The organism is Flavobacterium sp. J49 (assembly GCF_011742145.1).
Taxonomy (GTDB): Bacteria; Bacteroidota; Bacteroidia; order Flavobacteriales; family Flavobacteriaceae; genus Flavobacterium.
The window spans coordinates 514,934-630,276 of record NZ_JAAQQU010000105.1 but is presented as its reverse complement, the minus strand read 5'-3'; the positions used below and the strand labels follow the sequence as shown (position 1 = coordinate 630,276).

Here is a 115,343-nt window from a genome sequence, read left to right as displayed (position 1 = left end):
ATTAATTGAAAGTGAATTGTTTGGTCACGTCAAAGGAGCATTTACTTCAGCGGTAAAAGACCGCGCCGGAAAATTCGAAGCGGCCGATGGTGGAACGATTTTCTTGGATGAAATCGGGGACATGAGTTTGTCTGCACAAGCCAAAGTATTGCGTGCGCTACAAGAAAGTTTGATTCAAAGAGTCGGCGCCGACAAAGACATTAAAATCAATGTACGTGTGGTAGCGGCAACCAACAAAGATTTGAAAAAAGAAATCGCAGAAGGTCGTTTCCGTGAAGATTTATACCATCGTTTGGCGGTCATTTTAATCAAAGTACCTTCGCTAAACGAAAGACGTGATGACATCCCGTTATTGATAGAACATTTTGCCGTGAAAATTGCCGAAGAACAAGGTAATGCGCCAAAATCTTTCTCCAAAGACGCGGTCAAATTATTGCAAGAATACGACTGGACCGGAAATATTCGTGAACTAAGAAACGTAGTCGAACGTCTGATTATTTTGGGCGGAAATGAAATTTCTGAAACCGATGTGAAACTGTTTGCCAGCAAATAAAGAGATAAGGGAATAGGGATAAGGCAAAAGTCTAATCCCTTATCCCTTTTAACTTATCCCTTAAAAAATGAACCTAAAAAAAATACACCCACAACTCCAACAAGCACTCATCGAACACGGTTTGACCGAAGCTAATGAGATGCAGCAGGAAACTTTTTCCACCATCAAAAGCGGTGCCGATGCCGTGATTCAATCGCCGCCAGGAACCGGAAAAACTACAACTATTGTTTTGAATGTCATTCAGCGCATGGAAAAATCCATCGGAGAAAGTACCCGAGTTTTGATTTTGGTAGAAAACAAAGAACGCGTTTTGGAAATGGAAGAAATGTTTCTCAAATACGGCACTTACCACGATTTGAGTATTCTTGGCGTACATGACAAAGGCGATATCGATTATGATAAAAATGTCATATCTATGGGCTTAGACATTCTTATCGGAACGCCCAATAAAATTAATGCGATGTTTTCTTCGGCCGGATTTAATATCAACACCATCAAAATGTTTGTAGTTGATGATGCTGAGGTTTTGTTCAGAAACCGAATGGATGCCGTCGTTTTGAGATTGTCCAACAGCATCGAGAAAACCCAACGGTTGTTCTTTTGCTCCCAAATCACAGAAAGGGTAGAAGTACTGGCGGATAAAGTCATGATTGAACCGACTTTCTTCGAAATAGAGGAAGAAGACTAATTCACAATTTATAATTTACAATTCAAAAATGGGACTTATCAAAATATTTTCAGGAGAAGAGATTCTCGCGGTTACTTTAAAAGAAAAACTCGAAGAAGCCGATATTAATGTGGTGATTCGCGATAACAATCAGGCGAATGTATTGCCGAGTATCCAAACTTCAAAACCGGTCGAATTATTTATTCAAGAGATTGATTACGGCAAAGCCAATCCGGTGATTGAAGCGTTTCGTTTGAGTATTTAAATTGAGAAAAGCGGTTGAAATACTACTCTTTCTTTTGGTCGTTTTGGTCTTCGACCGTTTTTTGTTTTTGCCCGGAAGAATGAATGGTACTTGGGAATACCAAACGGGAACCAACATCGGAGATTCCATCTCCTTTGAAAACATCGATATCGTCAATAATTTTGAAGTAAAAATCAGTACCAGTAGAAAATTAGATTCTTTCTATTTGTTGGGCTGCTATTTCGGAACCTTGTATTTGTTGGATAAAGACACGATGGAATACACTGTTTATGAAAAGTACAAACCACTTGGCATTGAATAACCTCACTATTTGAAAATCTTCAAGCGAGTCACCAACAACGAAATCAACACCCCAAAAACACCTATTATCGCAAACGAATATTTCAAACTCGTCAATTCGGCGATAAAACCAATCAGTGGTGGCCCAATTAAAAATCCTAAGAAACTGATACTCGTTACGATCGTTAAGGCGATACCGGTTGGGACATTTTCGTTGTTACCGGCTACGTTAAAAATAATCGGCACCACATTGGAAACACCAAATCCCACCAACATAAAAGCTATCGTACACGGAATCAAATAAGGCAATAAAACCGCCATATACAAACCACTCGAAATCACCAAACCGCTGACGATAAGGACTTTTTTGGCTCCGTATTTCGCTACTAGAAAATCACTCAAAAATCGGCCTGACGCCATACTGATCATAAACGTAGTATAACCCAAAACGACCAAAGCACCCGGCGCTTTTATAATTTCTTTGAAATACACACCACTCCAATCAAACATAATGCCTTCGCTGGCCATACCGCAAAAACAGATTACGCCCAACCACAACAAGGTTTTATCCGGATTTTTCCAAAAGGAATAATTTGATTTTTCGGTTCCTTGCTTTGATTTTGCTTTCAGAATGTACTTGGCATTGAGTAAAATAATAGCAATCACTATAGCTAAAGCAAAGCCAAAATGTTGTAGCGGACTCATGTTAAAAGCCAACATCACCAATCCCATTAAAGCACCACTGAATCCGGCCAAACTCCACGAACCGTGAAACGAACCCATGATAGGTTTGTCAAATAATTGTTGGGTATAAACGCCTTGGGTATTGACAGCTATGTTGCAAAAATTCCCAAACAAACCAAACAAGAACAAAGCCACAGCCAAATGCCACTTTTCGGAGGATACCCCAATGAGCGGCAAACAAGCAGCATACAAAAACAACCCTAAAAAAGTAATGTTTCTACTGCCGTATTTGGTGACCACTTTTCCCGAAAACGGCATCGCAAATAGTTGTCCAATCGGTATCGCGAATAGTAAAGTACCCAATGCAGCTTCGCTCAATTGTAAAGTTGACTTGATATCCGGAATGCGACTCGCCCATGTGGAGAAACAAAAACCCATACCAAAGAAAAACAGCGAAGTAGCCCATCGAACTCTGTTGAGGTACGATTTTTTAGTTTTTTTAAAACCCTTTTTGATTTTGGCTTTGGGTAAAATTTTACTCAGAAAACTATAGTCGAATAACGGCATAGTTGAAATCATTGGTTACACTTAACAAAAATACACATTAAGTTTTGTCAGACTTCGTTTCTAACGAATTACAACGTTATTGTTATTAAGTTTTTGAAAGCGGTTAGCGGTTAGCATAAATCCTTTTAAATTGCTTCCTTTTCAAATTGCCTCATTCTCAAATTAAACTATCTTTGCCGCTTCAAAATCTAAGAAGTATAACAATCTAAGAAGTCTAATAATCTAATATGATTACAGTTAACGACATAGCCGTTGAATTTGGCGGCACTACTTTATTCAGCGAGGTAACTTTCGCCATCAATGAAACCGATAAAATTGCCTTGATGGGTAAAAACGGCGCCGGTAAATCTACTCTTTTAAAAATTGTAGCCGGTGAAAACAAACCCACTCGCGGAAACATTTCTGCTCCGAAAGAAGCCGTGATTGCCTATTTGCCACAGCATTTATTGTCAGCCAATGATTGTACGGTAATGGAAGAAGCATCGAAAGCTTTTGCCGAGGTTTTCAAAATGAAAGCCGAAATTGACGAAATCAATGAACAATTAACCATTCGTACCGATTACGAAAGCGATGAGTACATGAAATTGATTGAACGCGTTTCGGAGTTAAGCGAAAAATATTATTCGATTGAAGAAGTCAACTATGAAGCCGAAGTCGAAAAGGTACTGAAAGGATTAGGTTTTGAAAGAGAAGATTTTAATCGATCAACATCTGAGTTTTCCGGAGGTTGGAGAATGCGTATCGAGTTGGCTAAAATCCTTTTGAAACAACCCGATTTGATTTTGCTCGATGAGCCGACAAACCACTTGGACATGGACAGTATTCAATGGTTGGAAGATTTCTTAATCAATCAGGCGAAAGCGGTTATGGTGATTTCCCACGACAGGGCTTTTGTAGACAATATCACCAATCGTACTATTGAGGTGACGATGGGCAGAATTTACGATTACAAAGCCAAGTATTCTCATTATTTAGAATTGAGAAAAGACCGTCGTGTGCACCAACAAAAAGCTTATGACGAGCAGCAGAAATTCATAGCCGACAATCAAGCGTTTATTGAGCGTTTCCGAGGAACTTTTTCAAAAACAGATGCGGTGCAATCACGCGTTAGAATGTTGGAAAAGATTGTGCCGATTGAAGTAGATGAAATCGATAACTCGGCCTTAAAGTTGAAGTTTCCTCCTTCGGTTCGTTCCGGTCAATATCCGGTAATCGTTTGCGATTTGGAGAAATCTTATGGTGACAAATTGATTTTTAAAGATGCCAATATGGTCATTGAACGCGGTCAAAAAGTAGCTTTCGTGGGGAAAAACGGAGAAGGAAAATCGACCATGATCAAAGCCATCATGAAGGAAATCGAAATTAATGGCGGTAGCGTTGAGGTGGGACACAATTGTCAAATTGGATATTTTGCCCAAAACCAAGCGGCATTATTAGATGAGAATGCTACTATTTTTGAAACCATTGACAATATTGCGGTAGGCGAAGTGAGAACCCAAATCAAAAACATTTTAGGGGCATTTATGTTCCATGGCGATGATATTCAGAAGAAAGTTAAAGTGCTTTCGGGTGGCGAAAAAACGCGTTTGGCCATGATCAAATTGTTATTGGAACCGGTTAACTTACTGATTCTCGATGAGCCTTCGAATCACTTAGATATGAAAACCAAAGACATCATCAAAGACGCCTTGAAAGACTTTGACGGAACGTTGATTTTAGTATCACACGACCGTGATTTCTTAGACGGTTTGGCCGAAAAAGTATTTGAATTCGGGAACAAAAGAGTGAAAGAACATTTTGAAGACATCAAAGGGTTCTTGGCGCACAAAAAAATGGAAAGTTTACGCGAGATAGAGAAGTAGCAAGACAAACAAAACCCGTCTAATTCAAAAGAACTTGACGGGTTTACCAACATTAATCAAATCACCCAAAAAATTTAATTGACCGCTTCCACTAGGCGAATAAACTCGGCTTTGTAACCGTCTTCATCAAAGGCCAAGCCTTCGCGCGCTAATTTTTTAATATCAGAAGAAGATTTGTTGGTCACCAATTTGGAATCTCTTAATTTCAATCCAAACCAAGCTACTGCGGTGCTGAATTTGAATCCGTTCGAAGCGCTGTCTAAAGCATTAACCTTATTATCAATCACCTGAACCATTTCGATACTTTTACTGCCATCGGGTTTTTTGTAGCGGAATTTTATGGTAGCTAATTCATCATTGAATTTGGTTTTTGAAGGTTCAACTTTGGTGTATTTCAACGCATCAGTATCCACAAAGAAATCGCTTTTGGTGTTGGTTGGAATGATTTCGTATAGCGCGGTAACTGTATGTCCGCTGCCCAATTCTCCTGCATCAATGGCATCATTTTTAAAGTCTTCCGGACGCAATTTTCGGTTTTCGTAACCAATCAAACGATACGCTTTTACATGAGTCGGATTGAACTCGATTTGGATTTTAACATCTTTTGCGATAGCAAACATCGACCCTTTGAATTCTTTGCCTAAAAAGCGATTGGCTTCCTGAATGTTGTCGATATAGGCATAATTACCGTTGCCTTTGTCAGCCAATGTTTCTAACTTGCTGTCTTTGTAATTGCCCATGCCATAGCCCAAACAAGTTAAGAAAACACCCGATTTTCTTTTCTCCTCAATTAAGGTTTTCATATCAGAATCTGAAGAGGCGCCTACATTAAAATCACCATCGGTGGCCAAGATTACTCGGTTGTTTCCGCCTTTGATGAAATTTTCCTCAGCCGTTTTGTAGGCCAGTTGAATTCCCGCACCACCGGCAGTACTTCCACCGGATTGCAATTGGTCTAAAGCGTCAATGATGGTTTTTTTCTCTTTTCCTGAAGTTGGCGGTAACACCAAACCTGCCGCACCGGCATAAACTACTATGGCAATTTTATCATCAGCTCTCAATTGGGCTACCAAAACTTTGAAAGATTCCTTCAACAGTGGCAATTTGTTCATGTCAGCCATCGAACCTGAAACATCAATGAGGAAAACCAAATTAGAAGCAGGCAAATTATCAGTGGCGATGTCTTTACCTTGTAAACCGATGCGAACCAATTTATTGTCTTTATTCCAAGGACACTCACTGTATTCGGTATTAATTGAAAACGGATGTTCACCTGTAGGTTGCGGGTATTGGTATTTGAAAAAATTAACCATTTCTTCCACACGAACCGCATCTTTCGGAACCGCTTGTCCGTTATTGATAAAGCGACGCACATTGGTGTAAGAAGCATTGTCTACATCAATAGAAAATGTCGACAGCGGAGCCGATTTCGGACTTTCAAAAGCGTTTTCTACAAAGCTTTCGTAGTCCTCATTGTTGGGTTCAATAACTATTGGTGTAGTAGTTTTGTCGATTTCTTTAATTCTTTTTTGCATTTCAGATTTCGATAAATTTTGTTGTACTCCGGTTTTGGTTTGTATCACGATTGCACCATTAGAAGCGCTGTTGCCATATAGCGAAGTCGCTGCAGTGTCTTTTAATACGTTAACTGTATTTATGTCATTCGGATTGATACTTTTAAATTCTTCTTCTTTCATTGGAACGCCGTCAACAATGTACAAAGGTTTTGTGTTGGTTTTAAGTGATGAATTACCACGAATTACAACTTTAGTTGCACCCGGAGTTCCTGAACTATGGTTGATTTGTACTCCGGCAACTTTGCCTTGTAAGGATTGGGTAACATTGGCATTTGAAAGATTAGACCTTGTTTGTGCCACTGTTGATTTTCTTTTCCGACTGTAGCCTTGAGCAACCACAACTACTTCGCTTAAAGTGGCTGAATCATCTTCCATTTTTACATTAATGGTGTTGGAATTGTCCACTTTTACTTCTTGTGTTTTCATACCAATGTATTGGAAGACCAATGATTCGCCTTTTTGAGCCATTATGGAATACTTGCCATCAAAATCGGTTTGTGTTGCACGAGTAGTTCCTTTGACTAAAACATTGACTCCGGGAAGCGGACCAATGCGGTCACTTACGATACCGGTAATTGTTTTTTGCTTCGCCAATTCGCTTGTGCTCGGTTCTTGTCCGAAGGATAGGAAAGTGATAAGCATAGCAATGCCTAATGAAAAGATTTTTACATTTTTCATGACGTTAAATTTTAAAAGGTTAGACTGATTTATTTGTGTTTTTTGGCAGCCGGTTTTCCGTTTTTAGTCGAGATGATTACGACGCCTTTTTTGCCTTTTTCACCATAAATGGAAGTCGCTTTTTCCTTCTGCAGTATGGAAATAGAATCGATTTCTTGTTCATTTAACGGTGTGTAAGGACTGGTTGGGTTGGGTCCGAATAATTCTTGTTCGGTGTATTCCACCCCATTAATGATATAGAGAGGATCGGGAAGTTCAACGATAGATTCAATTTCTTCCATTTCTACTTCTTTCACGCTTTGTTTATTGTTTACTTTGTCATCAAAAACCAGCAGTGGCTTTTCTTTTTTGGCATTGGACACTTTGTTTTCTTTGGCGATAAAAAGTTCCATGTCTTTTGATTTTTCTGCTGCAGCTTCAAATTTATTGCTCTTTACATAGCCATAATTGCTTACCGAAGCCACATTGGAAAATGATTTGACTCTTTTGGATACAGTGTCATTGCTGCTGATTTCTTCCGTTTTGGGCGGTTCTATTACGGCCAGGTCTGTTTGAGAAATCATTTGTTTTTCCAAAATTTGTTCGGCCTCTTCTTTAATCGCCGGATTAACGGTTTCTGCTGAAACTACGGCGTTGTTAGTTGGGGTTGTTGTTTTTTGAATAGAATCTTTTTGGACAATAATGTCATTGGTATTAATCGTTGGTTGGTCTCCTTTTAAAAATTGATATCCAATCGAAATTCCTAATAAGATTGAAGCAGCCACAGCCCATTTTTTCCAAAGCACTGTTTCTTGTTTCAACTCCTTTTTATCGAGTTTTTCCTCAACGCGGTTCCAGACTTTCTCCATCGAAGCAAAGTCGGGCGACTCGGCGTTGTCGGCGGCTTTTTTAAATTGGTTAAAAATATCTTGATTTTCCATGATTACTTTGCTTTTTGATAATAAAGATTGTTGACTAAATCTTTTAATTTGGTCTTCGCGACATTCAATTGTGATTTCGAAGTGCCTTCCGAGATATTGAGCATGGCTGCAATTTCTTTGTGACCGTAGCCTTCAATAACAAAAAGGTTGAAAATGGTTTTGCAACCTTCGGGAATCAAGTTGAGCAAGTTGAGTAAATCTTCTTCTTCTAATGGCGTTTCTTGTGGACTTTGAGGTTGAATGCTAAACGAAGTTTCTTCCAAATACAAATTGAAATTTACATTGCGTTTCAATTGCAGCAAACATTGGTTTACCGTTATTTTTCGTGCCCAAGCTTCAAATGCGCCTACTTCTTTCAACTGATCCAATTTGGTGAAAATGGTGTAAAAAGCATCGGCCAATACTTCTTCAATTTCTTCTTCCTTTTTTAAATAGCGTTTGCATGTTCGGTACAGCTTAGGTGACAAGTAGTCGTATACTTGCCGCTGCGCTTCACGTTGCATTTTTTTACAGGCTGATATGAGTGTCTCGTTGATCAAAATGAATGTCTTTATAGGTAAAGAGTACTATTGGTTTAAAAAGGTTGGGAAGAGGTGAAAAAAAAGTTGGCAGTGTTCAGTGTTCAGTAATCAGTTGTCTAAAACTAATTTATAAATATTTGACTCTAACAATTCCGAATCCGTGTCTTCGCAAAGTAAAAACTCCATTTCTTTTTCGGATTGTTTGTATAATGTCAAGCCTTCAAATTTATGGGTACTTGAAATTTGTTGGGTAAATTCGACTTTTAGAGTTTTTAAATCCATGCGTCCAATGATGCTTCCTAAAACTTCGCCGTCGAGGTAAGTTGACTCGGTATCCTCGGCTGAAGCTAAAAAGTAAATCTTATCTTCTACTAAAATTGCGTCGGTGAAAGTAGCGGCTACATTTTTTATTTTAGGCAAATCGATTGGCACATATTTGAATTGTTGATTTTGCGGTGTGTCTTTGCTGAAAATTATGGCATTTTTGCCTTTAGTACCATTGCCTCTTTGGAAGAAATAAATATGGTCTTGGTTCATGACTAAGCCTTCAATATTCAACTCATCGTCTGCAATGGCAAACTCTTGTTTGATTTTTTGATAGAGGCCGCCAATGTTGTTTTTTTGAATTTTTCCGGTTGGAATGGCATAATTGAAAATCAGATTTCGGTTTTCGGTTGAGCCTGAACCCAAAAGCACTAAGTCAGTTCCTTTCAAAGCGATGGCTTCAAAATCGGGTTTGTCTTTTTTAGCGATGTTGTCTTGGGCGTTTTCTGTTAAAGCTATCTTGTTGAGTTTCTCGGTTGGAATATTGTATTCGTATAGAAAAGTACTGCTGTCTGAAATGATAAAAAGTTTGTCATCATGATACACCAATCCTGAAGCCGAACCAATGCCGATGATTTTAAAGAGTAGCGAAAGTTGAAATTTTTCCATAAGTTAGCGTAAGTAATTAGCCCGGATAGGAGTGGCATCCTTTTTATTGCTTAACGAAAAGCCCTTCGACTGCGCTCAGGGTGACAAAGCAATAAAAAGATATAACGGATAGCCGGAAATAGCTTCTCAAAAATAATACATTTAACAGATAAAACTTTGTTATGAAAAATATAAATCCCGAAAATTTTAGAGTGAAAGGCAAAATTGAGTTGTCAAAATTACCGACTCGATTGGACATAGATACGGATAAAGAAGAAGAAGCATTGGCTTTGGATAAGGTTCAAGTCAAGCTCAGCAAAAAGCAAGATGCGATGTATGCGCACAACCGACATGCGTTTTTGATTTGTCTGCAAGGCATGGATACCAGCGGTAAAGACAGTTTGATACGCGAAGTGTTTAAAGAATTCAATCCGCGTGGCGTGGTCATTCACAGTTTTAAAACACCGAATTCAACCGAGTTGGAGCACGATTATTTGTGGCGCCATTATTTGGCTTTGCCCGAAAAAGGGAAGTTTGCGGTGTTTAACCGTACGCATTATGAAAACGTTTTGGTGACACGCGTGCATCCGGAATATATTTTATTTGAAAATTTACCCGGCATTGAGAAAGTAGAAGACATTACACCTCATTTTTGGGCCAACCGCATGGAGCAAATTAATAATTTCGAAAAACACATTGCGCAAAACGGTACAACGGTTTTGAAGTTTTATTTCCACATGAGTAAAGAAGAGCAGAGACAGCGTTTGTTGAAGCGTTTGGAAAATCCCGAGGATAATTGGAAATTCTCGACCGGCGATTTAAAAGAACGCGAACGTTGGGATGATTATATGCGTTATTACGAAGAAGCCATCAACAACACCAATACCGATTACGCGCCTTGGTATGTGGTTCCGGCGGATGATAAAGGCGTGGCGCGTTATATTGTAGCGCAAACCATTTGGGAAGCTCTGGAAAAACTGACGGATATCACCGAACCCGAATTAGACCCAAAAGTAAAAGCCAATATCGACCTTTACCGAGAGCAATTAAAAGGATAAAAAAAGGCGCTGAATTTCAGCGCCTTTTTGTAGAAGAATAATTGATTTACAGTTCGAAACCGTATGCCAAACGAACGCCCAATTGACCAATTCCTTTTCCAACCGTTCCGTTGTTATTGAGTTTCGGGAAATCAGTGTAATGTTCGTAACGCAAACTAATATCAATATATTTGGTAGCATAACCGATACTTGGAGCAATTAATAAAGAAGTTTTGTCATAATCATTGGTTACAGCTATGGCAGCTCCAACTTCTCCCATTACATAAAATTGGTCGTTCCAAATGAATGCTTTGAAACCGGCTTTTACCGGAATAAATCCTAAGTCATTGTCATCACCGCTTACAAAAAGGTTAGAGAAACCGGTCGTTAAGGTTAAAGAGTTTCTTTTTGACAAATCATATTGCAGTCTGGCATCTACGCCAAGCGCCAATTTATAAGGTTCTTGAAAAACATAACCACCGCTGATTCCGATACCCAATTTGAATTTTTGATCGTAGTTTTCTGTAGGCGTAGTCTCTTGTGCAATAGTTCTAGTAGCTGAACCTAAAGTCATTGCTAAAACCAATAGCATTTTAATCGTAGTTGAAATTTTCATAAATGTTTAATTTTTGTTTTTGTCTTAGTTTGAAAACCATAAGTGGCATCAATTTGACGGTGCAAAAGTATTGGTATCGGCAACCGACTTTGTTATACATTTATGGTTGTTTGTTACATAATTCTTTACTTCTTATCTGCTGTTGTCATTATTAAATAAAAGTTTATTGCTTTATTTCAGTTAACCTAAGTACTTTTGCAGTCAAATTTTTTCAAAGTGAATTTAGCACAATACACCAAAGAGTTCCGATACAATCTCCAATTGGCCTATCCTGTTATTTTGGGTATGATTGGTCATACCTTAGTGGGAATAGTGGACAATATCATGGTAGGAAAAATAGGTCCGACAGAATTGGCTGCTGTTTCTTTGGGCAACAGTTTTGTTTTTATTGCGATGTCGCTTGGAATTGGTTTTTCAACCGCCATTACGCCATTGGTCGCCGAAGCGCATGGAAAATCAAATCGAGAAGAAGGCCGATTGGCCTTTCACCATGGACTGTATTTGTGCACTATTTTAGGGTTGTTTCTCTTTGGCATCATCTTTTTTTCGAAGCCGCTTTTGTCTTTTATGGGTCAACCTGAGCCGGTAGTTCAATTGGCGAAACCTTATTTGGACATCGTTGGTTTTTCATTAGTTCCGTTGATTGTCTTTCAGGCTTACAAGCAATTTGCCGACGGAATGAGCCAAACCAAATATTCGATGTGGGCGACTATTGTTGGAAATGTAGCCAATGTAATTATCAATTATTTATTGATCTACGGAATTTGGTTTTTCCCAAAATTAGGCATTATTGGTGCAGCTATTGGTACCATTGCTTCCCGAATTATCATGTTGGTTTTTATGCACTATATCATGAAAAGCAAGACCAAGTTTCATTATTATTTTGAAGGTTTTACGTTAAAGGAAATCAAGAAAGAAATCAATATTAAAATCATTCGTTTAGGCTTTCCTTCTTCGATGCAGATGTTTTTTGAAGTGGCTTTGTTCACCGGAGCCATTTGGTTGTGCGGAATGATCGGTACGACAAGTCAAGCAGCTAATCAAATCGCGTTGAGTTTAGCATCATTGACCTTTATGTTTGCCATGGGATTGAGTGTTACCGGAATGATAAGAGTAGGAAACCAAAAAGGCAAGCAAGATTATGTGATGTTAAGAAGAGTCGGGTTGTCGATTTTTCTTTTGACCGTTTTGTTGGAAATTGTATTTGCCTTATTGTTCATCTTGTTGCACAATGTCTTGCCGTATATTTTTGTCAATATGAATGAAGCAAAGACTTTGGTAGAGAACCAAGAAGTAATTACGATTTCGGCGCAATTGCTCATTGTAGCGGCATTTTTCCAAATATCAGACGGAATTCAAGTCGTGGTTCTTGGTGCGTTACGCGGTTTGCAAGACGTTAAGATTCCGATGTACATTACCTTTGTAGCCTATTGGATTATCGGTTTTCCGGTTTCTATTTATTTAGGATTGTATACGGATATGAAAGCCGTTGGCGTTTGGATAGGATTATTAGCCGGATTGACAGCTGCCGCAATATTTTTGTATATTCGTTTTAATATTTTAACCAAGAAGTTATTGATACAAAACTAGCTCCGCTCAGTTAGCCTACGGCTCGTGTCATAATTTATAACTCATAATTTATAACTCAAAAAATGGAATTACCAAAATTCGTACTCGCAGATAACTCAGATTACCCGGATGATATTTTTGTCATTCACCTCGATTTTCCTCGATTTATCATCAATTTAAAAGACGATGAAGTTGAGTTTATGGAAGATTTAGAAGGTGAAGACGAAACCGAATTAGAAGCCGAAATGGAGCATTTAATTACCCTTGCCGGCGAATTCTACGACAAAGAAATGGAAGCCTACGAAGAGTAGGTTATTGATCGTAACCGTTTTTGATGGCATAAACGGCTAAACCTACACGGCTTTTCAAATTTAACTTTTCAAAGAGATTGTCTCGGTAGCTTTCGACCGTTCTCGGACTGCAAAACATCAGTTCTGCTATTTCTTTATAGCTTTTTTCGGTGATGGTGTATTTGAGAAACTCTTTTTCTCTTTCGGTGAGTTTGGATAAAGCACTGTTGGTGTTCTTATTGATGCTTGAAAAAATAATTTTCGAGGCCCATTCAGGATAGTAAAAACCGTTTTCAACTAATTTTAGAAGTGCCGCTTCCAATTCTCGCGGATGAGAGTTCTTTAACAGGTAACTTTTGGCCCCGTTTTTTACCATTTTTACCACACTTTGTTCGTCATTTTGCATACTCAATACCATTACCAATATTTCGGGATGGTTTTTTTGCAACCAATCGGCCGTTTCAAAACCGTCCATGACCGGCATACTGATATCGAGCAAAACAATATCAGGCACGCTGCCATGAGAATGAATCTTATCGATTAATTCTTGCCCATTTTCGCATTCACAGATGGTTTCAAAATTTTCAAAATTGGCTATGATTCCTTTGATGGCCTGAGCTATCAAAATATGGTCATCGACTATGGCAATGGTTTTTTTAACTCCCATATTACAGACGTATTATTAATTGTGTGCCATTACTTTGGCTGCTTTTTAATTCCATTTTGCCTCCAATAATTGCAGTTCTTTTTTTCATATTGGCAATGCCCTGACCGGACGAAATAGACTCTGTATTAAAACCTATTCCATCATCTTTCAAAGATAAAACGATATTGTTCTCATTGGAAAGTAATTCCACAAAAATGTTTTGGCATTTTGAATGCTTGATGCTGTTGTTTATAAATTCTTGCACAATTCTAATCAAGATAGATTTTTCCTGGTATTTTAAATTAATTTTAAGTGAATTGGAGCTGTAAATGACATTGCATTTTTTAAGGGACTTAATTTTTTGACATTCTTTTTCAATCAATTGGCTGATGGTATTGGCATCAATGGCGTTGTCGATTAACGATTTTGAAAGTTCTCGCAACTCAGCTATAGATTCATTGATGATGGCGCTGATGTTCTCTATAGTATTGTTGACGTGAGGCGCTTTGTTTTCAAATTCCAATTGTTGGGTATACAAACTGGCCAGGGTTAATTTTTGTCCGATGTTGTCATGTATTTCCCGACCGATGTGTTCAATAGTTTCTTGCTGTATTTCTTTTTGGGTGGTGAATAATTCTTGCTTGTGTGCTAAAGCCGTGATTTCTTTTTCCCTTTCGATACTGAAGTACTTATGGATAATCGCTCCTACAAAGCATAAGTTTTCTAAAAAATAGCCATAACAGAGATAGTCAAACCCCGTATATTTACTGTAACCGCTACTGCTGACACTATCCCATAAAGCCAAAAATCCGCTAATAAAAACAAAGCTTACCGCGGCAAATAAGTAGCGGAAGAACATTTTATCTAAATTTTTAAACAAATGATAATAAAACAGCACGGAAAGAACCAATATGATGACTCGAGTGATTAAAAAATAGACAAAATCCCTGCTGACAAATTTGGGGAAAATCGCCAGTACAAGCAGGTAAACTATGGTGAAGTATAAAAAAGTTTTGTAAATATTTTGGAGCTTTTTAAACTTAGCATCTTCCATGACCATGGCGAAGTAAACAAACCCACAAAAGAAAAAGTGACTCAAGACCTGCAATATGTCTACGGCCAAATTCAAAATCAATCGTTCGTCTGATTTTTTAGGAAAATCACCGGTGTTTTTGATGTAAACTAAAACAACAAAAGCCACGATGACCAAGAGATATAAGCCGTAAAACTTATAAATTCGAGAAGAAAAGTAACTGTTTAAAAAGGTAGTGATTACTCCGGCTAAGCTTAAAAAACCAATGGTATAAAAACAAAGTTCAATAAAAAAAATATCATTTTTCAGCATAGTTTGGCTTAGTTAATTTTAGTATTGGCATAAAGCATGAAAACCATGCGGGCTTAACTTTGCGGAATTATAAAGAAACAATTACTTTTTTAGATAAATCTCCGTTGGTCATCCCTTTTTTTATCCGTCAAACGACGGTAATTTTATCGTTAATCAAACATACTAAATATAGTTTTTTGCTCATAGAAATATCTTCAAAATTGCTTCAAATTTGACTTAGTTAGTCAAGAGAGAATTGAGATACTCAATAATAGTAAAATTATGCTTTGGATTTTGAAAGTTAAAGTATGATTGTTATGAGTGTTAATAGGAAAGTTGCAACTGAATATTGTGGTAATTTGAGTTGTTCAACAAAACCATGAGGCAAAACCTTGTGGTTTTTTTGTGTTTACTGTTTAACGAGTTTTTATTTAAAATATTTCTCCAATAAAATCATAGCCGCTGCAAAAGGTGACAATTCATCGTTTTGCACGGCTTTTTTATTTTGCTCCAATAAAGAAATAATTCCCGGATGATTGTAGAAGTGGTTTTTCAACTGCTCGTTGATGGTTTCCATCATCCAATATTGATTTTGCTCTTTGCGTTTTTCTTCAAAATAATGATTGCTTTTTACCAATTTCAAATAGTTGGTAATGGTTTGCCAAACGTCATCAATCCCCGTTTTTTCATAAGCACTGCAAGTGGAAACGGTCGGAATCCAGCCCGAATTTTTTGCCGGAAATAAATGCAAAGCCCGATTGAATTCGGTTTTCGCCAATTTGGCTTTGGCCACATTATCGCCATCGGCTTTATTAATGACAATCGCATCGGCCATTTCCATGATACCGCGTTTGATGCCTTGTAATTCGTCGCCGGCACCCGAAATTTTCAGTAGTAAAAAGAAGTCTACCATGCTGTGAACCGCAGTTTCGCTTTGACCAACACCCACAGTTTCAATTACAATGGTGTCAAATCCGGCGGCTTCGCAAAGGATAATGGTTTCGCGCGTTTTTCGCGCCACACCACCAAGGGTTTCTCCGGAAGCGCTTGGTCGTATGTAGGCGTTTTTATCTTTCACCAATTCCTCCATTCGGGTTTTATCGCCCAAAATGCTGCCATGCGAAATCGTGCTGCTTGGATCAACCGCCAAGACCGCAACTTTTTTGTTCAGAGCCGTCAAGTGTTTTCCAAAAGCTTCAATAAACGTACTTTTCCCAACGCCCGGAACACCGGTTATTCCTATTCTAACGGATTTATTGGCATGAGGCAAACACGCTTTGATGATTTCATTAGCCTTGGCCAAATGATCGGGATTCTTACTTTCTACCAATGTGATGGCACGACTCAAAGCCGATATATCGCCCAACAAAATTCCTTGGACTAATTCTTCGGAACTGGGTTGGATTTTACGACTGCGAATCACTTTATCCAAGGCAGTTTTACTGAAGCTTTCCGGTTGCGGAATGCCGTCTTTTTCGTGTAGCGCCGATTTTTTCGTGTTCTTTTCCAAATAGCAGTAATGTTAGTCCCGTCGATATCTTAATGATTTGCTAAAATTACTAAATGTTATTTTAATGACTGATATATATAGTACTTTTGTGTCGTTAAAAATGAAAAATGGAAATCGAAACTACGCTTTCAAAAGGAAAAAGTAATGCTGAATTGGCTCAAAAAACAGTTTACTCGATTCTTTTTTCAATCAGTTTTGCGCATTTACTCAACGATTTAATCCAAGCGATTATTCCTTCGGTTTATCCTATTTTGAAACAAAATTACAATTTGTCGTTTGCTCAAATCGGTCTGATTACTTTTGCTTTTCAGTTGACCGCTTCCATATTCCAGCCCTTTGTGGGTTATTACACCGATAAATACCCGAAACCTTTTTCTCAAATTTATGGCATGCTCTTTTCCTTGGCGGGAATTGTCTCCATTTCATTTGCAGATAATTTTTATTGGATATTAATCTCGGTCATGCTTATCGGAACCGGTTCTTCTATTTTTCATCCTGAGTCCGCACGAATATCTAATTTGGCTTCGGGTGGCAGACGTGGATTGGCGCAGTCTATTTTTCAGGTTGGAGGTAATTTCGGTACAGCACTCGGACCATTGTTAGTCGCTTTGATTGTTGTGCCAAACTCCCAAAAATACATTCTTTGGTTTGTTTTAGCGGCGGCTATCGGATTGGCCATTATCAGCAAAATTGCTTTTTGGTACCGCGACCATTTGATCCATCGCCAACAGAAAAAAGTAGTTTTTGCCGATTTCCAACGTTTGTCAAAAAGCAAAGTAAAATGGGCTATATTGATTTTGTTGGTTGTTATTTTTTCCAAGTTTTTCTATTCCGCAAGTTTGTCTACTTACTATACTTTTTATGTAATGGATAAGTTCCAATTGTCTATCAAAGAAGCGCAATTTCACATGTTTATTTATTTGATTGCTTATGCTGCGGGCACCATTCTTGGCGGTCCGTTAGGCGATAAAATAGGCCGAAAGTATGTGATTTGGTTGTCGGTTTTTGGTGCGGCACCTTTTGCGTTGTTATTGCCTTATGTCAATTTGTTTTGGACCGATGTTTTGATGATTATCATTGGAATTATTATTTCTTCGGCTTTTCCGGCGATTCTGGTTTATGCCCAAGAATTATTGCCTAAAAAACTCGGAATGATTTCGGGCTTGTTTTATGGCTTTGCCTTTGGAATGGGCGCCTTAGGTTCGGCTTTACTTGGTACTTTAGCCGATTATACTTCCATTCAGTATGTGTATCACGTTTGTTCTTTCTTACCGTTGATAGGAATTATTTGTTATTTCCTGCCCAATTTGAAGAAGCGATAGGAGCGAAGGGTTCGGGCATTTTTGGAGACCTTATTCCTGCTGTCCATTCTGCACGGCGCCATTCCCATCAGGGCTAAATAGGATTTGTCTTTTTCTTTTGGAATGGTTACATTTACTTCTCAAATTTTACACGATGTCACTCAATCCCGAAATCATTCAAAAACTCACCCAAATTGTTGGTGAAAACTATATTTTTTCCGACCAGGAAACCCGAAACCATTACGGTCACGATGAAACCGAAGATTATGTGTTTCCGCCCAGCGTTGTGGTAAAACCGGCTAATGCTCAAGAAATTGCAGCCATCTTAAAAGTAGCCAATGATTTCAAAATTCCAACAACACCAATCGGCGCCAGAACAGGTTTGAGTGGTGGTGCTTTGAGTATTTACCAAGGCATTGGACTCTCAATGGAACGTTTAGATAAAATCATAGAAATCGATGAGCAAAATTTGCAAGTAACAGTTGAACCGGCTGTGATTACGCAAATTTTACGCGAAGCGGTAGCCGAAAAAGGCTTGTTTTATCCGGTTGACCCAAGCAGTATGGGCAGTTGCTGGATTGGCGGGAATATAGCCGAAAATTCAGGTGGCGCAAGAGCCGTGAAATATGGTGTGACGAAAGATTATGTGCTCAACTTACAAGTGGTTTTGCCCAATGGTGAAATTATTTGGACCGGAGCCAATACGCTTAAAAATTCTACCGGTTATAATTTGACCCAATTGATGGTAGGCAGCGAAGGAACATTGGGTGTGATAACCAAAGCGGTCTTAAAACTTTTGCCCAAAAACAGTCACAACATTTTGATGTTGGTTCCTTTTTACAAAGCCCATGAAGCTTGTGAAGCCGTTTCTGCCATTTTCCGAGCCGGAATTGTACCAAGCGCCTTAGAGTTTATGGAACGCGATGCCATTGATTGGACGCTGCAATTTGTGGAAGGCATCAGCGTACCGATAAAGCCCGAACACCAAGCGCATTTGCTGATTGAAGTCGATGGGAATTATCCCGAAATCTTGATGCAGGAAGCCGAGAAAATTTTGGCCGTAGCGGAACAATTTGAAATCGATGAAGTTTTATTTGCCGATACCGAAGATGAGAAAAATGCGTTGTGGAAAATGCGTCGTTCAGTAGCTGAAGCAGTAAAATCAAATTCCATTTACAAAGAAGAAGACACGGTTGTGCCCCGATTTATGTTGCCCGAATTGTTATCGGGAATCAAAAAAATAGGCGCAAAGTATGGTTTTAAATCGGTCTGTTATGGTCATGCCGGTGATGGCAATTTACACGTGAACATTATCAAAGGAGAGATGACGGATGACAATTGGAAAACGCAAGTTCCCGTTGGTATACGAGAAATATTTGAATTGACAGTTTCGTTAAAAGGCACTTTATCCGGTGAACACGGGATTGGTTTTGTGCAAAAAAACTTTATGGATATTGCTTTTAGCCGAACCCATTTGGAACTGATGGAAAGTATCAAACGCGTTTTTGACCCGAATAATATCTTGAATCCCGGGAAGATTTTTCCGGATGAATTATAAAAGAAAAGCCCTGAAAAATCAGGGCTTTTCTTAATCTCTTTTCGGATTTTGTTTTTTATTTCTTTTTTCCTCTTTTTTCTCTTTTGCGGTCTTCAGAGGTTCTTTTTTAGCCGCTTTCTGAACGTCTTTTCCTTTTGCCATGGTATGTAGTTTTTAGTTTGGTGTTTAATGAGATAAGTAAAGGTAAAACTATTTATTCAAACCCAAAGCTCTTTTTACAGTTTCATCAAACAGCGCATTAAAAGCAGCCAATTGTTCGGCATTGTCAAAATTGAAAAATTTCCATTCTCCATTGGTGGTTTCGTCCCAAACGGCGACATAAGTTGTCATTTTTTTGACATTAAAACTGTTTCTGTTAGGTTCGAAGGTAACGTCTTTGGTATTATTAACTTCTTGTAATTCCACCTTCTTTGCAGCGGCTTCTTCTGAAGTTAATTTAGCTTCAAAAAAGTAACGCTTCGGAATGCGAATGGTGATCACACAAAACGATTTGCCGTTGATTTGTTTTGTTTGACCATATTGAAGCGGAACGGTTGGCAATTGGTAACGCAAACGGTATGCTTCGTTTTCGTAGTGCAGTTCTGTTTTTTCTAGCAGTACTTCTTTACCAATGTTCGCCACCATAGGCGGATAAGACAATTTTACGATTGCTTCAAAATCCATTAAATAGTTGGCTTCATACAAATCGTGAGATGATTTAATGAGATTGACTGATTCTTGAGTGAAGCAGTTCCAATTAACGAATAACAGCAATAAAAGACACTTTGATTTCATAAACGTTTAATCTTTAATCAAATATAAAAAAATCCCCAACAGTTTGAACCATTGAGGATTGTATTTGTGATGAATGGTTTTTGTTTTATAATAATTCTTCCAATTGGATGCGTTTTTTGTATTGTTTGATTTGTTTGAAATAGGTTGGCGTCAGTCCGGTTACTTTTTTAAATTGGTTGGACAAATGCGAAACACTGCTGTATTCCATTAAATAGCTTATTTCCGTAAGCGATAGTTCATCATATAACAACAACTCTTTTACGCGCTCAATTTTGTTCAAAATGATATAATTAACGATGGTTGTTCCGGTAACTTCTGAAAAAAGGTTGGCCAAATGGGTATAATTATAGTCGAGTTCCTTACTCAAATATTCAGAAACATTTACTTTGGGATACTTTTCGGCGTAATGAACCAACTCTATAATCACATTTTTGGTTCTTTCGATGAGCAGAGATTTTTTATCATCGATCAATTCTAATCCTTTTTTTAACAGTGCTTTGCGCAGTAATTCTCTGTCTTCGGCATGAATGTTTTTTTTGAGTACCACTTCGCCTAAATCAATCGTCGTGTGTTTTAATTTTAATTTGTCTAATTCCTCTTTCACTGCCAATTTGCAACGAAGCGAAACCATGTATTTGATGTGTATTTTCAAGGTAAGTAAATATGAGTTATAAAAGAAAAATAGTTTTCTTTCAATTCTTTAAAGATAGGTTATTAAATCGCGCAAAGGTAATTTACTTTAGAGTGGGCTAGTTATAGAAATTTGAGCTTGATTTATATATTTCACAGTTTGAGATAAAAAAAATCCCCAACAGTTCAAACTGTTGGGGATTTGTACCCTGCTTAAAGCTTTCAGAAATCTAGTCGTTTACTAGAACCCATTCGCCGGAAGCCAACATGCTTTCCGCTTTTTTGTATTTGGTGGTTTCCGTTTTTCCACTCATTACGTGTTTAATCGTCACAGTATCGTTGCGGTTGATTTTCGGAGTTTCTCTTACGATGGTTTCCGTTACTTGCGGACGTTGTTGTGTTTGACCGGCTTCACGATTAGCACTTTCACTGCTTTCGATTTCGTCTTTGCTTTCGGTATAATTTTGTTTTTCACGTACTTGTCGCGCTTCCTGAATGTTTTGGTTTTGCTGAGGTAAATCGCCTTTGAACAAGAACGAGATTACTTCTTTATTCACACCGTCTAACATGGCGCTAAACAATTTGAAAGCTTCCAATTTGTAAATCAGCAACGGATCTTTTTGTTCGTGCACGGCTAATTGTACCGATTGTTTTAACTCGTCCATTTTGCGTAAGTGCTTTTTCCAAGCTTCGTCTACTATAGCCAAAGTGATATTTTTTTCAAAATCGGCTACCAATTGTGCTCCGTTTGAATCAAATGCTTTTTTCAAGTCGGTTACGACGTTCAAAGTCTTAATGCCATCTGAAAATGGCACTACGATTCGCTCAAATTTATTGCCTTCTTTTTGGTAAACGTCAGCAATAATCGGGAAGGCTTCGCGAGCGCTTCTTTCGGTCTTTTCGGTGTAATAGGCTAGGGCAGCTTTATACACTTTACCCGTAATTTCCATTTCGGATAATTTCTCAAATTCGTTTTCAGAAACCGGTGAGGTGATTGAAAAGTATCGAATCAATTCAAACTCGAAGTTTTTATAGTCGTTTTTGCCTTTATTGTCGCTTACGATTAATTCACAAGTGTCATACATCATGTTGGCGATATCCAGTTTCAAACGTTCTCCGTGTAAAGCGTGTCGACGACGTTTGTAAACCACTTCACGTTGGGCATTCATTACGTCATCATATTCTAACAAACGTTTACGAGTACCAAAGTTGTTTTCTTCTACTTTTTTCTGAGCGCGTTCAATAGATTTGGTCATCATCGAATGCTGAATTACTTCACCTTCTTTCAATCCCATTCGATCCATGATTTTCGCTACTCTGTCAGAACCGAATAAACGCATCAGGTTGTCTTCCAAAGACACATAAAATTGGGAACTTCCCGGATCACCTTGACGACCGGCACGACCACGCAACTGACGGTCTACACGACGCGAATCGTGGCGTTCCGTTCCGATGATGGCTAAACCTCCGGCGGCTTTTACTTCAGGCGTTAATTTAATATCCGTTCCACGACCGGCCATATTGGTGGCAATGGTAACTACGCCCGGTTTCCCTGCTTCAGCTACAATTTCGGCTTCTTTTTTGTGCATTTTGGCGTTCAATACGTTGTGTTCTACACCACGCATTTTCAACATACGACTCAACAATTCTGAAATCTCTACAGAAGTGGTTCCAATCAATACCGGACGACCGGCTTTTGACAATTGAGTAACATCTTCAATTACTGCGTTGAATTTTTCACGTACCGAACGGTAAATCAAATCTTCCTTGTCTTGACGCGCCATTCCTCTGTTGGTTGGAATTTCAACTACGTCTAATTTATAAATCTGCCATAACTCGCCGGCTTCGGTAACCGCTGTTCCGGTCATACCGGCCAATTTGCTGTACATACGGAAATAATTCTGTAATGTAATCGTGGCAAAGGTTTGGGTAGCGGCTTCAATGGTTACATTCTCTTTGGCTTCAATGGCTTGGTGCAATCCGTCAGAATAACGACGACCATCCATGATACGACCGGTTTGCTCATCTACAATAAGTATTTTATTGTCCATGATAACATACTCGGTGTCTTTTTCAAACAAAGTATAGGCTTTTAATAACTGTGTCAGTGTGTGGATTCTTTCTGATTTTACACTGAAATCTTGGAATAATTTCTCTTTAGCTTCCGCTTCTTGGTCTTTTTCCAAGTTTTGTTTTTCGATATTGGCAATTTCAGTTCCAATATCCGGTAATACGAAGAAATCTTCTGAAGTATCTTTCGATAAGAATTTGATTCCGTTATCGGTCAATTCTACCTGGTTGTTTTTTTCTTCGATTACAAAGTACATGGCTTCATCCACTTCCGGCATTCTGCGGTTGTTGTCTGACATGTATTCGTTTTCAGTTTTTTGCAAAAGGGCTTTCATGCCTTCTTCACTCAAAAACTTGATTAAAGCTTTGTTTTTAGGTAACGAACGGTAAGCTCTCAACAATTGGAAACCACCATCTTTAGTGTTCCCTTCTTTGATCAAACGTTTGGCTTCGGTTAAGAAACCATTGGCCAATTGGCGTTGTAAATTGTATAAGTTTTCGATTTTTGGTTTCAATTCGTTGAATTCGTGACGGTCACCATCAGGCACCGGACCGGAAATAATCAATGGCGTTCTCGCATCATCAATCAATACCGAATCGACCTCGTCGACTATGGCGTAATTGTGTTTTCTTTGCACCAAATCTTCGGGTGAATGCGCCATGTTATCACGCAAGTAGTCGAAACCAAATTCGTTATTGGTTCCGTAAGTAATATCGGCTTCATAGGCTTTTCTTCGAGCGTCGGAATTCGGTGAGTGATTATCAATACAATCTACAGTCAAGCCGTGGAATTCGAATAATGGTGCTTTCCAGGTACTGTCACGTTTGGCCAAATAGTCATTCACAGTTACAAGGTGAACGCCGTTTCCGGTCAAAGCGTTTAAGTAGAGCGGAAGTGTTGCTACTAATGTTTTTCCTTCACCCGTTTGCATCTCAGCAATTTTTCCCTCGTGAAGTACGATACCACCAATCAACTGTACGTCGTAGTGCACCATATCCCAAGTAATTTCTTTACCGGCAGCGTTCCAGGAATTGGCCCAAATGGCTTGGTCACCGTCTAAAGTGATATATGATTTTGTTGCAGAAAGTTCTCTGTCTTTGGGTGTAGCGGTGACAGTAACGCTAGTGTTTTCTTTAAAACGTCGAGCCGTTTCTTTGATTACGGCAAAGGCATCGGGAAGGATTTCGCTCAACACCTTTTCTGAAATTTCATAAGCTTCTTTCTCCAAAGCATCGATGGCATTGTAGATGTCTTCTCTTTTGTCGATGTCGGCCGTGTTTTCAGCTTCTTGTTTTTTAGCTTCAATCTCAGCGTCTTGTTTGGCGCGGGCTTGTTTGATTTTTTCTTTGAACTCGACAGTTTTAGCTCTCAATTCGTCGTGAGACAAAGCGGCTAAAACAGGTTCTAAAGCTTTTATTTTAGTGATATAGGGTTGCGTTGCTTTGACGTCTTTTTGCGATTTGTCGCCTACAAAAGCTTTGATAATGCTATTAATGAAACTCATAATGGGTTTGTATTTTATGTTTTAATCCCTTGTTAAGGAGTGCAAATTTAAACAAAAAAAAAGCCCTAAACGGACTTTTTTCTTTGTTGTGATTGTTTATTTTTTTTAATATTCATCCTCATTCCAAAGGTAATCTTCGTCTGTTGGATAATCTGGCCAAATCTCTTCCATTGATTCGTAGATTTCACCTTCGTCTTCTATCGATTGTAAATTCTCTACTACTTCTAGTGGAGCTCCTGTTCGTATAGCATAGTCGATAAGTTCATCTTTGGTAGCTGGCCAAGGCGCATCGCTTAAATAGGATGCCAATTCTAATGTCCAATACATCTTCTGTCGATTTTAGTTTATGCAAAAATAAATTTTATACTGAAAAAGTCAAGTTTTTTTTGATTTATTTTTAAGTAAGTTTAAGAACGTCTTGTTTTAGTGGTCAGCGGTCAGTTTTTGGGGTGCAGTTTTTCGTTGATAAACGACTGAATACTGTTTACTGATGACAGAACACTATTTCCTCGGAATCCACTTCACTTCTTCCGCGTTTAGGTCAAAAGACAACTTCCGTGCCAAGACAAAAAGGTAGTCAGAAAGTCGGTTTAGGTACTTGATAACTTGTTCGTCTGTTGGTTCTAATTCGTGCAAATGAGTCGCCAAACGTTCGGCTCTACGGCAGACACAGCGGGCAATGTGACAATATGACACGGTGGTATGACCGCCGGGCAAGACAAAGTGTGTCATTTGTGGCAAGGCGGAATCCATGCGGTCAATTTCGTTTTCTAAAAAGGCGATGTCTTCTTCGGAAATACGGTTGATGTTTAAACGAGGTTGTCCGTTTTTCAGTATTTCTTTTTCGGGTGGTGTGGCCAAAATGGCGCCGACGGTGAATAAGCGGTCTTGGACTTCAACCAAAACATTCTTATACAAAACATTGATGTCTTGGTCACGGATTAAACCGATGTGGGAGTTGAGTTCGTCAACGGTGCCGTAGCTTTCGATACGGATATGGTGTTTTGGGACACGGGTGCCGCCGAAAAGGGCAGTGGTTCCGGTGTCGCCGGTTTTGGTGTAGACTTTCATCTCATTAGATTTTATTTGTTATTGGTATTCGATGTAACTCGCCATTAAGGCTCGTTTCATTTTTAAAGGTGCTAAGGCGCTAAGGTACTAAGTTTTTGCATTGTTGACAAGGATACAAAAGGATTACTCTTTAGCCCTGATGGGAATGGCGCCTTGCAGAATGGACAGCAGGAATACGGATTGCTGATAAAGCCCGAACCTTTCGCTTCTGACTTCGACAAGCTCAGTTTGACATTGCTTCGACAAGCTTAGTTTGACAAATTACAAATGGTCAACGTTTGGGCTATCGCTTTCGATAATCCCGTCACGCAAACGGATAATTCTATGGGCATATTTGGCGATATCTTCTTCGTGTGTTACCAATATTACCGTGTTGCCATTTTTGTGGATGTCGTTGAACAAGTTCATGATTTCCACCGAGGTTTTACTGTCAAGATTTCCTGTGGGTTCATCGGCTAAGATGATGGATGGTTTGTTGACCAAAGCTCTGGCAATGGCGACGCGTTGGCGTTGTCCTCCCGAAAGTTGGTTGGGTTGGTGGTCCATTCTGTCGGATAGGTTTACTTGTGTCAACACTTCGGTAGCGCGAACATTTCGTTCCGATTTGGAATAACCGGCATATATCATTGGCAAAGCTACATTGTCCAAAGCGGTTGTTCTGGGTAAAAGATTGAAGGTTTGGAATACGAATCCGATTTCTTTATTGCGGATTTCGGCCAAATCGTCGTCGTGCATTTGGCTGACGTCTTTTCCGTTCAGGATGTAAGTTCCTGAAGTTGGCGTATCCAAACAGCCCAAAAGGTTCATTAAAGTAGATTTTCCGGAACCGGATGGTCCCATTAAAGCTACATATTCGCCTTTGTTGATTTGTAAATCAATGCCTTTTAAAACGTAGATGGTTTCGCTTCCTAACTGGAAATCGCGTTTTAAGTTTTTTATGTTGATTAATGGATTGGCCATTGCTTGCTGAGAATTGAATTTGTCAAATAAGTAGTAAATATATAGATATTGTTACAAATAGGAGCACAATTTTAAATCAATGAATTATACAACTATTAGAGATAATTGTATAATGAGTCAGACGGTTGATAGAACTAAATTTACCCTAACATTAAAACTTTAAAATGATGAAAAACAGAATAATTAGATATGGAGTATTTTTTACTGCATTGGTGAGCTTTGTCTCTTGTAAAGATAAAGGAGCAGAAACAGCTGCTGACGAAAAAATTGCTTCATTGGAAAGCTATATTGATTCGCTTGAAAATGTTAAAGCAGAAGATGCTGAAGCCAATTGGGAACAAATCTCTGCTGATTATGACAGAAGAACGGCAGCTTCAAATGAGGCCATCGCTTCATTGGGAGAAGATTTAAAACCGCGCAATCAAGCAAGATTAGATTCGATTAATGCCCGTTATTTCGTGATTAGAACTTCGGTGGAAACCGTAAAAGTTCCGGTAAAAGTCAACCCGAATCAAGTGCTTAGGGATACGTTCTTCGGTGCCGGTAAATTGGGTGAGGACATGAATTTCAGTTGGGTCAATAAAGATAACATCTTAGAAACCTACCAGACTTTCTTTGATGCCTACAAAGCCAATAAAGAAAACTTTACCAGAGAAGACTACGATGAAGTGAAATTGATTTATGAAGCTTTAGACAGCAGAAAAAACACAGTGGAGAAAGAAGGTTTGTCTTCTGAAGACAACACTAAAATAGCTTCGATTAAATTCAAGTTTGCACCAATGTTCAAAATGAACAGAATAGGCGCGAAGGCTAGAGAAAATGAAGAAGCAAAAGAATAATTTTTTTGAATTGGTTTGTTAATTCGGGAAATGGTGATCAGTGATGGTCACCATTTCTTTTTCAACTGTTTTTTTAGAAATATTTTCCTATTTTTATGCCGTAAATTGCTTGGTATCATGGTAAAGAAAATCTTATTTGTCTTATTTTTTGTTTGGGTTTGTTCCGCAAATGCTCAGTGTTGGAAATCGGTTTCAGTTAGCATATACACTACTTTAGCAATTAAGCAAGACGGTACTTTGTGGGCATGGGGCGGTAATTCAAATGGAGAATTGGGTGATGGTACAACAATTAATAGAAGTACTCCAACGCAAATTGGGACAGCAACTGATTGGAAGATGATTTCCGCAGGAGAAAGCCATTCGTTAGCTATTAAAAACAATGGGACTTTATGGGCTTGGGGCTACAATGACTATGGACAAGTTGGTGACGGAACGAATGTCGATAAAATTGTTCCCACCCAAATAGGTACAGCAACCGATTGGAAATTTATATCTGCGACATACTGGTCAAATATGGCAATTAAAAATAATGGCACACTTTGGGCTTGGGGTAAGAACGATGACTATGGACAATTAGGTGATGGCACCCACATTAATAGAAATGCTCCGGTTCAAATAGGAACAGCAACTGACTGGTTGAAAGTTTCGGCAGGCCCTATACACACTATGGCCATGAAAACTAATGGAACTTTATGGGCATGGGGCACGAATACTTATGGATTATTTGGCAATAACAGTATTGTGAGTTCATTTACTCCAATTCAAGTTGGAACGGCAACAGACTGGGAAAATGTTCTTATAGGCAGTTATCATAGTGTAGCTTTGAAAACTGATGGAACTATTTGGGGAACCGGAACAAACTATGATGGAAGGTTAGGAGATGGTACTACCAACGATAGAATTGTATTTGGGCAAATAGGTGCTGATAATGATTGGGTTGAAATAGGAATAGGCGGAGTTAGTACTATTGCAATAAAAACAACAGGAACTTTATGGGCTTGTGGTAGTAATTATAATGGTTTGATAGGCGATGGAACTACAATTGAAAGACATGTTTTAACGCAAATAGGAACCGATATTAATTGGAAGTTTGCCTCAACCGGAGAGTACCATTCCGTTGGATTAAAAACAAATGATTCTTTATTTTCCTGGGGTGATAATTCAGCAGGAATAATTTTAGGTACAGGAACTACAGATCCTTTTTCATTAGTCCCAGTAAATATTACCTGTGAAACTTTAGAAATAGTAGGACAAGATAAAGACTCCTTTTCTATTTATCCAAACCCTACAGCTTCAGTTTTAAATATTCAATTCTCAGAGCTCACAATTATCCAAAACATTTCAGTGATGGAAATTTCAGGAAAGAAAGTTTTAGAACAAATTGGCGACTTTGACCAAATTAATGTTCAGGATTTAGCAAAAGGATTCTATATTGTTTCTGTTATAACCAATGGTAAAACCATTAATCAGAAATTTATCAAACAGTAAATTTAGGCCCTGATCACAAAATGTTCTTTCTCTTGTTCGTTTCTAAAGAACACAATTCCCCATTGGAAAGTATCAATCGTTACGGTTACTTTAGGATGGTTTTGGATGATTTCCCATGCGGCTTCCATATCGGCTGACCAATGGATATCGTCGAAAATCCAGACGGTTTCGTTGGTGATTGTGGGTAATAAAAGCTCAAAATACTCTAACGTCGCGACTTTGGAATGATTACCGTCGAAATAGATAAGTTGTTGGTTGTTGGTTGTTGGTTGTTGGTTTTTTAAAAAGGAACTAAATTCTGTTGCGACCGGATGGATGTTGGCTACATCAAAGGTTTCAAATTGTTTTTGGGCTACAGCCAAAGTGTTTTTGCAACCTTCCAGTGTTGTAATTTTAGCTTTCTGATTGCCTAATGATAAAGCAGAAGTAGCTAAGCCCAATGACGTTCCAATCTCCAAGATGGTTGAAGGTTGGAAATACTTCGTGATTCTGAACAATAATTCGGCTCTTTTCGAAGTAATTCCGGCGGTTTTGGCAATTTGATTTATCGCTCTGGTATTGCTTTTGAAAACCCTGGAACCGGCGCCAAAATCCGTTACTTCGATGGTATTGGGATTTTCTAAAAGGGATTTTCTATACTTCTTTAAAATAGAATATTCGGGATATTGTTGCTTGTCATAAAAACATTTGGTCACCAAATTAAACACAAAAGGCGAATGGACTCCGTGTTCGTTTTTGGAGTGCCAAAGAAAGTTGAGATATGATTTGACAATGTGAAACATTACTCCATTTTTGAAGAAAGTTCAAACCAGCGTTCTTCTTTTTCCTCTAATTTATTGATAATCGCCTGCAGTTCATTGGCTTTTTTGGTGATGTCAGCATCGGCTACTTTGCCTTCGGCGAAAAGGTTTTCAATTTGTTTCTTCTCGTATTCCAAGTCTTTGATTTCGCGTTCGATTTTGTTGAATTCCTTTTGCTCGTTAAAATTCAGTCCTGAAGTCGTTGGATTGTTTTGTTTCCAATTGACTTTCTCCGTAGAAACGTTTGATAAGTTTTTGGGTTCAGCCGAATCTTCATACGCTCTAAAATCGGAATAATTGCCGGGAAAATCTTCAATTTGTCCTTCGCCTCTGAAAATGAATAAATGGTCCACGATTTTGTCCATGAAATAGCGGTCGTGGGAAACAACCAATAAACAGCCCGGATAATCCAATAAGAAACTTTCCAGAACATTTAAAGTCACAATATCCAAATCATTCGTAGGCTCATCGAGAATTAAAAAGTTCGGATTCTGAATCAAAACCGTACACAAATACAGTCGTTTTAATTCGCCCCCGCTTAGTTTTTCGACGAAATCGTATTGCTTTTTGGCATCAAATAAAAAGCGCTCCAACAATTGCGAAGCCGAAATGATTTTGCCTTTGGTTAGCGGAATGTATTCGCCGTATTCTTTGATGATGTCGATGACTTTTTGTCCCGGTTTCGGGTTGATGCCGCTTTGGGTGTAATAACCTACTTTAATCGTATCGCCAATCACCACTTTTCCGGCATCGGGAACCATGGTTTTGGTTAAGATATTTAGGAAAGTCGATTTTCCGGTGCCGTTTTTTCCAATAATTCCTATGCGTTCGCCGCGTTGGAAATCATAAGTGAAATTGTCTAAAATGACTTTATCTTTGAATTTTTTGTAGAGTTTGTGTAGCTCAATAATCTTACTGCCCATGCGCTCCATATTGATTTCCAACTCTACCACATTTTCTTTTCTGCGGCTTTCTGCCACTTCTTTGATTTTGTAGAAATCATCTTGGCGCGATTTGGATTTGGTGGTGCGTGCTTTCGGTTGACGTCGCATCCAAGCCAATTCTTTGGTGAAGAGATTTTGCGCTTTGTCAATGGTGGAATTTTCCATAGCAATGCGCTCTTCTTTTTTCTGCAAATAATATGAGTAATTGCCTTTGTATTGGTACAGTTTTCCGTTGTCTAGTTCGATGATTTCGTTGCAAACGCGTTCCAAAAAGAAACGGTCGTGCGTGACCATAAACAAGGTGATGTTTTCTTTGGCAAAATAACTTTCCAACCATTCAATCATTTCCAAATCCAAGTGATTCGTTGGCTCATCCAATATCAATAAATCCGGGCGATTAATCAAGATAATGGCCAATGACAAACGTTTTTTTTGTCCACCGGAAAGGGATTTGACTTTTAGTTTTAAATCGTCCAATTTTAATTTGGATAGAATTTGCTTGAATTGTGTTTCAAAATCCCAAGCATTGTGGCGGTCCATTTCGTCAAAAGCCAATTGGTATTTTTCCTCGTCTTCCGGGTTTTCCAACGCTTTTTCGTATTGTTCAATCACATGAAGGATTTCGTTGTCTGAAGCAAAAATACTTTCCTCAATGGTCAGTTCTTCCTGAAGTTGGTTGTTCTGCGACAAAAAAGCCATTTTCAACCCTTTTCGAATCACGATTTGACCGGTATCCGGCTCGTCTTCGCCATTGATCATTTTCATGATTTGGGTTTTTCCCGAACCGTTTTTGGCAATGAAAGCGATTTTTTGGTCTTTGTTGATGCCAAACGAAAGGTTAGCAAACAAGGTTCTTTCGCCAAAGGACTTCGATATATTTTCTACTGAAAGGTAATTCACGGGTGACAATTTTTTGCAAAAGTAGATTATATTTGTCAAATGCAACTATCGGTTATCATCCTTAATTATAATGTGCGCTACTTTTTAGAGCTCTGTGTTTTGAGTGTGCAAAAAGCCATTCAAAATTTGGATGCCGAAATTATCGTTATTGACAACAACTCTTCTGATGACAGTTGCGCCATGATGAAGCAGCGTTTCCCAAATGTCAAACTCATCGAAAACAAAGAAAACTCAGGCTTTCCAAAAGGCAATAACATAGCCGTCAGAGAAGCCAAAGGCGAATATTTGTGCATCTTAAATCCGGATACTGTTGTAAGCGAAGATACATTTGAAAAATTATTGTCATTTGTGTCATCCCAAGCGCAGTCGAGGGACGATTTAGGAATTGTAGGTTGTAAGTTAATTGACGGCACAGGAAACTTTCTTCCGGAAAGCAAACGCGGTATTCCGACACCATGGGTGGCTTTTACTAAGATTTTTGGCTTGTACAAAATTTTCCCGAAGTCATCGATGTTCAATAAATATTACGCTCAAGATCTAGCCGAAAACCAAACCGGTAAAGTCGATATTCTCGTAGGCGCTTTTATGGTGATGAAACGCGAATTGTACAATGAATTAGGAGGTTTCGACGAAAACTGTTTTATGTATGCCGATGATATCGATTTGTCGTATCGCGCTTTGTTGTTGCAAAAACAGAACTGTTATTTTCACGAAACGACCGTGATTCATTACAAAGGCGAAAGCACGGTGAAAGATGCGACTTACATGAAGCATTTCAGAGGATTTATGAATTACTTCTATCAAAAGCATTTTAAACGTTCGTTGTTTTTCAATCTGATGGCGCGTTTTGGTGCGTTTTATTTTTCGATAGTAAAAGTGTTTAAAGGTAAATCACAGCCTAAAGTAAAACCCAATCAATATATATTAGTTTCTGATAATGAAGCGTTAAAAGAAAAATTAGCAACCAAATTGCAAAAAAGTGTCGAAAGAACGCTTTTAGAAAACGGGAAAATAGTAATTTCGCAAACGATTTCGAAGGCAAAAAACACAGAAGTAATTTTAGATACCAATTATTTAGGTTTTAAAAAAGCCATTGCCTTTTTGGAAGAAAACAAAAACAAGTCGTTTACTTTTAAATTGTTACCTATTGGAAGCAATTTTATTATAGGAAGTAACAGTAGTAACGATAGAGGAGAAGTGATTAATTTGTAGAAAAGTGTATAAATCGTATTTTCTTTTATTAATTTTGCAATCGAAACAACAAAATACAACTTTAGATTATCAATATGGCAAAGTTTGAATTGAAATTACCCAAAATGGGAGAAAGTGTTGCAGAAGCAACGATTACCAATTGGTTAAAAAGCGTAGGTGAAAAAATCGAAGCCGATGAAGCCGTTTTGGAAATCGCTACCGATAAAGTAGACAGCGAAGTGCCAAGCGAAGTTTCGGGTGTTTTAACCGAAATTTTGTTCCAAGTCAATGATGTGGTAAAAGTAGGCCAAACCATTGCTATTATTGAGACAGAAGGAGGAAGCGTTGCTGCTGCTCCGGTAACTCAAGAAGTTGCTGCACCGGTTGCAGAAGTAGCAAAAACAGTAGAAGTAGCCGCTGCTATCGCTGCACCGGCCGATTTTAAATCCTCAGATAAATTTTTCTCGCCATTGGTGAAAAACATCGCGACTGCGGAAGGCATTTCATTGACAGAATTGGAAAACATAGCCGGTTCCGGAAAAGATGGTCGTGTTACTAAAGAAGATATTTTAAAGTATATAGGCAATAGACAAAAGCCATTAGCCACAAGTCAATCAGTTCAACCGACAACCGACAACCGACAACCGACAACTCAAGCTGCTCCTGTTTCTGTAAACGGCGGCGACGAGATTGTGGAAATGGACAGAATGCGCAAGCTGATTTCCGGTTATATGGTCGCTTCGGTACAAACCTCGGCTCACGTACAATCGTTTATTGAAGTGGATGTGACCAATATTGTAAAATGGAGAGATCGCGTTAAAAATGCTTTCGAGAAAAGAGAAGGCGAAAAACTAACTTTCACCCCAATCTTCATGGAAGCTGTGGCGAAAGCCTTGAAAGATTTCCCGGGAATGAATATTTCAGTTGACGGAGATTTTATCATTAAAAGAAAAAATATCAACCTTGGAATGGCGGCTGCATTACCCAACGGAAACTTAATTGTGCCTGTAATTAAAAATGCAGACCAATTGAACTTGGTAGGTATGGCGAAAGCCGTAAACGATTTAGGCAACCGCGCCAAAGCCGGCAAACTAAAACCGGACGATACTCAAGGCGGAACTTATACCGTAACGAATGTTGGAACTTTTGGTTCAGTTTTCGGAACACCGATTATCAACCAACCGCAAGTGGGAATATTAGCGTTGGGCGCAATTAGAAAAGTGCCAGCCGTTATCGAAACGCCGGAAGGTGATTTTATCGGTATCAGACAAAAAATGTTCTTGTCGCACAGTTATGACCACAGAGTGGTAGATGGCGCACTTGGCGGAAGTTTTGTAAAACGCGTAGCTGAATATTTGGAAGCATTTGATGTAAACAGAGAATATTAAAAATAGAAAAACCCCGACTAATCAGTCGGGGTTTTTGTTTCTTCTTTTTTGCCAACTTCTTTGGCGTTTTCTTTGGATTCTTCTTTCTGGTCTTCTTTTAAAGTGATTACCATTTTGTCTTTAATTCGGTATTCGCCTTTTTTATAAATTTCTTCACTGGACAATAGTATTTCATAGGAGTAAATGCCTTTGGGCAAGTCGTAAAAACATTCTTTACTGTCTTTTTGAATAACCAATTCTTTTTTGATTTCGTCGCCTTCTTCAGTTGGTCGCGTAATGATTAAAGTCACTTTGTCGGCCATTTTGTTTTTGATACAGACACTTTCTACAGTAGTGCTGTTCGGATTGGTTTTAGAAGAAGTGAAAATGGTAATCAAACCACCTACTAAAATTTCGCTGCCTCTTACTATGGCGGTAAGATCTGATTGCGCGTTAGACATAATCGGCAGGGTTAAAAAGACAAGTAAGACCGATTTCATTTGGAATTTTACGTTACGTTTTTCAAAGGGTTTCATGATGAAAGTTGTTTTAGAGATTACGTAAAGCTTTCCATATCGTTTTGAAGTTTTAAATTAAAGAGTAAAGTTGCAGATAAGGATTTCCAATTCCTAAAAGAAAGCTGATAATTTTAAAAAGAGAGCCGCTATTTATTAAAAGTTTTATTATTAAATTTCAGAATGCATCATATAATAAAATCCTAAATATCACGTTATTAGTATAGTTGATTAAAGCATTGACTTTCTCAAAACACTTTTAACGCTAACCCACTTAACTATGACCACCGGAATCAAAATCAGAACCCTTAGAGAGCAAAAAAAGATTTCCCAAGAATCGTTGGCTTATGCTGTTGGCGTGAGTCAAGTTACTATCGGAAATTGGGAACAAGGCAAAAGTATCAAACACGAGTACATTAAGAAACTCGCCGATGCTTTGGAGATTTCCATTGATTATTTATTCGAAGAAAACCAAGACAAAAGCATTCAATCTCCACCGAAAATAGATTTTAAAAATGAAGGATTCGAAATCATCATCAAAGCACCTAATCATTTCTTTGAAGACTTACATAAAAAGATGGATTTACTTATTAATAAATTTGATACGCCAAAATAGTTTCAAATTCAAACAATTATAAATCAACCCATTCCTCTTTCGAATGGGTTTTTTTATGGTAAAATCATAAATCTTTATTAAAATATCGATAAACGGTAAGCGCAATATTTTATATTTGTGACTTAACTTTTCAGAATGGAATTAAAACTCAACAGACCTATTTGCTTCTTCGACTTAGAGACCACAGGAATTGATGTCGCCAAAGACCGAATCGTAGAAATTTCGATTTTCAAAGTCTATCCCAACGGAAACAAAGAAAGCAAAACCTGGTTGGTGAATCCCACGATTCCAATTCCACCGCAAGCCACAGCCGTACACGGTATTTCTAATGAAAAAGTAGCCAACGAGCCCACATTCAAAGAATTGGCCGGTCAGGTGCATGCCATGATTAAAGATGCTGATTTGGCCGGATTCAATTCGGACCGATTCGATATTCCGTTGTTGGCGGAAGAGTTGTTGCGTGCTGAAGTCGATTTCGATATGAAAAACCGTGTTTCAGTAGATGTACAGACTATTTTCCATAAAAAAGAAGAAAGAACGCTTAGTGCAGCGTATAAATTTTATTGCAACGGAAGCCTTGAAAATGCGCACAGTGCTGAGGCCGACACCATGGCAACCTATGAAATCCTAAAAGCACAATTAGACCGTTACGAAGATTTGGAAAACGATATGAAAACGCTTTCAGAATTTACCACCCGTAAAAAGTCAGTCGATTTTGCAGGCTTTATCGCCTTGAATGCCGAAGGAAAAGAAATATTTACTTTTGGCAAACACAAAGGCGCTTTAGTCGATGAGGTTCTGGACAAAGAACCGGGTTATTTCGGTTGGATACAAAACGCCGAGTTTCCATTATACACTAAGAAAGTATTAACCGGAATTAAGTTAAGAAAATTAAATACTAAATAAAACTCAGCCTCTCAGTCACTAGCTACTATAAGAAATGAAAATCATCTGTATCGGAAGAAATTACGTCAACCACATAGCCGAACTCAACAATGAGCGACCGGAGGAACCGGTAATTTTTATGAAACCCGATTCAGCCATTTTGCCGGATAAAGCGCCTTTTGTCATTCCGGAGTTCAGTAATGATATTCACCACGAGGTTGAAGTGATTGTCAAAATCAACAAAATGGGCAAGTACATCGATGCAAAGTTTGCTCACAAGTACTATGACGAGATTGGATTAGGAATAGATTTTACCGCCAGAGATGTGCAAAATAGGCTGAAAGAGAAGGGTTTACCTTGGGAAAAAGCCAAAGCTTTTGACGGTTCAGCGATAATTGGTGACTTTCTACCGATAAATAATTTTAATTCGGTGGAAAATATTACTTTTGAGTTGACCAATAACGGAAAAACCGTTCAAAAAGGAAATACCGGCCACATGTTGTGGAAAATTGATGAGATTATCTCTTACGTTTCACAATATTTCACCCTGAAAAAAGGAGATGTTATTTTTACCGGAACTCCCGAAGGAGTGGCCAAAGTGACACCAAATGACGTCCTTGAAGGATTTATAGAAGATAAAAAACTACTAAGATTACACATAAAATAATGGCTATAAACTACAACTTAGCGAAAGTATACGCGCTTTCAGACAACGACCCCGAATTTGTAATGCAAATTATCACTTTGTTCGTCACCGAAGTACCCGAAGACTTGAAACAAATTGAATTGGGTATCAAGGAAAAAGATCATAAACTGGCTTATGCCTACGCACACAAGATAAAACCAACGCTTGATTTATTGGGGATGTCAGTGGCGTTTGAAGAAATTCTTCAGGTAGAAGCCTGGACCAAAAGAGAAGGCAAGCGCAAAGAAATCAACGATACTTTTGCCAGCATCCAAAGTCAAGTGGAAAAAGCCATTAAAGAAATTAAAAAAGATTTCGAAGTATAAAAATCAGAAGCGACACGAGCGATAGCGAACTGGCGTAGCAATGGTTCGGGAACTATCAGGTATGGCAGTTCCCGTTTTCCGTTTCAATCTCTTCGAGGATTTACACTCCAACCGGGGCTAAACAGTTATCGATTTGTTTATTTGTCAGCAATATAAAACTCAGTAACTTAGCTACTCAGTCACTCAGCAACTCAAAAAAAAAATGCAAGCAACCATAGTCACCATCGGCGACGAAATACTCATCGGGCAAATAGTCGATACCAATTCAGGTTACATCGCCAAAGCTTTAGATAAAATTGGGGTACAAACCCACGAAATGCTTTCCATTTCCGATGACAAACAGCATATTTTAGACACTTTTGCAGCCTTGCAGGACAAAGTCGACTTGGTCATCATAACCGGTGGTTTAGGGCCAACTAAAGATGATATCACCAAACTGACATTCTGTGAGTATTTTGAGGATACTTTGGTCGAGAACCAAAATGTTTTAGCTCATGTAACTGAAATTATTGAAGGTTTTTACAAACGACCGATTACTCAGTTAAACCGTGACCAAGCTTTAGTGCCTTCCAAATGTGAAGTGCTTTTTAACAAAATGGGCACTGCACCCGGAATGTGGATGAAAAAAGGAAACACGGTATTCGTTTCGTTACCCGGAGTGCCTTATGAAATGAAGTATTTAGTCGATTTTGAAATTGTTCCGAAAATCGTTAAAGAATACGAACGGCCTTATATTTTACACAAAACCATCATGACGTATGGTGAAGGCGAAAGCAGAATAGCGGAGAAAATAGAAAACTGGGAAAACAACTTGCCGGATTTTATTAAATTGGCCTATTTACCAAGTCCGGGGAAAGTCAGATTGCGACTCACAGCAAGAGGTTTAGATAAAGAAATATTAGAAAAAAAAATAGCCGAAAACGTAGCGTCATTAACCAAACTCATCAGCGATATTATCGTTGGTTTTGATGAAGACGAAACCATAGAAGTAATCATCGGGAGATTACTTACCCAACAACGCAAAACCATCGCGACGGCCGAAAGTTGTACCGGTGGTAAAATTGCCCAAATGCTGTCTTCGGTAGCCGGTGCCTCTCATTATTTCAAAGGAAGCGTGGTGAGTTATTCCAAAGAAGCTAAAATAAACGTCTTAGGTGTTGATTCGGAGCTGATCAACCAATACGGCGTTGTCAGCGCTGAAGTGGCGAAAGCAATGGCACAGAATATTCAGATAATGATGAAAGTCGATTATGCTTTGGCTACAACCGGTAATGCCGGACCAACTTCTGAACCGGGAAAAGCAGAAGTAGGGGTTGTTTTTATTGCTTTGGCTACGCCAAATGAAGTACTGGTGGCGGAGTTTAACTTTGGCCAACCTCGTGAAAAAGTGATAGATAGAACGTCAAATAAAGCACTTGAAATATTGCAGAAAGAAATTTTAAAATTTCTGTCATAATTTTTTTGTTACTACAATATATTTTGCGTAAGTTTGCACCCTGATTTTGAATAACGATAAAAGAAAAGCATAATGTCAAGAGTTTGTGACCTTACAGGTAAAAGAGCGATGGTAGGAAATAACGTTTCTCACGCTATGAACAAAACTAAGAGAAAATTTTCTGTTAACTTAGTTAAAAAACGTTTCTATCTTGCTGAAGAAGACAGATGGATTACGTTAAGAGTAGCTGCGTCTACAATTAAAACAATCAATAAAAATGGATTGGCTGCTGTTTTGAAAAAAGCAAAAGTTGAAGGATTTATTAAATAATTCGATCCAAATAAAAATAAAGTAAGATGGCAAAGAAAGGTAATAGAATACAAGTTATTTTAGAGTGTACAGAGCACAAAGGAACAGGTTTACCTGGAACTTCTCGTTACATTACAAACAAAAACAAAAAAAATACTCCGGACAGATTAGAGATTAAGAAATTTAATCCAATCTTAAAGAGAATGACTGTTCACAAAGAAATTAAATAATTAGAGGTTTTATACATTTAAAATTTCATAATAAACAATATAAGTCATGGCAAAGAAAACCGTTGCAACGTTACAAACAGCATCTAAAAGATTAACCAAAGCGATCAAAATGGTGAAATCTCCTAAAACAGGTGCTTACACTTTCCAGGAAGCAATTATGACTCCTGAAGAGGTAGATAGTTTCCTTAACAAGAAATAATTCAACAAACACTATACATCAAAGCTACTTTCATTCGGAAGTAGCTTTTTTATTTTTATATTTGTCGAACAAATTCGAATTTACAACCCACTACAATGAGTTTCTTTAAAAGAATATTTTCCTCCGAAAAAAAGGAGACTTTAGACAAAGGTTTAGAACAAACTAAAACGTCTTTTTTTTCCAAACTAACCAAAGCCGTAGCCGGAAAATCTAAAGTAGATGATGAAGTTTTAGACAATTTGGAAGAAGTGTTAGTGTCTTCTGATGTCGGAGTGAATACAACTCTTAAAATCATTGAAAGAATTGAAGAGCGCGTCTCTCGTGATAAATACCTAGGAACCGAAGAATTAAACTTAATTCTAAGAGAGGAAATCGCCGGGTTACTTTCCGAAACCAAATCTGGTGAAGAAACCGAGTTTACGATTCCGGCTAACAAAAAACCTTATGTTTTAATGGTGGTTGGTGTAAACGGTGTAGGTAAAACTACCACCATCGGTAAATTAGCCCACCAATTCAATAAAGCCGGTTACAAAGTAGTTTTGGGCGCAGCCGATACTTTCCGCGCTGCAGCGATTGATCAATTGCAAATTTGGGCCGACAGAGTAGGTGTTCCATTAGTAAAACAACAGATGGGAAGTGATCCTGCTTCGGTGGCTTTTGATACTTTACAAAGCGCTGTAACCCAAAACGCTGATATCGTAATTATTGATACCGCCGGTCGTTTGCACAACAAAGTCAATTTGATGAACGAGCTGACCAAAGTAAAACGCGTAATGCAAAAAGTAGTCGAAGACGCACCACACGATGTGATGTTGGTTTTAGATGGTTCGACCGGTCAGAATGCTTTTGAGCAAGCCAAACAGTTTACCGCCGCAACCGAAGTATCTTGTTTAGCTGTAACCAAATTAGACGGAACTGCCAAAGGTGGTGTAGTAATTGGAATTTCAGACCAATTTCAAATACCGGTAAAATACATTGGTGTGGGAGAAGGTATTGAAGATTTGCAGGTTTTTAATAAATTTGAGTTCGTAGATTCGTTTTTTAAATAAATAACATGAATAAAGTTTTGTCTTTCTTTAAAGAAACAGCACCAATAAAATTAATCTCCATTAGTATAGGAATTGCAGCATTGAGCTATTTTATTGAAAAACCATTGCCCAATATTTTTATGGGATTGCGATTGATTGCTTTCGTCTTGTTTGTTTATGCTACTATTCGTTTGCTTAACAGAAAATAGACTATTCGTATAAATCGTTGATTTTATCCCACAACTCATTATCAAAACCCGATAAAGCAAAAGTAGGATTGTCCGGATTGGCCACATTTCCCATTCGGATGATGACCATTTTCATACTTGGAACCACATAAATCTTTTGGTCGTTTTTGCCCAAGGCCGCATACATATCGCTAGGTGCATTAGACATCAATGTGCCGTTAAATTCAAACTGAAGTCCGGGCAAGCGATAAGAAGATTTTCCGTTCAACCACCACAAATAACCGTAAGCTTGATTTAAGGTTTGTGAAGTGGTAGTGGCTTGGTTGTAATAACCCTGACTTACAATAGTATTACCATCCCAATTTCCTTTGTTCAAAGAAAGCAGCCCAAAACGAGCCATATTACGTGCTGTACTCCAATACACACTCAAGCCGTCACCGCTATTTATCCAAGCACCACCGGTCATTCCGATTCGGTCTCTAAGTTTGGTGTTAAAATAGTTCGTCCAAGTTTGTCCGCTGGATTGAGCCACCACATCTTGAAGTTTTACATAAACATTGTGGTAAGCCCATCGCGTTCCGGCATCAGCTACGTATTGCAAGTTGGCCGGAGAGACATCATCACCTAAAGCATCGTTCAAGCCCGAATTCATTGATAATAAATTTTTACAGGTAATCAAGTTTTCTTTGGCCAATGGTGCGCTGGTCCAACCGGTTCCCAAATAATCCGAAACTTTGTTATTAATATTGATTAAACCTTCTTCTTGTGCTATTCCGGTTACGGTTGCCGTCAGCGTTTTACCGGCACTGGCCCAATACCATGGCGTTGAAGCCGAATGACCATTGAAATAATTTTCCATCACAATTCTTCCGTTGACCAAAATGATAAACGATTTGGTATTTTTCAGTTCTAAGTAATCCAATAAAGGTTGTACGGCATTTTGATTCCATCCCAAATCAGTCATAGATTTGGTTTCCCAGGTATTACTACCATCATTCGGCGGAAAGTACATTGCTTCGGTAATTGGTTCGCTTTCAGAAGAGTCTGAACTGCAATTCAACATTAAAAAGGAAATGAAAGCAAGGAGGTATATCTTTTTCATCTTATTGGAATTTTTTCTTTGGACTTTAAATGTAATAAATAGTTTAATGTTGATAATATTAATTTTTATTTTACCCGCTTTCTAAACTTAAAAAATTAAATTTGTGAAGGTGTTAAACTCTTAGAACCGCATGAAAAAAATAGCTTTTATACTGATTGCTTTCTTATTGATGTCCTGTAAAACAGAAGTCAAAAAAGAAGATTTAACCAAGCTCAACGGCTATTGGGAAATTAAGCAAGTGACTTTGGCCAATGGCGAAACCAAAGACTATAAAGTCAATGAAACTATTGATTTTTTTGAAGTAAAAAACAATGAAGGTTTTCGCCAAAAGGTAATGCCGCAATTGGATGGGACTTATAAAACCAACGGCATCAAAGAAAGTCTTAAAGTGTTTGAAAAGGAGAATACTTATTTTATTGAGTGCAAAACCGACTATGGGAAATGGAACGAAGAAATCATCACTATCGAAGATTCGACTTTGGTACTCAAAAACAAACAGAATCTTATTTATACTTATAAAAAATACGAACCTTTTTCTTTAAAGTAATGGCCAAAAGACTCAGCAACGAAAGTTCGATAGGCGAGGTTTTAAAAGCGTTTATCGAAACCAACAAACTCCAAGGTGGCATGGACAAGATAGACGTGCAGGAAGCTTGGAAATCGCTCATGGGCAATGGAGTCAACAGTTATACCAAAGAAGTGGTTTTGAAAGGCTCAACTTTATATGTTTCGTTGACTTCTGCCGTCTTGCGCGAAGAGTTGAGTTACGGTAAACAAAAAATCATCACCATGATTAATGAAGAATTGCGCAAGGAAGTGGTTAAAGATATAATCCTTCGTTAAGTATTGGTTTCCAAGTCTTTAATGTAGTCTTCGTATTCGTAGAAGAAAAATTCAAATTGCGTCATGGTATCGCTGAAAAAATCAAAAATTTCAGGCCAATAATTTTTGTTGTTTAGGCTTACTCCCAATTTTTCGACCCAAATTCTACTAATCACTTTGCCGTTTTCCAAATAAAAATTGCGCTCTAAAATGGCCTCCGATAAGTATTCCTCTAGTAGAATTGTTTTGAGGGATTCTATTTTTTCAAAATAAATTTTACGCTTTTCTTCGTCTTTGGGCTCTATGTCTAAGAGTACTTGTGCTTTTTTATTGTCGATATAAAATTTGAAAGTAACGTCTTTAATCTTAGTGTCATACAACAACCATTTCCTCGGATAAGCTTCGGCAAATGCGGTCCAAAATTCTTTTTTGATGCGTTGGGCTTCTTCTTTGCTGTACATTTTATTGTTGTAAAAGTTGGTGTGCGTTATTTTTTTAAGGTAACTTTATATTTCTAAAACCAGGAATGATGCACTTCGAAGAGTTTTTAAAATACACGCCAAAAATACAAAATGTCGAGCTACCGGCAACGCAAGCGCATGCAAAAATGGCACCGGCCAATCGATTAGACTTAATCAAAGCCATCGATTTTAATAAAGTTACTCCAAAACAAGCGGCGGTGATGATGCTTTTTTATCCGAAAGCTTCCCAAACCCATTTGGCCCTAATTCTTCGCACCAGTTATAATGGTGTTCACTCTTCTCAAATAGCCTTTCCGGGTGGAAAAGTGGAAGATTTTGATGCTGATTTAAGCCAAACCGCACTTCGGGAAACCCATGAGGAAATAGGAGTTCATCCCAATCATGTTAAGGTAGTTCGCGCTTTTACCGAAGTTTATATTCCGCCGAGCAATTTTATGGTGTATCCATACTTGGGTTACAGCGAAAGCGAATTGGAATTTATTTTACAGGAAGATGAAGTCGCAGGCATGGTTGAGTTCCCTTTTGCCGATTTCATGGATGACAGTATTATAGTAAATACCAAGATGAAGACCTCCTATGCCGGTAGTATTGAAGTACCAGGATTTCAGGTCAATGATCATTTTGTTTGGGGTGCCACCGCCATGATGTTGAGCGAATTGAAAGATACTTTGAAATTGGTTTTATAAGTTTAAGTTTTTGTAGATTTGCGTTCCTAAAAAATGAATTATGGGATTGTTAAAAAGAAATCCTTTTGGTCATATACTCTTTATCAAAAAATGGTTAATCCGCATCTTCGGTGCTTTGACGCATCGCAGGTATCGCGGATTTAACGAACTCCATATCGAAGGCTCGGAAATCATCAAAAGCTTACCCGATAAGAATGTCTTGTTTATTTCCAATCACCAAACGTACTTTGCTGATGTCGTAGCAATGTTTCACGTGTTCAATGCCAGTCTTTCGGGTCGTGTAGACAATATCAAAAATGTGGGCTATTTGTGGCAACCCAAAATGAATATTTATTATGTAGCCGCCAGCGAAACCATGAAAGCCGGATTACTGCCTCGAATTTTAGCTTATGTTGGCGCTATAACTGTAGAACGTACTTGGCGTTCAGGCGGTAAAGATGTGACAGAAAAAAGAGAAGTAAATCCTAATGATACTGAGAACATTCGTATTGCGCTCGAAGACGGTTGGGTCATTACCTTTCCGCAAGGAACAACCAAGTCATTTAAACCGGTACGAAAAGGAACGGCGCACATCATCAAACAACACAAACCTATAGTTGTGCCTATTGTAATCGATGGCTTCCGTCGCGCGTTTGATAAAAAAGGACTGCGGGTCAAAAAGAAAAACATCCTGCAATCGTTTATCATCAAAGAACCTTTGGTGATTGATTACGACAACGAAACCATAGAGCAAATTGTAGAAAAAGTAGAATATGCCATTGAACAACATCCTTCGTTCTTAAAGGTGATTCCTGCTGAGGAGATTGCAGAGCAAGAACGCCTCAATAAACTTCGCAAATGGCAAGTGGATAAAGAAGATACAAGCATTACTAACGGATAAATACGGTTTAAACCGTTGCTAGTTTTTAGTTTTATTAATCGTGTAAATTCCTCCGGCAAAAAGAACAACAGCGAGTCCAACGAACAGATAGCCTTCTTGTTTCCCCGATTCATTAGAAGCGTCAATTTTTACACCCAACACATTTACCGAAGCCGAGCTGTCAGCTATTTTAGTATAACCTAAGTAACCTAAGCCCAAGCTGATAAGAATGAGTACAGCCCCTATAATTTTTGAATTATTCATTTTGTTTAAAATTAATGTTGGTGTAAGGTAGTCAAAAGAAATGGTTATTCGCTCAGCTAAAATTTCAAAAAGTAAATGGTAAAGGTTTTGAGTTTAGTTTGGCTTGACTTTTGTCTGTATCTTTTCAAATCCTCAAAGACAAATTATGAAAACGATTTTTATGTTCTTTTGGCTAACTATGGGAGTGTATGCCCAAAAGCAAGTTTTTAATGTTCAGCAGTATTGCATTGATGAAAAGCCCATGCGCAATGGAGATTGTGATATAAAAGGGAATGCCTATTCGTTTGTGTTCTTAGATTTAAATAAGAATGAGGTAATACTATTCCTTTCGGATCTTAAATTTGAATACCAAATTATTGCTTCAAAGAAAGATGCTAATGACATACTTTACGCCTTAAAAAATGGAGTAAGCCACGCCGAAATGAGACTGAATGCCAACCGAACCAAAATCGAGTTTCTGCAACCCGGTCGGCATATAAAACTAACCGTTGGTAAGTCGACCAAGTTGCCCGATAATCAGTAATAAAAGGCAGCCCTAACAATCCCTCAGGAAGAGGGATTTTTTTGTGTCTTAGTTTAGCTAAAATAATTATACAAGTTAAATACATAATTCTACAACGCTTGCTCGAAGTATTACGCCTAATTTCGTCTCTAACATTATAAATAAATTGAAATGAAGAATCAAAGTGTATTACTCGCCCTGGTATTAAGCACCGGATTGATCGTAACCTCTTGCAGTAAAGATGACAATGATGGTGAAACCCTGGCTCCTTTAACCGGGAAATGGAATATAACCAAAGTTGGCACTACCATAAGCGGTGAAGAAACCTTAATTGATGCACCGCAAAACGAAGCCGGTTGCAACAAAGATTATCTTGACTTGAATGTAGATAATACCGCCACTAAAGGAGATTATGATTCAACGGTTTCTGACTGTGCATTAGGTGTTAACTCAGGAATTTATTCCAGATCACACAATAACTTAACAACGGTTATTGACGGTGTGACTAAAGTACAAGATATTGTTAATCTTACCCTTACCGAGTTAAAGTTAAAAGATGCTAATGGCGTCATAGAACTGTATGTAAAAAACTAATTGACTTAGTTTATAAAAAGAAAATCCCCTTGTAATGAGGGGATTTTTTTTAGATGATAGTGGTGAGAAGTTCTTCGACACTGCGGCTAAGCTCAGTGCTAGCCAAGCTTATGAAAACACCTTATGATCAATTGTATTTGGTTGAAAATGGATTTTATTTTATCTAATAACAATCGCAGGCAAATTGTCAGTCTGTCCTCATGACTATCGGGAAGTCGAAGACCTTTTTATAAGCTAAATACTTTGTAATGAGTTTTTTTGTTTTACTACGCTAGTGGATAGGTGCAGACTGTTGTTAGCGGTAGTTCTTATTCTTAGTAAGAGTTTTTAAGTTACAGATGTTATTATTTTTATTCCAATAAATATTGATAAAGGAGCAATTAATTGGAAATAAAATGGTTTTAGAAAGTCAGCACATTTATTAGAAAAGTTATGATGTAATTTTCTTGGAACAAAATAGAGAATTAAGGAAGTTATAAGCATAAACCATCCGAATAATTTGAAAAAATCAGGATATTTAGATAAATCTGAATATATAACCAATGCAGTTGCAGGTATCATTCTTATGGTAATTTCAGCATAATTTATAAAGTTTGTGCTTCCAGCTTTTCTTAAAGTTTTCAAAGCAATCTCAGGTCTAAATAGCATAATTTCACCAGCACAGATGAAGAATATTCCAAAAGCAATTAATGTCCATTTAGCTATCTCTATAATCATACATTCTGTGATTTACATTATTTTCGTTTGTTGTGACGCCAACGAATGCGTACTATCTGCTAAGATAGAATATTTTCGTAAAGATAAAAGTGCAATTCAAGAAAAACCAGCAATAATGCAAAACCGCTTTTATACGATAGCCTCTTTTCTCATTATTATTTGATACGCAATTCCAATTAGAGCTCCAATTTCTCCACCGGTGTAACCATAATTATGAATAGAACCTACAATCATAAAATTTTTTCCGTCTTCAATTTCATATGGAAAACAACAATTAGAATAAACTTCATTGTCAAATTTGCCAATCAGAAAGCCAATAAAACCAAACAAAATCGTAATTCCTAAAGTTATAAAAATTGAGTTCATTACATATTTGAACATTAACTTATGGTCTTTATGTATAAGTCCGACTAATCCTTGAAAGATTCCAATATATAGCCCAACCCACCAAGTTGCCAAAACGCCAATAAGTGCTGTTGTCATTCTCGGATTTTTGTTTCCCCATTCTAAAAAGCCAAATTGTTCAAATTTGAATACAGTAAAATATTCTGGTGAAATTGAAAAAGTTACTTGGTCATGAATTGCGCCATAAAAGGCTGCGAGTAATATCGAAATGATTATTGTCAGAAGCAGAATTCCAAATTTCTTCATCTTTTCCGTTATGGTGGTTTAAAGCGATCGTATTACTTGTTTATAAGTATTATTATCTAAGTTCTTTCTCTCAAATATAAATATTCCCTTTCAAACTATAACTCTTACGCAATAAAAAAACCTCTTCGACTAAAAGTGAAGAGGTTTTGTGTTTTGGTTTAATACTGTAGTCAATAATTATTCACAATGGTTGGCATCAATATAGCTTCCTATTCTGCCACCGGCTGCAATAGCTTGCGCTTTAGTTACCATATTTGAGGTAGCCGGCAAATTGAAATAACTGTATGAGTTCATACCGGTAGTCGTTGCTAAGTTAGCAAAGATGTTAATTCCGGTAAAGTAAGTGTCAATAATGGCAACATCAGCAGCTACTTGACTTTCAATTCCACTTAAACGCACGGCAGCCAATTGGAAAAAAGCATTCATCGTTTGATCTCCACCAGGGCCATGGTCAATATCCCATGCCATATTTCCTTGTGCTTGCGAGTAGTTTACACCACCAATGGTAACACCGTTTGTCCACAACAATTGGGCTCCGTTATTTACCGATCCGTTAGCAAAGAAAAATCCTTGCGAAAAAGAACAGTATTCTTCAATAGGACATCCCGGAGCTGTAATTACACCTTGGCTACATGAAGAACCAGCTTTAATCCATCCTGCTGCTGTTGAGAATGTTTCATAACCTCGGTCAAATTTTAAAATTAACACCCATGAATTTGAGGAAGGAAGCGCATCAAACTTTACAAAGTTGGTAGTGGTACCCTGTGGGTTACAATTGGTTCCTGAGCCTTCAGTTTGAGATAAATTGGCCGGGTTTCCGTTTACTGTAGCCCAAACAATGTTGGCAAAAGTAGCACTCTCCTCACCACAATTGTTTAAGTCAATAATAAAGTGACTTAATGCTTTTGCTTTGGTATTTGCACGGGTAATGTTGTATGTCCATTGAGAACCATCGGGACTTACAGTCACGGCGATGTTGTAATCACCCCAGTTGCTGGTAGAGTTAGCAGATCCTTTTGCGGTTTCGTTTTGCTCTGCGTTTTCATTGCTGCAGCTTAAAGTAAAAGCTGTCATAACAAATAAAAAAATAATTTTCTTCATGAGAATAATAAATTATAATAGGTTAAAAATACATTTATAACAGTACCTTATTATATTTTTTAATGTATCGCACTTTAAAAAAGTTAACAAGAACTACCATTGTTACAAAGCTAATTCTAAACTAATCGATGCTAAAAAAAAACCGACCATTGTCATGGAAAATTGTTGAAATGCAACAATTAAGGTCTGCTGAAGAAAAAATAGCAAAAATGCAATTTGTAATATGTCGGTAAAATAGTTTTTTAGCCAAAAAAAATAAACCTCCTTCGAGACTCGCAGCATTGAGTTTTTTAGTTTATTGAGTAGAAAAGGGAAGAGGAGAAGCGCTTCGAAAGGATTAGTGTGACAACCCTATAATCAATTGTATTTTGTTTGAAAACATATTTTTATTTTAAACTGATAACAATCGCAGGCACTTTGTCAGTCTGTACCGATAGCTGTCGGGAGTCGAAGACCTTGTTACTGTTATAAAAAAAAAGATAAGCTATTGCTAACTTATCCCTTTTTAACTTATCTCTTATCGCTTAATTAATGACTGCCTCTACTGTAAAACCTGCTTTTCTAAGCAAGGCAATTACGCCTTGTTGTCCGCCCAAATGTGCGGCGCCAACCCCAAAGAAGGTGGGTTTGTCTTTGGCAATTTTATCAATGCGGCTAATCCAGTTTTGGTTTCTGTTTTTAAGCAGGATGTCACTGTATTTAGAGGTCATTGCATTGGGAGACTTTTCGGTAAAAGCTACCATGGCTTCAACATTTTCGGTTTTGTACAGCGCCATCATTTCGGATAGTTCGGTTTTATCGCGTTGCATATTGTCTTTGGCGGTAATCACCAATTCGTTCATTTGTTCCTGATACGGAATAGCATCAAAAACGGCCAATTGTTCGGCTACGGTTTCTAATCCTATGATTTCTTCGTTTTGGGATTTGGTTATTTTCATCAATTCGGTTTCTACCGATTGCATTTCGCAGCCCAACATTTTAGGATACAACATGGTAGAAATCATAAACGGTTTCACCGGATTGAGCATTTCGGCAGAGTAGCCAATATTGTTGGTTAAGAAAGCATCTACTACTTTAAAATCGGCTTCGGTGGCTAGAGATTTCATAGTTACGCCATCTTTCATGAGCATGCTGTTGAGCATTTGCCCTTGCATTGAAGCATCATCCATGTCGAGTTCCAAGCATAGTTGTTGCGTATTGTTTAAAGCTTTTTTTACTTTTTCTGATAAAGCAGCATCACAAGTAATGTGAATGGTGCCGAATAGATAAGAGGGTTTTGACAATCCGTTTCCGGAGATTTTCCACAACAATGAGTTTTCGCTTTTTTGGGCATAAGCCAAACTGATGAAAAGCGAACAAACAAACAATAGGGCTTTTTTCATGTTACAAATCTATTTTTTTGAGTTCTTTATAATTGGCGTTGAGTTTGCGCAACAAGATGCCGTAAATCAGTTGGTAAATCAACCAAAAGACACCGACAAATACTACCGAAGTTATTATAATAATACAAATTGTTTTGGAAAGGGTTAAATAGCTGTCCTCATGTGCAATTTGATCTTTTAAGGCATTCATTTTCGGGTTGTAAACAAAAGCCATCACAAAGCCCAAAATGGTACTGATGAAAATCATGAACAAGTTATACCAAACATAGTATTGTACTGTTTTTCGGGTTTTGATAATGTCTTGCATCAATTGTTTTGTAGACGTAATCGCTGAGATTTTGGCGTAGTTTCGGTAAAAACTATAGATAAAGAAAACCACAACGGCGTAATTTATATAGGTCAATATTTTCAAATAAACGGCAAAATTTTCGGCGTGTAAACTCTTAATGGCATCATCGGTATTAAATACAATGTTTACCAATGCCCATAAGGCAAACTCAAGAATACTGATTATCAAAATCCATTTAACAATAGACGATGATTTTTTATGTATCATTTTGTAAATTTCAGTCTCCGAGACCTGCTCATAAGAATGGGTATCCTTTTTCCAGGCTTTTTTCAATAAATCCAACTCTTCCATAATCCTTAGGGATTTAGTATCTTTTTTAATTTTCCTTTAATTCTGTTCATTTTTACACGGGCATTGACTTCGCTAATTCCCAATGTTTCCGATATTTCGGTGTAATCTTTGTCCTCAAGATATAGGAAAACCAAAGCTTTTTCAATATCATTCAACTGCTGCACGGCTTGGTACATCAATTTGATTTGTTCTTCTTCTTCTAAATTGTAATCTTCCTGACTTAAGAAATGTTTTTGTCCTTCGTAAGTAATCGTTGAAACAGTTCGTGTGCTTTTTCGATAAAGTGTAATGGCGGTATTTAGCGCCACGCGATAGGCCCAAGTCGAAAATTTAGATTCACCTCTAAACTTTGGGAAAGCTTTCCATAGCTGAATGGTAATTTCCTGGAACAAATCGTTGTGTGCGTCTTCGCCATTGGTGTATAACCGACATATCTTGTGGATGATGTTCTGGTTCTCCTTCAGCTGTTTTACAAATGATTGTTCTAGATTGTCACTCATAGCCCGTTAGTAGTGTAAGTCATGGTTTTGTTACACTCAGTAAAACTACATTTTTTATTATTCAAATTCAAGTTTCTAATTTAGCTATCTTTGCAGAAGAAAATTACAAGCATTCAAAATGAAAATAGGGCATTACAATACACTAACTATTGCACGTGAAACCAAAGTTGGTCTTTTTTTAACCGACGGTACAACCGATGTTTTACTCCCGGTAAAATATGTGCCAAAGGAATATACCGTAGGCGATGAAATCATTGTATTTGTATACCTTGATCACGAAGAAAGACCGGTAGCAACAACTTTGGAACCTTATATTTTGATGGATGAGTTTGGTTTGCTTCGCGTGAATTATGTCAACAAATTTGGTGCTTTCCTCGATTGGGGTCTGGAGAAAGATTTATTCGTTCCCTTCAAAGAACAAGCCAGACCGATGGAAAAAGGCAAACGCTATTTGGTATTTGCCTATATCGATGAAAAAACCAACAGAATTGTAGCATCGAGCAAAACCAATCAGTTTTTGAGCAATGAGAATTTGACCGTTGCCGTAGGTGATGAGGTGGATTTAATCATTTCTCATATTACCGAACTAGGAATCAATGTTATCATAAATGATATTCACAAAGGTTTGTTATACAAAGACCAAGTGTATGAAGACATCCGCACCGGAGACAGAATGACCGGTTACATCAAAACGATTCGTCCTGACAATAAAATTGACGTCACTTTACATAAGTTTGGCTACAGTAATGTGGAGCCCAATGCCGAAAAGATATTATACGAACTAAGAGCCAGCAGAGGTTTCTTGAGGCTCAATGATAACAGTCATCCCGAAGACATTAAAACGGTGTTGAAGATGAGTAAAAAGACTTTCAAGAAAGCCATCGGCGCATTGTACAAAGATAAACGCATCGAGATCAAGGACGACGGAATTTATTTGGTTCCCGAAGTTAAAATATAAATAATTTACTCTCCCATTTCCAACTCAGTCGGCACAGGCGTTTCTATTTCAGTTTTCTTTTTATAAAAAAGACTGCTCACCATGCTTAAGGTGGCGTAAGGCCTGTTGGAGTATCTATTTCCCAAACAAATCACCGTCACGGTATCTTTTTTGACCGGCACAAATGAAGTGTTATTGCCATGCCACCAACCGTTGTGGTACACCATCTTTTCTCCGTTTGGAGGTAAAAAACGCATGCGCATACCTAAACCATAATCCTTAATTGGTTTGGCCACATGAGTAGCACTGTAGCCATAATAAGCTTCTTGAAGCAATTCGGGTTTGATAAAGTCAGAGGAATAAGTGGCCAGGTCAAACTTCACCAAATCTCTCGGCGTAGCGTAAATGTTTTTATCACCATACAAATTGTCATATTGATCCCAAGGGAAAATGGTACTGGCTCTGTAGGACTTGCAAACAGTATCTTTATCGGTTTCATAATTGAACACAAAAGTATTGTTCATGCCAAGGGGTTTGAAAATCAGCGTTTGCATAGCATCGCGATAGTTTTGACCGGTGGCTCTTTCGATAATTAGGGCCAAAATGATATAGTTGGTATTACAATAATCAAAACGGGTATTATCCGCAAAAACGGGTTTGAATTTTTGCTTTATCATCAAATCCAAAATATCTCGGTTGGTCAACACTTTTTTTCTGTTCCAAGCTTTTTTCATAATGCCGGGAAAGTTGGAGTAGTGTGGCAAACCACTTCGGTGGTTCAATAACGTTCTGATGGTGGTTTTTTTATAAGGAAATTTCGGAATCCAATCGGTTACTTTTTGATCGAGCATAAGATTGTCTTCTTGTACCAATTTCAAGATGGCAGTTGCAGTCAATACTTTGCTTACAGAAGCCAAGTGAATAGCGGTATTGGCATCGATTTTCTTTCCGGTTTTGGCATTAGAAAACCCTTTGTAGTCTTCATAAATGATGCGACCGTTTTTGGCCACCAAAAAACTGCCGCTATAGTAAGGCGAGTTAATAAACTTGTTGTAAAACGAATCAATCTTTGGTTTCTTTTCGTTGACATAGGCTTCTGATACTTGACTGAATTTGACATTAAAAGGAATTGTAATTAGGGTGCTGTCAAAATTTGCTTGGCTTTTAGGAATAAAATAGTGAATCCCTGCCGTTGGACCGGAGAAGTAGAAAAGCGTTGTTAGAAGAAAGGAAATCAAGGTAAGCTTCATGGTTGCAATAATACCAATATTTAACCGAAATTAAAATCTTTAAACTCTAAATCGTTGTTAATCTTTCCAACTTTTGTTAACAAAAAACCGCCTCGTAAAGGAGGCGGTTTTAAGGAATTAAAGTTTAACTTTTATGGGTAACATAAACAAGGTCCTTACCGGTTTTCCGTTTTTAATGCCCGGTTCCCATTTTACTTTGGAAGCTTTTAGCAAACGAATGGCTTCTTTTTCTAATTGGTAATTGGTACTGCGGATGGCTTTTATATCGGTCAATGTTCCGTCTTTTTCTATCACAAATGACATCATGACACTCATCGTTACGTTTCCATCCTCATCAATTTCCGGTCTTTCAAATCTTCGAACAACATATTCGTAGAATTTTTCGATACCGCCCGGATATTTTGGAAGTACATCCAAATTGTTTGTGGTTTCAACTCCGGTTCCGCTTGGAACTTCGTCAATAATACTACTTCCGCCTTCACTACCGGATGTAGTAGGAATAGTTCCGGTGCCGTTGCCTTCTGATGGAGGAGGTGTTTCTCGTAGTTCATTATTGGTTGGAACATTGTCTGTAGCTCTTTCTGTTTCAGTAACTACCATGCGGGAAAGATTGTTCGGCTCGACAGTGTTTGGTGCTTGTTGCTCTTTTTTTAGAGCCGCCGGTTTTTCTATTTCTTTTTTGGGTGTCAAATCAACCGGAGTGATTTCGTAATCTTCAAATACAAGTTTTGGTTCGTCAACCGGAACATCACCAAAAGAAGTTAAAAACAATCCCGCACCAATTGCTGATAAAAAGAAAGTAACACCACCAATAAGAGCTAATAATGAAGTTCTTGCATTTTCTTGACGCAATTGGTAAGCGCCGTAGGCTTTGTTTTTGCCTTCAAAAACCAGATCAATCCAGTTTTTTTCATAAATACTAACGTTTGACATAATTATATGGTTTTAGAGTTAAGTATTTATACTACATAAGCGAGGTGTTTAATGTTATAACGCAGGAAATATTAAAATAGTATAAATAATGTTAAATATTTATCTATATAGATGGCATATTTCCCCAAAAGGTTGGGAAGCTTTAGATAAAATATAAAAAAGTAGATTATTTTTTGCTTTCGATGATTTCTGCCAATAATTTTTTGGCGCGAAGCAATTTGATTTTAACGTTACTTAACGGTTCGTTCAATTGTTCTGCAATTTCCTGATAGCTCATTTCTTGAAAGTAGCGCAACTGAATGACTTCTTGATAATGTGGTTTCAATTCTTTGATGAATTGGAGTAGGCGAGACAGGTTTTGTTCGGTAATCAATTCATCTTCAGCTGATGGTGAACTGTCGGCAACATTGTAGGCTTGTTGGTCTTCTTCATCAGTGATTTCGACAAATATGGTTGACCTTTTTTTGCGAAGCATATCGATGTGCACATTTTTGGCAATGGCAATCAACCAAGTGTTGAATTGGAATTCGGGGTTGTAAGTGGCAATTTTATCAAAAGCTTTCGAAAAAGTTTCTATGGTAATATCTTCCGAATCAGTTTCGTTTTCGGTTCGCTTGAGCATAAAACCATACACTTCGTTCCAATAATGGTCGAGCAAAAAGGTAAAGGCTACTTGATCACCTTTCTTGGCTTTCTCTATGTATTTGTTTATTTCCAATGAACCGGTTTTGAAAACGTATTGGTAATGAATACATTTAATTGGGTGAAAATCAAAATAATTTCTATGATTGGAAACCAATACATCACATCTTTTTCTTTAAGCTTTCCGGCTGCAAATCCCATTGATAACCAGACAAATAAATAACGGAAACCGATGATGCTAACGACTGCAATCCATTGGAATTGAAATACCAATAATACAATCGGCAAAAACAAAAACAACAATTGTGAAGCATAAAAAATACTCAATTGATTCCGATCAAATATTTTATAATGTTTAGCTGTAGATACGTGACGACGCTTTTGGGTAAACCATTCTTTAAAGGAAGTTTTCGGCTCAGAGTAAGTAAAACTGTCAGGCATGTAACAAACGGTTGTGTTTTCTCCGGTTGCGGCTTGATTGATAAACAAATCGTCATCACCGGAACGAATTTTCATATGGTCCATAAACCCACGTACTTTGAAAAACTCTTCGCGTTTGTAAGCCATATTGCGACCTACACCCATATAAGGCTTTCCGATTTTGGCCCATGAAAAATATTGGGTTGCCGTGAGTAAGGTCTCAAAGCGGATGATTTTATTTAAAAACGAATTAGCGATTTTTTCATAAGCGCCATATCCCAAAACAATATTCTTTTGAGCGGTAAATTGCGAACTCATACTCGTAATCCAATCTTTGGACGTTGGATAACAATCGGCATCGGTAAACAATAGGTATTCATGTTTGGCTGCTTTGATACCAAGGGTTAAAGCAAACTTTTTATTGCCCCAAAACGCTTCGTTATTTTCTACTTTGACCAATTTTATATTGGGATATTGCTTTTCAAATGTTTCAAAAATCTCTAAGGTATTGTCACTAGAGGCATCGTCAATCAAAACGATTTCAAAAGTGTGGTAATTTTGTTCCGCCAAAAGCGGGACAAACTTCTTCACGTTCTCTTCTTCATTTTTGGCACAAACAATCACTGAAATAGGTACTCTCTTTGGAGTTGCGGCTTGTGGTTTAGCAAAAGAAAACTTGCCAAATACTACAACATAATACAAGAACTGAACAACAACAACGGCGATGAATAGACAGAATAGAGTTAATAACATAGGCTTTTTTTGACTTTAAAAAGGGTTGCAAATGTAGTTATTCTAAGCGCAATAATCAAGGGATTTTTAACAATTTCCTATCGGTTCTTTTTCATTTCGTTAGCAATGTCAATGGCTTGATTGTCATTGGTTTTTTCTAATTCGGAAATGATGTTTTGGTAGTTTTTGTCATCGCGGTTTTGCGATAATTTCTTTTGGGCTTCGATCCTGGTAATTTCAATTTCAAAAGCAACAATTCCACGGGCTTCCCGCATGGTCTTTTCCGACAGATTTTCGATGCGAATGGGTTTTTCGGACTTGGCCTCGTATTTATCTACTAATTTTTTAAGGAAATTGATTGCTTCATCATGGTTGTAAACTTTTACTTTTCCGTAAACATGTACAGCGAGATAATTCCAAGTCGGAACATTTTCATGGTCATACCAAGAAGAAGAAATATAAGTATGGGCACCCAAAAAAATAGCCAATACATCATCACTGTTTTTAAAACTTTCCGCTTGCGGATTGGCTTTAGAAATGTGCCCAACTAAAATCTGTTTTCCTTCGGCATTGGTTTCCAAAATCAGTGGCGTGTGCGTTGCCCACAATTTGCCATTGGTTTGGTTGACCAAAATAGCAAAGCCGTTTTGGTGTATGAAGTTGTGAATGTCTTCTTGGTTTTCGTTTTTATATAAGTCGGGAATGTACATGTCTTAGGAATTAGTTTTAAGGAATATGGAAATTTTTTTCTATTTGGTATAAAACACCATCATGTAAATCAAACTCGAATTTGGCTACAAACGTCATGCCTGTTTTTTCTAAGACTTTGATTGAGGCCCTATTGAGTTCCATCGCTCTTCCTACTATTTTTGTTAGTTGCAAATGGTTGAAACCATACTCGATACAGGCTTTGGCGGTTTCGGTGGCATAACCTTGATTCCAATATTTTCGGAAGAATCGAAACCCTAAATCAACTTCTTCCAAATCAGGGGAATTTTTCAAACCGCACCAACCCAAGAATTCCCCATCGCTTTTGGCAATCACAGCCCAACGGCCGTAACCGTAAAGTTGGTATTGATTGTAATTTTCCAAAAATGACTTTGCTTCCATCACATTATCGAAAGCCTTATCACCGGTATATTTAATGACTTCTGCATCGGCATTTAAATCATAGAAATGTTGCGCGTCAGCAACGGATAATTCTCTGAGATAACAGCGGCTGGTTTCTATGATGGGTTTCATTCTGATTAGGAATAAGTTAAAAGGGATAAGGGATTAGTTTATACAGTGATTAGAGAACTTATCCCTTTTCCCTAATCCCTTTTTACTTTCTAAATCACATTCACTTCCGCTTCAATAGCGATGCCGAACTCTTTTAAAATGGTGGCTTGTATATCTTTGGAAACCGCTAAGATTTCTTGTCCGGTTGCATTGCCATAGTTCACTAAAACCAAAGCTTGATTTTTGTGAATCCCTGCATCACCAAAGCGTTTTCCTTTGAATCCTGCGCGTTCAATAAGCCAACCTGCCGGCACTTTGACTTCGGTTTCCGAAACCACGTAATGCGGCATATCGGGATGCAAAGCGTGGGCTTTTTCATAATCAGCTTTTGATATAATTGGGTTTTTAAAAAAACTACCGCTGTTACCCAGTACTGCCGGATCAGGCAGTTTGCTTTGTCGGATGGCAATTACAGCATTCGAAACATCTTTTAAGGTTGGTTCAGTAACGTTTTGTTTTTCTAATTCTTTAGTAATATCGCCGTAGGACGTGTTGATTTTGTGGTTGCGTTTGGTCAGTTTGAAAACGACTGATGTAATGACAAATTGGTCTTTGGCTTCCTGCTTAAAAATACTTTCTCTGTAACCAAATCGGCAGTCTTCTTTGGTAAAAGTTTTGAGGTCTTGGGTAGCAATATTCACCGCTTCACACGAAACAAAAGTATCTTTAATTTCTGTTCCGTAAGCACCGATATTCTGTACAGGAGTGGTACCGACATTGCCCGGTATGAGCGACATGTTTTCCAAGCCACCAAAATTTTGCTCAATCGTCCACAATACGAATTCGTGCCAGTTTTCACCGGCCATACTTTCTACCCAAACGTAATCATCGTCTTCTTTTAGGATTCGTTTTCCTTTTAAATCAACATGAATGACCAAAGCATGAATGTCTTGGGTCAACAACATATTGCTTCCGCCACCGAGGATGAATATTTTTTGATTGGCATTTTCACGTAAAACAGTTTTTAATTCTTCAACTGTTTGGACGGCAATAAATTGTTGGGCTTTGGCTTCAATACCAAAAGTATTGTACTTTTTTAGGGAGAAATTGGTCTGAATAGGCATCATTTAAATCGGCTTAATGGTTTACAAAAGTAAACAATCCTTTTAAATGAATTTGTTATAGTAATGTTTTTGCCATTTGTGAAGCATAAACAGAGGCATTACATATGGTAATATTTTATTATTCCCTTTTCTGATTTCGGTTACTAGTTTTTGACCGTCAATGTTTTCCATAAACGGCATGTTGAAAATATCGCTTTTGGCAAAATTTTCTAATTCGTCTGTAAATCTTGGAAATTTAAGCAGATAACTTCCCCAAGGCGCACTCAGCCCAATCTTTCTGAAATCGATGATTTCTTTAGGCAATTTCTCTTCCATGGTGGTTTTGAGAATGAACTTTCCTTTTTTGCCGGTAAACATCCATTTACTGTCTAAGGTTCCTAAACCGGCCACTAATCGTTGGTCTAAAAACGGTTCACGACATTCTATAGAAGTTCCCATAGTGCAACGGTCATTTCGGTCTAATAAAGAACACAAGTATGTGTGTTGGTCAAAATACAACGCTTGGCGCTGCAAATCTTTAGGATAGAGTTCTTGTGCTTCTTTTAAAATTTGATGGCGGTATTCATTCACCGGTTTTTTCTTGTTGCCGTAAAACAAATTAATGTCTTCCGGATACACGTTAGATCCATTGAAAATCACCAAATCAGCATCGCTGTTGATTTTTGAGTAGCGAAATAATTTATCGTAACGCGGTCTTTTGTTAAAGGTTTCAAACTTCGATATTTGTGAAATGATTTTCAGTAAAGAAGGGTTTTTCAAAGCTTTATAACGAACATAACCGCCCATCAATTCATCGGCACCTTCACCCGAAAGCAGTACTTTTACTTTAGGTTTAGCCAATTTTGCAATAGCCAATAAATGTGGTTCATTGAGGTGCATTATAGGTTCGTCTTGAAAATAAGAGGTTTCAATCAAGTTTTGATATAAATTCTCATTCTCGAGTTGGGTATGATTGAGGATGTATTGATATTCTTCAGTAATTTTTTTGGCCAAATGAAACTCATTGTGTTCTTCTTCCGAGAAACTGATGTTAAAAGTCTCAATATTTTTAAAATCCTGATGGTATAATGCCGATAAAATAGAACAAGAATCTAATCCGCCACTCAATAAAACACCAACAGGAACATCACTTACCATGCGTAGCTTCACCGAATCAAAAAACGTTTCTTCAAACCATTTTTTCGGATTGGCAATTGGACTGTGGTTTTGGATTTGTTCTTTTAAATGCCACCATCTTGTGGTGTGGGTTTTTCCATTTTCTGCTATGACCATGAAATGTCCGGGAAGCAATTTTTTGACTTGATGGTATAAAGTATTTTCGCCTGCCACAAAGCGGTTGAAAATATACTCTTCCATACCGTCTTCCGAAATGGCTAGCGGTACTCCGGCCGCAAAAAGTGCTTTTTGTTCGGATGCAAAAAACAAAGTATTTTGATGTATGGCGTAATACAAAGGTTTTACACCCATTCTGTCACGACATAGCGTTAATTTTTTTTCAAGAGTATCCCAAATGGCAAAAGCAAACATACCGTTCAAGCGGTGCAGCATTTCCATGCCATACAGTTCATAGAGTTTGAGTAAAACTTCGGTATCAGAACCTGATTTTAAAGTAATTCCCTTGCTTTTTAATTCGGGATAAAAGGATTGGTAGTTGTAAATTTCCCCATTAAAAACGAGTATGTGTCTTCCGTTTTCAGAGATGAAAGGTTGGTGTCCGGCAGCAGAAGTGTCAATTATAGACAAGCGTCTGTGTCCCAAACCGATATTATTATTGAGGTAAACACCTTTGTCATCGGGACCGCGGTGCTCCAGAATATCGCGCATTTTTACCAATTGATTTTGGTCAACCGGTTTATAATCAAAATGTAAAATTCCGTTAATGCCACACATAAAACTATATGGCAGCTGATTTAGCTGAAATCAAATCGTGGTACTTTAATGCAATTTTTTTCATGTTGGTTTCGTAGTTCGCATTTTCTTCTATGAACTTCCTATTGGCCAAAACGGCTTCTTGGGTAAATCCATTATTTTTAAATGCCCACTCTAATTCTGCGGCTAATTTAATCGCATTTTCGGAAGCTACAAGTATTCCGTTCACTTTTTGTTGTATCCAATAACGATTGCCGGGTAAATCACTTACAATTGGGAAGCAACCACAAGCCATAGCCTCAAAAAGAGAAGCCGAAACGCCTTCGGTGGCTGGCATACTTATATAAAAATTGGATTTTTGTAAATAAATCGGAATTTTATGATTGTCAATTCTTCCCGTAAAAACGACTTCGTTTTCGATGTCGAATGTTTTGGCCATATTTTGCAGCCTTTTTAATTCGATACCGTCACCAATAATGGTGAGTGTAAACGGAATTTTATTTTTTTTCAAAATCGAAAAAGCCTTTAAGATCAAATCATGTTGGTACTCCGGATGTAACGAACGCGTCACTATCGCATTGATAATTTCTTGGTTTTCAGTATGGTTGAATTTAAAAAACTCCAAGTTAATTCCTTTGGGTAAAATCATCACCTTATTCATGTCTACACCACTTTCCTGCATGTGATCGGCCATTACTTTTCCCCAAGCATGAATTAAATCGGCTTTTTGGTAAGCATATTTTTGAATGATTTTTTTAAAAGGATAAGAAAGGGAATGGACCGGCCATAAATCGGTTATGCCTTGCTGGGCAATGGCAATAGGTTTGATTCCGGAGCGTGCTGCCAAATATCCGTAACTGGTTGTTCGCTCAGCAATAACCATATCGGGATTGAATTTTTTCGCGATACTTTTAATGGTCAAAAAGGCTTTGGTTAATTCCAACAATCGTATCAGCCTATAAAAGCCTTGACTTTTGGTTTGCAATTCCCAAGTTACAATTTCGAAATCACCAAACTCCTTGAGGCCATTCATCCAAGTAATGGCATCAGCACGGTAAGTTTCACCTAAAAAGAGGATTCTTTTTTTTGCCATTCAGGTTTAGTCTTCGGTTTCCAAAGCTCGGTTTAAAAAATCATTCAAAGGTTTCAACGCCATCAGCTTTTGAGCTATGGTTTTACTGAAATCTTTATCGGTAAAAAGCGCATCGTCAATTTTGGCGGAAGCCGTAAAGCTCTTCAGTTTTAAAAATTCAATAGCCGGATGATTCGGGTCGAAATCCTTAGGGGCTTTTTTTAAGGTGTTGCTTTCGTCACGGGTCATTGTTTTGAACTCTTTCTTGAAGTTTTTATCATTAACAATGGCTTCCAAATCCTCGTGAAAAAAGGCAATCTCTTTACGGATTTTTTTTAATTCTTCAGGTTCCGGACACCAAACGCCACCTGCTATAAAGGAATTTCCTTTTTCGAAGTGTACATAATAACCAGGGCTGTTTTTTCGGAATTTGTTTTGGGTAAACCAAACGCCCATATTGGTTTTATAAGGCGATTTGTCTTTGGAGAAACGAATGTCGCGATTGATTCTGAACGTACAGTTTTTGACTTCTAACGGTTCCAAAGTTTTATCCAAGGGTTTCATTGCTGCTAAAAGCGAAGCAATGAAATGGTGGTAGTCTTTTTTATAATTCTCATACCTTTTCTTGTTGGCATGCATCCAATCGGTATTGTTGTTTGCGATTAGATCTTCCAGGAATGATAAGGCTTCTTTGGTTATCATACTACAAGTGTTTTCTTAGTTCTTCTTCTGAAATGTATCCTAAATTCCGCCACACTTCTTGGCCGTTTTCGTAAACAATGATTACCGGTAATCCGTCTAATTTTAATTGGTCAACGATGGTTTTGTTTTCATCAGCATCCAATTGAACGATTTTGATTTGGTCTTTTAATTCTGTTTGAAGCTTAAGTATATAAGGATTCATTTTTATACAAGGCGCACACCATTTGGCATTAAAATCAACCATCACACGCTTGCTGGAATTCACCAATTCATTGTATTCCTGGTCGCAGATTCCTATGATTTTTTCAGTTTTTTGGGCTTTACCGGAGGCATTCCATTTCATAATACCGCCGTCTAAATTGTAGACTTCTTTAAAACCCAGCTCAACTAATTTATTCGCGGCTTGTGCACTTCGGCCACCCACTTTACAATACACAAAAATGGGTTTGGTTTTATCATATGCATTGGCTTTGGTCACAAAATCATCACCGTTCCAATTCACGTTGACGGCATTGTCGATATGCTCACCACTGAATTCTGCGGGAGTTCTAACGTCTAATAATTGTGGGTTTGAAGTCGAGTTTAGCTTGTCAGCAAAAGTTTTTACATCAACGGTTTTAAGCGCCGGAGAGGTTTGTCCCTGACAACTTAAGAATAAGAAGCTCAATAACAGCAAGGAAAGTAATTTGGATTTCATGTTTTGCAATTTTTCAGCTAAATTACAAAATAGAACAACACTACAAATTAAATATTTTATAACTCTGATGCGTCGTTTTTACGATGTTTTCTGTTCGTTCCGGATGCGTATCGGAAATGAATAATTGCCCAAATTCTTCATTGTTGACCATTTCGATAATCTTGCTGACACGGAATTCATCCAACTTATCAAAGATGTCATCAAAGAGCAAAATCGGTTTTTCACCGCTTTGTTTTTTGACAAAATCAAATTGGGCCAATTTCAAAGCAATCAGAAAGGATTTTTGCTGTCCTTGAGAACCAAACTTTTTAATTGGATAGTTATCAATTTCAAAAGACAAATCGTCTTTGTGTACACCCACAGAGGTATATTGCAGAGCTCGGTCTTTGCTGAGGTTTTCTTCTAATAATGTCAGTGTGTCTTTCTCGAATAAATCGCTTTGATAAACCAATTGAACGGTTTCGGCAGATTGGGTAATTTCCTGATGGTATTTATTGAAAATCGGAATGAACTCGGTTAAAAATTGTTCTCTTTTATCAAAAATAGCTTTCCCTAAATGGTCCAATTGCTCATTATAAATACTTAAGGTGTCTTTTTCGAAAACGTGATTGAGGGCAAAATACTTTAGCAAAGCATTGCGTTGGCTGATGATTTTTTGGTATTGAATGAGTTGTTGTAAATACGTATTGTCCAATTGCGAAATCACACTGTCCATAAACTTTCTTCGGGTTTCACTGCCTTCGATAATCAAATCTCGGTCGGCCGGAGAAATAATGACTAAAGGAATAAAACCGATATGGTCAGAGAACTTTTCATAGAGTTTGCTGTTGCGTTTCAGGATTTTTTTCTGGCCTTTTTTCAAACTGCATAAGATTTGTTCGGAGCGGTCGTTTTTTTCGAATTCGCCATCCACAACAAAAAACTCTTCTCCGTGTTTGATGTTTTGTACCGCCAAAGGATTGAAGTAGCTTTTGCCGTTAGCCAAATGATAAATGGCATCGAGTATGTTGGTTTTTCCAATGCCGTTTTTACCCACGAAACAATTGATTTTGGCATCAAATTCGAAGGAGGCATCCGAAAAATTTTTGTAATTGAGTACTGAAATTCGCTTTAAAAACAATTTGGTTTTGTTTGAAATTAGTGTCTAAACTCTTTATTTATAAGATAAAAAGGTTGATTTATCATGGTTCTTCTTCATCATTAGAATAAAGAGGTGTAAATTATTCAAAAATATCGACAAAAATAGCTTTTAAATATGAATAAAAATTTTATTTTTGCGCACACTAAATTAAAAATAGATGGCAACTTTTAACAAAAGAGGATATAAAGCACCAAAAGAAAAAGCGGAAAAATTAGACAACAATTTTATCGAAGACGTAAATGTTGATGAGAAAAACAGTACCACTGCAAAAGCATTTGATACGTTAGACCAATCGGCTTCAAGAGCGGAAGATTTTATCGCCAAAAACCAGAAGTTTATCTTGGGTTTCCTTGGAGCAGTAGTGGTAGCGGTAGTAGGTTATTTTGCTTATGAGAAATTCATAGCTGAACCTAACCAACAAACTGCAGCGGATGAATTATTCGTAGCCCAACAAAACTTCCAAAAAGCGGTTGACGGAGATGTTAAAGCGGATTCATTATTCAATTTAGTATTAAACGGTTCAGAAGGAAAATTCGGGGTAATCAGAATTGCTGAAGAATATTCAGGAACCGCTGCCGGAAATTTAGCCAACTATTATGCGGGAATCGCTTACTTGAACACCGGAAAATATGCAGAAGCCATCAGCAGTTTGGAGAAATTTTCTTCAGATGATATCATGTTAAGCACTTTGGCAAAAGGCGCTATCGGCGATGCTTATGCCCAACAAAACAAACAAAAAGAAGCTTTAGAATTCTATTTGAAAGCGGCTGATGCCAATCAAAACGATTTCACCAGACCAAGATATTTATTGAAAGCAGGAAAAACAGCTTTGGCTTTAGGAAACAAAGCAGACGCTTTAAAATATTTCACTGAAATCAAAGAAAACTTCGATACGACTCCGGAAGGACAACAAATCGATGCTTTGATTGGTTTAGCTCAATAAATCAAAAAAAATATTTTTACAAAAGGATTAAGGAGCTATCTTTAATCCTTTTTTATTTTAAATCATAAAAGAATGGCCACAGCAAATAAGAATTTATCCAACTATGATAAAAGTACCCTACCGAACGCGAAAGACTTTCGGTTTGGGATTGTAGTTTCCGAATGGAACGATCACATCACTAATGGATTGTATAAAGGAGCTGAAGAAGCATTGTTAGACTGCGGTGCTTTACCTGAAAACATTATCCGTTGGAATGTACCCGGAAGTTTTGAATTGGTGTACGGCGCGCAACGCATGATTGTTACGCAAGAAGTAGATGTGGTAATTACCATCGGTTGTGTGATTAAAGGCGAGACCATGCATTTTGAATTTGTGTGCGAAGGCGTGACCCAAGGGATTAAAGATTTGAATGTGCAAACCGATGTGCCGGTTATCTTTTGTTTATTAACGGATAATAACGAACAACAATCTATCGATAGAAGTGGCGGAATACACGGAAATAAAGGAACGGAAGCGGCCATTGCCGCGATAAAAATGGCGGATTTGAGAAAAAAGACAATGTAAATACAGAATAAAAAAGGTGTTCGTTAGAACACCTTTTTTGTTTAGTCATCTTTAATAGTAATGACTACTTCTTCATTGAATTTATACTCTCCTTTTTTATAAATTTCTTTGTTAGGGAGTATTATTTCATATGTATAAATGCCTTTGGGTAATATAAAAAGACATTCTTTACCGTCTTTTTGGATAACGAGTTCTTTTTTAATCTCGTCTCCTTGCTCGTCTTTGCCCACTATCTTGAAAGTGATTTTATCAACCAGTTTGTTTTTAACGCAAACACTTTCAATAATCTTACTATCCGATTTGCCACTCTTGGCAGTTTTAAAAATACTTAAACCGGTTAACAGTATTTCTCCGCCTTTGATAGCGGTTTGTAGGTCGGATTGGGCATGACCACTACTTGTCAAAAATAATGATAGGAAAAGAAAAAATAAAAATTTCACATTAAATAGTTACTACAACTTAAATTTGAAAAGTAGAGTATAAAACTAAGATAGCAACTGCTAAAACAATGATAAACATCAAAATCTGTCCTAAAAGTGTAGATTTTATACTGTCTGTTTGATACTTCTTGTATGAAATTAAGAGCCACTTGCCTCTCTCATAAATACATAATACACACAAAAAACCAATTAAATAAGTTGTATAGTTCATATTAATAATTTTTTAGATTTAATCTTGTGATTGTTCTAAAATGCAAATCCCAAACGAGACTACTGCAAAAGTTACTCCTATTGGACCTAGAAACCTTTTAGCCACTGCAGAAAATGTACTTGTCAAAGCCGCAGCACTCCATGATGTAGCTCCTGAAAAAGCTAATGAATATAATGCATCTGCACCAATTGCAACAAGAGCACAAGTTGCAATCTCGCTACCAGTTAAACCAAATGTTGAAAATTCATATTGACCATCATTAATAGGTGAATCAGGTTCGAAAGCCGCCAAAGCAATTAATTCAGAATCATCTGTAAAAGTTAACTTGTGTAAATTTGCGATTTCCTGACCATATTTTTTCAATGGTTCCATTAGTGGCTCAATTTGTCGTCTCGAATCTTCACTTAATTGCAATTCACCCAAAATAAGTTTTTGTTTGTAATTTTCCAAATCCATTTCCTTTGGTCGAGTATTATCTAGAATATCATCAATGGATGAACGCGTAATATTCATCATGCTTTTCCATTCATCTTTATTTGTTTGAGCGTTTCCAATAAACCCAAACATTACCGTGGCAATTAAGCCAAAAATTAAATTTTTCATTTTTAATTGTTTTAAAATTAGACAATTTTTTCTATTAACAAAACTTTTTTCGCGAATTATTTTGATATTGTAAAATTGCCCATTGTAGGAAGAGTTTCCTAAAAGATTGTTGCTGTTTTTCAGCAATTTCTTGCTAATTTTAAAAAGTTTCTTGCTTAAAATGTAAGGTTTTACAAAAAAAAACTATTACATTGCATACTATTCGACTTTGTTTTGCGTTATATTACTGCTAATTTTTTAAAACTTAACTGTCATGATCACAGGAACTAAACTAAAATTACTCAGAGAAAGAAAGAGAATATCACAAGAAGAATTGGCCCATGCTGTTGGCGTTACGCAAACCACAATCGGAAATTGGGAACACGGCAAAAGTATAAAACATGAATACATCTCAAAGTTAGCTGATGCATTAGAAGTTCCTACAAATTATTTATTGTTTGAAAAGGAAACTATTACGAAAGTTCCAACGCCTGAAAAAGAAAATCTAAGTCATGGTTTTGAATTTATTATAAAAGCACCAAATCATTTTTTTGAGGATTTAAATAGGAAAATTGATTTTTTGATTACTCGGATTGATGAAAAAAAGTAATATTCAGTCAACTTAATTATAACCTTTCAATTCAATGAAAGGTTTTTTATTTTTAGCCAATTATTAACTAAAAATCCCGATTGTTTTTCCTTAAATTTGCTACCTTCGGTTTCTCTACGGAATACTGATTATTGAACACAGAACACTAAAGAATGTCGAGCATAATTCAATTACTTCCTGATCATGTTGCCAACCAAATAGCTGCCGGTGAAGTGGTCCAAAGACCGGCTTCGGTAGTCAAAGAACTATTGGAAAATGCGGTCGATGCCAAAGCCACGGATATCAAACTCATCATCAAAGATGCCGGAAAGTCATTGGTGCAAGTTATTGATAATGGTGTTGGTATGAGTGTCACCGATTCGCGTTTGTGCTTCGAGCGTCACGCCACTTCTAAAATCCGCCAGGCAGAAGATTTATTTTCCTTGCACACCAAAGGGTTTCGCGGTGAAGCTTTGGCTTCCATAGCAGCGATTGCCCATGTGGAAATGAAAACCAAGCAAGACCAAGAAGAGTTAGGGATTCATATCATCATTGAAGGCAGTAAATTTGTGTCTCAAGAACCTGCAGTTTTGCCCAAAGGCACGTCGTTTGCGGTGAAGAATTTGTTTTTTAATATTCCGGCCCGAAGAAACTTTTTGAAGTCGGAAACCGTTGAACAACGCCATATTGTTGATGAATTCCAACGCGTAGCAATGGCGCATCCCAATATTCATTTTACGATGTACCACAACGGCAGTGAAATGTTCAATTTGCCGATTTCCAATTTCAGACAACGCATCGTTAATATATTTTCGGGTAAAACCAATGAAAAATTAGTTCCCGTAAAAGAAGAAACCGAAATCGTAAACCTGCAAGGTTTTATTGGGAAGCCCGAATTTTCGAAGAAAAACCGAGGTGAGCAATTCTTTTTTGTCAACAATCGATTTATCAAAAGCGGTTATTTGCACCATGCCGTGATGGCGGCTTATGAAGGATTATTAAAAGATGGTGCACAGCCGAGCTATTTTCTCTATTTAGACGTTCCGCCGCATACAATTGATATCAACATCCATCCGACCAAAACCGAAATTAAGTTTGACGATGAACATGCGTTATATGCCATTTTGCGTTCGGCCATCAAACACAGTTTAGGACAATTTAATGTCGCGCCGGTGTTGGATTTTGACCGCGACCCCAATTTAGACACACCTTATCAATACCAAAATAAAGAAGCCGAATATCCTACGATACAAGTTGATAGAAGCTATAATCCGTTTGCTGAGGATAAGCAACCCGGTAAATCTTTTGCTTCGTCTTCCCATTATAAAAAGCCCGAAGTTCAACCAAGTTGGGAAAGCTTATACGTGGGTTTAAAACAAGCCGGACAAGAGATAGCCGAAATGACTTTTGAAAACGAAGCGGTGACTTCATCTTTATTCGAAGAAAATGAAGTAGAGCAGGAAGTCAAACGGACTTATCAAATCCACAAAAAATACATCGTCAGTCCTATTAAATCCGGAATGGTGATTATCAATCAAAAACGTGCTCATGAGCGTGTTTTATACGAAGAGTTTTTAACGAGCATGACGGTGCAACAAGCTTCAAGTCAGCAGTTGTTGTTTCCGTTGCAGTTGTATTATTCTCCGACTGAAGTGGCTTTGTTAGCCGAATTAAAAACGTCTTTGGAAAATACGGGTTTTGTTTTCGAAGCCATAGAAGAAGACAACGTCCTGATTTCAGGGTTGCCTGTCAATGTGACCGAAAGTGAGATTTCAATCGTTTTGGAAGAGTTATTGCGTGATTTACAAGATGGGATTCCGGACAACAGTTTTTCCCAAAATGACACCATTGCAAAATCGATGGCTCGAAGTTTGGCCATAAAAACCGGAACCTATTTAACCGAAAAAGAACAAGAAAATTTGGTGCACAATCTCTTTGCCTGCAAAGAACCAAACGTGTCGCCGTTTCAAAAACCCACTTTCATCACGATGAGTGTGGAAGATTTAGATAAAAAATTCAGCGTATGATGCGAATGACCGATACTGTTAAGCAGTTACTGATTATCAATATTATATTTTACATTGGATCCAATTACGTAGGCGATATCGCTTATCAGTTGTTTTCAGAATTCTATCCTGAAAATCCTAACTTCAGAATCTGGCAACCTGTTACCGCTATGTTTATGCATGCGCCGGTTTACAATCAAGAAAACTCGGCCGCCATTATGCATCTTGTTTTCAATATGTTTGCTTTGGTTTCATTCGGTAGTGCTTTGGAACAATTTTGGGGAGCTAAAAAATTCATTTTCTTCTATATTTCTTGTGGATTGGGAGCGGCATTGTTGCATACAGGTTTTAACTATTACCAATACCAACAAGCTTTAGAGTTGTTCCAAGAGGCAAATATTCCGCAAGCTCAAATCAATGCTTTTTTGACTACGGGTGATTATAATAGTTTTAGAGATTTGATGCCTTTGTCAACAATTGAGCAATTGTTCTTTTCATTTAACACACCATCGCTCGGTGCTTCGGGCGCTATTTATGGATTGTTAACCGCTTTTGCTTTTATGTTTCCTAATGCTGAATTGGGGATAATGTTTATTCCGATTCCTATTAAAGCGAAGTATTTTGTGCCGGGATTGATTGCCGTGGATTTGTTTTTAGGATTCAAAGGCAGCTCTATTTTTGGTAGCGGAGGAACGGGAATTGCTCACTTTGCACACATAGGTGGCGCCATAACCGGCTTTGTCATGATGTGGTATTGGAAGAAAAATTCATTCAATAAAAATCGTTGGAATTAAGATATGAGCAGTATTATTGACGACATAAAATTTCAATACCGTATAGGCGGCATTGCCAATAAAATGATTTATTGGAATGTGGGTGTTTTTCTGTTGTCTATACCTTTGTTTTACCAATTCAAGGTTGGTGTTTTTGATTATCCTTCTTGGTTGGCCGTTTCTTCTGAACCGAGTGTGGTAGTAACCCGACCGTGGACAGTACTCACTTATGCTTTTTTTCACTTCGGATTTTGGCATTTGTTTTTTAATATGATGGTGTTGCATTTTGCCAGCCGTTTGTTTCTGACGTTTTTTACCCAAAAGCAATATCTTGGTTTGTACCTTTTGAGTGCTGTTTTTTCGGCACTAATTTTCATTACGGCTTTTTATTTCTTGGAGATGAGTGCATTGATGGTTGGTGCTTCTGCCTCTATTATAGCCATATTGGTAGCAACAACGACTTATCAGCCTTTAATGGAAATTAGATTGTTGTTGATTGGCAATGTCAAACTTTGGCATATCACGGGAGTTACGCTATTGCTTTTTTTATTACAAATAGGTTTGGCCAATACCGGCGGACATATTGCGCATTTTAGTGGAGCTTTTTTTGGGTATATTTACATTAGGTTGTTGCAAAACGGTACCGATTTGAGTAAACCGGTCAATGCAGTGATTGATTTTTTTTCCCATTTATTCCGCCCCAAGAAAAAGACACCTTTTAAGAAAGTTCACGTTACCCCTAAAAGACCTACTGAGAAAAAAGTAGAAAGTAAAATTGTAATCAAAGATAAAACCCAACAACAAATTGATGAGATTTTGGATAAAATCAGTCAATCAGGGTATGACAGTTTGACCGCCGAAGAGAAAGAATTTCTGTTCAAAGCCGGGAAATAGTTTTATTCTTTGCATATTTGTTTTACGCATCTCCCGTTTGGGATTTGGAAATTTTAAATTGGAATTTTTTTGAAAAAGTTATCGTGGTTTAACAAAGTGGTTTTCGGATTCAATATAGTGCTGACTGTATTGACCTTTGTGGCCTATGTATTGCCTTTTTTAGCGCCAAAATTATTCCCGTTACTTTCGGTACTGACCTTGATTTTACCGCTATTCCTGATTTTGAATGCGCTGTTCTTTGTGTATTGGCTGATACAACTAAAGCGTCAGGTTATGCTGTCAGGTTTGGTTTTATTGCTAGGCATTACTTTTATCAATAAGTTTTACAAGTTTTCCTCCAATGACTTGGCCGAAGAAGAAAAAGACTTTACCGTAATGAGCTATAATGTGCGGTTGTTCAACTTATTTGATTGGCTACCGAATGACGGTGTTGGAGATTCGATTTTATCTTTTATAAACGAACAAAACCCGGATATCCTTTGCATACAAGAATATTCGGAAAATGCCAAAGTAGATTTGAGAATTTATAAGTACAAGGCGGTTTTTATGGAAGGAAAGCGAATCAAAACAGGACAAGCCATTTTTTCCAAATTTCCCATCTTCAACCAAGGCGATTTTAAGATTCCCGAAGCCGGGAACAATATTATTTATGCCGATATCAAAAAAGGGAAAGATACCATTCGCGTGTACAATATCCATTTACAATCGATAAAAATATCACCGGATGTCAACGAAATTGAAGAACACGTTGATGCCATTGACCAAAACAAATCCCAACAAGTTTTTGGCCGAATCAGAGAGGCATTTAAAAAGCAAGAGCAGCAAGCCGCGGTTTTAGTCAACCATAAAAAGGAATGTAAATTTCCGGTTATCATTTGCGGTGATATGAACAATAGTGCGTTTTCCTATATCTACCGAAACATCAAAGGCGATTTAAACGATTGTTTTGAAGAAGCCGGAAACGGATTTGGGCAAACGTATAAGTTCAAATATTATCCGGCGCGTATCGACTATATTTTTGCCAACAAGAAAATGAAGGTTAAAAGTTTTAAAAGCTTCTCTAAGTTTGAGAATTCCGATCATTTTCCGGTGATGGCGAGGCTTTCTTTTACGGAGTAAGGGATTGTTTTTTCAAATAATCCAGAGCATATCTTCCTTCATTGAATAACAAATCCAAGATGCTTAAGTTGTTCAAATAACCGTGTTTCTCTCCAAAAACCTGAGTGTAAGCTTCAAATTGCAAAGTGTCTTTTTTGCCGTTTACCAAATTTCTGAAATCAGTTTTATCGTCGACTTCATGAAAATATTCCTCCGTTTCGTTGTAATCAAATTCCAGTCCGAGACAATTGGATACTATCGACATTGTTTCCAGATTTAAGTCCATCAAAAATTCGTGTTTCTTTTCAAATATCGGGCGAATATCATCCTCAAAATACTCAAAGAAAGGCGAACTGCGATAGGCCGCATCTAGTGATTTAAAATGCTGCTTCTGCCAATCAAAAGCAGTTTCTAAGCGAACATCCTTGGTCTTTTGGTGTGCGGTTTTAGAATGCTTGATGGGAATATTGAGTAACTGAATGCCATTTGGACTGTAAATGTACATTCGGTTGCGGTTGGTTTGCTTTTGGAAATTATCATCCATTTCAAAAGTCACCAAATCACTTTGAGCGATGGCCGCAAAATGACTGATGGATGGGAAATAGCATGGGTGAATGAGGATATTGTTCATTTGGTTATTTGAATAGTTTAATCATGTTTATTTTGATAACAACTCTTGACACTTAAACCGTTTCAAACATTTAAACTACGCCTTCGCTTTTCTTCTTTTCCAAAAATAATCACCCAAAACATACAAAGCAACTAAGCCTAAGAAGTATTTAAAATAGGATTCTGGTTGGCCTTCGCCGTTTACGGTGGTAAATAGTCTGTTCCAACGGATTTTATTGAGTCCACTTCCGTTAGAATCCCAACTCATCCAAATAAATACCGGTTTTCCAACGATATGATCTTCCGGAGTATATCCATAATAACGCGCGTCTAAAGAGTTATTTCTATTGTCTCCCATCATCCAATAATAGTTTTGTTTGAAGGTATAAGAAGTTACTTTTTGATCATTGATATATATGTCATCACCAATTACCTTCAAATCATTTTTTTCGTATTCTCCAATAATGATTTTGTAAAAAGGTAATGTTTGTAAGTTTAAATTAACCGTTTTTCCAGCTTCAGGGATGTAAATTGGTCCCATATTATCACTGTTCCAATTGTTGGTTACAGAAGGTTTTCTGTCTGGAAAATCTGGGAAGATTCCATCTTCAGCACCAGTTTTTAAATAACGGTTAATACTTTCAACTCTGGAATCTTTCTTAAGTTGGTCAGCTATCTCTTGTGTTAAATTGGCTTGGAAAAAATTTAATGAACTCCTAAGATTTAATTTTTTTATTAAATCTTCATCAATGCTACCCAAAACATACACTTCAGTTGAATCCTTATACAATTCGTTCAAATTATAACCTTCTTTATCCAAGTAGTCTTTTACAACTGTATTGTCCCAAAGCTTACGTTCAACTTTGATACCGGTATTAAATTCTTTAATGTCATATTGATCGATAAATCCTTGTGATAAATTTTCCTTTAATTTAACATTGAAACCAAATTGTGGTTTTGCTCTCTCAGGTAAAATTAATTCTTTCCCATTAATAAAAACGATACCGTTTTTGATTTGCAAACTGTCACCGGGAATTCCAACACAACGTTTTACATAATTGGTTTTTTTATCTGTTGGCTTACTGTATCTTCTGTCAGCAGGTTTATACATGTGAAATAATGTATCCCTTGGCCAATTAAAAACGACAATGTCGCTATTCTCTATTTTTTCAAATCCTGGAAATCTAAAATAGGGAAGTTGTAATTTGTTCTTCCAAGATTGAGGATTGTCATCGTCATATAAATATGATTTTATTTTAACAAAAGGAAGAGTGTCATGAACCATTGGAGCGGCTACTGTGGTCATTGGTATTCTCGCGCCATAATGAAATTTACTTACAAAGAGGAAATCCCCTACGAGTAAAGATTTCTCCAACGAGGACGATGGAATTGTAAAAGGCTGCATCACATAAGTATGAACCAATGTAGCGACTACAATAGCAAAAAGGAGTGAACTGATAGTATCACCGGTTTTAGTGGTAGAAACTAAACTTCTGTCGGATATGTAATTTACGTCTTGAGTATAATTGATGTAATAAATGTAAAGACCAAAAGTGAAAATCCCCAACCAAGTATCTGCTGTAGATTTCTTGCCAAAGCTTCTCAAAGTCTCTACCCATATTACCGGAAACATTATCAGGTTAATGATAGGAATGAATAGGAGTAAAGTCCACAACGTTGGTCTGCCTATGATTCGCATTAAAACAATGGCGTTATAAACCGGTACAAAGGCTTCCCATCTTTTTCTTCCTGCTTTTTCGTATAATTTCCAAGTTCCTAATCCGTGAATCACCTGAACAATCAGGAAAAATACAAACCATTGATATGTTGACATAATATTGGGTTTAAAAGTTTATTTGGTTATAAGTTTATCAAACTAAACTATTGTTACAATTTTAAGTTTTGGTTATTTTAAATCAAGGACATCTTTCATCGAGAAAACGCCTTTTTTGCCCTGAATCCACTCGGCTGCTAAAACAGCGCCTAATGCAAAACCTTCTCTGTTATGCGCTACGTGTTTGATTTCGATAAAATCTACGTCAGAACTGTAGTAAACACTGTGTGTTCCGGGTACATTTTCGATACGTTTGGCTTCGATGTGAATTTGGTTTTCACCGGCAGCTTCTTCCGTCCAAGAAGTGTAAGCTGAATTTTCGATAACGCCTTTGGCCAAAGAAATAGCCGTTCCACTGGGAGAATCGAGTTTTTGGGTATGGTGAATCTCTTCCATCGAAACTTTGTACACCGAAGAGAATCGTGCCATCATTTTGGCCAAATAATTATTCAGTTCAAAAAATAAATTCACACCCAAACTAAAATTAGAACCGTATAAAAATGCGCCGTTTTTTTCTTGGCATAATTTGACTACTTCATCATAACGCTCTAACCAACCCGTAGTCCCGCAAACTACCGGAATATTGAGATGAAATGCTTTCGTGATATTATCAACCGCGACCATTGGTACGCTGAAATCAATAGCGACATCGGCAGTTTCCAATCCTTCGTAAGTGTTGCTTTCGTCTTTTTTGAGTACAATTTCGTGACCTCTTTCTAAAGCGATTCTCTCAATCACTTTGCCCATTTTTCCGTATCCCAGAAGTGCAATTTTCATCAGAACTTGAAATTTAAAGTTAGGCCCAGATTAGGTCTGGCCGTAAAATCGTTTTGGTAAATATCCGGTGCTACCGATAGTTTATCGTTTACATTGAATTGTATCAAATGGGCATCTACATTGGCATCTACAATGTTTAAAATATAAAAGCCTAAAGTGACCAAGAGCGACAAATCTCTGTTTCTTTGGTAAAAACGTTGGGCTTGTACCAATCGGGAATCATCCAAGTAATCATATTCATCACCGCTAAATCCGGCCAATCTTCTTTTGTAAGCATCACGATAACTGTGGTATTTTTTGTTGTTGTCGAGGTAAAAGTACATGCTGGTTCCGATGGCACCGTAAACGATGGGAATTTTCCAGTATCGTTTGTTGTACGCCTGACCCAATCCGGGCAAAATAGCCGAGTAAAAAGCGGCTTTTGAAGGCGTTAGCGGATCTATTTCTTTCAGTTTGGTGCTGTCTTTGATCACCAAACCTTCCACTGTTTGTTGTGAATAAAGATTGTGATTTCCTATCAGAAAGCAAAGAACAACTATGTAAAACAGCCTAGTCACTAACCTTTGATTAATTTGATAATGCGGTTAAAATCTTCCTCAGAGTGAAAAGGAATGGTGATTTTACCTTTACCGTTTCCGGCCACTTTTACATCGATTTTGGTTCCGAAGAAATTGGTGATGGCCTTTTTTTGGTCTTCCGCAATGGCAAAACTCTCTCCTTTTTTGGCTTTAGCAGCCGCAGGTTTTAAACTGTCTTGGTAGTTTTTAACCAAAGCTTCGGTTTCACGAACCGATAGATTTTGGCTGACAATTTTTTGGTAAATGTCTGTTTGTACGTCTTGGTTTTCAATGTTGATAATCGCACGACCGTGTCCCATACTGATGAATCCGTCACGAATTCCGGTTTGGATAATCGGGTCTAACTTCAATAATCGCAGGTAGTTAGTGATGGTGGAGCGTTTTTTACCCACACGTTCACTCATTTGCTCTTGAGTCAATTGGATTTCGTCAATTAATCTTTGGTAAGACAAGGCAATTTCAATCGGGTCTAAATCATGACGCTGAATATTTTCCACCAAAGCCATAATCAGTGACTCATTGTCATTGGCAATTCGGATGTATGCCGGAACAGTGGTTAATCCGACCAATTTGGAAGCGCGTAAACGGCGTTCTCCCGAAATCAATTGGTATTTATTGAAGTCCAACTTACGAACGGTAATCGGTTGGATAAGCCCTAATTCCTTGATGGAAGACGCTAATTCCTGTAAAGATTCTTCATTGAAGTTAGTTCTAGGCTGAAACGGATTGATTTCAATCGATTCAATATCCAATTCGATGATATTGCCAACGACCTTATCGGCATTTTTATCGTTTACCGATTTGATATCGTTTTCAGGATCTTTCAATAGGGCAGATAATCCTCTTCCTAAGGCTTGTTTTTTTACCGCTTTTGCCATGGCTTATTTGGTGTTTTTCTTGATAATTTCTTGTGCCAAACTTAAGTAGTTGGTAGCACCTCTGCTCGTAGCGTCAAAATTGATGATACTTTCTCCAAAACTTGGCGCCTCACTCAATTTTACATTGCGTTGGATAATGGTTTTGAATACCATATCATTAAAATGCTTTTGCACTTCTTCTACCACTTGATTGGACAAACGCAAACGAGAGTCATACATGGTTAGTAAAAGCCCTTCGATATCTAAATTGGGATTGTGTATTTTTTGGACGCTTTTAATCGTGTTCAGCAATTTTCCTAAACCTTCCAAAGCAAAGTATTCACACTGAATCGGAATCACTACACTATCCGCTGCAGTTAAAGCGTTTAAAGTCAATAGACCTAAGGATGGCGCACAATCAATCAAAATATAATCGTATTGGTCTTTTACGCTTTCCAAGGCTTGTTTGAGCATGTATTCTCGGTTTTCTTTGTCGACCAATTCGATTTCGATGGCCACCAAATCAATATGTGCCGGAACCACCCAAACATTGGGCGCTGTGCAAGCAATTGTGGCTTCTTCCGGAGTATTACTGTGTTCTAAAATTTGGTAAGTTCCAATTTCAACACTTTCCACATCGATGCCCAAACCTGAACTGGCGTTGGCTTGCGGATCAGCATCAATCAGTAACACTTTTTTTTCTAAAACACCCAATGATGCCGCAAGATTAACCGAAGTTGTTGTTTTCCCGACACCACCCTTTTGGTTGGCAATTGCAATGATTTTACCCATTTATATATAGTCAATTTTGAGCCGTAAAAATACGATTAATTATGGGTTTGTCAAGGCTTATTTGTTAACATTTAGGTAAAGTTTTGAAGAATAGAGGGATAAGAGAAAAGGGATTAGAAATAAGTTTTTTTGGGTATAAAACATCGCCCTTTTTAATCTTATAAAGTCTACTTATTTCCTTTATTCTTAATCATCATTTCCAACATGTCCCACATTTCTTGAGGAATTTTTTCCAAGATATTGAACTGTCCTGCACCTTGAAGCCATTCGCCACCGTCGATGGTTACGACTTCACCATTGATGTAAGCCGAGAAATCGGAAACCATGTAAGCGGCGAGATTCGCCAGTTCCTGATGGTCACCCACTCTTCGCAACGGCACTTTTTTGGCCATGTCAAACTTTTCGGCTAAATCGCCGGGTAATAATCGGTCCCAAGCACCTTTGGTAGGAAATGGTCCCGGAGCAATAGCGTTCATGCGGATCCCGTATTTGGCCCATTCTACAGCCAAACTACGGGTCATGGCTAAAACACCGGCTTTGGCAGTAGCACTTGGTACTACATAACCGGAACCTGTCCAAGCATAAGTAGTGACAATGTTTAGAACATTGCAGTTGGTTTGTTTGGTGTTTATCCAATGTTTTCCGAAAGCGAGTGTACAGTTTTTAGAACCTTTTAAAACAATATCTATAATGGTATCAAAAGCATTGGCTGATAATCTTTCAGTTGGTGAAATGAAGTTTCCGGCTGCATTGTTCAATAGGATATCGACTTTGCCAAAGGTTTTCAACACTTCCGCCAGCATGGCTTCGACTTGGTCATAATGACGCACATCGCATTGTAAAGGCAAACATTTTCCACCGGTTTCCGTTTCTAGTTCGGTTGCGGTGGTTTTAAGTTTTTCGATATCTCTTGAAGTGATGGCAACTTTGGCACCCAGTTCCAAAAAGTATTTGGTCATGGCTTTGCCCAAGCCACTTCCGCCACCCGTTACTACAATTACTTTGTCTGCCAAGGCATTATCGCGAAGCATTTTTGCTGAAAAATCCATAAAGTTTTATTTTTTAGTAAAGATATAAACTTCGACTTCAGAAAAAAAATAAACCGGATTGAAGTAATTACTTTTCAATCCGGCTTGTTCAACATGGCTTATTAACTCGCTCTATTTTTTGATAAATTTTTTAGTAATGCTACCGGTATTTGAAGTTGCTTGTAAAAAGTACATTCCCGAATTTAACTGGCTTACATCCATGGTATAGATGTAATTTGTGTCATGAACAGTCGTATTTTGTTTGATGATTTTTCCTTGGGTATCGATAATTTTATAGTCAATCAAGTCACTTTGTAAATGTCCCGGAATGATATTTAATTCGTGGTCTGCCAATGTCGGATACATTAAGAATTCTGCCGAAATCGGTGTGTCTAACAAATCCAAAGCTTCAAAATTGGTTACCACATTGTCAACCAATAAACGACTGCCGAAAGTAGGCGTAGAACCTTCTTTTGCCATGGAAAAGCTTATAGTCATAAAATCTTTTACTGCATTTGAGGTGAAATTTATTGGCATATAAACGTATTCAAATTGGTTATTTGTTCCCATAATATCTACTTCGGCATTGCCTATTAAAGCACCATTGTTGTCAAAAACTTCGATTTTGGCCTCGGCAATATCATTCCCTACGGGTAAAAATTTATAGTAAAAACCAATCATGTAAACTTGAGCGTTTACTGCAATGGGAATACCTGCATTCCAACCCGGGAAATCTTGGTTGGCATCACTGAAAATGGTTGCACTTCCCGGAATTACTTGGTTTTGAGTGGTGTTGAAAGCATTAGAAATTTCCATAGCAAATTGTCCGTTTTGTGAATCGGTAACAGCATAAACCATCGAAGGTATGTTCGTAGTATATTGAATTTGGTTGGTTACCATTCCACCGCTTTGGGTATCTATACTTACCGGTTGCGTAAAATTCATACCCCAATTACTCGGTAGTAGATTAGGCTTTACGGTTTCAAAATTTCCATTAACCACTTGGGCATTAATGGTAGAAGAGAGTAATAAAACAATACTTAAAAGAAGATAATGCTGTTTCATAATTAGCACCGATTTGATTAAAGTAACTTTTTCATAGCAATTTACAAATTCAAAAGTACTGATTAGATTTTGATTACAAGCAAAATTCAGGTAAACAATAGGTAAACAAGTCGATGTTTTTTGTCGTAAAAAAGGCGGTAAGTCATTGTTAAACAGACAGTATGAAGTCGGTTAGGTTTTCTTCAGTGTTGAGTTGGAGTTTCTTTCGCAATCGGTGCCGCGCTGTTTTGACACTATCGGGAGAAATATTGAGTATGGAAGCCATTTCTTTGATGGAAAGGTTCAATTTGATTAGGGCACAAATTTTCAAATCGTTTGCGCTGATGTCAGGGTATTTTTGTTTCAATCGTGTGTAGAAGTTTTTATTTACGCTCTCAAAATAATGGTCAAAGTCGCGCCAATTGTTGTCTTGAATAGTATACTTGCTCACCAGTTTTTTGAGCTCAACTTCCGAGTTGGGCGTTTTTTTGCTGATGATGTTTTTGATTTCGTCCAAAATTTCATTTTTTTCAATCATTTGAATGGTCACGGCACTTAGCTGACTTTCTTTGTGTTCGATATCGTTTTGGAATTGTTGTTCTTTCAGGTGTTTTTGTTCTTCCATCAATGAAACCAATTCTTCTTTAGTCTTGAGTAATTGTTTATCTCGTTTGTTGATTCTTTGGAGGAAAAAATACAAAATGGTAAAGACGAGAATCAGCAGAGCCAGCAAAGTAATCAAAAGGTAATTGGTCAATTTTGAAACTTCTTGTTCTTTAGAAATAAGTTCCAACTTTCGGTTTTTTTCGGAAACTTCAAATTGCACTTCCAGACTTTTTACGATTTGTTCTCTTTCAAAGGAATAGAAACTGTCTTTAATTTTGATGACTTCTTCTTGCAGCTGACTCACTTTTTGGAAATCATTTTGTTTCTTTTTCAATTCAATTAAACCTTCTATGGTTTTGATTTCAAATAGTTTATCGGTAAGCGGAATGGCGATAATTCTGGCTTTGTCAAAATAATTTTCGGCGACAATAAAGTTGTTTTCAAAATTCAAATACCATTTGCCAAGTGCAATCAAAGCATAAACTTGTGCTTGTTTGTTTTGCGTGTTTTCGGCCAATTCCAGTGCTTTTTGGAAGTAATTCAGGCTCTTCTCTTGCTGGTTTTTTTGTTTGGCCATTTCCCCGAATTTCAAATAAGTCGTTGGTAAATAAGCCAGATTGTTCCATTTTTCAAACTCCAGTAAAGCCAATTTAAAATACTGTTCTGCTGTTTCCGAATCGTTTTCCAATTCGTATAATCCGCCCAAACTGTTATAGGCTAAGCCCAAAGTTCCGGTGCTGTCCTTTTTGTCTTTGAGTTCGTCGACAACTTCTAAGCTGAGTCGCTTGGCATCTTCATATTTTTTTTGCCGGCTGTATATCGTGCTGATAAGTTGCAGGCATTTGTAGCGTCCGATTTTGGCTTCTTCGCTCTGGGTTTTTTCCAATTTTTTGTATTGGTCTAAAGCTTGTGTGGCAAATTGAAGTCCTTTTTCCAAACTTGAACCATAAGAGCAAATCCCAAGGTAAAATAGGGCATCGGCTTTGTCTTTGACGTTTTTGTCTTTGGTGGCTTTTTCATTGGCTTCCCAGAAATGTTTGAAAGCTTCAGTTTCATTGTCTTTGACGAGTTCGGCCCAACCTTTTTGCAATAACTTGTTGGGAGATGATTGAGCATAACCATCACCACAGAAGAAAAGCAAGAGTAAAAACAAAAAGGATTTACATAGATTCATATCCCAAAAATAGATTTTTTTGAGTTTACTTATTTAAAATGAGGTTGACATCTAGTAAACAACTATGACTTTTTTTACAGTTTCATCAAGCGTTCTGCAGCTTTTAAAAGGGTTTCGTCATCTTTGGCAAAGCAAAAACGAATGCATTTATTGTCATTCCCATTGGCATAAAAAATCGAAATTGGGATAGTGGCTACACCTAATTCGGTGACCAGTCTTTTGGTAAAATCCAAATCCTTTTCTTCAGAAATATTCGCATAGGAAGCGACTTGAAAATAAGTGCCTTCACAGGGGAGAAGATCAAGTTTAGTGGCTTTCATCAGATTGCTGAAAAAATCCCTTTTTTGTTGGTAAAATGCACCCAAGGCTTTCACATCCACCCAATCAATATAGTCATTCAAGGCATGTTGGGCAATACTGCTGACACTAAACACCAAAAACTGATGCACTTTTTTGATTTCTCTCATGATAGGTTCCGGTGCAATGACATAGCCAATTTTCCAACCGGTGATGTGAAATGATTTCCCGAAAGAAGAAACGGAAATACTGCGATGCCACAATTTTGGCCTATGGTGTACTGAAATATGAGGTTTTTCAAAAGTAATGTATTCATACACTTCATCTGAAAGAACTAATAGGTTAGGATAGGCGTCAACGAGTTTCTCTAATTGAACAAAATCATTTTCCGTCCACATTTTCCCTGTCGGGTTATGAGGATTGTTGATAATGATGAGTTTGGTTTTTTCATTCACAGCTGTAAAAATCACTTCCCAGTTTGGGGTAAAGTCATCGTTGAGGGAAACTCTTATGGGTTTGGCATTGCTCAATAAAATAGGCGCTTCATAGCAATCATAACTCGGATCAAGAATAATGACTTCTTCATGGGCTTGTACCAATGCTTGAATGGAGGCAAAAATACCTTGAGTTGCGCCGGCAGTGATTAAAATTTCCTCTTTTGGGGAAACGTTTCTACCATACGACTGTTGGGTTAATAAAGCAATTTTTTCCAAAAGTGAAGGCAAACCGCTCATGGGTGTATATTGATGGACATTTTCTTTGGCATGTTTAGCTAGAATCGCTGTCAAGCGTTTATCGACGGGGAAATTCGGAAATCCTTGTGATAGGTTTATGGCTTGATATTCTGTAGCCATTTGCGACATTATCGTGAAAATACTCGTGCCGATATGAGGGAGTTTGGACATGAATTTGTTTTTGGTAAAGATAAAAAAAGCACCTCGATTGAAGTGCTTTTTAATTTATAGAAATGCGGTGGTTATTCTTTTTTGGCTTCTTCATTTTTGTTTTTATCAGAGGCTGACATGTCTCTTACACAAAGGTATTTGCCGTCTCTTTTTTCAAATACTGCAATGTAATTTCCTGTATATAGTGGCGCACTTGTTGAGTCTGAGACTCTGTAATTTCCTATTTCTACAACCTGATTGCCATCAGAAGAAGGTAATATTTCATTGACTACGAAAGCAATTTGATAGCCTTTTGGGAAATTGTTTAAATCAGCTTTAATTGATTTTTCAATTTCCATTTTGCCTACAATTGGCGGTTTGTTTTGAGAGAAAGTAACAGCATCATCGGCATAATATTCACCGGCATTTACATTTCGATCATTAAACATTTCGGCCATTTTGTTTTCAAGAGCCTGAATTTCGTTTTTGATTTGCTCTTTGTCTATAGCTACAGCTTCTTCTTTTTTGGGCTGACAAGCAAAAAACAGAATGGATATCATTCCTAAAATAGCACTTTTTAAAATCTTGGTTTTCATAAAGTTGAGGTTTTGGTTACTTAATTAGGTTATGCAACAAGACTGGGGAATTATAAAAGTAATGATATTTTGTATAATTCGGAATAATTCGGGGCATATTTATTTTTTACGCAAAAAAAGCACCTCTTTTCAGAAGTGCTTTGATTGGGTATATTGGATTTATTTTTTATTTATCGGTAAAATAGAAGCGCTCATGTCTCGAACACAAACGTATTTTCCGTCTTTTTTATGAAATAAGCTCATGTAGTTTCCGTCTGCTTTAACCGCGTCAGTTGAATCAACCACTTTATAGCTGCCAAATTCCACTACCATATTACCATCACTTGACGGATGCACTTCATTAACGGTATAGGTAACTTTGCCTCCTTTTGGCATACTTTCATTTTCTTCTTTGATTGATTTGTCAATTGCAGTTTTGCCTACCAAAGGTGATTTGTTTTGCGCATAACTGGTAGCGTCCTCTGAATAATACGCTATGGTTTCTGGTTTTCCCGAATTAACGGCATCGGCAAAGGCATTTTCCATGGCTTGAAGTTCAGCTTTGATTTTTTCGGTGTCAACTGCTTCTGGTTCGGCAGCAACTTCTTCTTTTTTGGGATTACAGGCAATGACAATGGTCATAATTATACCTAATACAATCCCTTTTAAAATCTTGTTTTTCATAAAATTATTGGTTTTAATGATTAGTAATTTTAGGTTACTCCACAAGATTAAGGGTGGTTAAAGATAGTTATAATTTATTGGATATCAGATTGTTTTTAAATCGGAATTGTTTTCTGGTCAGAATTTTGCAATTAAATTTATTTATCTTTTAAGGGTAAAATGACCCTTTAAGATTCTACCGTCTTCACGATGCACCACAAACCAGTAATCGTCGGAAAAAAGCATTTTTCCGTTAAGCGTGCCATCCCAACCGATACTGCCTGACGGAAATCCGGTAATGAGTTTGCCATAACGGTCGTAAATATAAACTTGAAAATTAGGCTCGTTTTCAGAATTTTTAATATACCAATAATCGTGTATCCCATCGCCGTTTGGAGTGAAATAATGAGGGTAATTAAGCAGCCAAACTTCTTCGGTTACAATTTGACAACCATTAATGTCACGAACATATACCGTATAAAGACCCGGCAATAAATGAGTAAAATTATTATCGGTTTGGTAAGTAATTCCATCAATTGAATATTCAAAATCGCCTGTTTGGGTTGTAACCACAGTAATGCCATTGTCATTGGAGGTCCAATCATAAGTTTCTACAAAATCAATTTCCGGAACTATAACAATGTTCACCACAATATCACTAGAGGTACTACAGGTTTGAGGGCTATTGTTGCACAAGCCAAATTCGTTAGTGGCCGTTACCGAAATGTTGGTAGTTCCCGGTTCGCTGATGGTAACAACAGCGTCAGTTACACCGTTTGACCAAGTATAAGTTGTGGTTGGCAAGTTTCCGATACCGGCATCAAGTGCTACCGGTTGCCCATCACAAAGTGAATATTCAGGACTTAAAGGAATTCTTGGTTTTTGACCGGTGATCAAATCAAAAGAGCCGGTTTGATAGCAATTGGGAAACTGATTAAAAATCAATCTCACATACACGGTTTGCGGATTTGTAGCGGGATTAAAATTTGTAATATTGGTTATAGGATTGGTGTTATTCTCGGCATCTGTCAAGCTGATGTGATAAGAAATGGTATAGTTGGTTGGCGATTGAATTCCCATTATGGTTGCCGTTTGAGTCGATAAGTTAAAAGTTTCGTTTCCGGATATGTTGGTTGAGCAATTCACCATATTACATGAAGGATATACAACCACCAAGGACTCCAAATCAGAAACATCAAAATTGCGGATAATTGTATTGCCACAACTGTCTTCAATTTGGAATTTATAAATCGCAGGTTCTAAATTATAAAAAACGTTTGAGGTGCCATTGTCAATAAAGAATGGATTGCCATCTTTTTCGATGATGGTAAAATGCAATGGTGGTTCGCCGGTAGTAAAAAGGATAATGTCAAGATTACCATTTGTAGTACATGGTACCCGATAAACATCTATGATGTTCAGAACCCGGTCAAAAGTTAATGTTGGTGCCAAAATTTCTACACAGTCTTTTATTTCATTGGCAACAATATTTGCATTGATGTCACTGCCATTGTTGTAAGAAGTAAAGTGGTGTACGATTCTGAATATGCCGTTAAAAATCAAATTCAAATTGGTAGTGTTATTTTGCAACGGAATTCCGGTTGTAGTATCGGGAACGGTATTAGGAACATAAGTTGTTTCAGTTTCGGGATGTCCCCAAGTATCGGTGTTGGGGTCGAGTAATTTTTGTAGCCAAAATGTTTCGGCACCGGTTAGATTACTTGAAAAAGAAAGCGGTAAATCAAAAGAACCACAACCAACAACCAGTGAAAAAGAACTGTTGGTAACCGTATAGCCTTCAATCGTTATTGTTGATGATTTTGTAAAACCACAACTGTCGGTGGTGTTAAAAACATAATTTCCAGCCGGAAGATTGTTAAGATAAAGTTTGCCCGAAGCCACAATATGATTGGTGACATTGTAAGGTAACGGAAAGGGAAAGTTACTTGGGGCATTGGTAATGATTACCGAAGTCAAATTCCCATTGTTACTGCTGATTTCGACTGAGCCACTTCCACGGTCACATCCCGGCAATATGTTGGAAGAGACGCCTAAATCTTCGTAAGGCAAAACCGAAACCGTCAGTCCTTCCAAGATATTGCCACATTCATCGGTTAAATCTAAGGTGTAATTTCCAAAGGGTACGGGATCAATCACTAAAACGCCACCGGCATTAATTAAGGCTGAGACGTTGTGAGGCATTGCAAAAGGATAGGCGGCAGGAGCCGAAGTTACCGTGGCCGCTGTAATTTCATTTGGCGAAAGAAAAGCGATGATTTGCCCATCACTGGAAACACAACCACGATTGTTCCCCACTATATTCGGTTGCGGCGGATCGGATTCGACTTCAAATTCGAAAGTGGTGATTTTGCCACACATATCGGTTGCTGTAACGGTGTAATCACCTATAGGTACGGGTTGTGTTTGACTCCCGAAAACTTGCGCCGCTTGGGTAAAAGGTCCGGGATAGCTGGTATTAAAAGTCACCGGGTCAAAACCCGCCGGTGCCACATCAAAATTCAAAGTATAATTGCCTACGTTGTTGAGTGTGGTTAGAATGAAATAATGCTGGTCACATTCCAAATCCTGAACACTGACATCTAAAACAATGTCATTGGTTACCACAAAATTAAAAGGATAGGTAACGCCACAGGCATCGGTTATGTGAATTTGGTAAGGATAATTTTGGTTGACAAAAAAAGGAATTGTTTGGGTTAATACTTCTGAATTTGGGTTTCCCGTATTTAAAATAATATTTCTGTTATCAACTGTACCTCCGGGCAAATAAAGGACGTATTGAATGGTTAACGGATAAGCAATTACAGTTCCGGAAGCCTGAGTTATTGTATGAGATGCCACTATAGCGTTACAGGATGGCGGAACAGTATTGCTAAAATCGGGAGCGGTAATATTCAATCCTTCGGGGTTGCTATCAACAACAAAGGTTTGTACTAAGGCATTGCCGCAATGGTCTATAACCTTTATACGGTAAACACCCGTTGGCAGACCCGGAAACGTATTAGAGGATTGGGGCGGAAAGGTTATCGGACCCGAGAAAATTTCATAGATTGAAGCGGTACCCGAAATGACATTGACTATGGCTGTACTGTTGTCAGAGCAAGCTTCATTAGTGACTTGCACGGTATAGGTCAAAGAAGTTACGGTGCTACTGATGGTTATGTCGGCTTCTTGTATAGTAGTGGTGCTTCCAACTGTTTCTCGGACAACTATATGATAGTCTCCTGCGGTTAGACCGTTGATTATATTTGAAGTAGAAGAAGCGAACGGAGTCGTAAGATTGGGTAATTTATAAACAACGTAAACAATTGAACCGGCAGGATCGGGGTTGCTTACATTGATGGTAATGGTTCCGTTACCGGCACAAGTTTCTTGGGTTGCGGTTACCGTAATGGTAAAGCTAAAGCCTGTTATGGGGCATAGCAAAAACAAAACAAGGGTTAATCTGTAAAACCATTTTTTCATAACAACTGTATCACAATTGACTTAGGATGACATTAATCTCCTTGCAATTGAAGACCTAAAAGTATGAAATTTAGATGGATATAAAAAAGTGCGCGTGGTATTTTATCCTTTTCCCTTTGATTTGTTTTGCCGAAATGGGTGCATTTATGGAGTGAAGTTATGCTAAAGACATGAATTGCTTTTCTTATAAATTTCTCTCTTTATTTCGCGATCTACTACCGACTTCATCCGAAGGGTCTTCATAGAAGGTTTAATGATGTGGTGTCGCCAACGGTGACCCAAATAACTTAGCTTCTTGCCTCGTATAATAGAATACACGACAATACTTGTCACAATGATGAGTATGATGGGCTCGTTATTTTTTCCGGTAATCATCATGGTGTATCAGTGAAGATTTTTAGACTTACTAAGTTACGATAAATCCTTGGAATAGTTTCATTTTTTTTTAAATGAATTGATTCTGATACTATACCTGTCAGGTTTAGTCTTCCAACAAAACCTCCAAAATCTGAATCGCAGCATCGCTGATTTTTGTTCCCGGACCAAAAACCGCTACGGCTCCTGAGTCAAAGAGGAATTGGTAATCTTGAGCGGGGATTACTCCGCCTACAATGACCATAATGTCTTCGCGACCGTATTTTTTGAGTTCCTCGATTACTTGGGGAACAAGGGTTTTATGTCCGGCCGCTAACGAGGAAACGCCTAAGATGTGCACGTCGTTTTCCACGGCTTGTTTCGCTGCTTCTTCAGGAGTTTGGAATAAAGGTCCGATGTCTACGTCAAACCCTACGTCGGCATAACCGGTGGCTACCACTTTGGCACCGCGGTCGTGACCGTCTTGTCCCATTTTGGCAATCATAATACGCGGTCGGCGACCTTCTTTCTTGGCGAAAGCGTCGGCTAATTGTTTGGCTTTTTCAAAGCTCTCGTCGTTTTTAATTTCTTTGCTGTACACGCCACTAAAACTTCTGATTTGTGCTTTATAGCGTCCGAAAACTTCCTCTAAGGCATCACTGATTTCTCCTAAGGTAGCTCGGTTTCGGGCTGCTTCTAAGGCTAAAGATAATAAATTATCGTTTCCGTTTTTCGCACAGTCGGTTAATTGGGCCAAACACGCTTTGACTTTGTCATTATCACGTGTGGCTTTGATATGTTGTAACTGCTCAATTTGTTGTTTGCGCACCATTTGGTTATCGACATCTAAGATGTGCAACGGATCTTCTTTGTCCAAACGGTATTTGTTGACACCCACGATGATGTCTTGGGCACTGTCGATACGCGCTTGTTTACGAGCGGCGGCTTCTTCAATTCTAAGTTTAGGAATACCCGCTTCGATGGCTTTGGTCATGCCGCCTAAGGATTCTACTTCTTCAATTAACGCCCAAGCCTTTTCGGCAATTTCTGCGGTTAAGCTTTCTACATAATAACTGCCGGCCCATGGGTCAACGGTTTTGCAAATCTTAGTTTCTTCCTGTAAAAATATCTGGGTGTTTCTGGCGATTCTGGCCGAGAAATCGGTAGGTAATGCAATGGCTTCGTCTAAAGCATTGGTATGCAACGATTGTGTTCCGCCAAAAGCAGCCGCAGCGGCCTCAACAGCGGTTCGTGCCACATTGTTAAACGGATCTTGTTCGGTCAAACTCCAACCCGAGGTTTGACAATGGGTTCTGAGTGCCAATGATTTTTCGTCTTTTGGGTTGAATTGTTTTAGGAGTTTTGCCCACAACATTCTACCGGCGCGCATTTTGGCAATTTCCATAAAGTGATTCATACCAATCGCCCAAAAGAAAGAAAGACGAGGCGCGAACTCATCGATTTTCATTCCGGTAGCCAAACCAGTTCGGATGTATTCTAAACCATCGGCTAAAGTGTAGGCCAATTCAATATCGGCGGTAGCTCCGGCTTCCTGCATGTGGTAACCCGAAATGGAAATCGAGTTGAATTTCGGCATTTTTTTACTCGTGTATTCAAAAATATCAGCGATGATTTTCATCGAAGGTGTAGGTGGATAAATATAAGTATTACGCACCATAAACTCCTTCAAAATATCGTTTTGTATCGTTCCCGAAAGTTGCTCCGGCGAAACACCTTGTTCTTCGGCAGCGACTATATAGAAAGCCATAATAGGTAAAACCGCACCGTTCATGGTCATAGAAACCGACATTTCGCCCAATGGAATCTGGTCAAACAAAACCTTCATATCTTCCACGGAATCTATCGCAACTCCGGCTTTTCCCACATCTCCCACAACTCTTTCATGGTCGGAATCATAACCTCGGTGTGTGGCCAAATCGAAAGCGACTGACAACCCTTTTTGTCCGGCGGCTAAGTTTCTGCGGTAGAAAGCATTACTTTCTTCGGCGGTTGAAAACCCTGCATATTGGCGAATCGTCCACGGACGACGCACGTACATCGTGGCATACGGTCCGCGAAGGTTAGGCGCAAATCCGGCTCCGAAACCCAGGTGTTCTAAATCGGCAATGTCTTCTTTAGTATAAGTAGATTTTACTTCAATGTTTTCTGCAGTCAAAAAGTTGTCGGTTCTCGGTTGTTGGTTGTCGGGATTATTGCTTATCCCTTTAGCTTCGCTCAGTTCGGCTTCCCCTCGGGTTTCTTTTTCCCTTTTTCCTAATTCTATATGTTGAATATCCTTTCTCATGATTATACTTCTTGGGATAAACGTTCCTGTTCCAGTTTTTCAGCCAAACGCTTTTCAATAATTGGGGTGATTAAGGTTTTGCGCGGATTTTGTTTTACGAAGGGGTACAATTCCAAATCGTGTTTCATTTTGTCGTTTTTGTTGGGATATTTGTTGGTGCCCAACAAAACTTCTTTGCCGCTGTCAAACAATTCCTGTTCTTTGGCCGCGCTTTCGCTGATTTTCTTTTGGATATTGCCTTCGATTAATTGCGTAATTAAACCGCCGTTGGCTTCGATGTCTTTGAACAACAACAAAGCTTTTTCGGCTAACTGTTCGGTCAAAGATTCGATATAATAAGCACCATCGGCAGCGTTATTGACTTTGTCAAAATAACTTTCGTGTTTTAAAACTAACAGTTGGTTGCGCGCAATTCGGTCGCCAAATTCATTGTCTTTATGGTACAAGGCATCGTATGGCAAATTCGCAATGCTATCGGCTCCGCCCAAAATCGCCGACATACATTCGGTTGTCGTGCGGAGCATGTTGACGTTGTAATCGTATAACGTTTTGTTGCGTTTGGTTGGAGTGGCGATGATGTGACAATCCGCATTATGATTGTATTCTTTCGTCAAAGTATTGAATAACAGTCTCAGGGCACGCAATTTGGCGATTTCAAAAAAGTAATTGGTACCAACGGCTATTTCAATAGTAATAGGTTGATTGAGGTTTGATATACGATTGAAATATTCATTAACGTGCGCCAAAGTATATGCCAATTGCTGAACCATATTGGCTCCGGCGTTTTGGTAAATTCCGCTACTTATATTTAAGAACGGAATAGTCGTTTTTGAAGCAATTGTATTGAGCTTGTCAAAATCTTTGTCTAAGTTTTCGAACCAGTTGCCGTCTCTAACCAATTGTCCGATTGGATCGATTTGGAGTGAAATGTTGGCGTTGTTTTTTGAAGCAAAATCATTGATTTTATTTATGAAATCGATTGAAAGGAAAGGCAAATAAAAAAAATATTGGGTGTTGCCTAAAGGCAGATTATGCATGAGTTCTTCAACAGAAACCGATTCGTTCTCAATGGTAAAACGAATGCTTTCGGCACCGCGATTCAAAGTATCTAAAGCGCGTTCGTTTGATTTTTTAACATCGTGAACGAATATATTTTGAAGAATAGAAAAGGCATCATCACTTGTTTTACATTCCAGTTTTTGTTGGTCTTCGTCAACATGATAGAAAGGTTTTACCTTGATGCCTTCGGGGCTTTCCCAAACTAATGTTTCGTTATAATCGGCGCCTTTGAGTTCGTACTGAATTTGTTGTTTCCATTGTTTGGACGACACCGGTTCGAACCCATTAAATAAATTGTCAGCCATGATTAATTGTTATAAAGATTTTGATTTTGACTGTTCTTCTTTTAGCGAATCTTCTTCAAATTCGATGATGTAAACGTCTTCGCTATCGCGTTTCATATAGTATTTTTCGCGGGCGTATTTTTCTATTTGGTCAGGATTCTTGAGAAGTTTGATGTTTTCTTCATCTTTCCGAATTTCGTCCTGATAGTATTTTTTGTTGTCTTCCAGTTCGTTGAGTTGTTTGTTTAAGATTCTTTGCTCCATGTAAGAAGTGTTGTCGATAAAAAGCATCCAAACAATAAAAAAAACCAACACAATAACATACCTGTTTCCGAGAATTTTCAGAATAGGGTAGGTATCGGTCAAGTTTTTAAATAAGCTCATAATTGAATTTTAAGTAATTCTTTGGTTGATTACCGCTCTAACCACATCGATGGCTACGGTATTGTATTTGTCGTTGGGAATGATAATGTCGGCAAAGGCTTTGGTAGGCTCAATAAACTGTTGGTGCATGGGTTTTAGGGTAGTTTGGTAACGATTTAAAACTTCTTCCATGTCACGACCGCGTTCGGCGATGTCTCTTTTTAACCTTCTGATTAGGCGTTCGTCTGAATCGGCATGTACAAAGACTTTTACGTCAAATAAGTCACGCAGTTCCGGATTGGTCAAAATTAAAATACCTTCTACAATCATTACTTTACGCGGATGGGTTACTATGGTATCATCGGTTCTGTTGTGGGTAATGAAAGAATACACCGGCTGTTCAATGGTTTTGCCCGCTTTTAAGTCTTTTAATTGTTGGACTAAAAGTTCAAAATCAATAGCACGAGGGTGATCAAAATTGATTAAGGCCCTTTCATCAAAGCTTAAATTATGGTTTTCTTTATAATAAGAGTCTTGAGAAATGACACCCACTTCAGTCTCGGGCAATTCATTCATAATTTGGTGAACGACAGTTGTTTTTCCGCTTCCTGTTCCACCGGCAATTCCGATAATCAGCATATAGAGTTGTGTTATTTTTACTGAGAACAAAAATAGAAATTATATCGGAAGCACATTTTATTTTTTGGAGAAAAGAAAAAAGAAAATAGAGGATAGAAAATATAAGATAGAAAATAGAGGTAAGAAGCTTCTACGAGTGAGTTATTTTGCAGGATTAGATATCCTGAGATAGAGCTCTATTACAAATAAAACCTTTAGCCGTTTTGCCAAACTGCCGGTCTTTTTTATTTCAATTGAATTTTTAGGTAAACCTGGATTCATTTAAAATAAAAAATCCCTTCTGTTGACACAGAAAGAATTTATTCGGTCGGGGTGATTTGATATTAAGAGGAGGACTGCCGGTGGCAGTCAGGTAGACGAACTTTGGTTCGTTTAACGGTTATTGCTTAGCAGGATTACTTTGTGATCCTGAGTTGGGTCTTTATTACAAATAAAACCTTTAGCCGTTTTGGCAAACTGCCGGTCTTTTTTATTTCAACTGAATTTTCAGGTAAACCTGGATTCATTTAAAATAAAAAATCCCTTCTGTTGACACAGAAAGGATTTATTCGGTCGGGGTGGCAGGATTCGAACCTGCGACCTCCTGGTCCCAAACCAGGCGCGATAACCGGGCTACGCTACACCCCGAATTCCCTTAAAATGGGAGTGCAAATATAAACCTATTATTTATTTTTCAAAGCATAATGTAAAATTATTTTTTCATAGCTTTTTATGATTTGAGGAGAATAATTTTTTCATTTTAATGAGTTACATTTGCTTCCGAAAACAAACTACATATTATGTCAGATACTATAGAAAAAATTAAATGCCTAATAATAGGTTCAGGACCTGCGGGTTATACTGCGGCCATTTATGCTGCCAGAGCCAATATGAATCCGGTTTTATACCAAGGAACCCAACCCGGTGGGCAACTAACCACTACTAATGAAGTAGAAAATTTCCCCGGCTATCCCGATGGGGTTACCGGTCCGGAAATGATGGTGCAATTACAAGAACAAGCCAAACGTTTCGGAACTGATGTTCGTGACGGTTGGGCAACTAAAGTTGATTTTTCGGGTCCAATTCACAAAGTTTGGATCAATGATACCATTGAGTTACATGCTGAAACCGTAATTATTTCAACCGGTGCTTCGGCTAAATATTTAGGTTTGGCTTCAGAGCAGCATTATTTACAAATGGGCGGCGGTGTTTCTGCTTGTGCCGTTTGTGACGGATTCTTTTACAGAAATCAGGAAGTAGTGATTGTTGGAGCCGGAGATTCGGCTTGTGAAGAAGCACATTACCTTTCTAAACTTTGTAAAAAAGTAACCATGTTGGTGAGAAGTGAGAAATTCAGAGCTTCTAAAATCATGGAAGAACGCGTTCGCAAAACAGAAAACATCGAAATTTTGATGAATCACGATACCGTTGAGGTGATTGGTGACGGACAAGTGGTAACTGAAGTAAAAGCTTTAAACAAAACCACGGGTGAAGAAATTACCATTCCGGCGACCGGTTTCTTTGTGGCTATTGGTCACAAGCCGAATACCGATATCTTTGCCGACTATATTACTTTAGACGAAACCGGTTATATTGTTAATGTTCCCGGAACGTCTAAAACCAATGTTCCCGGCGTTTTTGTAGCCGGTGATGCTGCCGATCATGTATACCGTCAGGCGATTACTGCTGCGGGAACCGGTTGTATGGCGGCTTTGGATGCCGAAAGATATTTGGCGGCTTTAGATTAAATTTTAAGCCACATCATAAAAAAAATCCCGCCTAATTCAGACGGGATTTTTTTTATTTTTTTGAAGGCTTTTTTCTGAGTTCGGCACTGTCAGCAAATCTTTTCATATCGATCTTTACCGGTTCGCCATACAATTGGATTTCACTGTTGCCCGAGGCATCTACAGTAGCGTTGTTGCTTATATTAATACTGCTTTTAGAATAACCGCTGGTTTCCAATAAAGCATTTTTGGCTGTTAGTTTGCTTCCAATAAAATCGGTGTTGTTGTCTAAACGCAATTTCAGTTCGATGACATCACCTTCAACTTCTGCGGATGATTTTTGGTACAAGTCAAACTTCATTTCGCTGGAAGAAATTAAGGCTTTTACATAGGCACTTTTGCTTAAATCTATCGCGGTTTTGGTTGATTTCAGGTTTAATTCCACTTTAGATTTATCGTTGGCCATCAAAGTGAAATTTTTGGTATTGGCATTCAGAAACAATTTGGAATAATCATAAGTTTTAAAGGTCACATTGTCTAAAACCATATCGGATAAAGCGGTAACATTGGTTTCATCTTTAGAAATGATCATGTCAAATTTATCGGTGTAAGTAACGCGCACACTTAATTTTTTGTAGCTCGAGATGTCTCTGGAGGTTGAGATTCGTAAATTATTGCCGGCCAATTTGTATTCTACAAATTCAATTAAATTATCGTCGGCTTCGATTTCGAGACCACATTCATTCCCTTTTACCAAAAAAACCTCGAGATTGTCTTCTACTTCCAGACTGGTGAAATCACCAATTTGTTTTTGTTCTGATTTGACAATCTTGGAGCCTTTTACTTTTTCCTTCTTTTGGGCAAAAGAAAAAGCAGAGAGGAGAAGAAAACTAATTAGTACAATTTTTTTCATAAAGGGGCAGTTTGGTTTTTACTTCATACACTTCGGCCTTATGGACTCGAATGTCAAAAATAGAAAAAAAAACATCCCAATTTTCATTGGGATGCTTTATTAACTTAATCTTTGGAGACGCTTCCGCCGGAGCTTTCTTCTTTGCGCACTTCTTTGGGACTATTTAAGTAGGTTATTGAACTTCCGCTAGAGGCTTTGGCATCTAATAATAAACTTGCATTTACCGATGTTGAGCTTCCACTAGAAGATTGTGCATTTACTTCATTCGCTAACAATTCATTGGCATCGATGTGACTCCCGCTTGAGGATGCTGAGTACACTTTTAAGGCCTTTCCAATAACTTTTTGTTCACTGCCACTGGAAGTTTCAAGCGTTACTTTGTCGGCTTCGACTTCTGCTTCTAGCGAACTTCCACTGCTTGATTTGAGTGTTAAATCATCACTAATTAATAGGTTACCCGATTGTAGCGTTGAACCGCTGGTGCTTTCCAAACTTACCACTTTAGGCAAGCGAACGATGATTTTTTTGGAAGTTACATTGATATAGTTGCTGTATTCAGATGTAATGATTAGCGTTCCGTTTTCGACTACAGTTTTGATGCCTTTGATTAAGTTATCATCGGCTTCAACAGTCACTTCAAATTTATCTGAAAGAAACACTTCACATTCTAAACCGTTGGCTACGCTAACTTTATCAAAATTACCGGTGTTGCGTTTTTCGGTCACTACATTACCGGTTCCGGTGATGCTGTTGCCAAAATTAATAGTGTGATTGCATGAGGTGATAGATAAAGCTAATAAAGTAGCGGTTATCACCTTTGAAAAGAAAACTACAAACTTTGTCATGATTATTCAGTTTTAATGATTACTCCGTCACTTCCTACGGTTAATTTACTTTTTTTATTTGATTTCCCTGATTTGGTTTCGGTAACCACTTTTCCGTTAATTTTTACTGTTACGGTTTCAGAAGAATCACTTTCGTCAATGATGTTGATTTCTTCGGTTTGAACGCCGCCTTCCACATCGTTGTATTCGTTTTCTTCAGGAGGACAATCCATACATTTCACTTGCGTTTCTTCTACTTTATAAGTGTATTTGTCAGAGCTGTGGTGAAGGTTGAAATAATCATTATCTGATTCGTCAAAATGTTGTACAGTTTCATCTGCTACAAACACAGTTCCTTTTGGAAGGTATAGGTATAATTCTACACGTTGGTCTCTGAATTTGCTGGCCATTTCGGTTAACAAGTAATTGTCTAATAACAATTGGTTGCCTACTACTTTGAAACCGTATTTAATTTTTTCGGCTCTTTCATTCGCTTCTTTGAATGATTTTCCGTCGGCCAGTTTTTCAATTTGAAGGTAAGGCTGAGCCTTATCGGTACTTTTGATTTCAAAACTGATTTGGTTGGAATAAATCACTTCGTTTTTAGCAGAATCTTGTGTGAAAGTAAAATCTTCGTGCTCATATACATTTTTAGAGAAAAAATCGTTGCTCACAAATTTGATTTGCAAAGTATCGGTAGGCTGGATGTTTAATACTTCTTTTTGAACTGTTTTGCCTTCAAAAGCGGATTCAGTTGATTGTTTGATACCAATAACAACCAAAGCACCTACGGCAAAAATCCAAATGGCTAACAAACTGTATTTAGCGGCCGTGCCCAAAGATTTCATATTGGTTACCAATAATTTCAATCCCAACAATAAGAAGAAGAACAAAGGAATACCAATAGCTAAGAAAGACAATAGTCCAAAGATCCAAAGCGGTATATCGGTGTAGTTTACTGCTTCAACATAACGTTGCCAAGGTGCATTTACAAATGAGGTTGTTCCTAAAGTAAACAGACCAATGAATAAACCGGCTAATGATAGAGCGGAGAACACTAAAATAACTGCACCCAAAACTTTGGCAAAAGCCCCAAATACTTTCATGATAACATCACCTAATCCGCTGGCTACTCTTTCGGCACCCGACTTTACTTGGTTTCCCATTTCGTCGTAGTTGGCATTTTTGAATTTGTTGGAAACACTTTCAAATTCTTCTCTCACTTTTTTTTCGATATTGGAAATAGTAACCGGTTCGCCGGTCATTTCTAATTTTTCGGAAGTGGTTATCGCTTTTGGAGTTGCAATCCAAAGGATGATGTAAGCGATGATTCCAAAGCTGGTGAAAGCCAATAATAAGAAAATGATTTTAATCCAAACGGCTTCTACCCCAAAGTAGTGACCTAAACCGGTACAAACACCACCAATTAAACCTCTGTCTTTGTCGCGGTATAATTTTTTTCTGTTTGGAATATTATAGAAAGGTTCAGTTTTAGGTTCAGTAGAATCGTCGTCAATTCGGTAGTCTTCAGGTTGACCCATTACTACAATCACTTCGTCAACATCTTTGTTATTGATTACATGTTTGTCGCTTTTTTGTTTTTCGGTCAAAAGCTCGGCTACGCGCATTTCAATGTCTTTCATGATTTCGTCCTTACCGGAAGAATTTGAAAGAGAACGTTTTATCGCATCAAAATATCTTGATAATTTTTGGTATGCATCTTCATCGATATGGAAGAATAAACCGCCTATATTAATATTTACTGTTTTGTTCATGATTGTTATTTTTGATTGGTTATGATGTTAACGGCGTCTGACAATTCGGTCCATGTGCCGTTCAATTCAGTTAAAAATGTTTTTCCTAATTCGGTCAAACCATAATATTTTCTTGGTGGTCCCGATGTTGATTCTTCCCAACGATAGTTGAGCAATCCGTCGTTTTTAAGTCTTGTCAATAGCGGATAAACTGTTCCCTCTACTACAAGCAATTTGGCGTTTTTTAAAGTGTCTAATATTTCAGAGGTATACGCGTCTTTCTCTTTTAAGACAGACAAGATACAAAATTCTAAAACACCTTTACGCATCTGGGCTTTTGTGTTTTCAATATTCATAATACATGATTTAATTTTTTGTGATTAACATTCGCTTTTTGATTTTTTCCGCTGCGTGATTAAGGCATTGGCTGATGATTGAAACTCTTTGATTGATTTGATGATTTTGATTAATTCTGATTGATGATTTGATTTGATTGATGATTTGATTGATGACTATTCTTTATCGATTACTTAAAGAACGGTATGCTTAATGGATATTTATAAGCTTCCCCATTAGAAGCTTTTACTGCAGCATAAATGATTAGTATAAATTCGATTACTTTTAAGAAAAAGAAAAGGAGTACAGCAATAATTCCCAATATGGTAATTCCGGTTATATTGCCTGCGCTTAAATTTTCAATTACATAATTTCTGTTGAAGTTAATATCGTTCATAGGCACATTTTTAAAAATCGAATAAATAAATATCGGAATGGCAATTAGGCACAAAACAACCATGTACAAGAAGATACTCAATTGAAAATTCAATACTTGTTTACCGTTTTGATCCACAAATTCTGATTCGTTTTTCTTTGAACTCCATATTACAATAGGGAAGATATAATTCCCAAATGGAATAACATATTGTGTCAAAGCACTCAAGTGCAGAAAAGCAGCAATATTTTTTTCGTTGGTAGTTGTCATTTTATTTGATTTTAAGTTGATGATTTTTTTGATTTCTAACAATACTATAGATAGACCATTAATTTCTTATACAAAGATAAGTCTAAAAAAAGGTATTATGCAATACAAAGTACTTAAATTTAACAAAATATTAACATTTAGATATTCGCTTATACTATCTACATTTTTTGTACTTTTATAGCAAAATCAAGCATTTATGGAATTTTCACCTTCAAAATTGAATACTTTTTTATTTTTCAAATTACCATCAGCTTTTTGGTGTGGCGTTAGGGTAAAAGCTATTTCAAATGCCCAGTGTGTAGTTACGGTAAAACATCGTTGGTTCAATCAAAACCCTTTTAATTCTATGTACTTTGCGGTGCAGGCCATGGCGGCCGAACTAACAACAGGTGCTTTGGTCATGATGCAAATCAAAAAATCCGGAAAGAAAATCTCCATGTTGGTTGCTAATAACAACGGCAACTTTACCAAAAAGGCCACCGGACGAATTACTTTTACCTGTAATGACGGGCATTTAATCGAAGAAGCCATACAGCGCACTATCGCGTCAGGCGAGGGACAAACCTTTTGGATGCAATCTAAAGGCGTCAACGAAAAAGGGGAGCAAGTATCCGAACTAAATTTTGAATGGAGCATCAAATTAAAGTAATCAACAAACGTTAAACCCTTTATAATTAGGGTTTTTTTATGATTGTTTGATTGTAACTTTGATAAAAATTACTAAGATGAAAATACTGATTACAGGTGCAACGGGTTTAATTGGCAAGGAATTGGTAACATTATTATTAGCTAAAAATCACACCGTTCATTATTTAACCACTTCGAAAGCAAAAATTGAAGACAAACCTAATTGTACGGGTTTCTATTGGAATCCGCAACAAGGCAAAATCGATGAAAGCTGTATTTATGGTGTGGATGTTATTATTCATTTGGCCGGAGCCAATATAGCCAAACGTTGGACCAATGCTTACAAACAAGAAATCATCGAAAGCCGAACACTATCAGCCGAATTGCTTTTTAATTTGGTAAAAAAAACACCTAATCAAGTCAAGCAAATCATTTCAGCTTCCGGAACAGCCATTTATCCTGACAGTATTGACCTAGTATATAATGAAGCTACAAAGGAATCCGAAGACAGTTTTCTTTCCAATGTGGTTAAAAAATGGGAGGCAAGTGTCAATGTTTTTCAAGTACTCGGAATCAAAGTCTGCAAACTCAGAACCGGAATTGTCTTAGCCAATCATGGTGGTGCTTTACCTGAAATGACAAAACCTATTAAGTTAGGATTTGGTTCGGTTATGGGTTCGGGTAAGCAGATTCAATCTTGGATTCATATCAATGATTTGGTAGCACTTTATCATTTTGCCATAGAAAAACAATTAGAAGGCATTTACAATGCCGTTACGCCCAATCCGATTAGCAATGAAACGTTGACCAAAACGATTGCGAAAAGTTTGAATAAGACACTTTGGCTACCCAATACCCCCGAATTTATGATGAAACTTATTTTAGGCGAAATGGCTTATCTCTTATTTTCAAGCAAGCATCTCAGTGCTCAAAAAGTTTTAGACTTGGGTTTTCAGTTTCAGTTCCCGGAGATTAAGCAGGCCATTCACCATTTATATCCATAAAAAAAGTGCTGTTGATAAACAGCACTTTTTTTACTATAAAGATTGTCGAATTAATAATTATTACAGCTTTAAGCTAACCTAAAATGGATTGTTATTCATTGTTATGAAACAAATTTAGCTAAACGAAAACGTAATAGTCTTAAAATTATATTAAAATTTGGTTAATTTATTTCCTTCAGTTGGGTTTTAAACCAATAAAAAATAATGACAATTTGACATTTTAAAAGAATTGGCAGTACTTTTGCATTCCGAGTGTTCGGAACAAATTCCAAAAATGAAAATCAAGAATATTTTTAAAAATAAACCACAAATGAATACGGATAACACGGACAAAGAGCCTATTGAAAATGCAGCTGAAAATATAGCCAATGAAATTGAAACCGCAGAAGAACTGAGTGTTGAAGCACAATTGCAGGAAGAATTAGCCAAAGAAAAAGACAAATTTTTGCGTCTTTTTGCCGAGTTTGAAAATTTCAAAAAAAGAACCGCCAAAGAGCGCATAGATTTATTCAAAACTGCCAATCAGGAAGTGTTGCAAGCCATGCTGCCGGTTTTAGACGATTTTGACAGAGCGATGGTACAAATTGCCAAAAGCGAAGACGAATTATTGTTAAAGGGTGTGGAATTAATTCATGAAAAGTTAAAAAGCACTTTGGTTTCAAAAGGTTTAGAACAAGTTGAGATTAATGCAGGCGACAGTTTCAATGCCGATTTTGCCGAGGCGATTACCCAAATCCCGGCTCCAAGTGATGACTTGAAAGGCAAAATTGTAGATGTTGTTGAAAAAGGATATAAATTGGGCGACAAAATTATTCGTTTTCCAAAAGTGGTTATTGGAAATTAATTCCCAATAATTACAGAGTGCCGAATTTTATTTCGGTCCAAATAAATTTTGATATAAAATTATGAGCAAAAAAGATTTTTACGAGATATTGGGCGTTTCCAAAAACGCATCCGCAGAAGAAATAAAAAAAGCTTACCGTAAAAAAGCCATAGAGTTTCACCCTGATAAAAATCCGGGGAATAAAGAAGCGGAAGAAAACTTTAAGACAGCAGCCGAAGCTTATGAAGTTCTGAGCGATCCGGATAAGAAAGCCAAATATGACCAATATGGTCACGCAGCCTTTGACGGCGCCGGAGGTTTTGGTGGCGGTCATCATATGAACATGGATGATATCTTCAGCCAGTTTGGAGACATTTTCGGCGGAGCTTTTGGCGGTGGCGGTTTTGGCGGTTTCGGTGGCAATGGAGGCGGTCAACGCCGTGCTAAAGGAAGCAATCTTCGTATCAAAGTAAAAATGACCTTGGAAGAAATTGCCAATGGTGTAGAGAAAAAAGTAAAAGTAAAGCGCAAGGTACAAGCGCCCGGCGTAAAATATAAAACGTGTTCTACTTGTAATGGTCAAGGGCAAGTGTTGCGTGTGACCAATACTATTTTGGGCAGAATGCAGTCGGCTACAACTTGTCATGTTTGTGGCGGTGTGGGACAAACGATTGATAGCAAACCCAACAATGCCGATGCCCATGGAATGATATTAGAAGATGAAACGGTATCCATCAAAATTCCAGCCGGTGTGGTTGACGGTATGCAACTCAAAGTTTCCGGCAAAGGAAATGATGCTCCCGGGAATGGAATTCCGGGTGATTTAATTGTGGCAATCGAAGAATTAGAGCACGACTTCTTAAAACGCGAAGGTGAAAATTTACATTATGATTTGTATATCAGTTTTGCCGAAGCGGCTTTGGGTGTTTCCAAAGAGATTGAAGCAGTCAATGGTAAGGTAAGAATTAAGCTCGAAGAAGGCATTCAGTCAGGTAAAATTTTGCGCCTGAAAGGTAAAGGTATCCCGAGTTTAAATAGTTATGGGAATGGCGATTTGCTTGTGCATGTAAACGTTTGGACACCAAAGAGTTTGTCTAAAGAACAACGTCAGTTTTTTGAAAAATCATTAACTGATGACAACTTTATTCCAAAACCTGAAAAGAGCGATAAATCTTTTTTTGAAAAAGTAAAAGATATGTTTTCATAATTAAAAAAATAGTTTTACATTTGGTTATTACTTGGAAACAAGTAATTTCTTTTTCATAGCAATTTTTCCCATCCTTTTGTCAAAATTAGGGTGGGTTTTTTTTGTAACAAAAAGCGAGAAGTGCTACTTATTGGTTACTTTTACCAAAATAAAATAGAAGTATGAGCAATATACTTGAAGTAAACAAAGTCGTAAAGCAATATGGTGATTACACCGCGCTCAACGAAGTTTCTTTAACCGTACCCAAAGGCAGCATTTACGGACTCTTAGGTCCAAATGGCGCCGGAAAAACTTCCCTAATTCGCATCATTAACCAAATCACCATGCCCGATAGCGGTGAAATCATCCTCGATGGTGAAAAACTTAACCCGGCTCACGTGCATTCCATTGGCTACATGCCAGAAGAACGAGGCTTGTATAAAACGATGAGAGTAGGCGAGCAGTGTTTGTATTTGGCCCAATTAAAAGGATTGTCCAAAACCGAAGCCAAAAGAGAATTAGACTATTGGTTTGACCGTCTCGAAATTCAAGGTTGGTGGAACAAGAAAGTCCAGGAATTGTCCAAAGGAATGGCTCAAAAAGTGCAATTTGTAGTAACGGTTTTGCACAAACCGAAGTTACTTATTTTGGACGAACCTTTCTCTGGCTTTGATCCGGTCAATGCCAATTTGATTAAGGATGAAATCATCGAACTCAACAAACAAGGAACTTCCATTATTTTTTCAACACACCGTATGGAAAGTGTAGAAGAAATGTGTGATTATATTGCTTTAATTCACAAATCAAATAAACTCATTGAAGGCAAATTGTCGGAGGTAAAAAAACAATACAGAACCAACAATTATGAAGTAGGAATTCTGTCTGATAATATTGAAGGTTTGATGTATGACTTGTCGCAAAAATTTACTTTGGCGCAAACCGATTTCAAATCATTGAATGACGAACTGAAATTAGAGATTAATTTGGGGAACGCTACGCCAAATGAGCTGTTGCATACTTTAGTCCAACGCGGACAAGTAACCCATTTTGTGGAAAAAATCCCGAGTGTGAATGATATTTTTATACAAACTGTAAGCGATAAATAATGAGCAAACTAAGTCTAATCATCAAAAGAGAATTTGTCGCCAAAGTGCGCAACAAATCATTCATTGTCATGACTTTTTTAAGTCCGTTATTGTTTGTGGGAATAGCCGGTTTTGTCGGGTATTTAAGTACGATGAAGGCCGACAAGAAAACCATCGCTATACATGACGAGAGCGGTTTTTTTGTAAAAGAATTCAAAAGTGATGACGAGTACCAATATGTAGACTTGTCTCAGGTAGATACTAAAATGCTAAAAGACAGTATCGTCAGCGAGAGCTATGAAGGTTTATTAATCATTCCGAAAACCGCCGACAACAAATCACTCGAAAAAGGGATTCAATATATTTCAAATGATAGTCCAAGTGTTTCCTTTATTGAAGATATGGAAGAAATCATCAACCAAAAACTAACCCAAGACAATTTCATCAAGTCGGGTTTAGACACTTTGGCCATCAAAAAATCGGAAGCCAATGTTTCAATTGGATTGTCAAAAGCTTCCGGTGAAACGGCTTTAAAAGGGTTGAACGAAATCAAGATTGTAATCGGTGGCGCTTTCGGCTATTTGATTATGATGTTTATTGTTATCTATGGTAATATGGTCATGCGAAGCGTTATCGAGGAGAAAGTATCGCGTATTATTGAAGTGATTATTTCTTCGGTAAAACCATTCCAGCTGATGATGGGTAAGATTATCGGAACTTCACTCGCAGGAATTTTACAGTTTATGATTTGGGCCATACTCGGATTAACAGCAATGTTTGTACTTTCCTCTGTTTTTGGGGTTCAAATGGGCTCCACTTCCGGAGTAGATGCGCAAACTTTACAAAATGCGCAACAAGAAATGGGAGGTTCTATGGCTATGTATATGAAAGAACTTTGGAATTTACCTATCGCAACATTGCTAATTTCATTTGTGTTTTATTTCATTGGCGGATATTTCTTGTACAGTTCATTCTATGCTTCTATCGGTGCAGCAGTCGATAATGAAACCGATTCCCAACAGTTTTTATTGCCGATTATTATGCCTTTGATTCTGGGTGTTTATATCGGATTTTTTACGGTAATCAATGATCCGCACGGAACAGTGGCCACTGTTTTTTCGATGATACCATTGACTTCGCCAATCGTAATGATGATGCGTATTCCGTTTGGCGTACCGCTTTGGCAAATTGCAGTGTCATTGGCACTATTGTTTGCTACATTCTTATTGGTAGTTTGGTTCGCCGCTAAAATTTATCGCGTGGGAATTTTAATGTACGGTAAAAAACCAACCTGGAAGGAACTTTATAAATGGTCAAAATACTAAAGATGAAAAATACATTTTTATTATTGCTAATGCTTTTCAGCTTTTCGGTTCAAGCCCAAAAGGATGACGTGCAAAAAACCATTGAAACATTCTTCGAAGGTTTTCATGCCAAAGATACCCTGAAAATTAAATCAACTTGCAGTGAGAAATTAGTATTGCAATCCATTTCTGAAAGTGCTAAAGGCAATAAGTTTTCCGAAGAATCGCCCAAAGCGTTTTATCTTTCCATGGCAACTATTCCGGCTGATGTAAAGTTTGAAGAGAGAATTCTAAGCTACAATATTCAAGTCGACGGTACCATGGCACATGTTTGGACACCTTATGAATTCTACATCAACGGCCAATTTAGCCACAAAGGGGTGAATGCGTTTACGTTATTTAAAGAGGTTTCAGGCTGGAAAATTGTTCACCTCATTGATACCCGCCGAAAGTAATCTTTATAAAATCTTTATACTTTCAAGAGTTTACTTTATATCCTACTTATAAGTATTGCCGTAACTTTGTCAAAAATTAATAACCATGGACAAGTTAACCTTAAAGAGTGCTAAGAATCAATACCTTATTAGTTTCTTGTCGGTGGCTGCGGTTTCTTTTTCGTGCTTGATTGTTAGAGATGTAATCGATTATAAAATAGTTGGTTACCTTCTTTTAGTAGTAGTTTCACTATTGGCTATTTTCCTCGAAATCAAACCGGTTCTTTTAGGCGCAGTCTTGAGTGCTTTGGCTTTGAATTTTATGTTCATCAAGCCTTATTTTACTTTGCATATCGACAGTGCCGAAGATATTTTACTATTGGTAATGTATTTCATCATTGCCTTAATCAATGCCGTATTGACCAACAATTTCCGCCGAATGCAACGTGCCATTCAAGTCAAACAAACCCGAGCCAGTACGCTTAAGCTTTACAATACTTTATTGGATTCACTTTCGCATGAATTGCGAACTCCGATTGCTGCGATTTTAGGCTCGATAGATACTTTGCAACAAAAGAACGTTAACCTTTCCGAAGAAACCCAACAAAAACTCCACAACGAAATCGAAAAAGCGTCGATGAAATTGAATTATCAAGTTGAAAATCTCCTCAATATGTCTCGTTTGGAATCGGGTTATATTCACCCTAAATTGGATTGGTGCGATGTCAAGGAAATCATTTACAATGTTTGCGACCGCTTAAAAGAAGAAACCAAAGACCATAAAATCACTTACACTATCGATGATAACTTGCCGCTTTTCAAACTCGATTATGGTTTGATGGAACAGATCATTTATAATTTGGTTTACAATTGTGCCCAACATACCCCAAAAGGTGTCAACATTAATATCAGTGCCAAATATGAAGTCGATGCTGATTATGACACGCATATCGATTTAATCAAAAAATGTGTTATTACCATTTCCGATGACGGATATGGCTTTCCGCCTGCAGAAATAGACAAAGCTTTTGATAAATTCTACCGATTTAAAGAGTCAAAAACCGGAGGAACAGGTCTTGGTCTTTCAATTGTAAAAGGTTTTGTTGAAGCCCAAAACGGAACCATCACTTTGCACAATGCCGAAGATGGCGGTGCGGTTTTCGAATTAACTTTTGCGGTAGATTGTTTACCTATAAATTCTTTAGGCAATGAATAACGGATTTTCCATATTGGTCATAGATGACGAAGCGCAAATCAGAAAGCTGCTCGAGATTTCATTGGAAGCCAATGATTATAAAGTGCTTTTTGCTGTGAACGGAAAGGAAGGTATTACGATGTCGGCGAGTCACCAACCCGATTTAATTTTATTGGATTTGGGTTTACCCGATGAAGACGGACAAGTGATTCTGACAAAACTGCGTGAATGGTACCAAAACCCGATTATTATTTTATCAGTCAAAAGTACCGAAGAAGAAATTGTAAAAGCCTTAGACAGTGGTGCCAATGATTATCTGACCAAACCCTTTCGCACCCAAGAATTATTAGCCCGAATCAGAACCGCTTTGCGTAATAAAGCTACGGTAAACAATGAATTAACGGTTACCTTCGGAAATTGTTCGGTCGATTTTACTTCGCGAACAGTCAAAGCCAATGATGAAATCATCAAACTCACCGCAACAGAATACAACTTATTAACTTTATTAATCAAAAATGATGGCCGCGTGTTGACGCACCAATACATCTTAAAAGAAATTTGGGGCCAAAGCTACGCCGATCAAACACAGTATTTGCGTGTTTTCGTAGCACAACTTCGCAAAAAGATAGAAGAAGATGCCAATCGCCCGAAATTCATCATCACCGAATCCGGCGTGGGTTATCGTTTTAATTCCGGCTAAATAATTCAACAAAATCAGCTTAAACACATTTTGTGAAAACCGCTATTGGTCTTCGCATAGACCTTCACATGCCAAAATTTAACTAAAAATACATCCTAAAATGAATACAACTGTAAAACAAAAAATAACAGCAGCCTCATTGTTAGTTGCCCTCGGGATCATTTATGGCGACATCGGAACGAGCCCGCTTTATGTGATGAAAGCCATTATTGGCAGTCGAGAAATTACCGAAATGTTGGTTTATGGCGGAATCTCCTGCGTGTTTTGGACATTGACCTTTCAAACGACTTTCAAATATGTTTTGCTCACACTTTCCGCAGATAATCACGGGGAAGGCGGGGTTTTTTCGCTTTATGCTTTGGTGAAAAGATTCGGTAAAGGAAAGTTGGTGATTCCAACCATACTCGGCGCAACGACTTTGTTAGCCGATGGTATTATCACGCCGCCAATTTCAGTCGCTTCGGCAGTGGAAGGTTTGGAAGCAATAGTTCCGCATTTGCCTACGATACCAATTGTAATAGCAATTTTATCAGGGTTATTTATTTTTCAACGATTCGGTACTCATAGAGTTGGTACTATATTCGGACCGGCAATGGTGGTTTGGTTTTCGATGTTGACGGTTTTAGGATTGTCTCAAATCATTCACCATCCGGATATTTTAAAAGCGTTGAATCCCGTTTATGCTTATCGCTTGTTGGTAGAATATCCACACGGATTTTGGTTGCTTGGAGCGGTTTTCCTTTGTACAACCGGTGCGGAAGCTTTGTATTCAGACCTTGGACATTGCGGCCGACAAAACATTCGAATCACTTGGATTTTTGTAAAATCAGCGTTGTTGATTAATTATTTAGGGCAAGGCGCTTGGTTAATGCACCAACCTAATCAATTTCTTAATGGTCAAAATCCGTTTTACACCATTATGCCGCAGTGGTTTTTGATCTTCGGAATTGTGATTGCGACTTTGGCGGCTATTATTGCGTCGCAAGCCTTGATTAGTGGCTCGTTTACTTTGATTAATGAAGCCATTTCACTCAACTTTTGGCCAAGAGTTGCTCTAAAAAACCCAACGAATTTAAAAGGACAAATCTATATTCCTTCGGTCAATACGATTCTTTGGATAGGTTGTGTACTGATGATTTTATACTTTAAAAATTCGGCGCACATGGAAGCGGCTTATGGATTTTCAATCACCGTTGCCATGATGATGACGACTATTTTATTGTCTTATTATTTGTTCTTTATTAAAAAGGTTAAGATTGGTTGGATAGCTTTGATGTTATTGGTATTTGCACTGATTGAAGTTTCTTTTTTTGTGGCCAATATTGTCAAGATCAAAGAACGATGGATGTTCCTTTTCTTCGAACTTTTTATTTTTATGGTGATGTATGTTTGGTATTTTTCCAGAAAAATAAACAACCGATTCTTAAAATTTGTGAATTTGGTAGAACAAGCGCCAATGTTGGAAGAATTGAGCACGGATGATGACATTCCGAAATATGCCACACATTTGATTTATTTGTCTAAAGCCAACAAAACTTATGAAATAGAGGAGAAGATCATCAAATCTATTTTTGCCAAAAAACCAAAACGAGCTGATGTTTATTGGTTCTTGCACATCAATCGTACCAACGAGCCTTTTACCTTAAACTATGAAGTGATTGAGTTGTTAGATGATAAAGTCATCAAAGTGGTGCTCAATGTTGGTTTCCGCATTCAGCCTAAAGTGGAGTTGTATTTCAAAAAAATTGTACAAGAATTGGTAGAACGCAAAGAGCTCAATTTGCACATCCGACCTGATGGTTCTACAAAATACAACGCCGAACCCGATTATAAGTTTGTGATTATTGAAAAATTTATTTCAGTAGAAAATGAGTTTGATTTTAAAGATGGTTGGCTATTAACTTCGTATTTTTGGCTCAAAAAATTATCCCTATCGGATGAGAAAGCCTTTGGTTTAGACAAAAGCGACGTTGCTTTAGAAGAATATCCAATGGTGTATTCACCGGTTAATAATTTGGAATTATGCAGAAAACAAAAAAGCAATTTAAAATGAGAAGTTTTATAAAACTGAGTTTGACTTTATTGGTGTTTAATATTGGATTAGCCCAAGAAAATAAGGCGTTAAAATTATCCTTTTCAGGCTATTTGGAAACTTATTATGCCTATGATTTTAATCGACCGGAAACACAAGCAAAGTTGCCGTTTATGTATAACTATAACCGGCATAATGAGTTCAATATCAATGTTGGTGTGTTAAGAGCCAAAGCGGAATACGATAATGCCTATGCTACCATTGCGCTCCATTCCGGCACTTATGTTGAGGATAATTTTACCAATGAAAACACCAAAATTATAAGCGAAGCCTATCTAGGTTTGTACCTGGATGAAACCAAAAAATCTACGGTTGAAGTTGGGATTTTACCCAGTTATATAGGATTTGAAAGCGCGACTTCTGCGTCAAATCTAACGTTGACTCGCTCTTTGTTGGCAGAGAATTCGCCCTATTTTATGACGGGAGCAAAATATACTTATAAACCCAATGGCAAATGGTTATTTTCAGGTTTAGTGACCAATGGTTGGCAACGCATCAACAAGCCTGATAAAAACGTTTCACCGGCTTTGGGTTCGCAAATAGTTTTCAAACCTTCGACACAATCAACATTTAATTGGAGTACTTTCATAGGAAAAGAATTGTACTATAACGAATGGGGAATGCGCTATTTCAGTAATTTGTATTGGGACAAACAATGGAATTCCAAGTGGCGAACTATTTTGGGTTTTGATGCCGGTTTGCAAACGGATGTTGCCGATAATGATACTAAATTATTTTGGATGAGTCCAGCTGTTTTGGCCCAGTATAGTTGGACATCGAAATGGCAAACGGCTTTCAGAATAGAGTATTATCAGGATAAAAATAACGTGATGGTTGGAGTTGGAGATGCTTTTAAAACCTTTGGAACATCATTCAATTTGGATTATCTGATCAATGACAAAGTAAAATTCAGAACCGAAGCCAGATATTTGAGCGGTCAGGAAAAGGTATTTGTAAAAGAGACTTCCTTGACCAATGACAACCTCTGTATCACTACGAGTTTGTCTTTTGAGTTTTAGAATCGTTTATTTTTTTTCAATCACTTTAAGCAAATTTCATTTCCAAAACCTCTTTAAAAGTAGTCTTGTAATTTTCAGGATGCGTTCTTTTCATGATGTGTTTCACTCCTGAATTCATATAATGGCGCAGCAGTTTTTTTGGAAAGGCACTTGAGATAATTACCACAGGAATGTCACTCCATTTGATAGAGTTTTTGAGGATAGTAATCAGTTCTTTACCATTCAAAACAGGCATATTACTTCCTAGGAAAAAGATATCGGGTTTGGTGTCAGATTTAATTAAATCCTGCATCATTTTATGACCATCTCTGTAAATCTTGATTTGATGTCCTAAGTCTTCAATGGCATGTTTCAAGTAAAATAAATCTTCATTATCATTATCAAGGTAGTATATTGCCTGAGATTCTTTCATGGTCGCTTTTTTTGAACAAGCGAAGATAACGGACCAACTTTATAACAACATTATATTATTCTTGGAGAAAATTATATAATTCATTCATTTTAGCAGTCTGCCATATTTACGGCTACAGCCAAACCACCTTCAGAAGTTTCTTTGTATTTGGAATTCATGTCCTTAGCAGTTTGCCACATGGTATCGATTACTTTGTCTAAAGGAACTTTGGCATTTTTTGCATCAGTTTCCATGGCTAATTCTGCTGCATTGATAGCTTTGATGGCACCCATAGTATTTCTCTCAATACACGGAATTTGAACCAATCCACCGATAGGATCACACGTTAATCCCAAGTGATGTTCCATTGCAATTTCGGCTGCCATTAACACTTGGTCCGGCGTACCGCCCATTACCTCACACAAAGCTCCGGCCGCCATGGCAGAGGAAACGCCAATTTCAGCTTGACAACCGCCCATAGCGGCTGAAATGGTTGAGCCTTTTTTAAAGATACTGCCTATTTCTCCAGCAACCATTAGGAATTGTTTGATTTGTTTTTCGTCGGCCTGGTGGTTTTCGATAACCATATAGTACATCAGTACGGCGGGAATAACACCTGCGCTACCATTGGTTGGCGCGGTTACAACACGACCTAAAGCTGCATTGACTTCGTTTACTGCCAAAGCAAAACAAGAAACCCATTTTAAGATTTGGCGAAATTTTACTTCCGTTTTACGGATGGTTTCCAACCATTCTTGTGGCGAATTGTAATTGGACAAGCCAATCAAACCTTGGTGCATATCAAAAGCACGACGGCGAACGTTTAATCCTCCGGGAAGTACTCCTTCGGAGTGACAGCCAATGTACATACATTCCAACATGGTATTCCAAATACGCATTAGTTCACTATGGACTTCAGCTTCGGGACGCATGGAGATTTCATTAGCATATACAATTTCAGAGATGGATTTGCTTTCTTTTATGGTGTATTCCAATAATTCGGCTGCATTTTGAATCGGAAAAGGAAAGGCACATTTAATTTGGTGTTTCTTTTTGGCATTGATTCTTTCTTCCTTCACCACAAATCCGCCACCAATAGAGTAGAAGGTTGATATGATTTCCTTAGCGTCATTAGTAGTTGCGGTAAAGGTCATTCCGTTAGCATGAAACGGAAGAAAGTTTTTGTTGAAAACAATATCGGTTTCGGGATTGAAGTCAATTACTAATTCGTTAGCCAAATTAATTTGGTGCGTTTTAGCAATGTCTTGAATGATACTATCAATATTTTGTACCGGAATATATTCAGGATCTTGACCGCTTAGTCCAAGCATTACCGCGTAATCAGTGGCGTGACCTTTTCCTGTCAGCGATAATGAACCGTATAAATCTACTTTTACGTGTATTATTTTTTCAAGCTGATTCTCGTCTTTTAATTCGTTTAAAAAACGTTCAGCAGCGCGCCATGGTCCAAGCGTGTGGGAACTTGATGGTCCGACACCAATTTTTAGCATATCAAATACCGAAATGCATTCTTCCATTACTATATCGATTTAGTTGGGCAAATATAGGTAAGAAATGTGGATTTTGAAAGGTGACTTAATCCCAAAGTGTGCCGTCTAATCCCAAAACAGTCCCTATCCAAAGCCCTATAACATATATAAGTATGCTTGCGATAACAGTAACTGTTTTTTTCCAACCGGTTTGTGGTCCCATTTTGGCCATAAAGTGATAAACAGCACCACCAATTGCTCCGGCTAACGTCACTAGAATAAAGGGTCTAACCATCCAAAATTTACCCCATTCCGGATTTGGATCTTGGATTGGAATAAGAAAAAGTGCTATTAATAGTAAAGCAATTACGGCTCCAATCAGCACAGGTTTTAGTAACAAAGATTTGTGGTTAGTTTCGGTTAAGTGATGTCTCTGTGTCATGATGATTAAATTTTAGTTGTTTAAAGATTTCAATTGTTATTTTTTGACAAATATAAATAACTTTGAAATACAAAGTACTTTTAATTAATTATTTTTTATAATTTAGCCCAAAATATTTAAAGGTCATGGAATTATTTGTAGCACAACATTCGATAGTTAGAAAAATCTGGGGCAAGAGCGATACCATTTTATTCATTTTTGCCGGAGCCTCGGCTGAGTTTGCTTTAAACAAAGCGGTTGATTGGCTCTACTTTACCGGGAAATTGCCTTCGGATCCTTTGGGAAGGTTGTTTTCTACTGTGAGATACGCCCGAATGATAGTATTTGCTCCAAAAGCAGAAGCCAATAAGGCCATTGATTCCATGCGAAAAATACACAGTACAGTAGAAGAGAATCGTGGTGCGGTCATTCCGGATTGGGCCTATCGAGATGTGCTGTTTATGCTGATACATTATTCAATTGCGGCTTATGAATTGCTAGAAGAAAAATTAACCGAGTCAGAAAAAGAAGAAGTCTACAATGTTTTTTATCGTGTTGGAGACAGAATGGGATTAAAAGATTTACCTAAAACTTACACAGAATGGTTGCCGATCAGAGAAGCACACTTAATAGCTGATTTGCAAAAAAGTGAGTACACAGCCGATCTTTTTAATCAGTATAAAAAACACCTTGGAGCTATAAGGTTTAGAGTACTGGTTGAGGGTCAAAAATTGGTTTGTCCCAATAGGGTAAAAGTTTTATTACAGTTTACGGATTTTTCATTATTGACACCGGTCGTGCCAATGTACAAAGTCAGCCGACTGATGAAAATGGATTGGTTGCTTAAAAACATATTGCTGCCTTCGGATTATAAAAAGCAGATAGAAGAGTTGGATATCTATAAGAGATAATAAGGGTTGTGCTTTATTCAAATATTTTTTGATTCAAAGACAACTTCAAAAATTTGATTTCAAAAAATGAATGCTGATTTGATTTTGTAGGCAAATGAATAATCACTACTTTTAAAAGATGAATTATCGTCAAAATTAACTATCAAAAATATGACAACAACAAATGTAAAAGCTTATGGCACCGGAGCACCGGATGCGCCTTTGGCAGAAATGAATATCGAACGCAGAGAGGTGTTAGCAAATGATATTGAAATCGAAATTATGTATTGTGGCGTTTGCCACTCCGACTTGCATTTTGCCCGAAACGATTGGGGCATGACCACTTATCCGGTTGTTCCCGGTCACGAAATTGTGGGCAAAGTAACCAGAGTTGGTAGTGGCGTAACCAAATTAAAAGTAGGCGATTTTGCTGCAGTCGGTTGCTTAGTCGATTCTTGTCGCACTTGCAGTAGCTGCGAAAAAGACTTAGAACAATACTGCTTAAACGGATGGGTAGGCACTTACGGAGGTTTTGACAAACATTTGAACCAACCTACCCATGGTGGATATTCTCAAAAAATAGTAGTGGATGAAAATTTTGTTTTGACGGTACCGTCAAATTTAAACTTAGCGGCTGTGGCACCGTTACTTTGTGCAGGCATCACAACGTGGTCTCCTTTGCGTCATTGGAATGTAGGTAAAGGAACTAAAGTTGCCGTTGTAGGTTTGGGAGGATTAGGCCACATGGCGATTAAATTAGCCAAAGGATTAGGAGCAGAAGTAACGCTTTTCTCCAGAACACCGGGCAAAGAAAAGGATGCATTAGACTTAGGAGCAGATGCGGTGGTTATTTCTACGGATGAAGCTCAAATGGCTTCGGTAACCGGGAAATTTGATGTGATTATTGATACGGTTCCTTACGTACACGATGTCAATCCATATATAACAACTTTAGCCGTGAGTGGTACTTTGGTTATCGTTGGTTACTTAGGTGGACTTGAGCCGATACTAAATACCGTTCCGTTGATTATGGGAAGAAAATCGGTAGCGGCTTCTTTGATAGGCGGTATCGCTGAAACTCAAGAAATGCTCGATTTTTGCGGCAAACACAATATCGTTTCTGAAATAGAACTCATCAAAATGCAAGACATTAATGATGCTTATGAGAGAATGCTGAAAAGCGATGTGCGTTACCGTTTTGTAATCGACATGGCTTCTTTGAAAGCATAAATCTGAATCCATAGTTTTAAAACAAAAGCAGCATCAGCTGCTTTTGTTTTTTGTAATAAAGTTACCATCACTTTTTTTAGTACATTTATTCCAAAGCAAATCGAGACATAGAATGCAAATTAATTTTACGACCCGCAAAAAAGAAATTGGTTTATTCATCGGCGCGTTACTCAGCATCATGTGTTTTGCATTAAATCCGTTCTCTTTACCCAATCAGGCGAATTTGGTTTTGGCCATCACGGTTTTGATGATTGTTTGGTGGATAACCGAAGCATTGCCTATGCCGGTCGTGGCTTTATTGCCTATAGTGTTGTTTCCGTCTTTTGGAATTGCACCGCTCAAAGAAGTGTCCAAAGCCTACGGAGATCCGATAGTTTTTTTGTTTATGGGTGGTTTTTTTCTCGCTTTGGCTATAGAAAAATGGAACTTGCATAAAAGAATGGCACTCGGGATTATAACCGTAACGGGAACCAACGGCAATCGAATTATACTGGGATTTATTATGGCGACCGGTTTCTTGAGTTTGTGGCTTAGCAACACGGCTACGACCATGATGATGTTTCCCATTGCCTTGTCTGTCATTCATGTAATTAAAGCCCATAATAAGAACGAAAAGAACGTTCACAATTTTTCATTGGTACTAATGCTTTGTATTGCTTATGCTTCCAATTTTGCTTTGGGAACGGTCATTGCAACGCCGCCTAATGTGGCTTATGTGGGTTATATAGAAGAACGATTTAACCATACAATTGCTTTCGTAGATTGGTTGGTTTTGTTTATGCCGTTAACCGTAATTTTGTTGCTGTTACTCTATTTGGTTTTGGTAAAATGGTTGTATCCCAATCATATCAAACACAGTATTGAAGCTTCGAGCGCTATTAAAAAAGCCCAAAAGCAACTGGGTACTATGAGTGTGGCAGAATGGAGCGTTTTGTCGGTATTTAGTTTTACGGTTTTATTGTGGATAATCAAAGATTTACTCAATAAGTGGCAAAGTTTTGTTGTGCTTGATGATACAATTATTGCAATAATGGGAGCTGTTTTATTGTTTTTACTACCGTCAAATACAAAAGCGGTCGACAGAAAGTCCGAAAGATTATTGTCGTGGCCCGATGCCGAAAAAATGGCTTGGGATGTATTGCTGTTGTTTGGAGGAGGAATTGCTTTGGCAAATGCTTTGGAAGATTCCCAATTGGTTCACGAGTTTGGTACCGAATTGGCAACCATTGCCACAGACAATTTATTCTTAATCATTTTGATTGTTACCACCATATCGGTGTTTTTGAGCGAAGTGATTAGTAATTTGGCTTTGGTGATTATTCTTTCTCCGGTAGTTAGTTCTTTGGCTTTGTCCTTGAATATTAATCCGTTATTGTTGGGAATTCCCATGACATTGGGCGCGAGTTGTGCTTGTATGTTGCCCATGGGAACACCACCGAATGCCATTATTTTTGCCAAAGGTCATATCAAGATGGAACACATGATGCGAACCGGACTGGTTTTAAATATTGTTTGTATACTGGTTATCAGTCTGTTCTGTTGGCTTTTTATGCCGATGTTACCTTTGTAATATTGATGGCTTATCTTTCGTTATTGAGTTCTTCTTCCTCTTCCGTCAGTTCGGAAGTATCAGCG

The 115,343-nt window shown here is 37.8% G+C and carries 120 protein-coding genes and 1 tRNA gene (2 of these 121 running past the window's edge); 53 read left to right on the top strand and 68 right to left on the bottom strand.

Going from position 1 to position 115,343, the window contains the following annotated elements; all coding sequences use genetic code 11:
- The 4 genes from HA632_RS13675 to HA632_RS13660 all read left to right on the top strand — a co-directional run.
- Positions 1–553: the final stretch of a sigma-54 dependent transcriptional regulator gene (locus HA632_RS13675; RefSeq protein ID WP_176307751.1), read on the top strand. It extends 611 nt beyond the left edge of the window; the window shows 553 of its 1,164 coding nt (coding positions 612–1,164); its start codon lies beyond the left edge, outside the window; its stop codon occupies positions 551–553.
- Positions 554–620: 67 nt separating this feature from the next.
- Entirely contained in the window at positions 621–1,241 is a 621-nt protein-coding gene (locus HA632_RS13670) for a DEAD/DEAH box helicase (protein WP_176307750.1), read from the top strand.
- A 28-nt stretch (positions 1,242–1,269) separates the two neighbouring features.
- The gene (locus HA632_RS13665; protein ID WP_176307749.1) at positions 1,270–1,485 is read left to right on the top strand and encodes a DUF2007 domain-containing protein; all 216 of its coding nucleotides are present in this window, start codon (positions 1,270–1,272) and stop codon (positions 1,483–1,485) included.
- 1 nt (position 1,486) lies between these two features.
- A complete protein-coding gene (locus HA632_RS13660; RefSeq protein ID WP_176307748.1) occupies positions 1,487–1,786 on the top strand; it encodes a hypothetical protein in 300 nt (99 codons plus the stop codon).
- A 5-nt stretch (positions 1,787–1,791) separates the two neighbouring features.
- Here HA632_RS13660 and HA632_RS13655 read toward each other — a convergent pair whose 3' ends face one another.
- Positions 1,792–3,027: an MFS transporter gene (locus tag HA632_RS13655; RefSeq protein WP_176307747.1), complete on the bottom strand. Its 1,236-nt coding sequence runs from the start codon at positions 3,025–3,027 to the stop codon at positions 1,792–1,794.
- 215 nt (positions 3,028–3,242) lie between these two features.
- On the opposite strand from HA632_RS13655, the gene HA632_RS13650 reads away from it, so the two are divergent.
- Entirely contained in the window at positions 3,243–4,877 is a 1,635-nt protein-coding gene (locus HA632_RS13650) for an ABC-F family ATP-binding cassette domain-containing protein (protein WP_176307746.1), read from the top strand.
- Between the two features lie 74 nt (positions 4,878–4,951).
- Here the strand turns inward: HA632_RS13650 and HA632_RS13645 are convergent, their stop codons facing one another.
- From HA632_RS13645 to HA632_RS13630, 4 genes are all read right to left on the bottom strand, one after another.
- A complete protein-coding gene (locus tag HA632_RS13645) occupies positions 4,952–7,132 on the bottom strand; it encodes a VWA domain-containing protein (RefSeq protein WP_176307745.1) in 2,181 nt (726 codons plus the stop codon).
- 29 nt (positions 7,133–7,161) lie between these two features.
- Positions 7,162–8,052, bottom strand: coding sequence for a hypothetical protein (locus tag HA632_RS13640; RefSeq protein ID WP_176307744.1), 891 nt, complete (start codon positions 8,050–8,052; stop codon positions 7,162–7,164).
- Positions 8,053–8,054: 2 nt separating this feature from the next.
- Entirely contained in the window at positions 8,055–8,555 is a 501-nt protein-coding gene (locus HA632_RS13635) for an RNA polymerase sigma factor (protein WP_176307743.1), read from the bottom strand.
- A gap of 126 nt (positions 8,556–8,681) precedes the next feature.
- Entirely contained in the window at positions 8,682–9,506 is an 825-nt protein-coding gene (locus HA632_RS13630) for a hypothetical protein (RefSeq protein WP_176307742.1), read from the bottom strand.
- Positions 9,507–9,667: 161 nt separating this feature from the next.
- Between HA632_RS13630 and HA632_RS13625 the strand changes: the two genes are divergently transcribed.
- Entirely contained in the window at positions 9,668–10,543 is an 876-nt protein-coding gene (locus tag HA632_RS13625; protein ID WP_176307741.1) for a PPK2 family polyphosphate kinase, read from the top strand.
- A gap of 46 nt (positions 10,544–10,589) precedes the next feature.
- Here HA632_RS13625 and HA632_RS13620 read toward each other — a convergent pair whose 3' ends face one another.
- Positions 10,590–11,138, bottom strand: a complete 549-nt coding sequence (locus HA632_RS13620) for a hypothetical protein (RefSeq protein ID WP_176307740.1) — start codon at positions 11,136–11,138, stop codon at positions 10,590–10,592.
- A gap of 216 nt (positions 11,139–11,354) precedes the next feature.
- Here HA632_RS13620 and HA632_RS13615 point away from each other — a divergent pair, with 216 nt between their 5' ends.
- Both HA632_RS13615 and HA632_RS13610 read left to right on the top strand, forming a co-directional pair.
- A complete protein-coding gene (locus HA632_RS13615) occupies positions 11,355–12,728 on the top strand; it encodes an MATE family efflux transporter (protein WP_176307739.1) in 1,374 nt (457 codons plus the stop codon).
- A gap of 62 nt (positions 12,729–12,790) precedes the next feature.
- The gene (locus HA632_RS13610) at positions 12,791–13,018 is read left to right on the top strand and encodes a hypothetical protein (RefSeq protein ID WP_176307738.1); all 228 of its coding nucleotides are present in this window, start codon (positions 12,791–12,793) and stop codon (positions 13,016–13,018) included.
- A 1-nt stretch (position 13,019) separates the two neighbouring features.
- Here the strand turns inward: HA632_RS13610 and HA632_RS13605 are convergent, their stop codons facing one another.
- The 3 genes from HA632_RS13605 to meaB all read right to left on the bottom strand — a co-directional run bounded on the left by HA632_RS13605 (position 13,020) and on the right by meaB (position 16,477).
- Positions 13,020–13,664: a response regulator transcription factor gene (locus tag HA632_RS13605; RefSeq protein WP_176307737.1), complete on the bottom strand. Its 645-nt coding sequence runs from the start codon at positions 13,662–13,664 to the stop codon at positions 13,020–13,022.
- Position 13,665: 1 nt separating this feature from the next.
- The gene (locus HA632_RS13600) at positions 13,666–14,988 is read right to left on the bottom strand and encodes a sensor histidine kinase (RefSeq protein WP_176307736.1); all 1,323 of its coding nucleotides are present in this window, start codon (positions 14,986–14,988) and stop codon (positions 13,666–13,668) included.
- 406 nt (positions 14,989–15,394) lie between these two features.
- Positions 15,395–16,477, bottom strand: coding sequence for a methylmalonyl Co-A mutase-associated GTPase MeaB (gene meaB, locus HA632_RS13595; RefSeq protein WP_176307735.1), 1,083 nt, complete (start codon positions 16,475–16,477; stop codon positions 15,395–15,397).
- A gap of 107 nt (positions 16,478–16,584) precedes the next feature.
- Here meaB and HA632_RS13590 point away from each other — a divergent pair, with 107 nt between their 5' ends.
- Together HA632_RS13590 and HA632_RS13585 are read left to right on the top strand one after the other, a co-directional pair.
- Positions 16,585–17,799: an MFS transporter gene (locus HA632_RS13590; protein WP_176307734.1), complete on the top strand. Its 1,215-nt coding sequence runs from the start codon at positions 16,585–16,587 to the stop codon at positions 17,797–17,799.
- Between the two features lie 133 nt (positions 17,800–17,932).
- Positions 17,933–19,336: an FAD-binding oxidoreductase gene (locus tag HA632_RS13585; RefSeq protein WP_176307733.1), complete on the top strand. Its 1,404-nt coding sequence runs from the start codon at positions 17,933–17,935 to the stop codon at positions 19,334–19,336.
- Between the two features lie 189 nt (positions 19,337–19,525).
- Here the strand turns inward: HA632_RS13585 and HA632_RS13580 are convergent, their stop codons facing one another.
- From HA632_RS13580 to HA632_RS13555, 6 genes are all read right to left on the bottom strand, one after another.
- Positions 19,526–20,110 carry a hypothetical protein gene (locus HA632_RS13580; protein ID WP_176307732.1) on the bottom strand — a complete coding sequence of 195 codons (585 nt, stop codon included), beginning with the start codon at positions 20,108–20,110 and terminating at the stop codon, positions 19,526–19,528.
- Positions 20,111–20,195: 85 nt separating this feature from the next.
- Positions 20,196–20,762 (bottom strand): AraC family transcriptional regulator, encoded by a 567-nt coding sequence (locus HA632_RS13575; protein ID WP_176307731.1) that lies wholly within the window; start codon positions 20,760–20,762, stop codon positions 20,196–20,198.
- 208 nt (positions 20,763–20,970) lie between these two features.
- Positions 20,971–24,315 carry a preprotein translocase subunit SecA gene (secA, locus tag HA632_RS13570; protein WP_176307730.1) on the bottom strand — a complete coding sequence of 1,115 codons (3,345 nt, stop codon included), beginning with the start codon at positions 24,313–24,315 and terminating at the stop codon, positions 20,971–20,973.
- Between the two features lie 105 nt (positions 24,316–24,420).
- The gene (locus tag HA632_RS13565) at positions 24,421–24,642 is read right to left on the bottom strand and encodes a DUF2795 domain-containing protein (RefSeq protein ID WP_002986941.1); all 222 of its coding nucleotides are present in this window, start codon (positions 24,640–24,642) and stop codon (positions 24,421–24,423) included.
- Positions 24,643–24,816: 174 nt separating this feature from the next.
- Positions 24,817–25,386: a cob(I)yrinic acid a,c-diamide adenosyltransferase gene (locus HA632_RS13560; RefSeq protein WP_176307729.1), complete on the bottom strand. Its 570-nt coding sequence runs from the start codon at positions 25,384–25,386 to the stop codon at positions 24,817–24,819.
- Between the two features lie 261 nt (positions 25,387–25,647).
- A complete protein-coding gene (locus HA632_RS13555) occupies positions 25,648–26,346 on the bottom strand; it encodes an ABC transporter ATP-binding protein (protein WP_176307728.1) in 699 nt (232 codons plus the stop codon).
- Positions 26,347–26,513: 167 nt separating this feature from the next.
- Between HA632_RS13555 and HA632_RS13550 the strand changes: the two genes are divergently transcribed.
- Positions 26,514–27,185: a hypothetical protein gene (locus HA632_RS13550; protein ID WP_176307727.1), complete on the top strand. Its 672-nt coding sequence runs from the start codon at positions 26,514–26,516 to the stop codon at positions 27,183–27,185.
- Positions 27,186–27,302: 117 nt separating this feature from the next.
- Positions 27,303–28,673, top strand: a complete 1,371-nt coding sequence (locus tag HA632_RS13545) for a T9SS type A sorting domain-containing protein (protein WP_176307726.1) — start codon at positions 27,303–27,305, stop codon at positions 28,671–28,673.
- Positions 28,674–28,675: 2 nt separating this feature from the next.
- Here the strand turns inward: HA632_RS13545 and HA632_RS13540 are convergent, their stop codons facing one another.
- A complete protein-coding gene (locus tag HA632_RS13540; RefSeq protein WP_176307725.1) occupies positions 28,676–29,455 on the bottom strand; it encodes an O-methyltransferase in 780 nt (259 codons plus the stop codon).
- Positions 29,455–31,317, bottom strand: coding sequence for an ABC-F family ATP-binding cassette domain-containing protein (locus tag HA632_RS13535; protein WP_176307724.1), 1,863 nt, complete (start codon positions 31,315–31,317; stop codon positions 29,455–29,457). The genes HA632_RS13540 and HA632_RS13535 overlap by 1 nt, the downstream gene beginning before the upstream one ends.
- Before the next feature lie 39 nt (positions 31,318–31,356).
- Between HA632_RS13535 and HA632_RS13530 the strand changes: the two genes are divergently transcribed.
- Positions 31,357–32,529: a glycosyltransferase family 2 protein gene (locus tag HA632_RS13530; protein WP_176307723.1), complete on the top strand. Its 1,173-nt coding sequence runs from the start codon at positions 31,357–31,359 to the stop codon at positions 32,527–32,529.
- Positions 32,530–32,603: 74 nt separating this feature from the next.
- Positions 32,604–33,896: a dihydrolipoamide acetyltransferase family protein gene (locus HA632_RS13525; protein ID WP_176307722.1), complete on the top strand. Its 1,293-nt coding sequence runs from the start codon at positions 32,604–32,606 to the stop codon at positions 33,894–33,896.
- 17 nt (positions 33,897–33,913) lie between these two features.
- On the opposite strand, the gene HA632_RS13520 is transcribed toward HA632_RS13525, so the two are convergent.
- Positions 33,914–34,336 carry a hypothetical protein gene (locus tag HA632_RS13520; RefSeq protein ID WP_176307721.1) on the bottom strand — a complete coding sequence of 141 codons (423 nt, stop codon included), beginning with the start codon at positions 34,334–34,336 and terminating at the stop codon, positions 33,914–33,916.
- A 334-nt stretch (positions 34,337–34,670) separates the two neighbouring features.
- On the opposite strand from HA632_RS13520, the gene HA632_RS13515 reads away from it, so the two are divergent.
- The 10 genes from HA632_RS13515 (at position 34,671) to HA632_RS13470 (ending at position 40,312) form a co-directional block, all read left to right on the top strand.
- Positions 34,671–35,006 (top strand): helix-turn-helix domain-containing protein, encoded by a 336-nt coding sequence (locus tag HA632_RS13515; RefSeq protein WP_176307720.1) that lies wholly within the window; start codon positions 34,671–34,673, stop codon positions 35,004–35,006.
- A gap of 135 nt (positions 35,007–35,141) precedes the next feature.
- Positions 35,142–35,912, top strand: coding sequence for a 3'-5' exonuclease (locus HA632_RS13510; RefSeq protein ID WP_176307719.1), 771 nt, complete (start codon positions 35,142–35,144; stop codon positions 35,910–35,912).
- A 34-nt stretch (positions 35,913–35,946) separates the two neighbouring features.
- A complete protein-coding gene (locus HA632_RS13505; protein ID WP_176307718.1) occupies positions 35,947–36,558 on the top strand; it encodes a fumarylacetoacetate hydrolase family protein in 612 nt (203 codons plus the stop codon).
- The gene (locus tag HA632_RS13500) at positions 36,558–36,902 is read left to right on the top strand and encodes an Hpt domain-containing protein (RefSeq protein WP_171222401.1); all 345 of its coding nucleotides are present in this window, start codon (positions 36,558–36,560) and stop codon (positions 36,900–36,902) included. The genes HA632_RS13505 and HA632_RS13500 overlap by 1 nt, the downstream gene beginning before the upstream one ends.
- A 202-nt stretch (positions 36,903–37,104) precedes the next feature.
- Positions 37,105–38,358: a CinA family nicotinamide mononucleotide deamidase-related protein gene (locus HA632_RS13495; protein WP_176307717.1), complete on the top strand. Its 1,254-nt coding sequence runs from the start codon at positions 37,105–37,107 to the stop codon at positions 38,356–38,358.
- Between the two features lie 72 nt (positions 38,359–38,430).
- The gene (gene rpmB / locus HA632_RS13490) at positions 38,431–38,667 is read left to right on the top strand and encodes a 50S ribosomal protein L28 (RefSeq protein WP_121313180.1); all 237 of its coding nucleotides are present in this window, start codon (positions 38,431–38,433) and stop codon (positions 38,665–38,667) included.
- Positions 38,668–38,693: 26 nt separating this feature from the next.
- Positions 38,694–38,876: a 50S ribosomal protein L33 gene (rpmG, locus tag HA632_RS13485; protein ID WP_035126304.1), complete on the top strand. Its 183-nt coding sequence runs from the start codon at positions 38,694–38,696 to the stop codon at positions 38,874–38,876.
- A gap of 46 nt (positions 38,877–38,922) precedes the next feature.
- Positions 38,923–39,075 (top strand): DUF4295 domain-containing protein, encoded by a 153-nt coding sequence (locus tag HA632_RS13480; protein WP_176307716.1) that lies wholly within the window; start codon positions 38,923–38,925, stop codon positions 39,073–39,075.
- Positions 39,076–39,170: 95 nt separating this feature from the next.
- On the top strand, positions 39,171–40,124 hold the full coding sequence (ftsY, locus tag HA632_RS13475; protein ID WP_176307715.1) for a signal recognition particle-docking protein FtsY: 954 nt from the start codon (positions 39,171–39,173) through the stop codon (positions 40,122–40,124).
- 5 nt (positions 40,125–40,129) lie between these two features.
- Positions 40,130–40,312, top strand: coding sequence for a hypothetical protein (locus HA632_RS13470; protein ID WP_176307714.1), 183 nt, complete (start codon positions 40,130–40,132; stop codon positions 40,310–40,312).
- A 1-nt stretch (position 40,313) separates the two neighbouring features.
- Here the strand turns inward: HA632_RS13470 and HA632_RS13465 are convergent, their stop codons facing one another.
- On the bottom strand, positions 40,314–41,393 hold the full coding sequence (locus HA632_RS13465; RefSeq protein ID WP_176307713.1) for a serine hydrolase: 1,080 nt from the start codon (positions 41,391–41,393) through the stop codon (positions 40,314–40,316).
- A 130-nt stretch (positions 41,394–41,523) separates the two neighbouring features.
- Here HA632_RS13465 and HA632_RS13460 point away from each other — a divergent pair, with 130 nt between their 5' ends.
- Positions 41,524–41,940, top strand: a complete 417-nt coding sequence (locus HA632_RS13460) for a hypothetical protein (protein ID WP_176307712.1) — start codon at positions 41,524–41,526, stop codon at positions 41,938–41,940.
- A complete protein-coding gene (locus HA632_RS13455) occupies positions 41,940–42,236 on the top strand; it encodes a DUF721 domain-containing protein (protein WP_176307711.1) in 297 nt (98 codons plus the stop codon). The genes HA632_RS13460 and HA632_RS13455 overlap by 1 nt, the downstream gene beginning before the upstream one ends.
- Here HA632_RS13455 and HA632_RS13450 read toward each other — a convergent pair.
- Complete coding sequence (locus HA632_RS13450; RefSeq protein ID WP_176307710.1) at positions 42,233–42,676, bottom strand: DUF4268 domain-containing protein; 444 nt, start codon at positions 42,674–42,676, stop codon at positions 42,233–42,235. The genes HA632_RS13455 and HA632_RS13450 overlap by 4 nt on opposite strands.
- Positions 42,677–42,741: 65 nt before the next feature.
- Here HA632_RS13450 and HA632_RS13445 point away from each other — a divergent pair, with 65 nt between their 5' ends.
- Both HA632_RS13445 and HA632_RS13440 read left to right on the top strand, forming a co-directional pair.
- The gene (locus HA632_RS13445; protein WP_317174605.1) at positions 42,742–43,383 is read left to right on the top strand and encodes a CoA pyrophosphatase; all 642 of its coding nucleotides are present in this window, start codon (positions 42,742–42,744) and stop codon (positions 43,381–43,383) included.
- A 40-nt stretch (positions 43,384–43,423) separates the two neighbouring features.
- Positions 43,424–44,263 (top strand): 1-acyl-sn-glycerol-3-phosphate acyltransferase, encoded by an 840-nt coding sequence (locus tag HA632_RS13440; RefSeq protein ID WP_176307709.1) that lies wholly within the window; start codon positions 43,424–43,426, stop codon positions 44,261–44,263.
- Positions 44,264–44,281: 18 nt separating this feature from the next.
- Here HA632_RS13440 and HA632_RS13435 read toward each other — a convergent pair whose 3' ends face one another.
- Entirely contained in the window at positions 44,282–44,506 is a 225-nt protein-coding gene (locus tag HA632_RS13435) for a hypothetical protein (RefSeq protein ID WP_176307708.1), read from the bottom strand.
- Positions 44,507–44,651: 145 nt separating this feature from the next.
- On the opposite strand from HA632_RS13435, the gene HA632_RS13430 reads away from it, so the two are divergent.
- On the top strand, positions 44,652–45,029 hold the full coding sequence (locus tag HA632_RS13430) for a hypothetical protein (protein WP_176307707.1): 378 nt from the start codon (positions 44,652–44,654) through the stop codon (positions 45,027–45,029).
- A gap of 150 nt (positions 45,030–45,179) precedes the next feature.
- Positions 45,180–45,602: a lipocalin family protein gene (locus tag HA632_RS13425; RefSeq protein WP_176307706.1), complete on the top strand. Its 423-nt coding sequence runs from the start codon at positions 45,180–45,182 to the stop codon at positions 45,600–45,602.
- A 327-nt stretch (positions 45,603–45,929) separates the two neighbouring features.
- Here the strand turns inward: HA632_RS13425 and HA632_RS13420 are convergent, their stop codons facing one another.
- From HA632_RS13420 to HA632_RS13395, 6 genes are all read right to left on the bottom strand, one after another.
- Positions 45,930–46,319 carry a hypothetical protein gene (locus HA632_RS13420; protein WP_176307705.1) on the bottom strand — a complete coding sequence of 130 codons (390 nt, stop codon included), beginning with the start codon at positions 46,317–46,319 and terminating at the stop codon, positions 45,930–45,932.
- 129 nt (positions 46,320–46,448) lie between these two features.
- Positions 46,449–46,970 (bottom strand): hypothetical protein, encoded by a 522-nt coding sequence (locus tag HA632_RS13415; RefSeq protein ID WP_176307704.1) that lies wholly within the window; start codon positions 46,968–46,970, stop codon positions 46,449–46,451.
- A 177-nt stretch (positions 46,971–47,147) separates the two neighbouring features.
- Entirely contained in the window at positions 47,148–48,071 is a 924-nt protein-coding gene (locus HA632_RS13410; RefSeq protein ID WP_176307703.1) for a hypothetical protein, read from the bottom strand.
- A 524-nt stretch (positions 48,072–48,595) separates the two neighbouring features.
- Complete coding sequence (locus tag HA632_RS13405) at positions 48,596–49,453, bottom strand: TraB/GumN family protein (RefSeq protein WP_176307702.1); 858 nt, start codon at positions 49,451–49,453, stop codon at positions 48,596–48,598.
- A 1-nt stretch (position 49,454) separates the two neighbouring features.
- Positions 49,455–50,093 carry a hypothetical protein gene (locus tag HA632_RS13400; protein ID WP_176307701.1) on the bottom strand — a complete coding sequence of 213 codons (639 nt, stop codon included), beginning with the start codon at positions 50,091–50,093 and terminating at the stop codon, positions 49,455–49,457.
- A gap of 5 nt (positions 50,094–50,098) precedes the next feature.
- Positions 50,099–50,593: an RNA polymerase sigma factor gene (locus tag HA632_RS13395; RefSeq protein ID WP_176307700.1), complete on the bottom strand. Its 495-nt coding sequence runs from the start codon at positions 50,591–50,593 to the stop codon at positions 50,099–50,101.
- A gap of 118 nt (positions 50,594–50,711) precedes the next feature.
- Here HA632_RS13395 and HA632_RS13390 point away from each other — a divergent pair, with 118 nt between their 5' ends.
- Positions 50,712–51,551, top strand: a complete 840-nt coding sequence (locus HA632_RS13390) for a S1 RNA-binding domain-containing protein (RefSeq protein WP_176307699.1) — start codon at positions 50,712–50,714, stop codon at positions 51,549–51,551.
- 5 nt (positions 51,552–51,556) lie between these two features.
- On the opposite strand, the gene HA632_RS13385 is transcribed toward HA632_RS13390, so the two are convergent.
- The 12 genes from HA632_RS13385 to HA632_RS13330 all read right to left on the bottom strand — a co-directional run bounded on the left by HA632_RS13385 (position 51,557) and on the right by HA632_RS13330 (position 63,312).
- The gene (locus tag HA632_RS13385; RefSeq protein WP_176307698.1) at positions 51,557–52,780 is read right to left on the bottom strand and encodes a serine hydrolase; all 1,224 of its coding nucleotides are present in this window, start codon (positions 52,778–52,780) and stop codon (positions 51,557–51,559) included.
- Positions 52,781–52,897: 117 nt separating this feature from the next.
- Positions 52,898–53,713 (bottom strand): energy transducer TonB, encoded by an 816-nt coding sequence (locus tag HA632_RS13380; protein WP_176307697.1) that lies wholly within the window; start codon positions 53,711–53,713, stop codon positions 52,898–52,900.
- Positions 53,714–53,879: 166 nt separating this feature from the next.
- A complete protein-coding gene (locus HA632_RS13375; protein WP_176307696.1) occupies positions 53,880–54,431 on the bottom strand; it encodes an RNA polymerase sigma factor in 552 nt (183 codons plus the stop codon).
- Positions 54,422–55,528 carry a glycosyltransferase gene (locus HA632_RS13370; RefSeq protein WP_176307695.1) on the bottom strand — a complete coding sequence of 369 codons (1,107 nt, stop codon included), beginning with the start codon at positions 55,526–55,528 and terminating at the stop codon, positions 54,422–54,424. Before HA632_RS13370 ends, HA632_RS13375 begins: the two co-directional genes overlap by 10 nt.
- Positions 55,529–55,605: 77 nt before the next feature.
- Positions 55,606–56,217: an FMN-binding negative transcriptional regulator gene (locus HA632_RS13365; RefSeq protein WP_176307694.1), complete on the bottom strand. Its 612-nt coding sequence runs from the start codon at positions 56,215–56,217 to the stop codon at positions 55,606–55,608.
- 16 nt (positions 56,218–56,233) lie between these two features.
- Positions 56,234–56,749 (bottom strand): GNAT family N-acetyltransferase, encoded by a 516-nt coding sequence (locus tag HA632_RS13360; RefSeq protein WP_176307693.1) that lies wholly within the window; start codon positions 56,747–56,749, stop codon positions 56,234–56,236.
- A gap of 89 nt (positions 56,750–56,838) precedes the next feature.
- The gene (murB, locus tag HA632_RS13355; RefSeq protein WP_176307802.1) at positions 56,839–57,852 is read right to left on the bottom strand and encodes a UDP-N-acetylmuramate dehydrogenase; all 1,014 of its coding nucleotides are present in this window, start codon (positions 57,850–57,852) and stop codon (positions 56,839–56,841) included.
- A 42-nt stretch (positions 57,853–57,894) separates the two neighbouring features.
- Positions 57,895–59,742 carry an asparagine synthase (glutamine-hydrolyzing) gene (gene asnB, locus HA632_RS13350; protein ID WP_176307692.1) on the bottom strand — a complete coding sequence of 616 codons (1,848 nt, stop codon included), beginning with the start codon at positions 59,740–59,742 and terminating at the stop codon, positions 57,895–57,897.
- Between the two features lie 4 nt (positions 59,743–59,746).
- Entirely contained in the window at positions 59,747–60,814 is a 1,068-nt protein-coding gene (locus HA632_RS13345) for a glycosyltransferase (RefSeq protein ID WP_176307691.1), read from the bottom strand.
- A gap of 6 nt (positions 60,815–60,820) precedes the next feature.
- Positions 60,821–61,495: a DUF2461 domain-containing protein gene (locus HA632_RS13340; protein WP_176307690.1), complete on the bottom strand. Its 675-nt coding sequence runs from the start codon at positions 61,493–61,495 to the stop codon at positions 60,821–60,823.
- A gap of 1 nt (position 61,496) precedes the next feature.
- Entirely contained in the window at positions 61,497–62,192 is a 696-nt protein-coding gene (locus HA632_RS13335) for a rhodanese-like domain-containing protein (RefSeq protein ID WP_176307689.1), read from the bottom strand.
- Positions 62,193–62,232: 40 nt separating this feature from the next.
- The gene (locus HA632_RS13330) at positions 62,233–63,312 is read right to left on the bottom strand and encodes a DNA replication/repair protein RecF (protein WP_176307688.1); all 1,080 of its coding nucleotides are present in this window, start codon (positions 63,310–63,312) and stop codon (positions 62,233–62,235) included.
- Between the two features lie 178 nt (positions 63,313–63,490).
- Between HA632_RS13330 and HA632_RS13325 the strand changes: the two genes are divergently transcribed.
- Positions 63,491–64,276, top strand: a complete 786-nt coding sequence (locus HA632_RS13325) for a tol-pal system YbgF family protein (RefSeq protein WP_176307687.1) — start codon at positions 63,491–63,493, stop codon at positions 64,274–64,276.
- Between the two features lie 72 nt (positions 64,277–64,348).
- Positions 64,349–64,840: a 6,7-dimethyl-8-ribityllumazine synthase gene (gene ribH / locus HA632_RS13320; RefSeq protein ID WP_176307686.1), complete on the top strand. Its 492-nt coding sequence runs from the start codon at positions 64,349–64,351 to the stop codon at positions 64,838–64,840.
- Positions 64,841–64,881: 41 nt separating this feature from the next.
- Here the strand turns inward: ribH and HA632_RS13315 are convergent, their stop codons facing one another.
- On the bottom strand, positions 64,882–65,280 hold the full coding sequence (locus HA632_RS13315; protein ID WP_176307685.1) for a hypothetical protein: 399 nt from the start codon (positions 65,278–65,280) through the stop codon (positions 64,882–64,884).
- Between the two features lie 229 nt (positions 65,281–65,509).
- Complete coding sequence (locus HA632_RS13310) at positions 65,510–66,094, bottom strand: hypothetical protein (protein ID WP_176307684.1); 585 nt, start codon at positions 66,092–66,094, stop codon at positions 65,510–65,512.
- Positions 66,095–66,347: 253 nt separating this feature from the next.
- On the opposite strand from HA632_RS13310, the gene HA632_RS13305 reads away from it, so the two are divergent.
- From HA632_RS13305 to HA632_RS13285, 5 genes are all read left to right on the top strand, one after another.
- On the top strand, positions 66,348–66,683 hold the full coding sequence (locus HA632_RS13305) for a helix-turn-helix domain-containing protein (RefSeq protein WP_176307683.1): 336 nt from the start codon (positions 66,348–66,350) through the stop codon (positions 66,681–66,683).
- 152 nt (positions 66,684–66,835) lie between these two features.
- Complete coding sequence (gene mutL, locus HA632_RS13300) at positions 66,836–68,689, top strand: DNA mismatch repair endonuclease MutL (protein WP_176307682.1); 1,854 nt, start codon at positions 66,836–66,838, stop codon at positions 68,687–68,689.
- The gene (locus HA632_RS13295; RefSeq protein WP_176307681.1) at positions 68,686–69,462 is read left to right on the top strand and encodes a rhomboid family intramembrane serine protease; all 777 of its coding nucleotides are present in this window, start codon (positions 68,686–68,688) and stop codon (positions 69,460–69,462) included. The genes mutL and HA632_RS13295 overlap by 4 nt, the downstream gene beginning before the upstream one ends.
- 3 nt (positions 69,463–69,465) lie before the next feature.
- Positions 69,466–70,335: a rhomboid family intramembrane serine protease gene (locus HA632_RS13290; RefSeq protein ID WP_176307680.1), complete on the top strand. Its 870-nt coding sequence runs from the start codon at positions 69,466–69,468 to the stop codon at positions 70,333–70,335.
- Positions 70,336–70,404: 69 nt separating this feature from the next.
- Positions 70,405–71,454, top strand: a complete 1,050-nt coding sequence (locus HA632_RS13285; RefSeq protein ID WP_176307679.1) for an endonuclease/exonuclease/phosphatase family protein — start codon at positions 70,405–70,407, stop codon at positions 71,452–71,454.
- Here HA632_RS13285 and HA632_RS13280 read toward each other — a convergent pair.
- From HA632_RS13280 to HA632_RS13195, 18 genes are all read right to left on the bottom strand, one after another.
- Positions 71,444–72,064 carry a WbqC family protein gene (locus HA632_RS13280; RefSeq protein WP_176307678.1) on the bottom strand — a complete coding sequence of 207 codons (621 nt, stop codon included), beginning with the start codon at positions 72,062–72,064 and terminating at the stop codon, positions 71,444–71,446. The genes HA632_RS13285 and HA632_RS13280 overlap by 11 nt on opposite strands.
- Positions 72,065–72,139: 75 nt before the next feature.
- A complete protein-coding gene (gene lepB / locus HA632_RS13275; RefSeq protein WP_176307677.1) occupies positions 72,140–73,876 on the bottom strand; it encodes a signal peptidase I in 1,737 nt (578 codons plus the stop codon).
- Between the two features lie 72 nt (positions 73,877–73,948).
- Positions 73,949–74,653 (bottom strand): 4-hydroxy-tetrahydrodipicolinate reductase, encoded by a 705-nt coding sequence (gene dapB / locus HA632_RS13270; protein ID WP_176307676.1) that lies wholly within the window; start codon positions 74,651–74,653, stop codon positions 73,949–73,951.
- A complete protein-coding gene (locus HA632_RS13265; RefSeq protein ID WP_317174607.1) occupies positions 74,653–75,138 on the bottom strand; it encodes a DUF5683 domain-containing protein in 486 nt (161 codons plus the stop codon). Before HA632_RS13265 ends, dapB begins: the two co-directional genes overlap by 1 nt.
- Positions 75,139–75,209: 71 nt before the next feature.
- On the bottom strand, positions 75,210–76,109 hold the full coding sequence (locus HA632_RS13260) for a ParB/RepB/Spo0J family partition protein (RefSeq protein WP_176307674.1): 900 nt from the start codon (positions 76,107–76,109) through the stop codon (positions 75,210–75,212).
- A 3-nt stretch (positions 76,110–76,112) separates the two neighbouring features.
- On the bottom strand, positions 76,113–76,880 hold the full coding sequence (locus HA632_RS13255; protein ID WP_176307673.1) for a ParA family protein: 768 nt from the start codon (positions 76,878–76,880) through the stop codon (positions 76,113–76,115).
- 167 nt (positions 76,881–77,047) lie between these two features.
- On the bottom strand, positions 77,048–77,929 hold the full coding sequence (locus HA632_RS13250) for an SDR family oxidoreductase (protein ID WP_176307672.1): 882 nt from the start codon (positions 77,927–77,929) through the stop codon (positions 77,048–77,050).
- Between the two features lie 111 nt (positions 77,930–78,040).
- Entirely contained in the window at positions 78,041–78,973 is a 933-nt protein-coding gene (locus tag HA632_RS13245) for a T9SS type A sorting domain-containing protein (RefSeq protein WP_176307671.1), read from the bottom strand.
- A gap of 148 nt (positions 78,974–79,121) precedes the next feature.
- Positions 79,122–80,732 carry a hypothetical protein gene (locus HA632_RS13240; RefSeq protein ID WP_176307670.1) on the bottom strand — a complete coding sequence of 537 codons (1,611 nt, stop codon included), beginning with the start codon at positions 80,730–80,732 and terminating at the stop codon, positions 79,122–79,124.
- Between the two features lie 74 nt (positions 80,733–80,806).
- Positions 80,807–81,934, bottom strand: a complete 1,128-nt coding sequence (locus tag HA632_RS13235; protein WP_176307669.1) for a methionine aminotransferase — start codon at positions 81,932–81,934, stop codon at positions 80,807–80,809.
- Between the two features lie 71 nt (positions 81,935–82,005).
- The gene (locus tag HA632_RS13230; RefSeq protein WP_176307668.1) at positions 82,006–82,509 is read right to left on the bottom strand and encodes a DUF4440 domain-containing protein; all 504 of its coding nucleotides are present in this window, start codon (positions 82,507–82,509) and stop codon (positions 82,006–82,008) included.
- A gap of 159 nt (positions 82,510–82,668) precedes the next feature.
- Positions 82,669–83,172: a DUF4440 domain-containing protein gene (locus tag HA632_RS13225; protein ID WP_176307667.1), complete on the bottom strand. Its 504-nt coding sequence runs from the start codon at positions 83,170–83,172 to the stop codon at positions 82,669–82,671.
- Positions 83,173–83,313: 141 nt separating this feature from the next.
- Complete coding sequence (locus HA632_RS13220; RefSeq protein ID WP_176307666.1) at positions 83,314–86,634, bottom strand: T9SS type B sorting domain-containing protein; 3,321 nt, start codon at positions 86,632–86,634, stop codon at positions 83,314–83,316.
- 481 nt (positions 86,635–87,115) lie between these two features.
- Positions 87,116–89,293, bottom strand: coding sequence for a methylmalonyl-CoA mutase (gene scpA, locus HA632_RS13215; RefSeq protein WP_176307665.1), 2,178 nt, complete (start codon positions 89,291–89,293; stop codon positions 87,116–87,118).
- A gap of 2 nt (positions 89,294–89,295) precedes the next feature.
- Positions 89,296–90,657, bottom strand: a complete 1,362-nt coding sequence (locus tag HA632_RS13210; protein ID WP_176307664.1) for a methylmalonyl-CoA mutase subunit beta — start codon at positions 90,655–90,657, stop codon at positions 89,296–89,298.
- A 9-nt stretch (positions 90,658–90,666) separates the two neighbouring features.
- Positions 90,667–91,020 carry a septum formation initiator family protein gene (locus HA632_RS13205; RefSeq protein ID WP_176307663.1) on the bottom strand — a complete coding sequence of 118 codons (354 nt, stop codon included), beginning with the start codon at positions 91,018–91,020 and terminating at the stop codon, positions 90,667–90,669.
- Positions 91,021–91,029: 9 nt separating this feature from the next.
- The gene (gene udk, locus HA632_RS13200; protein ID WP_176307662.1) at positions 91,030–91,638 is read right to left on the bottom strand and encodes a uridine kinase; all 609 of its coding nucleotides are present in this window, start codon (positions 91,636–91,638) and stop codon (positions 91,030–91,032) included.
- A gap of 552 nt (positions 91,639–92,190) precedes the next feature.
- Positions 92,191–92,265, bottom strand: a tRNA-Pro gene (locus tag HA632_RS13195).
- A gap of 152 nt (positions 92,266–92,417) precedes the next feature.
- Between HA632_RS13195 and trxB the strand changes: the two genes are divergently transcribed.
- On the top strand, positions 92,418–93,365 hold the full coding sequence (gene trxB, locus HA632_RS13190) for a thioredoxin-disulfide reductase (protein ID WP_176307661.1): 948 nt from the start codon (positions 92,418–92,420) through the stop codon (positions 93,363–93,365).
- A 52-nt stretch (positions 93,366–93,417) separates the two neighbouring features.
- Here trxB and HA632_RS13185 read toward each other — a convergent pair whose 3' ends face one another.
- The 5 genes from HA632_RS13185 to HA632_RS13165 all read right to left on the bottom strand — a co-directional run bounded on the left by HA632_RS13185 (position 93,418) and on the right by HA632_RS13165 (position 97,817).
- Positions 93,418–94,257, bottom strand: a complete 840-nt coding sequence (locus HA632_RS13185) for a DUF2807 domain-containing protein (RefSeq protein WP_176307660.1) — start codon at positions 94,255–94,257, stop codon at positions 93,418–93,420.
- Positions 94,258–94,361: 104 nt separating this feature from the next.
- Positions 94,362–95,102 carry a head GIN domain-containing protein gene (locus HA632_RS13180; RefSeq protein WP_176307659.1) on the bottom strand — a complete coding sequence of 247 codons (741 nt, stop codon included), beginning with the start codon at positions 95,100–95,102 and terminating at the stop codon, positions 94,362–94,364.
- A 2-nt stretch (positions 95,103–95,104) separates the two neighbouring features.
- Positions 95,105–96,856 carry a PspC domain-containing protein gene (locus HA632_RS13175; RefSeq protein WP_176307658.1) on the bottom strand — a complete coding sequence of 584 codons (1,752 nt, stop codon included), beginning with the start codon at positions 96,854–96,856 and terminating at the stop codon, positions 95,105–95,107.
- A 5-nt stretch (positions 96,857–96,861) separates the two neighbouring features.
- Positions 96,862–97,191, bottom strand: a complete 330-nt coding sequence (locus HA632_RS13170) for a PadR family transcriptional regulator (RefSeq protein ID WP_121314380.1) — start codon at positions 97,189–97,191, stop codon at positions 96,862–96,864.
- 170 nt (positions 97,192–97,361) lie between these two features.
- Entirely contained in the window at positions 97,362–97,817 is a 456-nt protein-coding gene (locus tag HA632_RS13165) for a DUF4870 domain-containing protein (RefSeq protein ID WP_176307657.1), read from the bottom strand.
- Positions 97,818–98,013: 196 nt separating this feature from the next.
- Between HA632_RS13165 and HA632_RS13160 the strand changes: the two genes are divergently transcribed.
- The 11 genes from HA632_RS13160 to HA632_RS13110 all read left to right on the top strand — a co-directional run bounded on the left by HA632_RS13160 (position 98,014) and on the right by HA632_RS13110 (position 109,286).
- The gene (locus HA632_RS13160) at positions 98,014–98,466 is read left to right on the top strand and encodes a DUF4442 domain-containing protein (protein ID WP_176307656.1); all 453 of its coding nucleotides are present in this window, start codon (positions 98,014–98,016) and stop codon (positions 98,464–98,466) included.
- Positions 98,467–98,542: 76 nt separating this feature from the next.
- On the top strand, positions 98,543–99,448 hold the full coding sequence (locus HA632_RS13155) for a TIGR01777 family oxidoreductase (RefSeq protein ID WP_176307655.1): 906 nt from the start codon (positions 98,543–98,545) through the stop codon (positions 99,446–99,448).
- 274 nt (positions 99,449–99,722) lie between these two features.
- Positions 99,723–100,292 (top strand): nucleotide exchange factor GrpE, encoded by a 570-nt coding sequence (locus tag HA632_RS13150; protein WP_176307654.1) that lies wholly within the window; start codon positions 99,723–99,725, stop codon positions 100,290–100,292.
- Between the two features lie 61 nt (positions 100,293–100,353).
- On the top strand, positions 100,354–101,478 hold the full coding sequence (gene dnaJ / locus HA632_RS13145) for a molecular chaperone DnaJ (RefSeq protein ID WP_176307653.1): 1,125 nt from the start codon (positions 100,354–100,356) through the stop codon (positions 101,476–101,478).
- Positions 101,479–101,639: 161 nt separating this feature from the next.
- Positions 101,640–102,563 carry an ABC transporter ATP-binding protein gene (locus HA632_RS13140; protein WP_176307652.1) on the top strand — a complete coding sequence of 308 codons (924 nt, stop codon included), beginning with the start codon at positions 101,640–101,642 and terminating at the stop codon, positions 102,561–102,563.
- Complete coding sequence (locus HA632_RS13135; RefSeq protein WP_176307651.1) at positions 102,563–103,867, top strand: ABC transporter permease; 1,305 nt, start codon at positions 102,563–102,565, stop codon at positions 103,865–103,867. The genes HA632_RS13140 and HA632_RS13135 overlap by 1 nt, the downstream gene beginning before the upstream one ends.
- A 2-nt stretch (positions 103,868–103,869) precedes the next feature.
- Positions 103,870–104,301, top strand: a complete 432-nt coding sequence (locus HA632_RS13130; RefSeq protein WP_176307650.1) for a nuclear transport factor 2 family protein — start codon at positions 103,870–103,872, stop codon at positions 104,299–104,301.
- Positions 104,302–104,386: 85 nt separating this feature from the next.
- Positions 104,387–105,496 (top strand): ATP-binding protein, encoded by a 1,110-nt coding sequence (locus tag HA632_RS13125; RefSeq protein ID WP_176307649.1) that lies wholly within the window; start codon positions 104,387–104,389, stop codon positions 105,494–105,496.
- Positions 105,489–106,175: a response regulator gene (locus HA632_RS13120; protein WP_176307648.1), complete on the top strand. Its 687-nt coding sequence runs from the start codon at positions 105,489–105,491 to the stop codon at positions 106,173–106,175. Before HA632_RS13125 ends, HA632_RS13120 begins: the two co-directional genes overlap by 8 nt.
- A 100-nt stretch (positions 106,176–106,275) precedes the next feature.
- Positions 106,276–108,228 carry a KUP/HAK/KT family potassium transporter gene (locus HA632_RS13115; RefSeq protein ID WP_176307647.1) on the top strand — a complete coding sequence of 651 codons (1,953 nt, stop codon included), beginning with the start codon at positions 106,276–106,278 and terminating at the stop codon, positions 108,226–108,228.
- Complete coding sequence (locus tag HA632_RS13110) at positions 108,225–109,286, top strand: outer membrane beta-barrel protein (RefSeq protein WP_176307646.1); 1,062 nt, start codon at positions 108,225–108,227, stop codon at positions 109,284–109,286. The genes HA632_RS13115 and HA632_RS13110 overlap by 4 nt, the downstream gene beginning before the upstream one ends.
- Positions 109,287–109,311: 25 nt before the next feature.
- On the opposite strand, the gene HA632_RS13105 is transcribed toward HA632_RS13110, so the two are convergent.
- The 3 genes from HA632_RS13105 to HA632_RS13095 form a co-directional block, all read right to left on the bottom strand.
- Positions 109,312–109,698, bottom strand: coding sequence for a response regulator (locus HA632_RS13105; protein ID WP_176307645.1), 387 nt, complete (start codon positions 109,696–109,698; stop codon positions 109,312–109,314).
- Between the two features lie 89 nt (positions 109,699–109,787).
- A complete protein-coding gene (locus HA632_RS13100; protein WP_176307644.1) occupies positions 109,788–111,215 on the bottom strand; it encodes an L-serine ammonia-lyase in 1,428 nt (475 codons plus the stop codon).
- A 58-nt stretch (positions 111,216–111,273) separates the two neighbouring features.
- Positions 111,274–111,609, bottom strand: a complete 336-nt coding sequence (locus HA632_RS13095) for a potassium transporter KefB (RefSeq protein ID WP_176307643.1) — start codon at positions 111,607–111,609, stop codon at positions 111,274–111,276.
- 125 nt (positions 111,610–111,734) lie between these two features.
- On the opposite strand from HA632_RS13095, the gene HA632_RS13090 reads away from it, so the two are divergent.
- From HA632_RS13090 to HA632_RS13080, 3 genes are all read left to right on the top strand, one after another.
- On the top strand, positions 111,735–112,499 hold the full coding sequence (locus tag HA632_RS13090) for an oxygenase MpaB family protein (protein ID WP_176307642.1): 765 nt from the start codon (positions 111,735–111,737) through the stop codon (positions 112,497–112,499).
- 150 nt (positions 112,500–112,649) lie between these two features.
- Positions 112,650–113,708: an NAD(P)-dependent alcohol dehydrogenase gene (locus tag HA632_RS13085; protein WP_176307641.1), complete on the top strand. Its 1,059-nt coding sequence runs from the start codon at positions 112,650–112,652 to the stop codon at positions 113,706–113,708.
- 112 nt (positions 113,709–113,820) lie between these two features.
- Positions 113,821–115,278, top strand: a complete 1,458-nt coding sequence (locus HA632_RS13080) for a DASS family sodium-coupled anion symporter (RefSeq protein WP_176307640.1) — start codon at positions 113,821–113,823, stop codon at positions 115,276–115,278.
- A 10-nt stretch (positions 115,279–115,288) separates the two neighbouring features.
- On the opposite strand, the gene HA632_RS13075 is transcribed toward HA632_RS13080, so the two are convergent.
- Positions 115,289–115,343, bottom strand: the 3' end of a protein-coding gene (locus HA632_RS13075; RefSeq protein WP_176307639.1) for a hypothetical protein. The gene runs 113 nt beyond the window's last position; the window shows 55 of its 168 coding nt (coding positions 114–168); the start codon falls outside the window, past its right edge; its stop codon occupies positions 115,289–115,291.

Coding starts and splice junctions, on each gene's coding strand:
- HA632_RS13525 (WP_176307722.1), top strand. CDS start 32,604: ATGGCAAAGTTTGAATTGAAATTACCCAAAATGGGAGAAAGTGTTGCA.
- HA632_RS13430 (WP_176307707.1), top strand. CDS start 44,652: ATGAAAACGATTTTTATGTTCTTTTGGCTAACTATGGGAGTGTATGCC.
- HA632_RS13590 (WP_176307734.1), top strand. CDS start 16,585: ATGGAAATCGAAACTACGCTTTCAAAAGGAAAAAGTAATGCTGAATTG.
- HA632_RS13210 (WP_176307664.1), bottom strand. CDS start 90,657: ATGGCTGACAATTTATTTAATGGGTTCGAACCGGTGTCGTCCAAACAA.
- HA632_RS13235 (WP_176307669.1), bottom strand. CDS start 81,934: ATGTCCAAACTCCCTCATATCGGCACGAGTATTTTCACGATAATGTCG.
- HA632_RS13515 (WP_176307720.1), top strand. CDS start 34,671: ATGACCACCGGAATCAAAATCAGAACCCTTAGAGAGCAAAAAAAGATT.
- HA632_RS13205 (WP_176307663.1), bottom strand. CDS start 91,020: ATGAGCTTATTTAAAAACTTGACCGATACCTACCCTATTCTGAAAATT.
- HA632_RS13395 (WP_176307700.1), bottom strand. CDS start 50,593: ATGAGTGACAATCTAGAACAATCATTTGTAAAACAGCTGAAGGAGAAC.
- HA632_RS13295 (WP_176307681.1), top strand. CDS start 68,686: ATGATGCGAATGACCGATACTGTTAAGCAGTTACTGATTATCAATATT.
- HA632_RS13290 (WP_176307680.1), top strand. CDS start 69,466: ATGAGCAGTATTATTGACGACATAAAATTTCAATACCGTATAGGCGGC.
- HA632_RS13240 (WP_176307670.1), bottom strand. CDS start 80,732: ATGAATCTATGTAAATCCTTTTTGTTTTTACTCTTGCTTTTCTTCTGT.
- HA632_RS13625 (WP_176307741.1), top strand. CDS start 9,668: ATGAAAAATATAAATCCCGAAAATTTTAGAGTGAAAGGCAAAATTGAG.
- HA632_RS13160 (WP_176307656.1), top strand. CDS start 98,014: ATGGAATTTTCACCTTCAAAATTGAATACTTTTTTATTTTTCAAATTA.
- HA632_RS13640 (WP_176307744.1), bottom strand. CDS start 8,052: ATGGAAAATCAAGATATTTTTAACCAATTTAAAAAAGCCGCCGACAAC.
- HA632_RS13455 (WP_176307711.1), top strand. CDS start 41,940: ATGGCCAAAAGACTCAGCAACGAAAGTTCGATAGGCGAGGTTTTAAAA.
- HA632_RS13580 (WP_176307732.1), bottom strand. CDS start 20,110: ATGAAATCAAAGTGTCTTTTATTGCTGTTATTCGTTAATTGGAACTGC.
- murB (WP_176307802.1), bottom strand. CDS start 57,852: ATGCCTATTCAGACCAATTTCTCCCTAAAAAAGTACAATACTTTTGGT.
- HA632_RS13450 (WP_176307710.1), bottom strand. CDS start 42,676: ATGTACAGCAAAGAAGAAGCCCAACGCATCAAAAAAGAATTTTGGACC.
- HA632_RS13180 (WP_176307659.1), bottom strand. CDS start 95,102: ATGACAAAGTTTGTAGTTTTCTTTTCAAAGGTGATAACCGCTACTTTA.
- HA632_RS13125 (WP_176307649.1), top strand. CDS start 104,387: ATGGACAAGTTAACCTTAAAGAGTGCTAAGAATCAATACCTTATTAGT.
- HA632_RS13665 (WP_176307749.1), top strand. CDS start 1,270: ATGGGACTTATCAAAATATTTTCAGGAGAAGAGATTCTCGCGGTTACT.
- HA632_RS13465 (WP_176307713.1), bottom strand. CDS start 41,393: ATGAAAAAGATATACCTCCTTGCTTTCATTTCCTTTTTAATGTTGAAT.
- HA632_RS13335 (WP_176307689.1), bottom strand. CDS start 62,192: ATGAAATCCAAATTACTTTCCTTGCTGTTATTGAGCTTCTTATTCTTA.
- HA632_RS13415 (WP_176307704.1), bottom strand. CDS start 46,970: ATGAAGAAATTTGGAATTCTGCTTCTGACAATAATCATTTCGATATTA.
- HA632_RS13080 (WP_176307640.1), top strand. CDS start 113,821: ATGCAAATTAATTTTACGACCCGCAAAAAAGAAATTGGTTTATTCATC.
- dnaJ (WP_176307653.1), top strand. CDS start 100,354: ATGAGCAAAAAAGATTTTTACGAGATATTGGGCGTTTCCAAAAACGCA.
- lepB (WP_176307677.1), bottom strand. CDS start 73,876: ATGTCAACATATCAATGGTTTGTATTTTTCCTGATTGTTCAGGTGATT.
- HA632_RS13260 (WP_176307674.1), bottom strand. CDS start 76,109: ATGGCAAAAGCGGTAAAAAAACAAGCCTTAGGAAGAGGATTATCTGCC.
- HA632_RS13105 (WP_176307645.1), bottom strand. CDS start 109,698: ATGAAAGAATCTCAGGCAATATACTACCTTGATAATGATAATGAAGAT.
- HA632_RS13480 (WP_176307716.1), top strand. CDS start 38,923: ATGGCAAAGAAAACCGTTGCAACGTTACAAACAGCATCTAAAAGATTA.
- HA632_RS13460 (WP_176307712.1), top strand. CDS start 41,524: ATGAAAAAAATAGCTTTTATACTGATTGCTTTCTTATTGATGTCCTGT.
- HA632_RS13495 (WP_176307717.1), top strand. CDS start 37,105: ATGCAAGCAACCATAGTCACCATCGGCGACGAAATACTCATCGGGCAA.
- HA632_RS13445 (WP_317174605.1), top strand. CDS start 42,742: ATGATGCACTTCGAAGAGTTTTTAAAATACACGCCAAAAATACAAAAT.
- HA632_RS13225 (WP_176307667.1), bottom strand. CDS start 83,172: ATGAAAAACAAGATTTTAAAAGGGATTGTATTAGGTATAATTATGACC.
- HA632_RS13325 (WP_176307687.1), top strand. CDS start 63,491: ATGGCAACTTTTAACAAAAGAGGATATAAAGCACCAAAAGAAAAAGCG.
- rpmG (WP_035126304.1), top strand. CDS start 38,694: ATGGCAAAGAAAGGTAATAGAATACAAGTTATTTTAGAGTGTACAGAG.
- HA632_RS13545 (WP_176307726.1), top strand. CDS start 27,303: ATGGTAAAGAAAATCTTATTTGTCTTATTTTTTGTTTGGGTTTGTTCC.
- HA632_RS13435 (WP_176307708.1), bottom strand. CDS start 44,506: ATGAATAATTCAAAAATTATAGGGGCTGTACTCATTCTTATCAGCTTG.
- HA632_RS13385 (WP_176307698.1), bottom strand. CDS start 52,780: ATGAAGCTTACCTTGATTTCCTTTCTTCTAACAACGCTTTTCTACTTC.
- HA632_RS13405 (WP_176307702.1), bottom strand. CDS start 49,453: ATGAAAAAAGCCCTATTGTTTGTTTGTTCGCTTTTCATCAGTTTGGCT.
- HA632_RS13185 (WP_176307660.1), bottom strand. CDS start 94,257: ATGAAAAAAATTGTACTAATTAGTTTTCTTCTCCTCTCTGCTTTTTCT.
- HA632_RS13230 (WP_176307668.1), bottom strand. CDS start 82,509: ATGAAAACCAAGATTTTAAAAAGTGCTATTTTAGGAATGATATCCATT.
- HA632_RS13410 (WP_176307703.1), bottom strand. CDS start 48,071: ATGAAGAAAATTATTTTTTTATTTGTTATGACAGCTTTTACTTTAAGC.
- HA632_RS13100 (WP_176307644.1), bottom strand. CDS start 111,215: ATGGAAGAATGCATTTCGGTATTTGATATGCTAAAAATTGGTGTCGGA.
- udk (WP_176307662.1), bottom strand. CDS start 91,638: ATGCTGATTATCGGAATTGCCGGTGGAACAGGAAGCGGAAAAACAACT.
- HA632_RS13550 (WP_176307727.1), top strand. CDS start 26,514: ATGAAAAACAGAATAATTAGATATGGAGTATTTTTTACTGCATTGGTG.
- HA632_RS13280 (WP_176307678.1), bottom strand. CDS start 72,064: ATGAACAATATCCTCATTCACCCATGCTATTTCCCATCCATCAGTCAT.
- HA632_RS13170 (WP_121314380.1), bottom strand. CDS start 97,191: ATGAATATTGAAAACACAAAAGCCCAGATGCGTAAAGGTGTTTTAGAA.
- mutL (WP_176307682.1), top strand. CDS start 66,836: ATGTCGAGCATAATTCAATTACTTCCTGATCATGTTGCCAACCAAATA.
- HA632_RS13400 (WP_176307701.1), bottom strand. CDS start 50,093: ATGGAAGAGTTGGATTTATTGAAAAAAGCCTGGAAAAAGGATACCCAT.
- HA632_RS13620 (WP_176307740.1), bottom strand. CDS start 11,138: ATGAAAATTTCAACTACGATTAAAATGCTATTGGTTTTAGCAATGACT.
- HA632_RS13175 (WP_176307658.1), bottom strand. CDS start 96,856: ATGAACAAAACAGTAAATATTAATATAGGCGGTTTATTCTTCCATATC.
- HA632_RS13425 (WP_176307706.1), top strand. CDS start 45,180: ATGAAGAATCAAAGTGTATTACTCGCCCTGGTATTAAGCACCGGATTG.
- HA632_RS13120 (WP_176307648.1), top strand. CDS start 105,489: ATGAATAACGGATTTTCCATATTGGTCATAGATGACGAAGCGCAAATC.
- HA632_RS13140 (WP_176307652.1), top strand. CDS start 101,640: ATGAGCAATATACTTGAAGTAAACAAAGTCGTAAAGCAATATGGTGAT.
- HA632_RS13305 (WP_176307683.1), top strand. CDS start 66,348: ATGATCACAGGAACTAAACTAAAATTACTCAGAGAAAGAAAGAGAATA.
- HA632_RS13520 (WP_176307721.1), bottom strand. CDS start 34,336: ATGTCTAACGCGCAATCAGATCTTACCGCCATAGTAAGAGGCAGCGAA.
- HA632_RS13420 (WP_176307705.1), bottom strand. CDS start 46,319: ATGATTATAGAGATAGCTAAATGGACATTAATTGCTTTTGGAATATTC.
- HA632_RS13505 (WP_176307718.1), top strand. CDS start 35,947: ATGAAAATCATCTGTATCGGAAGAAATTACGTCAACCACATAGCCGAA.
- HA632_RS13110 (WP_176307646.1), top strand. CDS start 108,225: ATGAGAAGTTTTATAAAACTGAGTTTGACTTTATTGGTGTTTAATATT.
- HA632_RS13340 (WP_176307690.1), bottom strand. CDS start 61,495: ATGATAACCAAAGAAGCCTTATCATTCCTGGAAGATCTAATCGCAAAC.
- HA632_RS13630 (WP_176307742.1), bottom strand. CDS start 9,506: ATGGAAAAATTTCAACTTTCGCTACTCTTTAAAATCATCGGCATTGGT.
- asnB (WP_176307692.1), bottom strand. CDS start 59,742: ATGTGTGGCATTAACGGAATTTTACATTTTGATTATAAACCGGTTGAC.
- HA632_RS13365 (WP_176307694.1), bottom strand. CDS start 56,217: ATGTACATTCCCGACTTATATAAAAACGAAAACCAAGAAGACATTCAC.
- HA632_RS13255 (WP_176307673.1), bottom strand. CDS start 76,880: ATGGGTAAAATCATTGCAATTGCCAACCAAAAGGGTGGTGTCGGGAAA.
- HA632_RS13165 (WP_176307657.1), bottom strand. CDS start 97,817: ATGACAACTACCAACGAAAAAAATATTGCTGCTTTTCTGCACTTGAGT.
- HA632_RS13635 (WP_176307743.1), bottom strand. CDS start 8,555: ATGCAACGTGAAGCGCAGCGGCAAGTATACGACTACTTGTCACCTAAG.
- HA632_RS13130 (WP_176307650.1), top strand. CDS start 103,870: ATGAAAAATACATTTTTATTATTGCTAATGCTTTTCAGCTTTTCGGTT.
- ribH (WP_176307686.1), top strand. CDS start 64,349: ATGGCCACAGCAAATAAGAATTTATCCAACTATGATAAAAGTACCCTA.
- ftsY (WP_176307715.1), top strand. CDS start 39,171: ATGAGTTTCTTTAAAAGAATATTTTCCTCCGAAAAAAAGGAGACTTTA.
- HA632_RS13555 (WP_176307728.1), bottom strand. CDS start 26,346: ATGGCCAATCCATTAATCAACATAAAAAACTTAAAACGCGATTTCCAG.
- HA632_RS13250 (WP_176307672.1), bottom strand. CDS start 77,929: ATGGATTTTTCAGCAAAAATGCTTCGCGATAATGCCTTGGCAGACAAA.
- HA632_RS13655 (WP_176307747.1), bottom strand. CDS start 3,027: ATGATTTCAACTATGCCGTTATTCGACTATAGTTTTCTGAGTAAAATT.
- HA632_RS13360 (WP_176307693.1), bottom strand. CDS start 56,749: ATGAAACCCATCATAGAAACCAGCCGCTGTTATCTCAGAGAATTATCC.
- HA632_RS13090 (WP_176307642.1), top strand. CDS start 111,735: ATGGAATTATTTGTAGCACAACATTCGATAGTTAGAAAAATCTGGGGC.
- HA632_RS13095 (WP_176307643.1), bottom strand. CDS start 111,609: ATGACACAGAGACATCACTTAACCGAAACTAACCACAAATCTTTGTTA.
- HA632_RS13085 (WP_176307641.1), top strand. CDS start 112,650: ATGACAACAACAAATGTAAAAGCTTATGGCACCGGAGCACCGGATGCG.
- HA632_RS13390 (WP_176307699.1), top strand. CDS start 50,712: ATGAAAATAGGGCATTACAATACACTAACTATTGCACGTGAAACCAAA.
- HA632_RS13530 (WP_176307723.1), top strand. CDS start 31,357: ATGCAACTATCGGTTATCATCCTTAATTATAATGTGCGCTACTTTTTA.
- HA632_RS13380 (WP_176307697.1), bottom strand. CDS start 53,713: ATGTCAAACGTTAGTATTTATGAAAAAAACTGGATTGATCTGGTTTTT.
- dapB (WP_176307676.1), bottom strand. CDS start 74,653: ATGAAAATTGCACTTCTGGGATACGGAAAAATGGGCAAAGTGATTGAG.
- HA632_RS13610 (WP_176307738.1), top strand. CDS start 12,791: ATGGAATTACCAAAATTCGTACTCGCAGATAACTCAGATTACCCGGAT.
- scpA (WP_176307665.1), bottom strand. CDS start 89,293: ATGAGAAAGGATATTCAACATATAGAATTAGGAAAAAGGGAAAAAGAA.
- HA632_RS13440 (WP_176307709.1), top strand. CDS start 43,424: ATGGGATTGTTAAAAAGAAATCCTTTTGGTCATATACTCTTTATCAAA.
- HA632_RS13500 (WP_171222401.1), top strand. CDS start 36,558: ATGGCTATAAACTACAACTTAGCGAAAGTATACGCGCTTTCAGACAAC.
- HA632_RS13540 (WP_176307725.1), bottom strand. CDS start 29,455: ATGTTTCACATTGTCAAATCATATCTCAACTTTCTTTGGCACTCCAAA.
- HA632_RS13135 (WP_176307651.1), top strand. CDS start 102,563: ATGAGCAAACTAAGTCTAATCATCAAAAGAGAATTTGTCGCCAAAGTG.
- HA632_RS13115 (WP_176307647.1), top strand. CDS start 106,276: ATGAATACAACTGTAAAACAAAAAATAACAGCAGCCTCATTGTTAGTT.
- HA632_RS13310 (WP_176307684.1), bottom strand. CDS start 66,094: ATGAAAAATTTAATTTTTGGCTTAATTGCCACGGTAATGTTTGGGTTT.
- secA (WP_176307730.1), bottom strand. CDS start 24,315: ATGAGTTTCATTAATAGCATTATCAAAGCTTTTGTAGGCGACAAATCG.
- HA632_RS13345 (WP_176307691.1), bottom strand. CDS start 60,814: ATGGCAAAAAAAAGAATCCTCTTTTTAGGTGAAACTTACCGTGCTGAT.
- HA632_RS13245 (WP_176307671.1), bottom strand. CDS start 78,973: ATGAAACAGCATTATCTTCTTTTAAGTATTGTTTTATTACTCTCTTCT.
- trxB (WP_176307661.1), top strand. CDS start 92,418: ATGTCAGATACTATAGAAAAAATTAAATGCCTAATAATAGGTTCAGGA.
- HA632_RS13565 (WP_002986941.1), bottom strand. CDS start 24,642: ATGTATTGGACATTAGAATTGGCATCCTATTTAAGCGATGCGCCTTGG.
- HA632_RS13645 (WP_176307745.1), bottom strand. CDS start 7,132: ATGAAAAATGTAAAAATCTTTTCATTAGGCATTGCTATGCTTATCACT.
- HA632_RS13670 (WP_176307750.1), top strand. CDS start 621: ATGAACCTAAAAAAAATACACCCACAACTCCAACAAGCACTCATCGAA.
- HA632_RS13470 (WP_176307714.1), top strand. CDS start 40,130: ATGAATAAAGTTTTGTCTTTCTTTAAAGAAACAGCACCAATAAAATTA.
- HA632_RS13605 (WP_176307737.1), bottom strand. CDS start 13,664: ATGGGAGTTAAAAAAACCATTGCCATAGTCGATGACCATATTTTGATA.
- HA632_RS13150 (WP_176307654.1), top strand. CDS start 99,723: ATGAAAATCAAGAATATTTTTAAAAATAAACCACAAATGAATACGGAT.
- rpmB (WP_121313180.1), top strand. CDS start 38,431: ATGTCAAGAGTTTGTGACCTTACAGGTAAAAGAGCGATGGTAGGAAAT.
- HA632_RS13600 (WP_176307736.1), bottom strand. CDS start 14,988: ATGCTGAAAAATGATATTTTTTTTATTGAACTTTGTTTTTATACCATT.
- HA632_RS13585 (WP_176307733.1), top strand. CDS start 17,933: ATGTCACTCAATCCCGAAATCATTCAAAAACTCACCCAAATTGTTGGT.
- HA632_RS13155 (WP_176307655.1), top strand. CDS start 98,543: ATGAAAATACTGATTACAGGTGCAACGGGTTTAATTGGCAAGGAATTG.
- HA632_RS13370 (WP_176307695.1), bottom strand. CDS start 55,528: ATGTTATTAACTCTATTCTGTCTATTCATCGCCGTTGTTGTTGTTCAG.
- HA632_RS13560 (WP_176307729.1), bottom strand. CDS start 25,386: ATGAAAGTCTACACCAAAACCGGCGACACCGGAACCACTGCCCTTTTC.
- HA632_RS13510 (WP_176307719.1), top strand. CDS start 35,142: ATGGAATTAAAACTCAACAGACCTATTTGCTTCTTCGACTTAGAGACC.
- HA632_RS13650 (WP_176307746.1), top strand. CDS start 3,243: ATGATTACAGTTAACGACATAGCCGTTGAATTTGGCGGCACTACTTTA.
- HA632_RS13220 (WP_176307666.1), bottom strand. CDS start 86,634: ATGAAAAAATGGTTTTACAGATTAACCCTTGTTTTGTTTTTGCTATGC.